Source organism: Mycobacterium sp. 852014-52144_SCH5372336, from assembly GCF_001665615.1.
GTDB lineage: Bacteria > Actinomycetota > Actinomycetes > Mycobacteriales > Mycobacteriaceae > Mycobacterium > Mycobacterium neumannii_A.
Genome location: NZ_LZSW01000031.1, coordinates 57,672 through 143,031 on the forward strand (window position 1 = coordinate 57,672; position 85,360 = coordinate 143,031).

The following is an 85,360-nucleotide window of genomic DNA, read 5'->3' on the forward strand; positions in this document are numbered from 1 at the left end:
AGATGACCAGGGAGGGGATCGGCAGAGCGAAGTCTGCGATCAGATCACTGGGCGGCCCGGCCTGCTCCATCGCGTCCAGATGTTCGGTGACGATCTCAATGATCCGAGGTTGCAGACGCTTCATTCGGTGGACGGTGAACTCAGGGGTCAGCATCCGTCGCAATCGCTGGTGATCGGGAGGATCCATTGCCAACAGGCTCCCGGGGCCCTCCTCGGGCTTGTCACCATCGGTGAGCGATGGCAGCTGCTCGAAGGAGGGCGGTCGGCGGTTGGAGAACCGCTTGTAATCGGCGAACGCGTCCTTGACGTCGTCGTATCGGGTCAGAACATAAGTGGTCTCCCCGTACAAGGATTTCATCAAGTGGATGCCAGTGGACTCGCGGATCTCACCCAACGCCGGGGCCGGATCGAGGACGTTGCGCTGCATGTGCACGGGAACCGCAGGTGTGTGTGTCATGCAACCCACCGTACCTAATCGATGGACTGTCTACCAGTTAAACTCGAGGGCGCGAACATGCGGCAAACACCGTCGCGCCTCACTGGGCTCGTGAACAACCAACCAAGGTGGTGCCAAACATCCCGATGACATCAAAACCGGCCTATGTACCGACCGCGACGAACACGCCGAGGTTGCGACGATGACCGACCCGGCGCTCAGTCGCAACCGAATCGGCGAGATCGTCGCACGCAGCGGCGGAATTCGCGGCGTAATCTACTCTGCGGCACCGGTGGTGGCTTATATGGTGGCCGCGAACTTTATGGCCACGATCACTGCGACAGGCATTGCCGTCGGGGTCTCCCTGCTGATCCTGCTGTGGTGCCTGTGGCACGGAGATCACCTCCGGCCCGTTGTCGTCGGGTTTCTGGGGACGGCTCTCGCGGCGGGAATCCCATTTTTCACGGGTCAGAGCAAGGATTTCTATCTGCCCCAGATCTGGGTTTCGCTCGTTTCGGCTACCGTACTGGTCGGCTCGGTCCTAATCGGTCGGCCACTTGCCGGCTATGTGTGGGCGTGGAACGGCGGCCACGGCCGGATTTGGCGAAACAGCCGCCGGCACAGGTGGTACTTCACCGGTGTCACCGGGTTGTGGGCGCTGGTGTTCAGCGCGCGGTTCCTCGTCCAATACGGCCTATACGTCACCGACAGGAACACTCTACTCGGAGTCGCCCGCCTCCTCATGGGCTTCCCCTTGGCGCTGCTGGCTTCTGTCGCAACCGTTCTGGCCATCCGGGCACTACACGGCCGAGAAACGCTGAATACAGCACCGTCGCGCGACTTTCAAACCACAGAACAGCAAGGTGGAAGTGATGCGGACGCTTGAAGCCGAGGATGGAAAGTTGCTAGCCGATGCGATTGCGGTGGGATTACGTCGGCACGCCATGGCCGTCGATGTCGGCTACGCCGGCGCCACAGCGTGGGAATACGCCGTCGTCAACGACTACGACGTCGTCGTCCGCGACGAACTGCTACCGCCTCATCCGGAAGCGGAACCGGGCGCGGATACCGATGCTCGCGGCCACAGGCTGCGGTGCCGGACCGGGTGGCCGGTCTGCGCATGGGCGCACCGTCATGATCTACGCCAAGCTCGGGACTGCCCCCAGTTTGGTTGACCACTGAACTGAGCCCGGTACGGACGGGTCCACGGCGGTCAGCCTCGCCGACAGGCCGGCCTCCGGCTCGACGAAATGGAGGCTGACTCGAGGCAGAAGGCCTCGGGGCTGCAAGTCACGTTTCCCGCCCTGCCCACTTGCTCCTTCGGTGCAGGACGCGCCTATGGCACCCACCTGGTGCGTGGATAGTAGGCCAGGCCCTAGCTAAGCTAGGCGAGGTCGAGGAAAACAGGCTGTTGGCCGGACATTCCAGCGGCAACGGCAGCGAGCTGGTTCGGCTTGCCGATTAACCCAGCTTGCAGTGCGGATTCGCGTCCAAGTGCAGCTGCGGTGTCGTCACCGGCCCACGACTGGTCATAAAGGCGCTTCGCGGCACGGATCGCATCCGGAGACTTCTGTGCGATTTCCTCCGCGAGGGCCAGTGCTAGAACCAGCGGGTCGTCACTAGTTCGCGTGACCAGTCCAAGCGCCAGAGCCTCACTCCCGGAGACAACTCGGCCGCTGAACGTCAGCTCTTTCGCAACGTCGATGGGGACCAGTCGCGGCAGGGTCTGGGTTATGCCCATATCGGGAATGAGGCCCCACTTGACCTCCATGATGGACAGCTTCGCCTCCGGTGCAGCGATCCGGATGTCTGCCCCGAGCGCAATCTGGAGACCACCGCCGAAGCAATTTCCGTGAACCGCGGCGATGACCGGCGCGGGCACCAAGGACCAGTCATAGCTCACGCGTTGGGCGAAGTTGGCCACCCGGCCGCCCTCGCGGCCTAGCAGAACAGCGGTGCCATCCCGTCCAGACAGGAAACTGGCAATGTCGAGACCAGAACAGAAGCTCGTCCCTTCACCGTGCAGCACGACCGCACGCACCGAGCTGTCTACTGCCAGTTGCCCTGCAGCATTCATCAAGCCCTCGAACATGGCCTGGTCAAGGGCGTTGTGCTTATCGGCACGCACCATCGTCACCGTCGCCACCCCAGTGGAGGCTACGTGCACACGAACCCTCTTACCGCTCATCTACGTGCCGGCACACTGATGGGCGGCACCAGGTACCGGTTGCGCAGGATGGTGTCCAAGCCCAACGATGCGATTGCCCCGGTCGACGTGAACCACTCTGGGTGCATAGTCCGGCGGTCTCGCGCTCATCGAGGCTTCGGAATGACATGATAATGACGGGTCTGCCGGCATGACCAAAAGCGCTGCAGCACCATTGGTTCCGATGATTCCGGAGCTTCGCCTGCCAGCTATCGCATAGGTCGTCAGCCGTGCGCCGTTGGTGACATCGACGACCACGACCTGTTCGCCCTCCAGAATATCTGCTGCCCTCATCAGATCCAGGTCGATGGTGATCGAACCCACGTAGTGCAGGTCGGCCTGGGCCACGGTGGCGCGGTGTACCTTACTGCCGAACATCGTTCGCAACATCGCACCGTCCATTCCTGTCTTGTTTGTGTTCTGTCTTGTTTGCGGACCCAGTGGGATGTGCCAGGTGAGATACCGCAGGCTGTTCGCCTTTCACATCGGCGCTGAACCACGGTGCGCAAAGTCTGTCGACCTCCCCATCGGGCGTGGTCGGTTGGGCGACATACGCTGGCAAGCTTCCTTTCCGAGCTTTGCAGTCTGGCCGCAGCGCATTGACCATCGGTGTCGCGCTGATCTTCAAAGAGCCCGAACAGAGTTCCGAGTCGATGTCCGGCACGCGGTCGAGGGTCGATTCGTCAGTATTGTGGGGGGCGCTGACCGAACACAGCCCCGAAGCGCAGGCAGAGTGCCAGATCTCCGGTAGGTTTGATCTTGTTCTGTTGCACCAGGCCCGCCATGGTTGCCCCCCCGGTCGAGAGCCGGATCAGGTCGGCGAGTCCGATCTGAATGCACACGTCGGGACTCTGGCTTGGCTGCAGCGTGACGTTGCATTGCCCGTTGGCGATCACGATGTCGATGGGATCGGTCCCCTCGCCTGCGGGACGGGTGAGGCGCAGCTCGATGACGGCGTGCATGTCTCCCGCCTGGTCGGAATCGAACCGTCGGGCAAGGCCGTTGGCCAGCGCGGTGATGACAGCGGGCCGCAGCGACCCGGACTCCAGACGGTCGAGCGGGCGTCTGCCTGGTCCGGCGATGAAGCGGGCTATTTCGGCGTCTGCACGGGTCTTCAGGGCAGCGGCAGAGGCGGACAGTCGCGCACCCGCGGCGGCCAGCGGCCGGGTGGGGCGCGGCGCAGCCGTGTCGACGTTGGGGTCGATGCGGGTGTCTTGACGCAGGTGCAGCGCGGGGTCGGGGATGGCGATCCCGGGTTCGGCGTTACACACGGGTATGACCGCGTCGAGGACCGGCACGACCGTGAGCTGGGTGATGATCGGTGCGGTATCGGCGGTCGAGGATTCGAGTTCCATTTGGGCACGCATCGTGCTGGGCGCGCCGTTGATCTCGATGATGTAAGACGCAGGACTACCGAAATTGCCGAAAGGCAGGTCCTCGCCGAAGTACGCGGCTGAGCAGCCCGCGTACCAGACCTCCTCGTTGGTGAAGAACAGGCGATCTCCGTGGAATCCTCGATGGGTCATGTGCAACACCGCGGCGGTGCCGGCTTCGATCGTGAGCTCCGGTGTTTCGATGTCGTGGTTGGCGGCTAGTGCGCGTAGATCGTGTTCGATACGCACATCGCGCATGTCGGTCCCGTACAAGTGGTGGGCGACGTTGCCGATCATGTCGCCGTAGTAGAGATCACCGAATGACGCGGTGAAGAAGTCGGCGTTGATTTCGGCGAGGGGCTTGCCTAGACCCAAGTACTCCAGGTTGCCGTCGGCGGCTTCGGAGACGTCGACGGCCTCGACGAAGCGGATGTGGTCGACGTGAGTCATCATCCCGGTCATCGTCAGGACGAGCCGTTCGACCATGTAGGACGGGTGGACTCCCGATCCGTGCAGGGTCACACCCCCTGTGTGGGCAGCCCGCGCGAGTCGACTCGCCGGGGCCCGGTTGGCCGTGGCGAAGTTCGGCATGGATGGGTTGTGGTATCCCGCGGTGGAGATCACGTTCTTGCCCGACTCCAGCAGCGCGATCACGTCGACGTCGCCGCTGCCGTCCATCACGCCGACCGGGGAGGCGGTGTGGATGACGCAATCGGCGTCCAGGGCCAGGATCTCCTTGGCGGAGGTCGTCGCGCGCACGCCGATGGGGGCGACGCCGACCAACTCGCCGATGTCGCGGCCATTCTTGGCGGGGTTGAAGACCTTGGCGCCCACGACTTCGAATTCGGGCCGCTGCAGCGCCGCGCGCAGGATTGCGCTGCCCACGTGGCCGGGTCCCCAGAACGCGAGTTTCACCCGACGGTTGTGGCTGGTCTGATTCATGACTACTCCTCCGGCGGTGCCCGTCCGCCACGCCGTCGAGGTGGACTCGCACCGTTAACCTACAAGTTGTAGGTTGCAAGTTACAGCTCGTAAGATGCGGTGGCAAGTGTTGCTTTCAGGAGGTAGGTCAGGCCCATGACCGCACGGCGGATGCGTGGCCCGCAGCGACGTCAGCAGATCTTGGACGTGTGCTTGGACGTCGTGACCGACGAAGGATTCCACGCGGCAACCATCGACCGGATTGCGCGCGAGTGCGGGATCACCCGCACCGTGGTCTACGAACACTTCGGCACCTTGGCGGGAATGCTCGTGGCGCTCATCGACCGCGAGGCGCATCGCGCGTCGGAGAGCTTCCTGGCCGCCGTTTCATCGACGGGCAGCACCGAGCTGGTGTCGATGAGCGACACCGTCGCGGCGGTCTTGCAGGCCATCGATGCCGATTCCAAGACGTGGCGGTTGTTCCTCTTTCCCGCCGAGGGCGGGCCCCCAGAGCTCTACCAGCGGCTGCACCAGGCACGCGGGATCGTCGCGAGCTACATTCTGGCCAGGGTGACGGCCAGTGCAGCACACCTGGGCGTGGACGACGTGGAGCTGCACGCCCGCGTGTTGCACGCTGCCGCCGACGAAATGGTGCGCTTGCACTTGACCGACCCCAATGAATACCCGATTGACCGGCTAATCGCGCTCATCAATTCCCTCGACCGACGAGTGCCACTACCCGTCGGGCGTCCCCACACCGGAGATCCTGGCGTTCCCTCCGCGGCAGCCGAAGCAACCCCAGGAAGGCGCCCCGACCGAGACTCGACCTCGGTACACGCCCCAGCGCCGGGCACCGTCGCATAGTCCGCAAGTTGTGGCCGTGGCGGACATTGTGCCGTCTCTCGACGATATATTGGCGCACACTGGATTTCGCAGTCTGTTGAACAGTTGCGGACGTCTCTCATTCCCGGCCCTGAGTCATTGATTGTCCTGCACCTGCGCCGGGTAGACCTCGCACACGATGGTGGTGAGCGTCGCGACCAGCAGGGAATATGCTTGGGCGCGTGTCAGCGTGTCTTTGAGTAACCACTCTCGCCCCGCCGCGCGCGCCAGCTGTCCGAAGGGGCGAATCAGCGCGCGCAGTCTCTCGATCTGATCCTCTTGCGAGAGTCCAACAGCCTCGATCACGCGATCCACCGAATCGTCCTCGGCCTTTGCCAGAATTCGGTCGAGTCCTTCGTCTCGCCCGACGGTGTGGCCGCCAGCGGCGGTCAGCCAGCTGCGCCCCGTCTGTTCCAGCGACGTTAGGAACCACGCCACAGCGGCTTCGATGCGCGCATTGAGGTCGCTGTCAGGTAGCGATTGCACCGCCGCGGGCGGCACCGTCGCTGCCTCTCGGACCACTTCGAGGTACAGCTCGCGCTTGGTGCCGAAGTAGTGGTTGAGCAGGCCCCGCGCCACCCCGACGTGCCTGGCGATGTCGGCGGTGGAGACCTCACTGTAGGGACGCGCTGAAAACAGCTCAGCGGCACCGGCCAAGATCGACTGTCGACGCTGATCTGGCGACAGTCGCTGGTAGCGCGACCCCGAACGGTTGATCAGAATGCCTTCCCCTTGTTGACCGTTTGCCAATAACTGGTGCACTATTGGCCGTATGCCAACAAGCATATCTCTCCCGGGCGCGTTGCAGTCGGAACTGTCTGCGGTGGCAGAACTCGCGCGTAAGTACTTCGCGAACGAGGTGGCGCCTCGCGAAGAAGACCATGCGCTGGCGGGGCATCCGGACCCGGCGTTGTATCGGCGGGCGGGTGAGCTCGGGTTGTTGGGAATGTCGATACCGGAGTGCTTTGGCGGCGGCGGCGGTGACTTCGGACACTTGGCGGTGCTGATCGACGAACAAATTAGGGCCGGCGTCTCAAGTATGGGGTTCGCGATCACTGAGGGGATCGTCGCGCACTACTTACTTGCCTACGCCAGCGAGGAACAAAAGCAGCGGTGGTTGCCGCGGCTGTGCAGCGGTGAGGCGGTGGGTGCGATCGCCATGACCGAGCCTGGAACCGGTTCGGACCTGCAGGCTATTCGCACCCGCGCGGTGCGTCAGGGAGATGAGTTCCTGGTCTCGGGGGCAAAGACCTTCATCACCAACGGGTGGTTGTGCAAGCTGCTGATCATCGCCGCCCGCACCGGCGAGGACGAGAGCGCGTCAGGTATCTCCCTGCTGGTCGCAGAGGTCGACGACGATACGCCGGGCTTCCGCCGGGGGCGGATCCTGAAGAAGATCGGCCAGAAGGGCCAAGACACCGCCGAGTTGTTCTTCGACGAGCTTCGGATCCCGGCAGCTAATGTCCTGGGCGCCACGGTGGGGCGGGGGTTCTACCAACTGATGGAGCAGCTCCCCCAGGAGCGCCTCATCACCGCGATCATCGCCCAAGCGATGAGTGAAACCGCGCTCGCGGCCACAATCGACTACACCAAGACCCGAAACGCTTTCGGCAAGCCACTGTTCGCCATGCAGAACACGCGATTCGAGTTGGCCGAATGCGCCACGATCACCCGGATCAACCGTGGTTTCCTCGACGATTGCATCGCCACACATTGCCAGGGCGGTCTGGACGCGGTGACGGCGTCGATGGCCAAGTACTGGATCACCGACCGTACCGCCGAGGTGGTCGACCGCTGCCAGCAGCTGTTCGGCGGTTATGGCTACTGCCTGGAGTACCCGATTGCCGGGTTGTACGCCGACAACAGGGTGCTGCGCGTTCTCGCTGGCGCCAATGAAGTCATGAAGGAACTCATCGCACGTTCGCTCTAGATCAGCCCACACGACAACGGAGTCACTGATGCACATCACCCAGGGCTTGCACCGAGCCGCGCAAGCCAGACCGCACCAGATCGCCACCGTCTTTGGTGACCGCGCCCGAACCTTCTGCGAGCAACACGACCGCGTGGCACGCTTGGCAGCAGGCCTGCGTGCCTTAGGCATCACCGACGGTGATCGGGTCGCCATCCTGGCGCTCAACAGCGATCGCTACAGCGAATATCTGCTCGCCGTGCCGTGGGCCGGCGCGGCGGTGAACCCGGTCAACATCCGCTGGAATCCGAACGAAATGGCCTATGCCCTCGACGATTCGGGAACTCGATGCCTGTTCGTCGACGACACGTTCGCCGAAACTGCCGATTGGCTGCAGCAGAACTGCCCGGACCTGACGACGCTGGTCTACTGCGGCGACGGCTCAACGCCGGCGGGTTTCGTTTCCCATGAGGACCTCATCACCGAGCATGCCCCGACGCCCGATGCGCGGCGTAGCGCCGATGACCTGGCCGGGCTGTTCTACACCGGCGGCACGACCGGATTTCCCAAGGGCGTGATGCTGTCACAGCGCAACATGATGACCTCGGCATTGGGCACCGTGGCGACCGGACAGTTGCTGGGGGAAGGATCGGTGCTGCTGCACGCCGCGCCGATGTTCCACTTGGCCGACTTGGCCGCATGGGCTGGGCAGGTCGTCATGGGCGGCAGTCACGTCATGGTGGCGGCCTTCGAGCCGGGGGCGGTGTTCGCGGCGATCGCCGACCACGAGGTGACCGATGTTCTCTTGGTGCCCACGATGATTCAGATGCTCGTCGATGATCCGCGGTTGGGCGATTACGACTTGTCGTCGTTGCGCCGGATCCTCTACGGGGGATCTCCCATCTCCGAGGGGCTGCTGCACCGGGTGATGCAGGTGCTCCCGGAAGTGCAGCTGACACAGGCCTACGGGATGACCGAGGTAGCGCCCGTGGCTACGCTGCTCTTCCCCGACGACCACGTCGGGGAACACCTGGGATCGGCTGGCCGGGCCGCGCCGCACGCCGAAATCCAGGTCATCGACGACACCGGCTGCGCTGTGCCACCGGGCGTGGTCGGGCAGATCTGTGTGCGCGGTGATCACGTGATGCTGGGCTACTGGGAGCGCCCCGAGGAAACCTCCGCCGTTCTCGTCGAGGGCTGGTATCGGACCGGCGATGGTGGCTACCTCGACGAGGACGGGTTCCTGTTCGTCGTCGACAGGATCAAGGACATGATCGTCACCGGCGGGGAGAACGTGTACTCCGCCGAAGTCGAGAACGCGTTGAGCACCCACACCTTGGTCGCGGCATCAGCGGTGATCGGGTTACCCAGTGAGCGGTGGGGTGAGACGGTGCACGCCTGCGTGCTGCCCGTCCCTGGCGCCGACGTCGACATCGACGAATTGCAAGATCATGTACGCAGCCGGCTCGCCAACTACAAGGTTCCGCGCAGCATCGAGCTAGTCTCCGAACTGCCCCTCTCCGGTGCGGGCAAGGTGCTCAAGAGGCAACTGCGGGAACAGATCCTGGGTTCACGTCGGTGATCGTCACCGCCCGGGGGTGACCGCGACCGCCGTGGCAATCGGCACCATGTGCTCGCGCGCGAAGGCGACCAACTCGTCATGGGTACTCAGCGGGACTCCCACCAGCGGAGTCAGCAACACCGAGTGAGCGATGCGTACCAATATCTCAGCCCGCGCGAGGCGGACTTCCGGCGCCAGGTCGCTGCGCCCATCGGGATCGAGAATGTCGACGGTGGCCGCGACGGCTGCTGCGAGGATGGCCTGGCCGTCGAGCGTGAGCTGACGAAGAACGGCCTCGGACTCCAGAACGAGCAGTCGCTGCCACACCGGGTTTCCCCGCACCATCTCCACGGTGCACGCGAAGCTCACCGACACCCGATCCTCGACCGTCACGGTGCCCTCAGTTGCTGCGCGGACAGCCGCGAACAGTCGTTGTGCCTCTCTCACCAGTACCGCTCTGGTCAGTTCCGGTTTCCCGCCGATCCGTCGATAGATGGTGACCCTGCCGATACCAGCGCGACGGGCCACATCATCGATCGTCGCTCGACGCACCCCAAGGTCGGCAAACACCGCCAAGGCGCCGTCGAGGATCTGGTCGATGACGGAGGTCACCTCAGCGGCACGCCGTGACTCTGAGCGTTGGGGCTTGCCTGATGCCATCCATTGAGCCTATAACTGTAGACGTAAGGTGATACGCAGATATGCTATTCGTATCACCATATTGCTGCTGGTTAGGAACGGAAAGGCAGATGACCATGACGAAACGGCCTCGCGAAGTACACGAGTACGACGAGGAAGCCTTGGCCATCGCCCCGCGCCCGGTGTCGTTCGACTGGGAGGGGGTGCCGCTGGAATACCTGCCCGGCGAGCCCTACGCGACCCAGTTCTGGAACGTCATGCACCTGGTGCTGCCCGAAGGGGAACGCGCGATGGCCGACGTCTTCGCCGAGGCGCTGCCGCACATCGACGACGAACGCTTGCGGGAGGAAGTCATCGGATTCGTCGGACAGGAGGCCACCCACGCCGCCTCCCACGAAGGGTTTCGGCGCTACCTCGTCGCCAATGGCGTGCCGATCGCCCCGGTCATGCGCCGTATCGAATACGCCGTGTACAAGATCTTCGGCGATCACGGGCTCACCGGCCCCGCCGGGCAACACTGGCTCGCCGAACGTCTGGGCATCTACGCCGCAGCCGAGCACTTCACCGCGGTAATTGGTGAATGGCTGCTCGACAACCGAGAATTCGACCGATTGGGGATGAACCCCACCATGCTGGATCTGTTGCGCTGGCACGGCAGCGAAGAACTCGAACACCGCAACGTGGCCTTCGACGCCTTCAGCCACGTCGACGGAAGCTACCCCCGGCGGGCACGTACCGCGTTCCTCGCCTGCACCGGATTGGCGGTGCTGTGGTTCACCACAGCGGCACACCTCTACCGGCACAGCCCGCGTCCGTCCGGCCTTCGGCGGTGGTGGCCGGTGGCCTACGCCAGTGCCTCACGTCGGCACCTCGTGCCGCCACTGTGGTTCCTGGTGGTTCAGATCTGCATCTATCTACGGCCAGGTTTTCATCCGTCCGGAATGGGCGACGTGGCCAAAGCCACCCGCTACCTCGCCCACTCCCCCGCGGCGCTCGCGGCACGCGGATGAACTACCTCACCGCCCCCACCACCGATCTCGACCATCCCACCCACAGCCTGCGCGTGATGGGCGTCCTCGCCCGTGGCTACTCCCAACTCTTCGCCCAGGGACCCCTCGCCGACACGCTGTCACCTCCCCACCCCCGCCGCCGCACCGGATTCACCATGCAGGTGCAGGTGGACCACGTCTGCGCCGGTGCATCCGACGTGGTCGTCGTGACACTGGTGCGCCCCGGCGGGGCGGCGCTGCCGGCGTGGACGCCCGGAGCGCACATCGACGTCTTCACCCCGCAGGGCCGACAGCGGCACTACTCCCTGACCGGGGACCCCGCCGATGCCCGGTCCTACCGGATCGCCGTGCGCCGGATCCCCGGCGGGCAGGGATCAGCGGAAATGCACCAGCTCCGGGCCGGGGACGCACTCTGGATTCGGGGCCCTCGCAACGCGTTTCCGTTCACCCCGGAGCCGGCCTACCACTTCATCGCTGCCGGCATCGGGATCACTCCCATCCTTCCCATGGTCCAAGCGGCGGCCGATAGCCGCACGCCGTGGACGATGAGTTACGCCGGCCGGACCCACTCGACGTTGCCCTTCCTCGACGAGCTGGCAGCGCTGGATCAGCGCATCGCCCTCCGCGTGCACCTCGACGAGCAGCAGGGGCCACCGTCGGCCAGCGAACTGGTCAGCCACATGTCACCAGGCAGCACGGTGTTCATGTGCGGGCCGCCCGCACTGACCGAGGCCGTCGCTACCCACCTGCGCGGCAACCACCCCAATACGCGGCTGCACAGTGAACGGTTCACCCCGCCTGCGGTGCGCAACGGAACCGCGTTCACCGTCACCCTCGCTCGATCCGGCCGCACGGTGGCGGTGGCGGCGGATCAGTCCGCGCTGACGGCGATACGCGAGGTCCTGCCCGAGGTGGCCTATTCGTGCCAGCAGGGGTTTTGCGGTGCATGCAAGACCCGCATCGTGCAAGGACGCGCAGAGCACCACGACCGGGTACTGCTCGCCGAGGAACAAGACGATTACATGATGATCTGCGTGTCGCGCGCCGTCGGCGACGCGATCGTCGTGGATCTCTAGACGACGAAGGACTGACGATGGCTGACAAGCACTTTCGAGTAGGCATCATCGGGGCTGGATTCGGTGGCCTGGGCACCGCGATCCGGCTCAAGCACGCCGGCGAGCACGACTTCGTGGTGTTCGAACGCGACACCGACGTCGGCGGGACCTGGCACGCCAACACCTACCCGGGAGCGCAATGTGACATCCCGTCGGTGTTGTACTCCTTCTCCTTCGCGCCTAACCCCCATTGGACGCGGCTCTATCCCCACCAACCTGAGATCAAACGCTATCTGCAGGACTGCGTCGAGCGTTTCGGTATCGACGAGCACTTGCGGATGGGCCACGACGTCACCGAGGCGAAATGGATCGAGGGCGCCCAGCTGTGGCGCATCACCACCGCGCACGGGGCGACGTACACGGCAAGCGTGCTCGTCGGTGCCAGCGGTCCGTTCAGCCAACCCCATCGTCCCGACATCGACGGACTCGACAGCTTTACCGGGCCGGTGTTGCATTCGGCCCAGTGGGACCACGGCTGCGAGCTGAGCGGCAAGCGCGTCGCCGTGGTCGGGACCGGTGCCTCTGGGGTGCAACTCATTCCGAAACTGCAGTCGATAGTCGACACCTTGGTGGTCTTCCAGCGCACGCCGACCTGGATCATGCCTCATCCCGACCGCCCACTGCCGGCCAGCGTGCAGCGGACATTCTCGCGCATACCGCTGTTGCAGAAGGCACTGCGCAGCGCCGTCGGGGTAGCCCAAGAGCTCATGGTGCCGGGCTTGGTGTATCGCCCGGCACTGCTGCGGACCGCCGAGGCGATCGCGCGCCGCCACCTGCGGCGCCAAGTCAACGACTCCCGCCTTCGCGAAACACTCACGCCCCATTATCGTTTCGGCTGCAAACGGCCCACCTTCTCCAACAAGTATTACCCGGCGCTGGCGGCCGACAACTGCGTGGTCGAAACCTCGCCCATCACCGGGGTGACGGCCAATGGTGTCCACACCAGCGCAGGCACCCATCACGAAGTCGACGCCATCGTGCTGGCCACCGGTTTCACCTTGACGGGCAATGACAGTTTCACGCGCATCCACGGCCGCGACGGCACCCTGGCCGAGGTATGGGCACGGGAGGACATGACCGCGCATTTGGGGACGGTCATCGCCGGATTCCCCAACTTCTACATGATCCTTGGTCCGAACTCCGTGGTCTACACCTCCCAGGTGGTGACGATCGAAGCCCAAGTCGATTACCTCCTGGGGGCCCTCGACCTGATGCGCCGACGCAACCTGCGCACCCTGGAGGTTCGCCCCGAGGTGCAGAACGCGTTCGTCACCGACGTCAATCACAAACTCAGGCGATCGGTGTGGAACACCGGTGGCTGTAGCAGCTATTACCTCTCACCGAGCGGCCGCAACATCACCTTCTGGCCCGGCTTCGTCTTCTCCTTCCAGCACCGAATGCGCCACCTCCGCCCCGACGACTTTCTCGCCCGTGTCGCAACGTCACCCACACACACTGCACCCCAGGGGAGTCCGGTATGAGTCGGGCAACCCAGCAACCGGTGGCGAGTCGGGTCGCCCTGATCACCGGCGCTGCGAAGGGAATTGGACTTCAGACCGCCCGGGAACTGCACCGCCGAGGCGCACACGTGGTGCTGCTCGACCGTGACGAGGACCTGCTCATCCGTTCCGCAAACGGCATCGGCCATGAGCGCGTCGATCACGTCGTCGCCGACATCACCGATTACCACGCCATGGAGAAGGCCGTCGGATACGTCATCGAGACCTTCGGTCGATTGGACCTCGTCGTCGCCAACGCTGGTGTCGCCCCCCCTCCGGGAACGCTACGCAGTATCGACAAGGGGGCATTCGACCGCGTCATCGACATCAACCAAACCGGCACATGGAACACCGTTCGCGCGAGCGCCGAACCCATCATCGCCGCCCGAGGCCAGTTTCAACTGATCTGCTCCGGGGCGGCCTTCTCCCCCGGCGTCGGAGGCGCCGCTTACATGATCAGCAAGGCGGCTGTCGAACAGCTCGCGCGCGCCTTACGCATCGAGACCGCGGCCTACGGCGTGGCGGTCGGCACCGTCTACTTCGGACTAGTCGAAACCGACATGACTCACGCCACGATCGACCACGACCCCATGGGACACGCAGTAGCCGCACAACTCCCATGGCCGTTCAACCGCCGCATCGCAGTCGAAGAGGCGGCCCGAAGCATCGTCGACAGCGTCGAAGCCCGCGCACCACGGACCGTGAGACCCCGAATCTGGCTGCTCTATTCCGTTTTGCGGGGCATCATCAACCCGGTTGTAGACGCCTATCTAGTGAGGAGCCGGCGGATCCACCGCCTGGTCGGCGAGTTCGACAGTGAAGACGGCTGACGCCACGAACGGGCGGCGAGACACACCAATACTCGCGGCGCGGGAGCCGCAGAAGTCCACGCAACGCCGTGGCGATCACAACCGGACCACCCTCATTTCGGCACTAGAGTCGTTGTTGACTGAGCAGGCGTTCGATGACATCTCCGTGGCCGCGATTAGTCGCCGAGCAGGCCTGTCCAGGTCAGGGTTCTACTTCTACTTTCCGTCCAAGTTCGGTGTCTTGGCAGCCCTGGTCGATGACCTCACCGATGACATTCTGCGCAGCCCACCGATGGTCCCCAATGCTGCCCGGCGCATCGACCGGCAGACGGTGGTCGATGCCCTAATGCAGGAAATATCGGGCCTTTTGAACAGCGAGGACCTCACGCTGCAAGCCTGCCGGACTGCCAAACACCTCGACCCGGCACTGTCGGAACGTATCGATCTGCTCGAGGACGCAGTAGTCACGAAAGTCCGTCTGCACCTCGCCGCGGCGTCGCGGTCAGTGGGGCTTGATCCGCTCTGCAACAACGCCGCTGAGTTCACCGCCCTGATACGTGTGTTGACGGCCATCACTGCGCGGACAGCCTACGGTGACCAACGCTTCATCGCCAAAGGTGGCACCGCCGACGATTCGCTCAGAATCGTACGGAAGCTGTGGCTGCACGCGTTGTGGGGACCAACGATCATCAACCAGTTCGTGCAAACGTCGCCGACGTCATTGCCCCGCCCGATCGCCTCGGCGGCGGCGCCGCCATCTCGGGAACCGTGACACCGATACGCGATCACACGACGTGGTCATCGGTCACTGCGCAGCGGGCACCCACAGCCGGGGCCCAAGTGGCCGGACTCGGCCTCCTGGCGCGCTACGGCCGAGCGCTAAGAACCAAGGCCGCATCGATCACCCGCCGGCGCGAGCACTGAGGGCCCATCAGTTCAGACGGCTGATGAAATCGTCGACCGAAGGCGGCAGCCGTTTCCGAATCACCATCAGAACAATGGAATTGCCGTGACGGAAGCCGTGCTGGTCGTAGTCGGCGAACATCGTTGACATACGTTGTAGCCCCGGGGCATCTTCGCGGAGTCCTCGTCGATCAATGTCCGTCCGCCGGTGCGACTCGTCATTTCGGCGATCTGAATCCGGTTCACCATCCCCCGCAAGTTCGAACGTGCCGTAGGACAGCCGGGTGTCGATGAACGCCAGCGCAGCGACCTCGGCGACGTCGCGGTAGTCGACAAAGGTCATGTTCGAATGTTCTGACCACGGCGCGACGACTCTTCCAGTGTCCAACACCTGGTGGTATGTCGCTTCCAGCGCCTGCACGTACATCGCCGGCTGTAGCACGGTGAAGTTGAGGTGCGACGCGTAGAGCGCCTCCTCCACGGGGCGGGTACTGGCGTGGTTGGACAAGCTTAGGAAGGGCGATAGACGCCGTCGTAGACGACCTTGCCGACATTGGCACTGATCTCAGCGCGCAGTGACTTTGAGTGCCAACGTCGTAACGTCCGGGTAAATCGCCGCGGTGGTGAGGAAGACACCGCCGACGCCATCCACGGCGATGGCGACCGCCCGCGCATCGGTCAGGTCGACCGCGACAGTCTCCGTCGCCCCGCGCTGATGGGCTTCCTCGATTTTCGCAGGGGTATGAACGACACCGCGGACGTCGATCCTCCGCTCGACCAGTGCTTCTGGTGACGTAGTGGGCGTACCTTTCCGGCCACGCCGGTGGCGAAGATCTTCATCGGTGTTCCCACGCGCCCACTCGAATCGTCTGCGGGCGGTCGTCAGATCCGGAATACCCCGCGGTACGGGGAGTCGCCGGCGCCTCTGTGTGGTCCCACACGATGTGCAGCCCCAACGTTTCGTCTCAACCGCCACGGTCGTTTCTTGCCGATAGGACGTCGGTGTGCGTCCGTAACGCTGCTCGACGCTACTCGTTGCTTTCGCACAATCACGGGACAGGCCACCATTGTCAGTGCCAGCCCCAGACGGACATGTCGCTTGCGGGGTACTTCTGGCAGATGTCGGTGGTGTGGGCGGCGACGCCTTTGTTGTTGAAGAAGAGTTTGGCCCAGTTGGGCCAGCGCCAGGCCATGTTTTCGTAGAAGGCGTTGGTGGCGGTGTCTTCGGAGTATTGGCGTCGGCCGGCGTAGTCCATGGAGAAGAACCAGTGGATGCGGTCTTGGGTGCCTTGTTGGTCGCCGGCGGGTTTGTTGTTGTAGTCGATCATGTAGCGCTCGTAGTAGACGGGTTCGACGTCGCGGGCGGCGGCCATGATCTGCTCGGCGGTGCAGGGGGTTTTGAGGATGCGGTTGGGGATGGGGTAGTCGTCGGTGGCATCTGCTGAAGAGACTGCGGAGGTGGCGATACCGGTTGTGATGGCGCCGGCCAGGGCTGCGGTGGCGGCGGCGAGGCGAAGTGTGGTGTGCATGATGGTCTTCCTTCCTAGTGTTGGGCCGCGGCGACCTGGTCGAGGATGACGCGTTTGTCGGGGCAGTAGTAGTTCAGTGCAGAGCCCAGGAATTGCCAGTTTTGGGCGGTGCTGTTGTGCCGGTCGAGGTTGGCGCCGATGAATGTGGCGGAGTCGAAGGCGTTGTGGTCGACGTTGTTGTAAAGGCGTTTGCAGACCAGTTTGCCGATCCAGGCGTTGAAGTCTTTCTGCCCGTAGATGCCGTAGGTGTGCAACGCGTGGGCGAAGTCGGTGTCGGGATCGCGGTCATAGGACGAGTCCGCGGCTGCCGGGGCCGCCAACACCAGTGCTGCACCGACGATCACGGCTGTGACGACAAATTTCACGACGAAATCTCCTGAGACTCCTTTTGGACGGGCGTTGGCCACGGTGCCGGTAACGGACGTTGTCGCACCAACACCGGCCACCAGAACCACTTGCCCAGCAGTGCGGCGATGGACGGTGTCATGAACGACCGCACGATCAACGTGTCGAACATCAGACCTAGACCGATCGTGGTACCGATCTGACCGAGAATCACCAGGTCGCTGAAGATGAACGACGCCATCGTCGCGGAGAACACCAACCCGGCGGCGGTGACGACGCGGCCGGTACCGGCCATGGACCGGATGATGCCGGTGTTCAGGCCCGCGTGGATCTCCTCTTTGAAGCGCGATACCAGCAATAGGTTGTAGTCCGCGCCTACGGCCAGGAGCAGGATGATGGCTAGTGGGACGACGATCCAATAGAGGTGGATGCCAAGGATGTACTGCCACAACAGAACTGCCAATCCGACCGAGGCGCCCAGTGAGATCGCGACGGTGCCGACGATGACCAGGGCGGCGACGATGCTGCGGGTGACGAACATCATGATCAGCAGGATCAGGGCGATTGCCGCCAACGCCGAGATCAGCAGGTCGTACTTCATCCCTTCCTGAATGTCCCTGTTGGTGGAGCCGATTCCGGCGACGTAGATCTTGGCGTCGGACATCGGCGTCGCCTTGAGCGCGTCGAACACCGCGTCCTTTATCGCGTCGATGTGCGGTATCGACTCCGGGTTGGCCGGATTGCCCTGATGGGTGACGATGAACCTGGCGGCCTTGCCGTCCGGCGAGAGGAACAGCTTGAGACCGCGTTTGAAGTCGGCGTTGTCGAAGGCCTCCGGGGCCAGATAGAACGAGTCGTCGTTCTTGGCGTCGTCGAAGGCCTGGCCCATGGCGGTGGCGTTCTTCAGCGCTTCGTCGCTCTGAGCGTTGGTGCCGCCGGTGGTCGCATAATTGGACAGGGTGAGCTCGCGGTTGCGTTCCTGGATCGCGATCTGCGGAGCCAGTAGCGCTACCAATTGCGGTTGCAGCGCATCGAGTTTGTCCAGGCTCGCCGTGATGGTGCCGAACTTGTCGGACAGTTCGGAGATCCCGTCCAGGGAGTCGAACACCGACCGCAGCGCCGAGCACATGGGAATGTCGAAGCAGTGCGGTTCCCAGTAGAAGTAATTGCGGAGCGGGCGGAACTGGTCGTCGAAGTTGGCGAGTTTGTCGCGCAGGTCGTTGACCGTGGTGACGGTGTCGTGGAACGCCTGGGTCTGCTCATGGGTGGCCGCGGCACTCGCCTTCTGCAGGGCGAGTTGCTGGTGCAGGACGTCGATCGTATTGGTGATCTCGTTGGCCTGCTTGAGCAGATCGTCGGCCCGGTCCTTCTGGTAGCCGAGGTTCATGATCTGGCTGGCGCTTGACGCGCTGATCTGGAACGGGATGGAGCTGTGCGTGATCGGCGTGCCCAAGGGCCGTGTGATCGACTGCACCAGAGCGATTCCCGGTGTGTGCAGGACCGCTTTGGCGGCACGTTCGAGGATCAGCATGTCCGCCGGGTTACGCATGTCGTGATCGGTTTCGATCATCAGCAGTTCGGGGTTGATCCGCGCTTCGGTGAAGTGCCGCTCGGCGGCTTCCATTCCGATCACGCCGGGGGCGCTGTCGGGGATGTAGGGGCGGTTGTCGTAGCTGGTCTGGTAGCCGGGCAGCGCGACGATCCCGATGAGCGCGACAGCGCATGTCACCACCAGAATGGGGCCTGGCCAGCGCACGATCGCGGTGCCGATGCGGCGCCAGCCGCGGGCACGCAGCTGTCCCTTCGGTTCGAGAAGTCCGAATCGGCTGGCCATCAACAACACTGCGGGCCCCAACGTCAGTGCCGCCGCCAGCGTCACGAGCACCCCGAGCGCAGCCGGGATACCGAGCGTCTGGAAGTACGGCAGGCGGGTGAAGTGCATGCACGCAACGGCGCCGGCGATGGTCAATCCCGATCCGACGATGACGTGCACGGTGCCGCGGTACATGTCGTAGTAGGCCTGTATCCGCTCCAGGCCGTTACTCCGCGCCTCCTGGTAGCGGCCGACCACGAAGATCGCGTAGTCGGTGCCCGCCGCGATCGCCAGCAGCGTCAACAGGTTCGTCGAGTAGGTGGACAGTCCGATGACCCCGGAATGGGCGAGAACGGCCACCACGCCGCGGGCCGCCGAAAGCTCGATGGCCACCGTCAGCAGCACGATGACCATGGTCACCAGCGAGCGGTAGACGAACAGCAGCATGATCCCGATGACCAGGAAGGTGATCGCGGTGACCTCGTTGGTGCCTGCGCTGCCCACCTCGAAGTTGTCGGTCACCAGCGGTGATGCCCCGGTGACATAGGCCTTGATGCCCGGCGGGGGCGGTGTGTCGGCCACAATCTTGCGGATCGAATCGACGGACTCGTTCGACTGGGCCTCGCCCTGGTTTCCGCGCAGGTACACCTGGGTCAGGGCGGCTTTGCCGTCCTTGCTCTGCGAGCCACCGGCGGTCAGCGGATCCCCCCAGAAGTCCTGGACGTGCTCGACGTGCTCGGTGTCCGCCTGCAGCTTTTTCACCAGGCCGTCATAGAACTTGTGCGCCTCGGGGCCCAAGGGTTGGTCGCCCTCGATGACGACCATTGCCGCACTGTCGGAATCGAATTCGTGGAACACCTGCCCGATGTGGCGCATCGCGAGGATGCCGGGCGCATCGGGGGCGTTGAGTCCCACGGAGCGCTCCGCGCCGACGACCTCCAGCTGTGGAGCGATGATGTTGGACAGTGCCGCGATGGCGATCCACACCAACAGGATCGGTACCGACAGGGTCCGAATGAGCCGTGCTAGCCGCGAATGGGTGACCGCGTCGTCGACGCGATGCTCGCTCATGCGGTTTTGTCCAAGCAGGCGATGTATCCGTTCACGGCGTCTGACGACCTTTCGTCCTTGACTATCCCGTTGACAGTGACCCGGCAGCCAATCGTGTTCCCATCGCCTTGCGCTCGCAGATCGGCATACAGCGTCGGGTCATCGGTGGTCAGCGTCTTCGACCACGGCAGCGGGACGTTGTCGACGTGTTGCGGCTGGGCGTGAATATCGAGGTAGTTGATGGTGGCGACGGATCCCGGTGAACCGAACACCTCGAACAACACGTGCTTGGGGTCGTATCCGGTGTTCTCCAGGGCGTCCGAGCCCGGCCGCGATATCTCGTTGTTGGAGCCGAACACGCCGTGCAACCGAACGACGGTGAATGCGACCAGAGCGATCACCGCGACGGCGACAATCGCGGTCCACCGTCTCCGCGCCAACTTGCTCACCGAAAACTTCTTCACTGGAGTGCCTTTCGCTGACCCGCGGGCCACCGCACGCCCCGGGGGCCGATCCAATTCAGTGCAGCCACGTTCGCCGGCTGGGAGCCGAGGACCGCTGGCGGCGACTTTTCCGCGAGCACGGAAGTCGGTCTGTCGTGTCTCGGATCGCTCGATGGCGTCACGTCGTCGACACCGCTTTTCCGCGACCCAGTTAGACCCATAGTGTCGGCCGTCGTCGATGCCCTCATCGTCGGTCTCGCGGACGTTCGTGCAAGGACAGGCAGGATGGGTGGCGGCTGTCGTGGTGGTAGGTGTCGGTGCCGACTTTGCGGCCGTAGAAGTGTGTCATCGGCGCGTCGGCGATCGCTGAGTCGTTGTTGCTGATTTCCAAACGGATCCGGTCTCCCGTGCGGGCAAGGAACGACATCGGTAGCAGTTCGATACGCAGCGGGTAGACCTCGCCAGGGTGGAGCGGCTCGGCCCGATCGTGAGAATGGAATGGGCGCATGTCGCTGGTGAGTTCGGGGTCTTCGGCGCGGTGAGATCCGCGCAGCCAGCCTCGCGACACCGTGATGGGCCGGCTGCTGGCGTCTGCACCCAGAAGGGTCAGCTTCACGATCACGTCGAGGTCAGTCTGGTCGGTGGATGCATGAAGGAGCAGCATTGCGTGGCCGGTGAACTCGCGGTCCTGTGCCAACGGCGCGGTGATGAACGTCGTCACTCGAGCAACGTGATCGGGTACGCCGTATTCGTCGAAAGTAGTCACACCGGCCTCCCACTCCGGGTCGGGGTAACTCCACGACGTCACATCGGAGTTCGCGGTGGGCGGTCGTTCGGTCAGCGTGCCGTCGTTGAGTGAGGTGACTACACCGCTGGGTGCACCCGATAGATAGAAGGCAGTGGGTGTGGCATCGGTCGGTGGCCAGACCGGTGCGTCGCGGTAGACGCCTTCACCGTTGACGAAGAATCTCACTGAGGGACGGTCCATGACGGCGTTGTCGGTGCCCTTGAGGTGGTGGTCATACCAGGGCAACAGCTCGTCGCGGTGAAAGTCCTCGTCGAAGAAGTATTGGTGAGCACCGGTGAAGGTGTCGGGGTGAACGACCAGCAGCTGCTTGGGCCCGGCGACCCGTTCGTAGCCGTAGAAGTTGCCCCGCAGGTGCAGTGGTCCCTTGCCCCATGCGCCGACGGACAGCACCGGAATCGTCACCTCGGGCAGCTCCCAAAACGGGGAGCGCCGCCGCTGCCACTCGTCGTCGAATGTGTGCGACAGCATCTGGTAGAGGACATCGCTCTTGGCGCCGGTGTCGAAGTCGATTCCGCTGAGCGCGTGCTGACACAGCACGGTCCCCACCGTCCACGTCGAGATGAATTGGGAGGGGATGCCGCCCTGATACATCCAATCGCGGTACATGTCGGTGGCACCGTCGTAGGCGACGATCGTCTTCAGATGCGGCGGCCGGGTCCGTGCGGTATTCCATTGACTCCAGCAGTAATACGACATGCCGATCATGCCGACCGCTCCGGTACACCACTCCTGTGCGGCGACGTGTTCGATCATGTCGTGGATCGCTTCGCCTTCGGCACGCGACACCGGATCCCACGTTCCTTCCGAACGACCAGTCCCCGGCACGTCCATTGCGACGTAGGCGTACCCATGATCGAGGTAGAACTGAATGGGCCCGTACTCCACAAAGGGGAAAATCGGGACGTGCGGCAGGGGACGCAACGACTTCTGATACGGCGACGCCGCCAGCAAGACTGGCACCCGACGCCCAGCCCCGGGCGGTAAGTAGACATCGGCGCGGACGATCTCGCCGGTCCGCGTACGGACCTCCACCTCCACCGGATCGGCTGCTACATCGACCATCTCGTGACTCCTGTCTGTTCGGACACGCCGAAGGTGCCAGCACCCCGTGATCACCAAGCCGAGATCACTCAGGCGTGTTCTCGCCTCCGAGATGCACGCAGCGGTAACGGCTACTTGCCCATACCGATGTCGAGGACTGCTCGACGCCGATTCGGTCGACTCCGCGGTTCAACTCGGCTCAGCCTAACAGCTATGCGGATGATTTACTCCGATTAATGTCGAGTCTGGCGTGCGCCCCGCCGACATGGGGCACACTGGGTCGATGAACGCTCACCCAAAGCCGCGAAAACGTCAGCGTGCGTTGAGGCGTGACGCCATCACCAATCGGGAACGCATCCTGTCAGTGGCCGCGGAACTCATCTCACGCGAGGGCACCGCCGTGCCGCTCGCGACGATTGCGGCGACGGCGGGGGTGGGGATCGGCACCATCTACCGCGGGTTCCCCGACCGCGATGCGTTGTTGGCAGCGCTTCAACACCGCGCCTTCGCCCTGCTGCTGACGATCCTCGATCGCATCCAGGCCAGTGGGCAGACCGGCGCCGCCGCGATCGAAACCTACCTTGTCGAGGCGCTCGCGGTCGCCGACCACCTCATTCTGCCGCTGCGCGGCGCGACCCCCGTGCTGGATCGTGAGACCCATGACAGTCGAGCCCGCATCGGAACGATATTGGAGCAATTCCTGCTAGCCGGACGGAACGACGGCACGGTGCGGGCCGACGTCACCCCCCTCGACGTAATCGTCTGCGGCTCGATGGTCACTCAACCGTTGAGCCCAGGGCTGGACTGGTCGGTCGCCGCCAGACGTCACATCGACACCTTCATCCGAGGAATCCGCACCCCCGCAGGCGAGCCCGTCCCCGCAGCGACCACTGCCAGACCCCACGGATTCGAGAACCTATTCTCCGAGGACCAACCCGACAGGGCATCGGCAGCGTGCGACTCCACCGAGTACGGTCAACCGGAGGTAGGCTAAACGGATCAATTCCTCCGACTAAGGCGGGCTTATGACTGACCATTCGCGACTCAAGGGCAAGCGCGCCCTCATCACCGGCGGTGGCCGCGGAATCGGCGCCGCGATCGCCCGCCGATTGGCCTCCGAAGGTGCCAGCGTTGCGGTGAACTACCGCACCGACGAGACCACCGCCCAAGCCCTGGTCGACGAACTGACCCGAGATGGCTGTCGTGCCATGGCCTGTCGCGCCGACGTCAGCGATCACACCGAAACCCACCAACTCGTCGAACGCGTCGCCGCGGAATTCGGCGGCGTGGACATCGTCGCCAGCAACGCCGGCGTTGAGCACTTTGGCGCGATCGAGACGGTCACCCCTGCCGACTTCGACCGCGTCTTTCACACCAACGTCGCCGCCCAGCTCTATGTGACCCAGGCCGCATCAGCCGCCATGAGCAACGGCGGACGCATCCTGCTGACCTCATCGATCAGCGCGCGCATCGCCGTGTACCAACACACTCTGTATGCCGCGAGCAAGGCCGCCGTGTCGGCTATGGTCCTCAACCTCGCACCCGAACTCGCGGAAAGAAACATCGCCATCAACGCGATCGCACCCGGAGGTACCAACACCGACATGGCCACCGAATATGCGGCCAAGTACACGCCACCCACGCTGCGGGACGTACCAAGTGCCGCAGTGATCGGCTCGATGAACGCGTTGGGCCGACTCGCCGAGCCAACCGAAATCGCTGCGGTAGCCGCATTTCTCCTCTCGGCCGACGCGACCTACATCACCGGCGCCATCCTGGATGCCTCGGGCGGCTGGATCTAACCGGCAATAACCTAGCTCAGGCACATCGATACCAACCAGGATCGGGATAGGATTACTAATGTCCACCCACGCTGACCAGCCCACCCTAGGCGGCGGCCACGAACTGCTCTACGTCATATTGAGCGAACCCACGGGCCAGGAGCCGGACGCGATATCGCCCCGCCTCGGCGATCATCTGAGATTTCTTGCCCAGCTATCCAGCGACGGAGTCCTGGTGATGAGCGGCCCACCGGAAACTTCGGAGGGGTTCAACACGAGTAGCGGGCTCTATGTGTTGCGGGCCGAATAATTCACCGCCGCAGAGCACATCGCTGCCCGAGATCCTCTGCATGAATCGGGCATCTGCACTCCTCGGGTTGAGCGCTGGAATCGAACGCTGCTTTAAAGGTGCGCTGGACAGAGGCCGACGACAAGCGATGCAGATCGGACGTGGTCCGGGTTCTAGAACCAGTCACTCACCAAGATAGCCGAAGCCTGCCTCGCTCCAACGGCTCGACGTGGGCCGCTTCCTGTCTCACCTTGGTGGTGGATATGGGTGGTCCTTTGAGAGCGGCTCGCTGAATCACGGGGTGGGTTTACCCTGCGGTGGGTGCTGTCCGAAGCAGTTGATACGCGCGCGTTTCCCACGTACGGTCGGCGAATCGCAGCGGACAACGCAACTCCGACGCTTACGACATCGGCACACGTCGACACTGCTCCGATCGAAGCACTACGGCTGTGAAGGTCACCGGCTTCACCCAAGACGACTCTGGCTCGATGGCGCGATGTCGGATGAGACGGCGCTGCGCGGCGGGCTCCGTCATCTCTCACCGCAATGCCCCAATGTCACCTGAAGGACCGCCGGCGCCTCATCCAACGATGCCAGCACCGCCCAAATGCACATCTTGTAGCCGAGATGGGCGCGGCAGAGACTCTACGACTTCAGGTCATTAGGGGTCGCGGTTCTATCAGCACGGAGTGGCGGTGCGCAGGCCCGCCCCCAACACCCTGTAGTCGCTGGCGAGTAAGATCGAACGCCACCCTCGCGCGTCGATCGAAGACCATCGTTGCGCGGTCTGTTGGCGTGTAGCGTGGCCTGTCGTCACCAGGGCGCCCCGTGCTGCTGAATGAGGACCACCCTCGTTGAATATCGCGGCTGACAGGGCGCCCACAACTCCCTAATCGCAGGCCGGTGAAACTTCGGTCCGTCGAAACTTGGACCATCGCTGCGGATCTCGCGAATCAACCGGTCTGACAACAGCTTCGGCTACCTGGCTCGAATTGCTGGTCTGTAGCGCGCTACTCTCGAAGAAGTTCGCGTGGGTCGACGTCAAGGACGCTAGCGATCTTCTCGAGAGTCTTTAGAGTGAGGTTGCGCTCGCCACGTTCGACCGCACCGAAGTATGTGCGATGAACTCCCATGTGATCGGCGAATGCCTCTTGGCTGAAGCCGCGATCCAAACGATAGCGACGTAGGTTACGGCCCACTATTCGCTGCAGCTCGCCTTCCATCGTTCCCCGTACGCTTCCGGGGCGCTACTTGTAGGTCTACAGACTTATAAGTAGCGTCGCCATAGCCCACGTAGTCAGGAATCGAGAGAGCGTGGTGTGCGACTGCCGCGATGGCGGTTCGAGCACGCCCGTCCGAGCAACAAGGGGGAATCTGCCAGTGCCCAATCGAGCTGGGAAGGCGCTTCGCCGGAAGGTCCGTCGCAGAACGACGCTCAACAAGCGAACGATCCCCAGGACACCGTTCCCCGTGGGCTATCCGGCTGGTGAAACCCCGGCGACTCCGCTTCAGGGTGACACGGCTCACGGGCGCCTTCCCCCAGCTGACGCAAAACTGGATCGCATCCTGCTCCAACGCGGCTGGGTGTTATTCGACCGCCACTCGGACGGTGACATGTACGACTGGCCCCCTTCGACGTCTAATCCGACCGGGCCCAACACCTACCTCATCGTCGATTCGATCAACCGGGGGGTTTCAGAACATCGCTATCGCGCCAGCAGCGTGGACGGAACCCGACGGACGTTTGCCGACCGCCACGAAATGATCGCCAAGCTCGGCGATATCGAAGCGCCCTATATATAGAGCCTGGCGGAGCCCTGCGATCGGAGTACGGAGCGATGAAGCACTCTGAACGGCGGTCGCCGAGTGGCACCTTGGCCACGGTCCCTCTGGCACCACAGACGCTCCGCCGGGCACTGCCCGGACCCAGGTCCGCAAATCGATTGATCTTGCCAAACACACCATGAGCTTGTTCGGCCGCCGCGCAGCTTGTTTGGACCGGCGCGGCGTCGAGTACATCAGCTGATCCGTGACCGAATCCATGATTGCTTGGTGGTTACCGTGCGGACAAGCGGGTCCCGCAGGTTGGGCACCATCTGGACGGCGTACCGAGGATCGCGTCGATCGATGCCAGATGGTCGTGGTGGTGTGTGCACCTCTGGCGGACTAGATGGGTGCGGATCGTGTCGGTGATGAATTGCGCTCGGTCGAGGGGCGTAGCGCCGTAGCCTTCGACGTTGGTTGTACCGGATGCGATGACGTCGCCTTCGATTGACGCGCGCTCTGTGTAGTGGATGGTGCCGTCGTTGTCGGTGCCGGTGATGGTCCGCACGAATCGGTCGCTAGGCCGCAAGTCGAGCTCGATGCGCCACTCGCCGTGGCGTTCGCGGAAGTAGAAGCTATGGCCGTCGACGACGCCGCGCCACTGTTCGGGTGCCAGTCCGCCGCGGTCATGCACGATGATCCCCGGCTGTTTTGCGAGCCAAGCCTCAAGCTCAGCGTCTGCGGCCTGGTCGGCGGCGGTGATCTGCTCCCCCTCGGGGGACCGCCAGAACTCCGCTATCCTCTCGCGCCACTCCGTAAATGCTCGGCGATGCTCCTCCGGCGTACGCATGCACACGCAATCGAATCCGTAGTCGTGCAGGTCGCTCTCAGGCAGCCGGGGATGGCAGGAACATCGGCAGGGTTCACCGCTGTCGACGTAGTGCCATATGGTTAGCGCATCAAGCGCTGCATCGGCGAACTCGCCAGCCTCGACGAGGCCTCGCTGTTCAAATACTGTCGCTAGGTGCTCGCGGTAGCGGTAGCGCACCTCACTACGAGCACGCTCGACGCGTTCGCGGTATTCCACGGCCCTTGGACCATCCGAGAAGTGGGTCACGAAGAGCTCGGGTTTTTGGTCCACAGTGATCAAGCGTGACATGCGGTCGTGGTCATGTCGCCTGAATTCTGTGCGGAACGCGACGTTGTTGACGGCAGTCGCCGTGATTGATATTCAACGCGATTGAGGTCTGACGATGGTCGCGACATTGCGGCGATCCCAGCGGTCGATCCGGCGCGGTCCATGGCGACCTTGAAGGCCCGGGCTTGATCGCGGGTCTGGCGATCGACACCTGCGGGAATTCGGCACAGCCGATGAGCGCGGCGAAACGAATGGTGCGCCTCTGGCTCGACCGGCTCCGTACCGCGCCGCGATCGGATTGCGGCTCGCGCTCTCGACGCTGGCGACCGAACTCGGCCCGGAGGATCACCGGGTACTTCGTCGACTCGGACTGGCCGGACTGCTGGGTCGTCGCCTCTGGTGAGACCGTCATCGTCGCCCGGGGCACCTCGGTGCCGGCCCGCGGTGTGCTGCGCAAGGCCTACATCATTGGCGAGGCGGCGTTCTTCCTCGACGCTGCCTTGTCGTGTGGCCATTGCCGTACCTGAAGGACCGGCCGACCAACACCGTCGAGGACCTCGCTCCAGCCTTGTCGCGCGGCATCGCCGATGCCGGCGCGGACGTCGAAGACCCGGCCGCCGACGTCGGCACCAACGCGCTGGTGTGGCGCCAGCTCCAGATCGCGGCCCGGCCGATGATCCTCAACGCCGACGAACGTCATCCCGCGCTGACGATGCTTACGGCGTTTGGACGGCGTCCAGCTCACGCGTGATCTTCACGCCGTCCTCCTCGACGCCGATCTTCGGAGATTTCGTTGACGCACTCGCGTTCGGCAGCGAACTGGCGCACGTTATCGGCAACCAGCGGATTGTCGACAAGCTGCGCGATTCGGTCGTTAGCGCTACGGAAATGCGTAAGGCCATCCTGCTTACTCGCCACGGTCCTCACCTCTCGGCGCACCGTATGTGGGCAATGTGGGTGATGCAACTGAGCATCACGGCATGATCACGAAGACCCATGTGGCGCACCACGCCAATCCCGCGCGAGCGCTGCGCCCATTTACAGCTGCCAGCCGCGAAAGTGGTATGGCTTTCCCGTACAACCACGATGCAGACAGCGGATGTGAGGAGCGAAATGTCCATCAGCGCCAGCGAAGCCCGAGAACGCCTATTTCCGCTCCTCGAACAGGTCAATACCGACCATGAACCGGTGCGCATTACCTCCAAAACAGGCGATGCCGTCCTCATGTCCGCCCGCGACTACGACTCCTGGCAAGAGACGGTCTACCTCTTTCGATCACCCGAGAACGCGCGAACGCTCATGGAGGCAGTCGCCCGCGATAAAGTCAGCCACCCCGCGCCTGTGAGCAGGACACACGACGACTTGCAGGAGATGATCGGCGAGCCGTGAGAAGCATCCACTTCGACTCCACCGCCTGGGCTGGCTTCCTGCACTGGCCCGATTCGACACCGACCGTAAAGACCGCTCGACGAGTCGCCCGATTCATCGCCGAATTACAGCGCGACCTCTTCACGGGGATCGGAGAACCAGAAGCGGTCAAGGGCGACTTACCCGCGTCCTGGTGCCGCTGGATCGACGATGAACATTGACTCGTCGACCGAGCCGACGACAGCGAAGTGAAGATCCTCAAAGCTCCGCTAGCAGAACTTACTCACCGAACGCCGCCGGTGCCGCTGACACCATGACACCGAACTGCTCGACGAACGCACCAGAAAGTCGCCGTGACCACTGAACCGATCGACCTGGACGCCTTCACTGGATGGGTGCCGTTCGCCGCGCTACCCGCCGCCGACGTGCCCACCGATCCAGGTGTGGCGTCATCGTGCGACCCACCGACGATCCCCCGTAATTCCTCGACGTCTCCCGGCCGGACACTTCAAGGGCAAGGACCCGACCGTGCCCGTCGCCGACCTGTAGGCGCCGTGGGTTCCCGGCACCCGCATCGTCTACATCGGCAAGGCCAACGCGGGCAGCAACGGACGCCGCGGCCTGCGTAAACGGCTCGACGAGTTCTGCCGGTTCGGTGACGGTGAACCGGTCGGCCACTCCGGGGGCCGGCGGATATGGCAGTTGGTCGACCATGCCGACCTCCTCGTCGGATGGCGCATCACCGACGACGCCGAGGCGGCCGCGACCGAAACCGACATGATCGTCCGATTCCGCGCCCATCACGGAATGCGCCCATTCGCCAACATGCGCAACTGAATTCGACGATCTCAGCAATCAACGCATCAGCGCGTGGGTGGCTGCTGCTTTGCGAGGTAGGCCTTCACCGCGGCTGATTGGCGGTGGCCGGCTGGCACGACCTGGCCCTCCAGCTTGGCCGACGCCTTGGTGGACCGTATCCCGGCCTTCTTGACGGCAGCGTTCGACACCACCACCTTCTTGGGTGTCTTTCGCTCCACCGCCGCACCTCCATGCGCCTATCGGACGAGAGCCGATCCTACCGGCCCGAAACCCGCGGCGACCACGTCGTTTAACGTCAGGCCTGCCGACGATCTCCGCTACCGGCCCTCACCGACGCGAGGCTAGCCCGTTCAGCATGGCGGATATCCCGGACCGCGCACGCCCTCGGGCGTCAACGCGTACTGCGTGTCGCCGTCGTCGGGTACCAAGATGTCCGCGAATCGGATACAGGGGATTTCGACGCTGTGTTGTTCCCGCAACGGCCCAGACAGGATCTCCAGCACGGCATCGATATCGGCGAAGACACCGGTGATCAGCCGATGCAAACGCTGCACCGTTTCAGCACCTAACTGCAGTGTCCACCCGGCTACCTGTCGCGGTCTGCATCTCGGCGCACATGCGCCGGCCAGGCGCACTCTCGAGATCCGTACCCGCAGCGACACAACACCTGCAACAGCACAAGACGCCGCCTCGATTCGGGCAAGCTCGTCGCCGTGCTGGCGGCCGCGGCCGGCCATCCACGCTGCCGTCCGACGCGGCGTCAGCCCGAATACCTTCGCGGCGGCCTCAATGCCACCTAGCTGCCATACCGCCGCTGCCCGACGTACCTGATTGACACGATCCTCCGGTACACCACGCGCCTGCCAACTACGCACAGTGCTGGCCTTACACGCTGTCGCCTGTCCGACAAGCTTCGCCAACGCGGACCGGGACTCAGATGTGGCTGCGGACTCCAGCAACGCGGAGTACAAGGGCCACCGCGGCCCCGGATAGCGCCAACGATGGTCGTCATCCCCATCGGACCGACGTTGCGCAGCAATCCCTCGTGCAGTCGCCGAACGAACCCTCCCAGCGTTGTCTTCACGGCATTCCGAGAGGGCCACGGCTGCCCGCCGGGCAGCGTCGGGGACACACGGTCCGTAGGGATTTTCGAGGAACTCTCGCAGCTGAGAACCGAGAGTCGCAGCGCACACCGGACCGCCGGCCATCTGCGCCAGCAACGCGTCAAGTCGCCACACCTGCAGATGGGCGTAGCGAGGATTGAACACCACCAGTTCGTCGATGGCCCACTGCGTCTGTGCGAGCAGCCCGTAAGTCAGCACTTGGTACAGGGTGCGGGCATCCATGCCCCACCTCGGAGTTCCATCGCGCCGGCGACGACCAATTACTGCTTTGATCTCGATCAGCGACCTGCCGGCAATCAGATCGGCATCTCCGGGAATCGGGCTATTGAAGGTCGGCCCGTACACCACCTTCCCTGCCGCGCGAGACGTGGTAAACGGCAGAAGAATCCGACGAGACCGTGCCAAGAGGACATTGATATCGTGCTCTGCCTCGGCGGGCATCAACTCCAAGAGACCATCCACCGTGGGAGCCGCGGACAGGGCGGTCAGTGCGGAGCGTTCAAACGGCACGCCCCTGGAGATTTCGGTCAGCAGTGCCGCCGCCCAGCATCCGCGGACCAGCCGTGCTTGTGCGGAGGGAACCGTTGCAGAATCGGCAGCCTGCTGATGCAGATATACCACCAACTCACGGGCCGTATCTGCCCACCCCCGGTCCCCGGTAGTGACTCCCACCCACACGGCGCCATTGATCACCAGGTCCATCTCGGCACACGAATCCGCACTTGCCCCCAGGCAGTATTCGAACGCAGCCCCCAATGTGTGCGCGTCAACCCCGACCGGTGGCTGCACACAGTCGGGCGGCACCGTCTCAGCGAAGTCGCGATAGACCGAACGGACGTGGGGAAGTCGCACTGAGAACCATTGCCGCAGAGGCTGTTCAGCGGCGCGCAGCTCCTCAGTGACCGACACCCATCGGAACGTCGCATCCTGCATCATCGCCACAGTGTGGCCTACGCGTCCGACATCCGTCGGTCGTCGCCTCCCTTGGTCACCCCTGCACCAGCATGATGCAACGGTCCGGCTGACAACTGCCTTCGGCAGCGGCGATTTCTTACGGGTCAGGAGGTGGTCAGGCCGGAGTCGATCCTGGCCTTTCGAGCTGCTTCCTCGCTCGTGCACACGATGTGGTGTGCAGCCAGATCCGACTCACTCGGTTCATCAACCACCAGGGTCCGCGCGTCCAAATCCCCCACGAGGGCGGCTGATTCCCGCACGACCAGCTCGCGCCAACATTGGAAGCCGGTCAGAATGGCCCGTTCCCATTCCAGCTGCGTGACCACACGCGCTTCGAGCTGGGCGGTCAGACGGCGACACAGAGTTAACGCTTCACCCGACACTGTCTGCCCGTGTTTGAACCAGTCGTTGAGCCTGCCCTCCTCAAAGAGGAACGCGGCCAGGCCTTCCTCGATCGCGATGGCGCGGCCCCCGTCCTCCACCTCGTCGACAGCAGGATTGTCTCGACGCTTGAGGTGTCCGAGGGATCGAAACACTGGGCTCCAGCCCAGCACCGCTGCGTACGCGAGGTGGAACGCGTCGTGGTAGCGGTACCAGTCGGCCTCGGAGACGTTGTCACTCAAGGGATCCCCGAACTTCTTTTGGTTCCATACCATCCGCACGCGACCTGGAAGGAACGGATCCGGGGCAATGACGATTCGGAACTGGCGGGGAAGACGGTGCTCAGGCAGGTGGTCGGCATCAAAGATGCGCGCCTCGTTCAGCGCCGGCGCGGTCGAGACGATGCCACCGACCGGGGGCTGCGGCATGTCGGGCGAGGGATAGACACTGTCGGTAGGCGCCCACCGACCCGCGATCTTCTCCAGATTTGCCGCCGCTGCTTGGTCCAGGTCGACCCCCAGTCGTGCCGCGGTGATCGCGAGATACCACAGGATGTCGCCGACTGCTTCGGTGTCGGTCTCATGCGCAGATGAGGGGGTGACCCCATCTCGCACGCGCTTCTTCTGACTGGTTTGCAGGTCGCCGACCTCACCTCCCAGGCCAAGCAGACTCACCGTCAGGCCAGTCGGGTGATCGGCTGCCTGCTGGTCATAGCGCCACGCATTGCGCTGATATCCGTCAAGTTCCATAGCTTCCTCCTGAAAATCGCGTCTTGAAAATTAAGCATACGGGTTGTACCGTGACAGAAGATCGCGAATTGCCGAGAGGAGGTACCCGTGGCGGACCGCGAAGAAGTCCGGGCAGCCATGATCGGTGCCTTGTGCGACGTGTTTGGCGCCGATGAAGTCGAGGCGAATCTCGCGTCCGAGCCGGACGACTACCTGCGCGAACTCGACAGCAAAACCGCCGAATACCTCCTGGTAGCGGCGGAGAGGATAGTCGGCCACCGGTTGCCGACTCCGTCGGATCTGGGCCGCGAGCAGTTCGCCAGCTTGGGTGTCCTCATCGATGCAGCACTGAAAGGGCAGCCATGAGCGAGCACGTGAGCGGGCCGAACATCGCCGAAGCCTGGGTCAATGCCTTCGACAGGCTGGCATCGGCCAAGCACCATGAGTTCGTCAACTTCACGGTCACGATCGACAACCCGGGCCTGGAGCTGCTCGGCGTGCGCCGGCGGCTTGATCGCGCCGTCGCCGATCTCAAGGGCTTCAACAAGAGCGTGCACACGGTGGCGAATACGATCTTCCCGGTGTCGCTCTACCGTGCTGGCCGCCCTGACGCGTTCTACGCGGCCGTCACCGACAGTCAAACCCGTCGGGCAACTTCGCCCACGTCATGGGGGCCCAAAGGCGGCACCTATGCCGGGCGGCTCGTCAGGTTCCCCACGTATGGCAAAGGCGAACTCAACCAGATCAAACGCATCATCGAGTTTCTCGACGCGGACAAAACCTATCGAGATCGCTATGAAATTTCGCTCGTCTGCGACCCGCCCGACGATGCGCCTGCGACACCCACTGCATGCGCTTCGGCCTCGACGTTTGTGCCGGGCTACGACAACGCGGTCAGAGGCGGGCAGTGCTTGTCGCATATCAGCATCAATGTGACGGCCGGCAAGCTGTCGATGACGGCGCTGTACCGGCATCAGACGTTTGTTGAGCGTGCCTATGGGAATTTCCTGGGCCTTGCCCGCTTGCAGCACTTCTTGGTGCAGGAGACTCAGAGGGATCTCGAGGTCGGCGAGCTGATGGTGGTCGCCTCGCATGCCGAAATTGAAGGCACGGCTGCCCCGGAGCGCGATGCGCTGCTGCAGTCGTGCAAGGGTCTGCTGTCAGAGCAGCCGGTGCCCATCGAGTGGCAAGCTCGCCCATTCGGATCATCGTGGTCTGACCTCGAACTACCCTCCCTCGCGGAGCAGAGCTAGTGCTGAACGAGCACACGGGGCCGGCGATGCCACTCTCTCCGACAAGCACTTTCGATCAGGCCACGGTCACCGACCTCGTGAGCAACGCCCTGCACGAGTCGTCGACGAACGCCTTCATCGGCATGTCGAACACAACGCCACGATTGGGCGTCGACGTCGTCGACATCGACATTCTCGCCCGACAGTTGTCCAGCCGGATCGGACTCACTTTCACGCACCGGATCTTCACCGACAACGAGATCGACGATTGCCGCAACCAGGTCGCCAAGTTCGCGACCCGCTGGGCGATCAAAGAAGCGGTGAGCAAGGCAATAGGCACCGGTTTTCGAGGAGGATTCAGGCCCAAGGCGATCGAAGTGCTAACCGCCGCCGACGGATCCATCCAGGTTGCGCCGTCACCGGGCCAGACATGGCCACACGACGCCGATCAATGGCGGTGGGTCGTTTCAGCTGCTCACGAAAGCAACGTGGCGGTCGCCGTCGCGGTCGCGCTCGCCTGAACCTCTGCCTGCCCTGATCTCTGCCGACGATAGGAGCGATGACCATGGATCCCACCAACCCAGAACACCACGCGCCCACCGAGCCCCAGCTTGAACAGGCACTGGCCGAGCGGCTCCGGACCGAACGAGAGTATCTGGGCCTCAGCCAAGACCAAGTGGCCCGAGTACTCGAGCTCCCCCGGGCCGCGGTGAGCGCATTCGAGACCGGGCGCCGCAAAGTCAGCAGTGTCGAACTTGCTCGGCTTGCCAAGCTCTACGGAACAACCCCAAACCGGCTGCTAGGCAGCGAGATGCCCGTAGACGACCGCACGACCAAGCTGTTCCGGGCAACCAACAAGCTGTCCGAGCACGACAAAGATCAGGTTCTGCGCTTCGTTGAGTTCCTCAGTAACGCCTCTCCCGCGCAACCCGGTGGTGCCGGCGAAGACCGCTGAATGCGCCCGAATCGAGACTGAGGATGAACGCCGATGGCTAACGCGCAAGAGATCGCACGAGTGCGCTCGCAGGCCTCCATGGAGGCCACCCGTCTGCATCGCGACCTCGGCACCACCTATGACGGTCCGGTCGATGTCCTGGGCATCGCCCGTGGACTCGGTCTGGTGCTGATGATGCAGCCGCTCGACAATCTGCTGGGTTTCTACGTCCGTGGAGACAGCACTTCCGGAATTGTCATTAATAGCCAACGCCCGGAGAGTCTTCAGCGGTTCACCCTGGCGCATGAGATCGGCCATCATGTCCTGGGTCATTCACACTCGGCTGACGATGACCACGCCCTGGATCGTTTCGACCCAGACAGCCTGCCCGAGGTCGCTGCCCAGGCGTTCGCAGGGTCGCTTCTGATGCCGCTGCCGTTGGTCAACCGGGCACTCAGGGATCTTCCTGCCACCCACCAAGCCCACGCGCTCACACCTTCGGATGCCTACCTGTTTGGCCGCCAACTCGGTGTCAGCTATCAAGCCGCGGTGTGGGCCCTGCACCGCCATGACCGCCTGTCCCTCGATGACGCACGAGCCTTCATCCGGAAGAGGCCGTTGGCGGTGAAGAACGCGCTGCGTGGCCAGGACCCGGTCGATGACCCACACGCTGACGTGTGGATGTTGAACGCGGACAACAACAACTTGAGTGTCCTGTGCCGAATCGGCGACGAGATCCGCGTCCAGCTACCCGAAGACACCAGCACCGGATTTGCGTGGCTGATTCGCGTGCCGGCCAGTGGCGGATTGTTCGACTCAGCTTCGACGGACACGCAGCTGGTCTGGTCAGATGATGACCTCCATGTCAACGACCAGCCCGTTCTCGATGCGGACGCCGATCGCCTGGCCGCGGCTGCACCCGAGCCACTGGAGCTCGTGCAAGACGAGCATCTCGGTACTCACAGCGCGCGGCTGGACCCCGAGCCGACCGACCCCCAGTTTGACCTGCTCGCAGGTTTGGCCGATCCGAGAGCTTCATCGTTTCCTGGGGAGGGTGGTATCCGTTCACTGACCTTCGTACCGCGCGAAGAAGGTCCCAGCCAGGTGCTCTTGGAACTGGCACGCCCATGGAATCCCGAGGGCTCAGCACGCGATCAGTACCGGCTGGAGTTGCGCGTCCGTCCCAAACAGCTCGCTGGGCAAGGCCTTTTCGTCCCGTCCGCTGAAATCTGGGTTGACGAACACACGGTGGGCGCATAACTGCGATGCTTGAATGGATCATCGACCGCCGCAACACCGCCGGTCCTGTGATGGATCAGGGCATCCGCCCGACATGCCTGTCCTGTGCCACCAGCGCAGCACATCACTACGCAGTCGGTGTCGCCAAGTGCATCGAGTATCTCCACTACAGCTCGCGTAGATTGCCCACCGGCTGCGGATCTGTCGATTCGGTGCGAACTGTCCTGGCCGTCTCCGGGCAACCCGATGAGTCGGCCTGGCCGTACGACCCCGACTCTGACGAAGCCGAGGTGAGCCGCCTTCCGCCCGATCCGCTCCCCGCACCTTTCCACCGCGCCGACTTCACTGTCGACAACGCACCAGTTCCGGACACGCTGATCGGTCAGCTTCGCGACAACCATCTGCCGGTGATCGGGCTGTACACCACCCACAGCTTTGTGCGGCTGCGGTCAGGCGTCCTGACTGAACCTGAGCCGCTGCTGGATGGGCATGCCGTGTTGCTGGTCGGGGCCGCAAAGTACGCCGGCCCTGACAAGGGCTCGGTTCGGCACGGTGACAACCTGATGTGTGTTCAGAACTCCTGGGGCGACACCTGGGGCAACAACGGATACGGGCTCATCGGCCCGCGAGCTTGGGCCAACATGGTTATCCTGACGGCCCTTCTGGAACCCCACTAAATTGTCGTGCCGACAACGACTTTGATTCAGGCGCCGAAAGTGGCCGGGCCTGGCTCGACACTTCAGGCCAGTACCGGCTCCACATCAGCGGAGATGCCCCATTTCGGGGGAAACCAGGCCGGCATCGGCTCGCCCACTGCCCGGAACTTCTGCTTGATCCGGGTACGGCCGCTGTAGCCGACGATCTCAGGGTGGGCGACCCTCGCGTATTTGTCGACTTCACAGAACAGGTTCTGGCAGTCGATCAGCTGAAGCGGCCGGCCGAATAATCCGGTAAAGGTCAGGCCGAGACGTTCGAAGTGCTCATATTGACTGGCAGTCATGTACTCGATGGTCTGTCGTTCGAGCCCAGCGCTGGCCGGACCGAAACACTTGCGGATGCCGTCGCGAGCGCCAGGGCCGGCCACAACAAATTCCATCTCATCAAAATCGAGCGCAGTCGAATAGTTGATGTCAATAAGGAACTGGAACGCCAGAAAGTCACCCATCCCGGGGTAGCTCTTGATGATCTCGAAGGCTTCCTTCATCGTGTCCGCAGCTCGCAATCTACCCACCACATCATCGTTGAACATGTGCTCAAGGAGGTGAAGGTGATTGCGGTGCTTGCGCGTGGCACCGAAGGCCGGCGATGGCATCACGTAGGCGGCCGAGTACAAACGCTGGCCCCGGGCGAATGCCGAATCAAGGACCGCACCGTATCTGCGCGGTTCGAAACCCGACAACGTAGGTGTACCGAGCTCATCAGTCAACAGCCGCCAAGTCTCAATTTTGTTGAACAATTTGAACAAGAGAATCCGGAAAATCAGTTCAGCCGGCTCTTGCTTTCCGGTGTAGGCGACCTCTCGGATCAAGAACTGGCTCACCCTGTCGGCGGCCCGATAGCAGTTCGTGAAGCGGTGCACCTGAAGAACCGGATCCGTGGTCCAAGGGCCGCGCTCGCCCGCCACCCGTGCCTGATAGATCGCCTGACGCTTGGCTGCGAACCTCCAGTAGGTGTCGAATACCGGCGTCGGCTCTAGAGTGCGGCCACCGATTCTCACCGAGGAAACCTTACAGGTCGCATCGCTGCTATCGAGATCACGCACACCCGTCTCATCGAACGCCATCTGGACAGGCACGGCTACCGGCATCTAACTCCACCTTTATGTAATAGATCGCTCTACATGTCATATTATACGCTTGTGACGACGCAGACTGGCGATCCGGCAAGAATGCTTTCAGCCGCGCTGTTCAACAACAGCCATCTGATTTGCGTCGTCAACGCGATTGCGGCGAAGGGGCGCCAGCCGTTCACCACTCGGCAGCTCGCCAACACAACGTTTTTGGCCGATAGCGTTGTACGTCAGGTGATCCGCCGCTTAGTCGAGTCTGGCTTTCTTGAGGCGACGATCTCCCAGCAACCGAGTCGGGGCCGGGCACCCAATTATCTTCGTGTCACCAATATTCCCGGTTGGTCAGAACTCAAGTCCCTATGCCGAAAATTATCCCGCTAGCAAGGTTTAACCACAACTGAACTCCATTGCGCTCGGTTGGCGCTGGGCACCGCCGCCTTCCCCCCCGTAGCCGCCGCGCTGGACAGCACCCGCAACCCCGTCATCGGCGCCGCCGCTCGCCGAAACGCTCGTCGTGCTCACCGCCCGGCAAGGACCCGTGGGGCGGCCCCCCTTCGAGCGGCTGCGCAGCGAAATCAACCTGGGAGTAGCCGATTCACCGCAGACCACGCCTACGCCGCCAAACGCGCCTACCAGAGGTTCGGGCGAGGCAACCACAGCGCCAGCCTCAATTTCGGTGACTGCATGACCTATGCCACGACGCAACTCGCCGGCGAATCACTGCTGGCCAACGGCAACCATTTCCCCCAGACCGACCTCGAATTCGGTGACAGCATCATCGGCTACCAGCCCGTCATCGAAACGACCGGCTAACAACGTAACTGGGAGCACAGCGGCCCCCGTTGCGCGACGGCGCACGCAGGGGGCTGCAGGCGTGTTACTCGCCTGCGCGACAGCCCGCTGGCCGTTCGTCGACCCACCGCCTCAGTGAGGGCATCCAGCTCCGCCAGCACGCGCTCGCCGCCCAGATCCGGTTACGCGACCCACCCGACGACACTTCAAGAATCCCGGCCTCGACCAACCGGCCCAGCGCCTGGTAAGTGCTGGTATCAATGGTTCCCGTCAACCGCTGCGCAGTCTCCGCGCCGAACATCGGCGTCCCCAACAGCGCAACGATCAAAGCCTCATCGGCCGATCCGGCCCGCGGCCGCGCCAACTCTCGCCACCGCTGCGGCAGCTCCGCCAACCGTCGAGCCGACTCCTGCGCAGCAGCACTGGCATGCACCACCGCCCCCGCCACATAGGCCACCAGAGCGTCAACGTCACCGCGGCGATAGTCCCTTAGCCGGGCGAAATACGTCTGCGTGTCCGCGAGCATCACCGACGCGATCGGCACCGTCACCACCCGCGTCAAACCCCGCCGCCTTAGGGCCGCCGACAACACCGCCCGGCCGATACGGCCATTGCCGTCGATGAACGGGCGGATCGACTCGAACTGCGCGTGCACGATCGCCGCCTGAGCGACGACCGGAAGACCATCGCGGGCGGCGAACACCAGCAGGTCCTCCATCAACGCCACCACCAGATCCGGTGGCGGTGGCACGAAACTCGCCCCCAGCGGCGAGAAATCGCTGCCGCCAATCCAGTTCCGCACACTGCGCAGCGCCCCCGGCTCACCGGCGTACGGATCAGGCGCCATCAACATTGCATGCGCACGCAGAATCTCACCCAAACCGACCGACCCAGAGCTTGCAGTTGCCACCAGCTCGCCAAGGACTTCCACGGCGGCCAGCTGAGACCGAGCGGCTCGGCGGCCTTAACGCCGGCCGCGGCCTTGCCGAAAGCCCGCCAGCCCGCGTCGATCTGCTCGATCCGCGAGGACGCCACCGACTCGCTGCGCAGCAGAAAATCCCCCACCGGGGCCAGGTACTGACCCTAGCCGGCCTCCAAGCGCGCGACCTCGATCAGCGCTGCATCGTGGGTTCTGGCCACCGCGCCAGTCGGGTCGTAGCTCAGCTCGGCGATTGCCGGGGGTATCGCTGCGCTGTACTCGGCCAGCACGTGGTCGTCTCGACTGCCCTGGCGTCCACGCGGAACCCACGGACGAGTCTCGCAGCTATACGCCGGCCAATCCATATCGCATCTTCTGCCACAAACGCCGCCAGCCAACACGTTAGCGCGTGATAGTGACAAAAAGTGCGGAACACAGTTGCGGGCGTAGCTTCGTCGCGCGATTACGCGAGCATCGACATATCAGGACCCGTGGTCCGACCGACCTGTTTCGGATTCACACTGACCGGCCGCGCACCGACAACGCCGGCACAGTCCATCACCCGGTCCATCGGCAACGACGACGCACCGGCGCCCTCGGGGCTGCCTTCTCGCGGGCCTCGGCCTGGCGCACAACCACCGGCGGAATGGCGCCGCCGGCCTCTTCTAGGGCCTTGGTCAGCTCGTGGCCGATGATCGGATCCGTGATCGACAGCCGAACATCGTGAGGGATCCGCACACCCAGCGGTTGTAGGACGCACCCTCGCTGGTGGCCATCCACGCCGTGATCGTGCCGCCGCGGTCCCAAATCAGCGACACCGCATAAGCGACCGTGACCGTCGTAGGAGGAGACACCCGAGGTTCGTCTCGCACCTGAACAATCACGAACGCGGATACGGCCCAGCGCCTGCGATGCCAGCGGCAACAACGCGCCAGCCAGCGGCGACGAGATGTCTGGGCAGATTTTGGACGCTTGTTGATATATCCGTCGTAGCGCTATTCTCGGCCGATTGTTGTGCGTACTTGGCAGCCGCGATCACGCAAGCGTCAGGTGGTGGTCGTAGGCCAACCGGCCAGCCGGTGATCGTGTGACTGACACCGCGGTTGCGGCGATATTCGTAGAACCTCGTTTATCGGTGAGCGTTAGTCGCCCGGTCTCCGCTATGTGGCAGGCTATCGGCTCCTCTGAACAGCGAAATCAACATCAACGAAGGTGGCGGCCCGCTATTGGCACAGTGACAAGATTCGCGGTTTAGATCGCTGATACGTTGTCCAACTCCATAATTGCTTTGCGAACGGCCACACCGTGCTCCGTCAGCTTCATCGGTTGTGCGCGAGTAGCTCGTCGAATCAACGCTCCGCCGGTCTCGCGTTCCAAACGTCCAATCTGACACGACAGAGTGCATGGGGTAGTGCCGATCGCCTTCGCGGCCAGATCGAGCGACGAAAAGTCCGCTACCCGCGTGAATCGCTGCAGCCGCTCCCATCCACCGATCTCCGCCATCGCGGATTTGAGCAGAGGCGGCGCCGATCGCGCCCGTCGCCGCGCATTCAACGTTGCGGCGTGATTATGATTACCTTGGCCTGGCCGCTGGATATCATTTCGGCGGGCCCACCGGGCCAAACCTGATGCACTGACACCAACTTCGGCGGCTATGTCGGGGAAAGTCCGCAGCTCCGACAGGTACTGCGCCTTCACCCAGTCTGGATCGACATTGATCGGATCCCTACGCGATCTGCCCCTCATCCTGACCCGGTACTCGTCGGCGAGATGCCGGACAGTCTGTCGACTCAACTGTGTTCGGTTTGCAATCTCTCGGATGCTGAGCCCTTCGTCGCGGTACATTGCCGTCAACCGTTCTCGGGTCAGCATCTCGCCTGCCGCCCGGAAATGATGACCTTGGGCGTTGATCAGGTATTGGGAATCCGGCGGACGTGGAGGCAACGGGTCACCGGAAAGGTGTTCGTAGAGAACATCGTTGGTGATTCCCAAGATCGCCGCGACAGCAGACATAGATCGCCTCTCCGGCGCTGTTCGCAGGAGTTCGAACAGTTGGGTTCGGTCAATCGAATCGAAGTCCGGTGCCGGCAATGACAAGCCCTCGAACACCCCCGGTGGTGGATCCCACGTCACCGGTTCGTCGGTGACACCCTGGCTTACGAGGAACTCCAAGCCGTGCTGCTCCAGTTCCGCCAACAGGTTGGGAGTCAGGCAGCGCGGAAAACTGAAGACTTTGAACGCAGCACGACTTGATTGCCTGGCAGCGGGCTGGCCTGACATCCGCTCGTACAGAAACATTCGAGCGGCGACCGCAGTTCGAATGCCGATCGCCGGAGCATCAGCGCGTCGATAGATCCGTTGCCACTCGTCGTCTGGTAGGAGGTCCGTGTAGTCGAGGTGGCGGCGGCGAGCGTAGTCGATGGGGGCGTGGCCGTCGGCGATAAGATCAGCCATCCGGGCTAGCGCTATGCCGCAGTCTCGCCAGATACCCTTGCAGTGAATCAGTTTCAGGACACGATGCAACTCGGCCGGCCGCAAGTGGCCTCCCATGTGGGCGCATGCCTCAGTTGGGGTTTGCCCTGTTCCGATGAGCTGGATTGTTGCCGCCAGGGCCAGTCGATGGTGGCGTCTTCGGCTTCCTGGTACAGCCAGAGGCTGCGCCCACCGGGGCCACAACAGGCTTGGTGTGCGCTGGTTGAGTTTAGCGCTGCGCGCACTGCTGGTGCGGCGCGGAAGGGCGGTCACTGTACGGAACCGCAGTTGATCAGACAGCAGCATCTTCGGTGCCAGCGCGGCCAACCGCACCGCGTCGAGGACCTCGGTGGTTCCAACTCCCCAGTGCAGGACGGCTGTCGGCGAAGTCGTTGCCTCAGCACGTCGGCAGCATTCGATCACCCACTGCAGTTGCGCTGATGCGTCCTCAACCGTCGCGTGGTTCAAGATATCCAGCGCCGCAACCACGCCCGCTGCCGTAGCGGCTGCGGTGGTGGGCCGATCAGCGCCCACTGATTTCAGTCGCTGATACCCCTCTCCGACTTGGACTTTGGGTTCCTCGTGCGGCAGCGGGGTATTTGGAGGCAGATGCCGACGGAGATCGACTCGACTGCTATAGGTAAGCACCCTGTGTGCAAGAACGCGGATGTCGGCCAAGACGCGTAGGGCAGGCTGCGGGTCGTTCTGGTATACACCGAATCGGCCGTAGCCGGAAGAGATGACGGAGTCAATCCTTCGCTGCGCTGCCAGCACCGGATGTTCGACTGGCAGCTGCCCAACGGGCACACCGGTGAGGTCGGCTGAGCACCGTTCGCTGCGTCGCCGGCGGTCTGCCCGTTTGTTGGTTGGGGCGTTGCTGCAGCGGCCGGGCTGTGGGGTTACGAAGCTGGGCAGGGTCCTGCTTCGTGGCACTACGCCGCAGGCAGGGCACGTGTCGGCCAATAGGCAATGGTGCTTCGCGCACGCAAATGCCCAGCCGAGCCGCCAGGCTAACTGCCACCGTCCACCGGACTGGAGAAAACACTCCGGACAGAACCGCGAACCCGAGCGGCGTGTCCACGGTGACGACGCAACCTGTCTCAATCCGGTGCCATCGAGTACGAGCGCGCGGTCGTTATAGCCGCGCAGGACCATTCCTTGCAGCTGCGAACCGGACACTCCGCTAGCTTTAGATATATTTCCTAGCTGTTCGCGTGAGGGATTCACCGTCCATCGCGGGAATCCGCCGCCACCCACCGGTAAGTCCAAGGCGTCGAGCATCTCACCCCACGACACGCTCAGTCTGCTGGCCATGGCTTCCAACCATGAGTCGATCGCCTCACCGGGTAGGGGGGCAACACGAATCGGCAATGAACGAACTGGCTTCACGAATACCTCGTCGAAGCATCTTCTTGGGCCCGGGCGGTGCTGTGGCTCTGGCCGCCGGGCCCTCGCACTGGGATCGCATGCCTCTTAGCCCAGCGGGCCATGTTCGCCGTACTCATTCCAGCTTCTTCGGCTAGATCTGGGAGGGTGCGGCGCCGGTTGACATACTGGTCGTAGAGCCAGTCCCTGTCGACGGTCGTACGTGCTCGGCGGCCGGGATCGCGCACTGCGAGACCGTAGTCAAGGGCGAGACGTCCGATAATCTGGCGACTGACTCCGACGGTTTGCGATATGTCCTTCAGCGACAGCCCCCGCTGTTCGTAGAGCTCGATCAGCCGTTCACGAGAGATGGTTGCCTTCGCCGACGCGTAGGCCCGGTTATAGGGAGTTGCCACCGGTCGGCTCGCCGCACGACACGATAGAGGTGCAGGGTGGGTCTGCAGGAGATAGCGCACAGTATCGAGGCTGATGCTTAAACGCTGCGCCGCGCTCCCGAGCTTCATTCCAGTAACTGTGACAGCGCGGTGCAGGTCGCTGACGTTGACTGCATTGGGGTCCGCTCCCGGTAGGTGCAATCCATCGAGCACCGCCGACGACGGTTCCCATACCGATGGTTCGTCGGTAATGCCCTGCTGAGCGAGGAACTCATGGGCATGTTCGTCGAGAGCCTGTGCGAGTGCGGGTGTCAGGTAGCGCGGGAAGTCGGCGACCTGTGTACGAAACACGTTGCTGTCGGGGAACACTGTTGACTTGCGGGCGGGATGTCCGCTGAGGTGCTCGAATAGCAGGCATCGTGCGATGTTCGCCCGGACTGATCGGGCGCCGGGAGTGCCGGTATCGCGACAGATCCGTGCCCACACTTTGTCCGGCAGCAGCATCGTGTAGTCGAGTTCACGTCGGCGGCGGTAGTCAATGGGGACTTCGTGTTCGGCGAGGTAGTCCGCCATGCGAATCAGTGCAGACCGGAGACCCTCCCACAGGTCGTGCCTTTCCAGAACTTGCAACAGTCGGGATACGGCCTGCCCATCGATCGGACTGCCGATCATGCGGGCGGCTTTATCGAGGTTGAGCCTGCTGTTCACTAGCAAAAGGCAGATGGCCAGCGCCGGGCGCAATTGGCGTTGGTGGCTGCCGGGAAGGGCCATCCGAAGCGACCACGCTGGCCACAGCATGGTCGGTAGTTGGCGCGCGATGAGGTCAGCACGCTGCGGGCTCGGTGTCGATCGATTGGGTAAGGACGTACCGATGCGATAACGGAGCTGATCGCTCGGCTTCAGCAGGGGCCCGAGTGCCGCGAGCTGAGCGCCTGCCAGCACCAGGGTGGTGTTTTTCCCCCATGCGATGTTCGTTGCGGAGACTGCCAATCCGCGATCTCGCGATGAGGTCACCAGCCAGCGGAGCGAATCGCCAGCAGAGGAGACGTCGCAACGGCCGAGTGCTTCGATGGCTGCCACTGCGCCCACCGCGGCGACTGCAGCGCGGGTCGGAGCTGTCAGACCGGGCTTCGCGCGGGTTTGCGCAGGGCCGTAGCGCCGAGATGGATGCGCGGCAGCGACCTCGTAGGCGGTCAGGAGGTCGGGCGGAATGACGGCTTCCAGGTCCTGTGGCGAGGCATAGGCCAGTACCCGACCGGCGATGGCCCGGATGTCGGACAGAACGTTGATGCGCGGTTGGCGCTGGAGCTGGTAGATCCCAAATGCCGATGACTCGTTATCGATAACGGCATCGATGACCTGCTGGGTACGAATGGCCGGGTGCGCCGCGCCCAGCGAAGTGACCGTGGCAATCGTCAGGTCCGCACCGCATCGGTCGGGCACGCGGCCGGTGGAGTTTGCGGCAGGGTGCGCGCAGCGGCCAGGTTGAGGAACGGTCTCGCCGATGTGTGTGCGGAGGCGTTGGACCGCGCCGCAGTCCGGACACACGTCTGCCAATAGGCAATTGTGGATGGGGCAGGCGAACACCCAGCCCAAGCGCCATCTCAGTTGCCATCGGCCCGCGGTCTCGTCCAAACATGCCGGGCAGAAACGCGATCCTGTGCCACGACCCCACGGGAACGCTCGGCTCGTTGTCCGGGTATTGGGATCGATCCGGACTGCCCTGCCCGAATAGTGTTGCAGGGTCATCTTTTCGAGCGCGTTGACGGACACGGCAGCGGCGGTGCTGAGCATATGGGCCTCGCCTGTGGTCAGCTGCACCATCCAAGCGCTGGTCCCCATTCCCGTGCTCGCCTTCAAGCCGACCGCGGCGAGCAGGTCTGCGTGCATTGTGTTCGTGCGGTGGGCGATCATTTCGAGCCATGAGTCCAGTGCCTCACCGTCCGCCGGGGCGACACGGACCGGAAGCGTCCGCACGCTGTTCATCCAGCCTTGCCGATCCTAGTTGTCAGTCGCCGCGTTTCGAAGGCCGTCTCCAGTTCTTGGCGGGCCTTCTCCGATGCGGCGTCGATTTTGACCCGATCCATCAGCTCACGCGACAGATGTTCGGTGCCGGTGCGTACAGCACGGTGGCAACCACGACTGATCAGCGTCATGAGTGAACCGATATGTCCGGTGCTGCGGGCAAACAGATAGTCCGAGAGGTCGTCGGCCAACATCCCGGGATGCTTGTCGGCCAGTATGATCTTCCTTTCCAAGGCGAGCAGCAGCTGACGCCATTCGCGGCGGCCCTCATCGGTGTCTATCATGAAAGGGCGCATATCGAGTTTGGTTGTGCGTCTGCCGGTTTGAGCGATCACCGCGTCCTCGTAGGAATGGCCTTCGGAGAACAGTCCCCTTGCCGCCAACCCCACGCCGACGAAGATCAGGGTGACGGGGAATTCGTTGGCGATGTACTTAAAGTGGTTGCTGATCTCCACCCCGACGGTGTTACGCCACCGCAGGAAATGCAGATCATCGACGATCAGCAGCTTCGTCTCACAGGTCAGTACACAGTCAAGCGCTCGGTGGGCAAAGTGGGCGGCGCTGCCACGGGACATTCCCGGATGAGCGAAGAACGACAACATCGCCCGGTTGAATTCGACCATCCCGGTGTTGCCGGTCAATCCGACCCGGCATACCGGCCACCGTTCGTGGCCTGCGCTGGTTTCGGTGCCCTGTTCTTTGATTTCGCGCCGGTGGAACTTTTTGGCGAAATCCAGCACCGACGTGGTCTTCCCTAGTCCGGGAAACGCGTCGATGGCCACCGCGCCTTTGGACTTGTCACCGTCTTGGGCGTTGCTGTCGACGATGTCCCACAAGTCTTCATTCAGTGCGGCCAGCTGTGGCGTCTTGATTGGACCAAGATTGGCGTGCCACTCGCGGCGCTGCCGGTTGTAATCGTCGAACGCTTCTTCGCTCAGCTCCTCAAGTTCTCTCCGGTTCAATGGCTCCGGTAGTTCCCTGGCAGCGGTGTTCACAAATCGCTGCCAACCCTCCTTGCGGGCCAAGGTGAGATTGTCCAATCGGGACTCGGTCTCTTTCCGCGTCGGATTCTTCTTGGCCATCACACGTCATCCAGTGCGTCGGCGTAATAGTCGTCCGCGTAGTCGTCGAGTTCGTCCGCGGCATCGTCGTCGCCGGTCTCGGGTTCGGATCCGGATTCGGGTTCGGATTCGGATTCGGATTCGGATTCGGATTCGGATTCGGATTCGGATTCGGATTCATCGAGCAAATTGTCTGCGCCCTCAGCTGCGGGAGAATTCGCCTTCGCCATCACACGAGCGACTGACGGCAAGGTAACGACCGCGTCCTGCGGCGACTCCGTACTGTCGACAGGGATCGATTGTCGTGAGAGCCGCAACGCCATGCGGCGTTCCGTCAGTGTTGAACCCAGACCAAGGTTCCATCGCTCCAACAGATCCGCAACCGCAAGCCGATCCTCGGGGAAGGTGTACTTCGAGGCTGCGAGCTTGCGCGCGAATTGCAGCGCGTCCTCGCTGAGCGGCATATCCAACGACGGTGTGTGCTCCCATATCAGGGTGTGCCACTTCCGAGTATCCGGATCGCGGAAGTACACGCGCGTGATGTCGTCCGGGTTGTAGTGAATAGGCCAGCGGCCCTTAGCTTTCCCCTTGTATGGGCTTGTCATGTTGCGATACGGGGTCAGTGCTGGCCCGTTATAGCGGCGGCTCCCGAAGTCCACCCCATAGTGCTGAACCTTCCGAAACTCCACCTTGAGAAACTCATAGGCCAAATCGGGATCGCATGGGGTCTCGATGTAGCCAGCCCGGGCAATGCCATGCTCGAACATCTGTATCGGGGACATTCGCCACCCCGGTACATGCGGGTCGATCAGACTGTCGTGCGGCCGGCGGTGATACACCACGGCCACCCATTCGCGGATGATCGCCTCCAACTCATCGAGGTAGAAGAACGCCTCCGATTCCGAGTCCCGCCCCCGGGAGTGCACATCCGGGCCCTTGTACCCCGGCAAGACTTGCAGCAGGTCCTCGCGGATGGTGCGGAAGAACCGCTCCACCGGAGCCTTATCTCGACCTGTCCGCAATCGCGCAGGCTGTATCGAGATCCCCATCCGCTGGCACACACTCGTCAGATGTTCGGATACATAGATCTTGCCATGATCAATAACGATGGTTTCCGGCACGATCGCCGGCCCGTCCGCTCCGGGCCGTTCAATCGCGTCGACGTCGATCAGGACCGATCTTGGTACACCGTGCCCGGGCCATACCGCTTGGGCCGGCCAATCCTCACCAGCTGGTCGGGGCCGATAGGCCTGATACAACACAGCCGCAGCGTCGACCGACTTGGTGGACACCGGCGTCAATCTGATTCCTGTGACGCACCGGGTGTACCAGTCCATTCCGATCGTCAGCTCGGCCTGCACCCACCGCAAGGTGATCGGATCCATCGCAAAAACATCGAGCCGCGTGGTGTCCATCAACATGTACTCACCCGGCCGAGTCGGGCGTAACTTTCCGTATACGCCGTTCGGCCGCTCAGCGATGTCGCGGTTCCGTTTGGTGCTCAACCGAAAGGTCGGGTACCGGCTCTCCAGCTCCGCAAGGACCCGGAATGCCGTTGCACGGGACGGCAATTCCACGGCCCCCTCGCCGAACCGCGCGACGACTCTGGCGTTGGCGCGCGTGATCACCATTGTCTGCGACGGGCGCGACTGGTCTGTGTGCTCCACCATCACTTCAATGGCGGTCTCGGTCCACCGTGAGTCTACGTTCGCCCCCGGGCCCGCGGTCCTCCTCTCCCGCTTCGACGCCAGACCCGCTTCACCGTGCTTCTGGAACTGCTGAACCCAACGTTCGATGGATCGCACACCGGCACCGAGCTCGTGCCCCTTGCTTGCGTATCGTCTCGACAGGGGCACGACTGCTTGATACTCCGGTCGGGGCTCCCCGGGAAGCGCCAACTCCGCACTACCCGAACGGAATCCGGTCAGCACTTCGCGGACGTGCGCCGCTCGCTCGATGATTTCTTTGCGCTCGACGTCGCTGAGCTGTGCGAGCATAAGTCCAACAGGCCCGAAGTCGTCATCGCTGCACGGTCCCTCCGAATCCGGGACTACTCGTGTGGTGTCTGACATGAGAAGTTCGTTGAGGCGGGCTCGGATGACCGTCTTCTTCGACGTACCTTTCAATACGACGTCCATACCTGTCTGGCCAGTGTGAATCTCAACGATCTCCACCAACTCACCATCGTGCACGAGTCTGGTGCCCAAGCCGATTCGTACCCGAGCTGAAGTCATGGCGACATCCTAAGTTCTGTTCGCTCGCTTAGTCGCTCGCTCAGATCGATTTGAAGTTCTTGGCGCCAAAGAAGGTGCAGCACGGCAGACTTGACTTGATCAATCGGCTCCCCTGGCAGAGACTTGAACGCACTCGCGAGTGAAGAGCCATCCAGATTCTTCTCCCTCACCTGTGCCAGCAACTCTGGACGGAACAACCAGCTGCGCCGGTATCCCGCAAGGAAGCGGACATTCTCCAACTCAACCGCGTTGGGTTCGGTCGCCACTTCATAGCGCCAGCCGCGTGCCTCAACGAGTTCGCGTGTCCACTCGAATGTGAAAGCCACTTTGGGATCCGCGAGAAGGCGGGCGGGTTTCACATCCACGACTACGGGGCCGGTGTCCGTATTAAGCAAGTAGTCCGGGATGTGCCTGCGTTGCTTGCGGTCAACCGAAGCGCGGAGCAGAAACGGTTGAGCAACGATGTGTCGCACACTGATGTCGAAATCGGCGAAGAGTAAGTGCGCCAACTCAAGTCGTGATTCGTAGATGACGTGGCTGCCGAGGGTACTCGACCAGTAGGTACCCGAGTAGTGCTTCTGCCCGCGGTGCCACCTGAACGTCCGCCACGGAATCGCGCTGGCAAGTTCCTCGGCCCCCGCCGCAGCCCACCCTCGTGCCACTTCACTCAGGTCGTCCGCACGTCGGTATGAGACAGAGACACCCGACGCCTTCTCTGCACTATGGCCCACGGCAATCACCTCGGCCCTGCAATCGGATCAGACTGCTTTGGTGACCTGATCGTCACACGGCCTTCGACGCACCCTTGGGATTGAACAACCTGCGTGTCTCACGAACTTGGCGGATCCGCCATCATTCCGCCACCACTCGTGAGATTCCGCCACGTTCCGTGAGAACCTACATGCCTTGTCACTGCTTGGCCATGTTGGCGAAGCGGCTCAAATGCAGTTGGTGCGCAACGGTAATCGTCTTCGTCGGGCCGTTCCGGTGCTTACCGAGAATCAGGTCTGCTTCACCGCCCCGGGGATCGTCACGCTCGAAGGCATCGGGTCGATGCAACAGAATTACCATGTCGGCATCCTGTTCTAGTGAGTTGTGCATAATTATGCAGTTAGCTGAGAAATTATGCGTCTCTTCCACTGTCCCGTCGTACACGTCATGCTCACCGATACTCGTAATCTCAACGATCTCGTCCCAGAACACATCATTGGTTGCGAGATCGTGAATCTCACGGTCCTCTAGTAATGCTGCGGCACGGTGCAATCGGGACCTGCTCGGTGCGTGCTTCCACATCGTCGATCCGCAGAACTTCGTACCCATTGCCGCAGCGAACTGCCGGTGCGTCATCTGGTTTGCGCCGAGCGCTGCGCGCACGTTCGTCCACACTTCCTTCGGGACCGTATCGAGATTCGTGTTGCGCACCTTGCTTTCCAACATGCCGATCACTTCTCGCACGGCGACTGCCTTCTCGCCGTTGACCCCGACATGACGCAGGAACCGCAGTTGGTTCTCGGCGCCGTAAACGTACAGGTGCCACCCATCGCGATAGCCGGCTTTGCGCACACGCTTGATTCGACCGAACACTCCCAGCCGCGCCAACAGGATGGACACGTCATCGATCAACTGTCGGCTGGTCGACGCGTAGTAGATACGTCCTTGGCCGAACTTCGCATCCCACGACACGGAGCCATCCGTCGCCCATAGATGCCGCAGGAACAACGCGATCTGATCATTGGGTAGCGCGAAAACCTCTGCCGGCACGAACTTGTCGTAACTCCGCTTGCCGAACAGCCCCAGTTTGTCGAGCCACGCCGCGATCGGGTTTCGCTTCCCGCGCGCCAACCGGTACGGCGCCGGCAGCCGTAGTGTCGTCACACGAGCCGCTGGATAGTCGTCACGAATCGCGGTGACTCCGAAGTGTGTGGCCGCCTCAGCAACGGCGTGAAGGTTCCACTCGTCAATGCTCGCGTATCGGATCGGTTGATTCTTCACGCACGACCCGTCACCAATCATGTGCGCCAGCAGGATGATCTCGGCTTCGTTCATCCGCTGCGTGTTCACCGGTTCTGGTACTCGTCGGGGGACCGCAACCCGCGCGCCGACAGCCAATTCACCCAACGGCATCCACCCGTCGAGCGTCATGAACGGGTGATTGGCTGTCGCCTCGACCTCACGACCCGACGCCAACCGCACCTTGAACACTTCCTTGTGCCCGCTGTAGAACACATTCGTCATCGGCCGCGCCACCATTCGCTTGCGCTCATCCATCGACCACACGAGCGGCCGCTCCCCCGTGCGCATCAGCTCACCGAACGTCACCTCAGCACCGGTATCCGCCCGCAGGATGCGCGTATTCGCCGTCAAGCAACCCGACTCACGAAGGTCCGACACCATCGGCTTCTTGTCGGTGCGCTGCTCCGGGCCGCGGTTCAACTGGCTGATCGCGACCACCGGCACGTCGAGTTCCTTGGCCATCAGCTTGAGGCTTCGCGAGAAGTCCGACACTTCTTGCTGCCGCGACTCGTACTTCTTGCCCGACGTCATCAGCTGCATGTAGTCGACGACGATCAACCGCAGGCCGGCCTTCTGACTCAACCGACGCGCCTTGGCGCGGATCTCCATCATCGTCAGGTTCGGCGAGTCGTCGATAAATAAAGGCGCTTCGCTGATTTCGCTCATTCGCCGCGCCAGCCGCGTCCAGTCGTCGTCGCTCATCCGGCCCGAGCGCATATCGGCCAGCTTGATCTTCGCCTCGGCCGACAACAGCCGCATCACGATCTCGGACTTGCTCATCTCCAGCGAGAAGATGACGCTCGGCATCTGGTGCTTGATCGAGCACGAGCGCATGAAATCCAAACCGAGTGTTGACTTCCCGACGCCCGGCCTGGCCGCGATGATGATCATCTGGCCTGGGTGTAGACCGTTGGTGACTTCGTCCAGTTCGACGAAGCCCGTCGGAACACCGCGTGCAATGCCACCCTGCGACGCGATCGCATCGATCTCGTCCATCGTCGGCTGCAGCAGTTCTTCGAGCGGAACGAAGTCCTCGGCCGTGCGCCGCTCGGTGACGTCGTAGATCTCCGACTGCGCCCGGTCCACGATCTCGTTGACGTCCGCGCCCTCGGCGCCCGCGTAGCCGTACTGCACGACCCGCGTGCCCGCCTCGACGAGCCGCCGCAGCAGCGCCTTCTCCGCGACGATGCCGGCGTAGAAGCCCGCATTCGCGGCCGTCGGCACCGTCGAGATCAACGTGTGCAGATACGGCGCCCCGCCGATGCGGCGCAGCAGGCCGCGCCGATCCAGCTCGGCGGCCACCGTCACCGCGTCGGCGGGCTCGCCGCGGCCGTAGAGGTCGAGGATCGCGTCGTAAACGTTCTGGTGTGCAGGGCGGTAGAAGTCACCGGGACGCAGCTTCTCGAGCACGTCGGCGATGGCGTCCTTGCTCAGCAGCATCCCGCCCAGGACGGCCTGCTCGGCTGCCTGGTCCTGAGGAGGCTGACGCCCGAAGTCCTCGCTCGGCGGCGACGAATCCATGCCCGGATGGCCCAGGTCGTCCACGACGGCCACGAAGCGCGTCACCCCCTTTATTCACTATCGAACGTAGGTTCGATACCCGCTATTCGCGACTGTAAGCCAGACATCCGACAAGCCGCCTAAGCGGCTCCGGATCCGCCCCGCCGACGGCCTACGCTAGACGTTGCTGGCGGGGGCGCAACCCGGCCCTGTTCATAGACCTGTGGATGGGGTGTGGATAGGTCGGGACAACCATGTTGAGTCGTTGGGGAGAACCTGTTAATCAACCGCTTCGCTCATTGCATCTGCGCAGATAGCCGCACCATAAGCCGCGTGCGATCTTGTGGATGGGAAATGCCTCGGCGTGTCGTGCCGGGTTGCCAACTCGGGCGTGTTGTGTTGCCGCCAGGCACCGCCCAGGTTAACAGCGGGTTATCTTCGCTACGGCTATCCGTCACGCGAAGTTCGCCAGCGCGCACAGCAACGGCCGGGTGAAGATCGATCCCGTCTCCACCCGGCCGTATCTGACGCTGTAGTTACTGCCCGGCGACGACTTCCAACGAAACCGTCGCGGCGATCTCCGGATGGAGCCGAACCGCGATCGGATGCGTGCCGGTCGTCTTGATGTGCGCCTTGGGCAACTGGACGGTGCGCTTGTCCAGATTGGGGCCGCCGGCGTTCTTGATCGCGGCGACCACGTCGGCCGTCGTCACCGAGCCGAACAGCTTGCCACTGTCGGGCGCCGCCTTCACCTGCAGCTGCACCGGACCGAGGTTCTCGATCGCGGCCTTCAGCTCAACAGCGTGCTCGCGGCCCTGAATGGCCTTCTGCTCGCGGGCCCGACGAATCTCTTCGGCCTGGCGCTCGGCGCCGCGCGACGCGACGACCGCGAGCCGGCGGGGCACCAGATAGTTGCGGCCGTAGCCGTCCTTGACCTCGACGATGTCGCCCTGGACGCCGAGATGTTCGACGTCAGCGGTGAGAATCAGTTTCATCTTCTTGTCCTGCCTATCGCGTCGACGAGGTGAACGGCAGCAGCGCAACCTCGCGCGCGTTCTTCACGGCGATCGCGATGTCACGCTGGTGCTGAACGCAGTTGCCGGTGACGCGGCGGGCGCGGATCTTGCCGCGCTCGCTGATGTACGTGCGCAGCAGCGCGGTGTCCTTGTAATCGATGTCCTGCCCCTTCTTGGAGCAGAACACGCACTTGCGGGTCTTGACCGGCTTCTCGGGAGCCGGCCGACGCTTGGTGGCCTTGGCCATGTGTCTATCTCTTTCTTGCTTCTTTGTTGATCAGTTGTGGATCAGAAGGGTGGCTCGTCGTCGGCACCGGAGAACGAACCCGACGCCGGGGCGCTGCCCCACGGGTCTTCCTTCGGCTGCTCGGCTGGGCGCGAACCTCCGCCGCCCCCGCCGCCGAAGCCGCCGCCACCGCCGCCGCTGCGGCTGGCCTTGTTCACCTTGGCGGTCGCGTACCGCAGCGACGGGCCGATCTCATCGACCTCGAGTTCGACCACGGTGCGCTTCTCACCCTCGCGGGTCTCGAACGAACGCTGCTTGAGCCGGCCCTGCACGATCACCCGCGAACCGCGAGTGAGGCTTTCGGCCACGTTCTCGGCGGCCTCACGCCAGATGTTGCAGCGCAGGAACAGCGCCTCGCCGTCCTTCCACTCCCCGCTCTGGCGGTCGTAGATGCGCGGTGTCGACGCCACGGTGAAGTTGGCGACGGCCGCACCCGACGGCGTGAAGCGCAGTTCGGGATCGGCGGTCAGGTTTCCGACGACGGTGATGATGGTGTCACCAGCCACGATGTCCTCCTGGGATTGGCGGTGTAAGTCTGGGAGCGGTCGCAGGCGAGCCTACGGAAGCGCTCCGACGCTTACAGCCTGTTCTTCGGGACTAGTGCTTGTCCGTCCGCATGACCTTGGTCCGCAGCACGGACTCGTTCAGATTGAGCTGACGGTCCAGCTCGGTCACCGTGGCGGGCTCTGCCTTCACATCGATGACGGCGTAGATGCCTTCGGCGTGCTTGGCGATCTCGTATGCCAGCCGGCGCCGACCCCAGATGTCGACCTTGTCGACACTGCCGCCGTCCTTGCGGATGACGTTCAGGAACGTTTCCAGCGACGGAGCTACGGTGCGCTCGTCAAGGGTGGGGTCGAGAATGACCATGATTTCGTATGGACGCATGAAGACCTCATCACCTCCTACGGTCTGATCGGCCGCGGACTATCCGCGGCAGGAGGGTCGCCTGCGTCGGCAACCGGCCCAGGCTACAGGAAACCGCGCTGATCTGCGAAATCGTCCTGCGCGGGTGTGACCTGGTGCCGGGATTGCCCTCCTGACCACTTCGCCGAATGTGCAACCAGCTGCGCTTGTGCAGCCTCTAGCGCAGCTAGTTTCACAATCGAGGCGGCACCGAGGCGGCGACTACCTCGAGACCGCATCCAGGTCGCGCTCTTCCACCGAATCCCGTTCTGTACGCAGCCTCGACGCATCGGGCCTCAACCAGTCGGGCAGCCACCGCGGCGGCGCGTCCTGCGCCCGATCGAACACCCCGCCCGCTGGGTCGTCGACCACTCCGCGAGTCCGGACCAGGTCGAGTTCGGGCCGGTAGATCTCGCGAATCACCAACGCGCACAACGCCACCACGGCGATATCGCGCAGCAGTACGGTGATGGTGAACGGCTGTTCCGGCAACCCCATGTTCGCCTCGCCGTAGAGGTACAACATCCGTGGCACCCACACCAGCGCGTCGATCGTCATCCACGCCAACAGGATCCGCCGGTGCGGCAACGCCAACACCGCCAGCGGCACCAGCCATAGGGAGAACTGCGGGCTCCACACCTTGTTGGTCAACAGGAACGCCGCGACGACCAGGAACGCGATCTGCGCCACCCGCGGCCGCCGCCTCGCGGTCAGAGCGATGTACCCAATTGCGATACAACAGGACACAAACAGCAGCGCCGAGACGGTGTTGGTCACCGTCGGTGGTTCCCAGAAACCCAGATCGGGGTCGAACCCGCGCCAGCCGGTGAACGACTTGATGACGTTGTAGATCGAGTCCATGTCGTCGCCGCGACGCGTGTTGAGCCGGAAGAACTCCGACCATCCCCGCGGGAAGAGCACCATGATCGGCAGGTTCACCACCAGCCATGCCGCCACCGCCGCCGCGGCCGTCTTGCCGACCTCCCGCAGCTTGCCGGTTCGCACCGCCAGCACCGCAAGCGGCGCCAACAGCAAGAGCGGATACAACTTCGCCGCCACACCAAGACCGATCAGCGCGCCGGCCAGCACCGGTTTTCGTCGCGCCCACGCGAGAAGCGCACCCGTCGCGAAAGCCGTTGCCAGCGCGTCGAAGTTCGTGAAGATCTGGAAGATCACCAACGGTGACGCCGCCACCAACGCCGCGTCCCAGACCCGCCGCGGGCCGGCCAAGCGCGACGTCGCCCACACCGTGGCCAGCCACGCCAGGGCCAGCCCCAGCGCAGCGATGTTGAAGAACATCACCACCTCGGCGATCACCGGCACCGACACCAGCTTCGTCAGCGCGGTGTAGGTCTTGGCCAACGACATCGCCACGTACTGGTAGATGCCGGTCAGCACCGGATACTCCATGTAGCGCACCGCGATGTTGCCGTCGTACTGGATGTGCGGCTGGCCGGTGGCGTCCTTCTCGATCCAGCTCGACTTGTACGGGAACTTGCCGAGGTTCAGCAGTTCGGCGGTGTACAGCGGGACCGTGTCGGAGTAGCAGAGTTGGAAGTAGGCCCGCTGGTTGCTCCAATCGGCCACCCGCTGATCGGCGGTCCCGGTGCCCGTGGTCTGCAGGCATGCGGCCTTCGTCGAATAGCCGAGCGCCAGGAACACCAGCGCGATGATCAGCATGACGCGCAGCGGGGTCAGGAACCGTTGCCTGCCGATCAGCGCGTGCCTGCCGACCGGCCCGCCCACCACATCGGAGAGCGCGGCGCCGATGACGTCGGTGCGGCTCGGGAGATCGCGCTCGTCGAAGCTTCGGGTATCGCCCGCCGGCGGAGCCGGCGATTCAACATGGGCCGGCGGAGCCGGCGATACCACTTCGGCCAGCGGAGCCGGCGATACCACTTCGGCCAGCCGCGCAGGCGACCCGGTGTGCGGCGAGGTCGTCGACGGCTCGCCGGTTTCCTCGCCCCCCACTTCGGTCACGGAGGCGGTAGCGGCGCGCCTGGCGCCGGGGGTGCTCCAACGGGTGCGGGCGGCGGCGCTCCGACGGGTGCCGGCGCTGGCGCGGGAACGCCGGGCGCGGGACCGCCCGGCACCGGGGCGCCGGGTTCGGTGCCGCCCGGCGGCGGAGCCACCGGGACCGTCGTCGGCGGACCCCACGGAATCGTGATGCCGGGCGCCACTTCGATCGTCGGCTGGATGACGGTCTGCGACGGCGGAGTGACCTCCGTCGAGGGAGCCGTCGTCGACGGCGGCGGCGGCGCCTGCGGAACACCGGCGTAGCCGCCGATCTCCTCGGGCTTGGGGAACGACTCGTTCTCGGTGTCCTCCAACGCGCCGTCCATCGTTGCCTTCCAGATGTCCGACGGCAGACCGGAGCCGTAAACCGGTGAGCCCCACTTGTTTTCCAGCGGCTTGGTGCCGTCGGTGGTGCCGACCCACACCGCGGTGGACAGCGACGGCGTATAGCCGACCATCCACGCGTCGCGGTTGCTGTCGGTGTCGCCCAGCTGGTTGGTGCCCGTCTTGGCCGCCGACGGGCGACCGCCGGCCAGCGCATGACCGTTGGAGTAAGCGGCGATCGGCTGCATCGCCGAGGTCACGTTGTCGGCGACCTTCTTCTCGATCCTCTGCTCACCCGAGTTGTCCTGCTGCGACGCGTCGAACAGCACCTCGCCCTCGGAGTTGACGACCTTCTGCACGAAATGCGGTTTGTGGTACACGCCGGAGGCGGCCAGCGTGGCATACGCCGACGCCATGTCGATCACGCGGGACTGATACTGGCCCAGCACGATTCCGTTGTTCGGCGGACCGCCCTGCCCGTCCTCGGACAGGGTGTGCTCGACGCCGGGGAAGCTCTCGGCGATGCCGGCCTGGTGCGCGGCGTCGGCGACGTCCTGCGGACCGTTCTTCAGCTTCAGCATGAGCCGGTAGTAGCTGGTGTTCAGTGAACGCTTCAGCGCCTCGGCGATGTTGCACGTGCCGCAGCCGCCGCCCTCGACATTGGTGATCTTGATGCCGTTGACTTCCAGCGGCGAGCTGTCGACCTGGGTGCCCAGGCCCATGCCCTGCTGCAGCGCCGCGACCAACGCGAACACCTTGAACGACGACCCCGTCGGCAGACCGGCCTGGGCGAAGTCGAAACCGTTGGCGTCGGTGCCGCCGTAGTAGGCCTTCACCCCACCGGTGCGGGGGTCTATCGACACGATCGCGGTGCGCATGTCGGGGTCCTGGCCCTCGAGGTACTCCGAAGCGGCCTCCTCCGCCGCCCGCTGCGCGTTCGGGTCGATGGTCGTGGTGATCTGCAGGCCTTCGGTGTTCAACGTCTGCTCGTTGATGTCGAAGAGCTCGAGCAGTTCCTTCTGCACCTGCCGTTCGATCAGGCCGTTGGGCCCCGTGGTCTGGTTCTGCGAGCGCGCCAGGTCGGGCGGGACCGTCGCCGGGAACACCTGCGCCGCCCGCTCCTCGGGCGACAGCGCGCCGATCTCGACCATGCCGTCGAGCACCCAGTTCCAGCGCGCCGTGGCGCCCTCGGGGTTAACCGCCGGGTCGAGCGCCGACGGCCGCTGGATCAGCGCGGCCAGCAGCGCGCCCTCGGCGACGTTGAGCTGTTCGACCGGTTTGTTGAAGTACGCCTTGGAGGCAGCGGCTATGCCGTAGGACCCGCGACCGAAGTAGATGATGTTCAGGTACGACTGCAGCACTTGGTCTTTGGACCACTCGCCGGACATCTTCGTCGAGATGACCAGCTCCTTGGCTTTTCGGATCAAGCCCCCGACGCCGGAGCGCTCGGAACCGACCAGCGCGTTCTTGACGTACTGCTGGGTGATCGTCGAGCCGCCCTGCAGGTCGCCGCCGAACAGGTTGTTCTTGATGGCGCGCGCGAAACCGGTGAACGAGAAGCCCGGGTTCGAGTAGAAGTCGCGGTCCTCGGCGGCCATCACCGCGTTGCGCGCCTGCACCGGAATCTGGTCGATGTTGACGTCGACACGGTTGCCTTCGGGCGGAACGATTTTCGCGAGCTCGCTGCCGTCGCTGGCCAAGATCGTCGACACCTGGTTGGTGCGGATGTCCCCGGGTTTGGGGACGTCGACGATCATGTAAGCCATTCCGAACGTGATGAGCGGCAACACGATGAACACCGCCGCCGCGATGAGGCCGCCGCGACGCACCCACGTCCAGTTGATCTGGCTGGGCAGCCCGCGCCGCGGACCCGACGGGCCGCTCGGAGGCCCACCCCCGCCCGGCGGTCGGGGCGGCGGAGGTGGCGGCGTCGGGGGTTTACGCGTCGGAGTGCCGTCCAGCGCCGCCTTGACGACGTCGACGGGATCGCGCAGGTGCGGCGGACGGGCCTCGCGCACCGGCGGCAGCACCGAGGTGTGCCGGTCGTCGGGCGGCATCGGCCGTGTCCGGGAATCCGCCGGCAGTCGGTGTTGCGGTCCGTCGGGGGACGGGCGTTGCGGGGGTGCGTCGGCGGCGGGGCGCTGTTGCGGTGCCTCCCCAGGAGGCCGGCGTCGGCCGCCGTCGCCGGTGTTGGGTTTCGGCGCGCTCACGCCATCAGCCCCGTGTCCTGAACGGACATCGTTGACTGACCGGTCGTGGCGCCCTTCGCTATTCACTGGCCGTGCGCGCCCGTGAGCGCGCGGTTCGAGTGCCGGGCTTTCCCTTGGGTGGTGGGACCGCACCGAGCACGTACGACTTGACCAGGTGATTCCAGCTGCAGGTGCGGCATACCTCCACCACGTGTACGGAGAACTCGTCGTATCGGGACGCCAGCAGGACCAACTCCTCGGCCGTTCGTGCGGAACCCGATACCGGGCCAAGATGGTCGCCGAATACCCACGACACCAGGGTGAGCTGTTCTTTCCGGCAGATCGGACACGTCACCGAACTGGGTTTGCCGTGGAATTTGGCGGCGCGCAGCAGATAGGGATTGGCGTCGCAGACCTCGGAGACGCCGGTGCGTCCCGAATAGACCTCGGCCAGCAGGGACCGTCGCCGAAGTGCGTAGTCCACCACCTGTCGCTGCAATCGCACGAGGACCAGAGTACGTCGGCGATGCGACTACCGGAGCGTGACGGCACGGTCACGCCCCTCTCTAAGGTGTCTGATCTGGACCGACGGCAACAGCAATCGGCCGTGTGCGGCGAACTTGAGGAGACTCGATGTTGGACGGGCGCGACTTCGCCCTCGACGGTGGGCCCTCCGGTGAAGGCTCGAGCCGATTCACCCGCGACCTCGGCGAACAGTGGTGCTTTGACGGTCGGGCCTTCGGCGGCTATACCTCCGCACTGGCGCTGGCCGCGATGTTCGCGCACAGCGGTCGGCCGGCGGCGGCGTCGCTGTCGGTGACCTTCGTCGACGCCGGAACGCCCGGCCCGCTCGAGATCGACGTCCGCAGCATCCGCGGCGGACGTACCGCCGCGGCCGTCGAGGCCACCATCCGCCAGCGGGAGCGCACCATTCTCATCGCGAACAGCTGGTTCGCCGACGGTTGGCTCGGACCACCATCGGTCGATGCACCCGTCCCCTTCGAGCGTTACGCCGTCCCGCTGCCGGAACCGGAGTCGGCGCCCCCGCTGGACTGGATCGGCCAGGAGTACCGGTCGCTGCGGTTCGCCCATCGGCGCGGCCTGGACTATCCGGCCAGCCTGACCCGCTTCGCGGACCGTCGGCCGGAGGTGGCGCTGTGGGTGAGCGCCGAAAGCGATTCGCCCGGGGACCCGCTTACCCATCCGCAGATCGCCGACGTCCTGCACGCGGACGCACACCTCTTCGATGCGCCGGGCAAGGTCAGCGGATTCGTCGACGCCTGGCTGCTGAGTCTGGACCTAAGCCTGGTGTGGCAGCCCGGGGCGCACCTGGTGCCGTCCACCGCATGGCGGCTGCTCGAGGCGCGGGGTTCGGTCGCCAGCGGAGGTGTCTCGGCCTACGGTTCGCTGCGCGGCTCGGACGGATCGCTGCTGGCCGTGATGACTTCACAGGGACTCATCCGCTGACTTTTGCTTCTACGATCATCGGCGTGGCAACCCGGCAGACATCGGCGACGCGGGCCAAAGACAGCGACCGCAACGACACGTGCCAGATTCTCGACAGCGCCTTGGCCGAGGGCCAGCTGTCGATGACCGAGCACGGCGAGCGAGTCAAGGCGGCGACGACCGCGACCACGCTCGGCGAGCTGCAGGCGTTGGTGGCCGACCTTCAGACCAACAACGCACCGGTGCAACTGCCCACGCTGAAGAAGCCGCGGGTACTGCCCATGGCCGGCAGCGGCTGGGGTCTGCGTCTCGCGGTGGCCGGTGTGCTGGTGGTGCTCGGCATCGCGATCGGATGGGGTCTCTACGGCAACACCCCGTCGCCGCTGAACTTCACCTCCGACCCGGGTGCGAAGTCCGACGGCATCACCCCGGTGGTGCTGACCCCGCCCAAGCAGTTGCACTCGCTCGGCGGCCTGACGGGTCTGCTCGAACAGATGAAGCAGCGGTTCGGCGACACCAACGGCTACCGGCTCATCGTCTATCCGGATTACGCGTCGTTGACCCGGCCGGATCCGAACGAGGAGCGCCGCGAACTGATCTACACCTACCGCGGCGGCTGGGACGATCCCTCGTCGTCCTCGAAGACCAGCGATGCCGTCGAGGTCGACCTGGGCAAGTTCGACGCGAAGACGGTCGTCGGCGTTCTGCGCGGGGCCCCGGAGACGCTCGGCATGAAACCCGAGGACGTCACGAGCACCTATCTGTCCATCGATCCGGCCACCGACCCGACCACTCCCGGGGCACTGTCCATCGACGTCTACGTGTCCAGCGACTACGGCAGCGGCTACATCGAACTGGCCGGTGACGGCACGGTCAAGCAGGTCAACTACCCCGGCTGAGGCCCGCAGCGTTCGCGCGACGGTAACCCAACGTTCGCGCCGAATATATCGGCGCGATACTATGGTGCGAGGTGTCGAACCGCCGTAACGGACCAGCAAAGGGGGTGTCTTCAGTGTTGGAACTCGCCATCCTGGGACTCCTGCTGGAATCGCCGATGCACGGCTACGAACTTCGCAAGAGATTGACGGGGTTGCTTGGCGCCTTCCGCGCATTTTCGTACGGATCGCTTTATCCCGCCTTACGGCGCATGCAGAACGACGGGCTGATCGTCGAGGATGCAGCGCCGGACGGCACCCCGAAGATGCGCCGGGCGCGACGCGTCTACCAGCTCACCGAGAAGGGCAAGCAGCGCTTCTCGGAACTGGTGGCCGATACGGGCCCACAGAACTTCTCCGACGACGGATTCGGTGTCCATCTCGCCTTCTTCAACCGCACCCCAGCCGAGGCCCGGATGCGGATCCTGGAGGGGCGTCGTCGTCAGGTGGAGGAACGCCGCGAGGGTCTGCGTGAAGCCGTTGCGCGGGCCAGCAGCTCAATCGACAGGTACACCCGGCAGCTTCATCAGCTGGGGTTGGAGTCGAGCGAGCGCGAGGTGAAGTGGCTCAACGAGCTGATAGCGGCGGAACGTCTGAGCCAAGGGCGCTCAGACAACACTGTGCAGCCCTAGGCAGAACCGAACCAATTACGACAGGGATTACGAAGGGAAGAGACGTCATGTCATCCAACGGAGAGGTGCGGGTCGCGATTGTCGGCGTGGGCAACTGCGCGTCCTCGCTCGTACAGGGCGTGCAGTACTACCACGATGCCGACGAGACGGCGACCGTGCCCGGCCTGATGCATGTGCGCCTCGGCCCCTACCACGTGCGCGACGTCAAGTTCGTCGCCGCCTTCGACGTCGACGCCAAGAAGGTCGGCTTCGACCTGTCCGAGGCGATCTTCGCGTCAGAGAACAACACCATCAAGATCGCCGACGTGCCGCCGCTGAACGTCACCGTGCAGCGCGGCCCGACGCTCGACGGCATCGGCAAGTACTACGCCGACACCATCGAGGTCTCCGACTCCGACCCCGTCGACGTCGTCAAGGCGCTCAAGGATGCTGAGGTCGACGTCCTGGTGTCCTACCTTCCGGTCGGCTCGGACGAAGCCGACAAGTTCTATGCCCAGTGCGCGATCGACGCCGGCGTGGCGTTCGTCAACGCGCTGCCGGTGTTCATCGCCTCCGACCCGGAGTGGGCCAAGAAGTTCGCCGACGCCGGTGTCCCGATCGTCGGCGACGACATCAAGAGCCAGATCGGCGCGACGATCACCCACCGCGTGATGGCCAAGCTGTTCGAGGACCGCGGCGTGCAGCTCGACCGCACCATGCAGCTCAACGTCGGCGGCAACATGGACTTCCTCAACATGCTCGAGCGCGAGCGGCTGGAGTCGAAGAAGATCTCCAAGACTCAGGCCGTCACCTCCAACCTGCAGCGTGAGTTCAAGACCAAGGACGTGCACATCGGCCCGTCCGATCACGTCGGCTGGCTCGACGACCGCAAGTGGGCCTACGTGCGGCTCGAGGGCCGCGCGTTCGGTGACGTGCCGCTGAACCTGGAGTACAAGCTCGAGGTGTGGGATTCGCCGAACTCGGCCGGTGTCATCATCGACGCCGTTCGCGCGGCGAAGATCGCGCTCGATCGCGGAATCGGCGGCCCCGTCGAGGCGGCCTCGGCCTACCTGATGAAGAGCCCGCCCAAGCAGCTGCCCGATGATGTGGCCCGGGCGCAGCTCGAAACCTTCATCGAGGGCTGAGGCTCTTTCGTCGATACCGAAACCGACGTTTTGGCGGATTTGTGCGAGTGCGGACCGCCACTACGTCGGTTTCGGCGTTTTGTAGGGTCACCTGATGACCGACATCTCGCCTGACGACGAACTGGCTGCGCTCGACGAGTTCACCTTCCTGCGGGAAAACGCGCGCCAGGCCGGTGTCGAGGCGGTGCCGCCGGTGAAGCGTATCGACGCCGGGCCGATCAGCTCCCTGAAGTTCGGCGACGCCTCGCCGCGGGTGGTCTTCCTGCACGGCGGCGGACAGAACGCGCACACCTGGGACACCGTGATCGTCGGGCTGGGCGAGCCGGCGCTGGCTATCGACCTGCCCGGGCACGGCCGGTCGGCGTGGCGCGAGGACGGTGACTACGGCCCGAAGAACAACGCCGTCGCGATCGAACCCGTCGTGCGCACACTGGCTTCCGACGCCTCACTGGTGGTGGGCATGTCGCTGGGCGGCCTGACGGCGTTGCGTCTGGCCGTCGCGGCGCCCGACCTGGTGCGCAGGCTGGTGCTGGTCGATGTGACGCCGTCGGCGCCCGAGCGACACACCCAGATGACCGAGGCGCAGAAGGGCACCGTCGCTCTGGTGCAGGGTGACCGCATCTTCCCCTCGTTCGAGGCGATGCTGGACAAGACGGTCGCTGCGGCGCCGCACCGAGACCGGGAATCGTTGCGGCGCGGCGTGTTCCACAACGCCAAGCGGCTCGACGACGGCACCTGGACCTGGCGCTACGACGAGATGCGCAAGGGCGAGGGCTTCGAAGGGCTGTGGGACGACGTCCCGCGGCTGGAGGTGACGACGACGTTGGTGCGCGGCGCCAACTCGTTCTTCGTCAACGACGACGATGCCGCCGAGTTCGCCCGTCGTGCACCGGGATTCAAGGACGTACAGATCGTCGAGGATTCCGGACACTCAGTGCAGAGCGATCAGCCGGGCAAGTTGATCGAAATCCTGCGGGCGGTTCTGGCCGAATAGCTCGCGCGGCGCGAGCGACCGCAATTGTTCGCGGATCGGCGGCGTGTCGCCGGACAGACACGGCCGCTCGCGAGTGGGGCGCAGGATGCTGCGTACGGTTGAAGCGTGAGCTATCCGATCCGTGTCGGCGTGCAACTGCAGCCGCAGCACTCCCCGAAGTACAGCCATATCCGCGACGCGGTCCGACGCTGCGAGGACCTCGGTGTCGACGTCGCGTTCAACTGGGACCACTTCTTCCCGCTCTACGGCGATCCCGACGGTGCCCACTACGAATGCTGGACCATGCTGGGCGCCTGGGCCGAGCAAACATCGCGCATCGAGATCGGTGCGCTGGTGACCTGCAACTCGTACCGCAACCCCGAGCTGCTGGCAGACATGGCGCGCACCGTCGACCACATCAGCGACGGCCGCCTGATCCTGGGCATCGGTTCGGGTTGGAAGCAGAAGGATTACGACGAGTACGGCTACGAGTTCGGCACCGCAGGCAGCCGGCTCGACGACCTCGCCGAGGCGATGCCGCGCATCACGTCGCGTCTTTCCAAGCTCAATCCGCAGCCCACCCGCGACATCCCCGTCCTGATCGGCGGCGGCGGTGAGAAGAAGACGCTGCGTCTGGTCGCCGAGTACGGCGACATCTGGCACAGCTTCTCCGACAGCGGCGAATATCCGCGCAAGGCCGAGGTTTTGGCGGGCCACTGCGCCGATGTGGGCCGCGATCCGAACGCCATCGAGCGGTCGGCCGGCGTATCGGGCAAGACCGCCGAGGCCCTGATCGGCGAGGCCGACGCGCTCGCCGACCTCGGCGTCACGATGCTGACCGTCGGGGTCAACGGACCCGACTACGACCTGTCCGAAGCCGAGGCGCTGGTCCGGTGGCGCGACCGTCGTCGAAACGAAGGCGGCTGAACCGGCGTAACCCCTCCCGGCGAGGCGTGGTGCGTGAGAGACTGTCGCCGCCATGCCCAAAAAGTATGGGGTCAAGGAAAAAGACCTTGTGGTCGCGCACGTCGTGAACCTGGTCCTGACCGGCAAGCTCCGGTCGGGTGATCGGATCGACCGCAACGAGATCGCACAAGACCTCGGTTTGTCGCGCGTGCCGATTCAAGAGGCCGTCGTGCAGATGGAACACGACGGCATCTTGTCCACCCGGTACCACCGCGGTGCCTTCGTAGAACGCTTCGACGAGGCGTTCGTGCGTGAGCACCATGAGCTGCACGGCTTCCTGACCGGCATGGCGTCGGCGCGCGCCGCCGCCGAACCGGATCCCGGCGTCCTCGACCGGTTGGGCGCGCTGACCGACACGCTGCGCGGCACCCGGGAGTCGCGCGCCTTCTACGACGCCGCATGGCAGTACCGCACCGTGATCACCGACGCGTACGCAGGCCCGCGGCTGACGGCGTTGATCCGATCGGTCCAGGCCTTCACGCCTCGAGCGTTCTGGGTGACATATCTGAGCGATCACGACGAGATGCTGCCGTTCTACGAGGACGAGACCGCCGCAATCCGCGGCGGCGACGAGGAGGCCGCCCGCAACGCCTGCGTCGCCCGCAGCGAGGCGATGGGCCGCATCATGGTCACCGAACTGGTCCGACGGGGTGTGCTGCGCGGGGCGGGCACCTCGCCGGTGACGTTCTGATCGAGCCCAACCCGGCGAACGTGCGGCCCTGACCGATACGTTGCAGAGATGACCCCGTTCGCGCGGTTCGGCAACATCTTCGTGGTGGCGCTCGTCGCGATGCTGGTGACCGGCGTCGGCGTGGCCGGGCCCGCGCACGCCAACGTGGACCAGTGCGCACCTCCCGGCATCGAGAGCGCCAGCGCGCTTCCGACCAACCTGGCCGCGGCGGCGACCGGGCCCGACGAGGACCGGTACACCACGCCATCCGTGGTGCCAGTCGCGGCGGTGGACGTGAACGCATTGGGACTGATCCAGCCGGGCACGCTGACCGTCGGCACCTTGTCGGACGCGCCACCGAGCATCTGCATCAATTCGGAGGGCCAGTTCACCGGCTTCGACAACGAGGTACTGCGCGCGATCGCCGACAAGCTGGGCCTGCGGATCAACTTCGTCGGCACCGAGTTCTCCGGGCTGCTGGCCCAGGTGGCGGCGCGCCGCTTCGACGTGGGGTCCTCGTCGATCACGACGACCGAGCCACGTCGCCGCACCGTCGGTTTCACCAACGGCTATGACTTCGGCTACTTTTCGCTCGTCGTACCCACCGGGTCGCCGATCACCGGCTTCGACAAGCTCGCCCCCGGGCAGCGCATCGGCGTGGTGCAAGGCACCGTGCAGGAGTCGTACGTCATCGACACCCTGGGCTTGGAGCCCGTCAAGTACCCGGACTACAACACCGTCTACGCCAGCCTGAAGACCCGGCAGATCGACGCGTGGGTGGCCCCGTCCCAACAAGCGTCGGGGACCGTGCAGCCCGGGGATCCGGCCGAGATCATCGAAAACACCTTCAGTCTGGACAATTTCGTCGCATGGGCGGTGGCCACGGAGAACCGCCCGCTCATCGACGCGCTGAATTCCGGGCTGGACGCGGTGATCGCCGACGGCACCTGGGCGCGGCTGTACACGGAGTGGGTTCCGCGGGCGCTGCCACCCGGCTGGAAGCCGGGGTCCAAGGCGGCTCCACCGCCGCAACTGCCGGACTTCAACGCGATCGCCGCCGAGAACCAGCAACCTGCGACCGGGCCTGCGGCGCCGAAATCGGCGCTGGCTCAACTGAAGGACTCGTTTCTGAACTGGGACCTGTACCGGCAGGCGATTCCCGACCTGTTGAAAACCGGTCTGCCGAATACGTTGATCCTGACCGTCAGCGCAGCCGTCATCGGCCTGGTGCTGGGGATGCTGCTGGCGGTCGCGGGGATCTCGCGGCACCGCTGGCTGCGGTGGCCGGCGCGGGTGTACACCGACATCTTCCGTGGCCTGCCCGAGGTGGTCATCATCTTGTTGATCGGCCTCGGCGTGGGGCCCATCGTGGGCGGCCTGACCGGCAACAACCCCTTTCCGCTGGGCATCGCCGCGCTGGGCCTGATGGCCGCGGCCTACGTCGGCGAGATCTTCCGTTCCGGCATCCAGAGCGTCGAGCCCGGCCAGATGGAAGCCTCACGCGCACTTGGCTTCTCGTACACCGCATCGATGCAGCTGGTCGTGATACCCCAGGGCGTGCGACGGGTGCTGCCCGCGCTGATGAACCAGTTCATCTCGCTGCTGAAGGCCTCGTCGCTGGTCTACTTCCTCGGGCTGGTGGCCGACCAACGTGAGCTGTTCCAGGTCGGGCGCGACCTCAACGCGCAGACCGGCAACCTGTCACCGCTGGTGGCCGCGGGCTTCTTCTATCTGATGCTGACCGTGCCGCTGACGCATCTGGTCAACTACATCGACAACCGGTTGCGACGAGGGCGAAAGCCCTCCGAGGAGGATCCGCTTCCGATGGCGACGTCTCAGGAGATGATCTGATGCGCACGTCCGGTTTCGATCCGGTGTCGTTGAGCGCCAACGACATCCACCTATCGTTCGGCCCCAACCCGGTGCTGCGCGGGGTCGACATCGACGTGCCCGCGGGCAGCACCACCGCGGTGATCGGGCCGTCGGGGTCGGGCAAGTCCACCCTGCTGCGCACGCTGAACCGCCTCCACGAGCCCGACCGCGGCGACATCCTGCTCGACGGCCGCTCGGTGCTCGCCGACAATCCCGACCAGTTGCGCCAACGCATCGGGATGGTCTTCCAGAACTTCAACCTGTTCCCGCACCGCAGCGTCCTGGACAACGTGACCCTCGCGCCGCGCAAGCTCAAGCGGCTCAGCGCCGAGGAGGCCCGCGAGCTCGGGTTGGCGCACCTGGAGCGCGTCGGCTTGCGCAACAAGGCCGACGTGCGACCGACGACGCTGTCCGGCGGGCAGCAGCAGCGGGTGGCGATCGCGCGGGCGTTGGCGATGGCGCCGCAGGTGATGTTCTTCGACGAGGCGACCTCGGCGCTCGACCCGGAGTTGGTCAAGGGCATCCTCGCGCTGATCGCCGACCTCGGCTCCGACGGCATGACCATGGTGGTGGTGACCCACGAGATGGGCTTCGCCCGATCGACCTCGGATGCCGTGGTGTTCATGGATCACGGCAAGGTCGTCGAGGCCGGACCGCCGGAGCAGATCTTCGATGCGGCCGAAACCGAACGTCTGCAGCGGTTCCTCTCGCAGGTGCTGTAACCGGGCCTCTGACGACTTTGAACTAACGCGTCCGTCACGCAACCTGGCATCACCTGACAGGTTAGACTGCCGAAATTATGGCGGAAGTCGTAGAACCGCAGGTCGCGGAGCTGTCAGGAGAGCTGCAGCGGGTTCTGTCCCGCGTGTTCTCCGTGCTGCGTCGCAGCGACACCAGCCGCACCGACGCGGGAGACCTCACGTTGGCCCAGCTCTCGATCCTGCTCACGCTGCTGGAGCAGGGCCCGATGCGGATGACCGACCTGGCCGCCCACGAGCGTGTTCGCACGCCCACGACCACGGTGGCGATCCGCCGACTGGAGAAGCTGGGCCTCGTCAAGCGCTCCCGCGACCCGTCCGACCTGCGGGCGGTGCTCGTCGACATCACCCCGGAGGGTCGCGCCCAGCACCAGGAGGCCCTCGAGGTTCGGCGCGCGCATCTGGCCAGCCTGCTGTCGCGGTTGAGCCCGGAGGACATCGAGACTTTGACCAAGGCCATCGACCCGCTCGAGCGGCTGGCCGAGTAGCGGGCTAACCGAGCCAGTCCAGGACCGCGGCCGCCGTCCACGACTGCTGCATGCTGCCCAGTGGCTCGCCGGTGAAGGGTTCGTAGTATTCGGCGAACGTCCCGTCGCTGGCCTGGCGCAGTCCCTCCTGGCGCAGCAGACGCGCGCGTTCGGCCCAGCCGCGGCGCGCGAAGCACCACGAGAACAGCCACGTCATCACCGGCCACACCGGCCCGCGCCAGTATTCGCGCGGGCGGAACTCGCGCGACACCGGCGAGGTGGACGGAATGCAGGCGTACTTGAGGTCGGGGTGAGCGCAGAAGCGCGGGCCCTCCAGCAGTTTCACCAGCGTGCGTTCCTTGTCGTGGGGCAGACCGCCGCACAGCAGCGGGGCGAACTGCGCGACCGTTTCGGTGGCCACCCACTTGCCGGTTCGCACGTCGAAATCCCGTGCTGCGCCGGTTCTTTGGTCGGTGGCGTCGATGACGCCGTCACGGAACCGCTGGCCCCACGCGTAGAGGTCGCGGACGTCGGCGCGGGGGCGGCCGTAGTCCTCGCCGATCTCGGCGAGCACGTCGCAGGCGACCGCGAGGACAGCTGAGACGAACACATCCTCGACCGCGAAACTCATGACCTTGGGCAGCAATTCGTCGTCGTAGCGGGCCGACTTCATCTCCTCGAGCAACCACAGGTAGCGGTCGTACTCGAGGTCGGACGGACGCTGGGTCGCGTCGGTGACGATCGTGTTGTCCTCGCGCTGGTACTCGGGCACGTTGCCCGGAATCACGTTGGCATAGGCGCTGTCCCAGCGCGGCGAGTTGTCCATTCCCGACTCCCAGCCGTGGTACAGCGTGACGCGGCCGTGTTCGTTCGGGTCGCGGGCCTCGGCGAGCCAGCGGTGCCACTTGACGAGGTCGGACCAGCGGCGGTCCAGGAACGCCTCGGCCACAGCGCGGGTGGAGCGGCCGCGGGTGCGGGCGTGATCGAGGATGCGCTGCACGGCGATCGCGTGCACCGGCGGCTGGGTGATACCGGACGTGTGCCGGTTGCGGGGTGCGTGCGCGGCCAGTGCGGACGTGGCCCAGCGCGCCGGGCCGGGAAAGTAGCCGTCGACACCGTTGGCGAAGACGATGTGCGGGATCATCCCGTTGGTCCACTGCGCCGAGAGCAGGGTGTCGAGTTCGACGACCGCGCGCTCGACGCTCAGCGGGGCCAGCCCGATCGCCACGAACGCCGCGTCCCAGCTCCACATGTGCGGGTACAGCAGCGGTGCCGCGGTGGTCATCGTGCCCAGGTCGTTACCCCGCAGCAGGTACGCGGCGCGGGCCGCGAGCTGGGTGGGCGCAAAGCTGTGGTCGGGTGGCATCCGTTCCATGATGCGACGCTTCGCCGCCGAACGCAGGTCGGTAGGGTTTCGACATGCCGACCGCGATGATCACGGGCGCCTCACGGGGGCTCGGGACGGCGATCGCCACGGCGCTCGCCGACAGCCACACACTGTTTCTGGCCGGGCGACCGTCGGCGGCGCTCGACGAGGTCGCCGCGCAGTTCGGCGCGACCACGTGGCCGATCGACCTGGCTGACGTCTCCGGTATCGAGGCCGCGGTCGAGCCGATCATCGAGCTCGACGTGCTGATCCACAACGCGGGCGTGGCGTTCCCTGGCCGGGTCGCCGAGTCCACCGTCGACGAGTGGCGCACCTCCATGGAGGTCAATGTCATTGGCGCGGTTGCCCTTACGCTCGCGCTGTTGCCGGCGTTGCGGGCCGCGGGCGGACACGTGCTGTTCGTGAACTCGGGGTCGGGGATCAACGCGTCGCCGGGATTGGCGTCGTACTCGGCCAGCAAGTTCGCCTTGCGGTCGTTCGCCGACTCACTGCGTGCCGATGAGCCGTCGCTGCGGGTGACGTCGGTGCACCCGGGCCGGATCGCCACGGAAATGCAGGAGGGTCTGGTCGCCTACGAGGGCGGCGAGTACGACCCGTCGCGGTTCCTGAGCCCGCAGAGTGTGGCGAAGGTGATCGCCGATGCGGTGCACACCCCGCCCGACGCCCACATGCACGAGGTCATCGTCCGCCCCCGCTAGTAGTTCGGTGATTTCGGTGTAGTTTGTCGCGGCAGGCGCAACCAGTTACACCGAAATCGCCGATTTGATGAGCGCTATCACGCGGTCGGGGTACTCCGTGAGGTCGAGCCAGGTGAAGCGCAGCACCTGCCACCCCAGAAGGGTTATGTCGTTCTGTCGCACCCGATCCTGATGGAACTCGTCAGAACCGATATGGAACGCCAAGCCGTCAACTTCGATGGCGACCTTCTGGCCCTTGAATCCCACGTCGACGCGATATTTGCCCACCGGGTAGTTCGCTTGCCACCCGGTGATCCCGGCCTCCCGGAGCAGCCTGAGCAGCAGCCGCTCGGCCGTCGACCGCGCGCCGTCCGACGCCGCCTGCAGAAGTACGCGCGCCGCCGGTGAACCGTAGCGGCCCTTGTTGCGGAGTTGGGCGCGCCACAGATCCCGCAGCGCTACATCCGCCTGGAGTGCGCGATCCATGATCTTTGCGCCATCGCGTGTCCGGACGGCGGCCTCAAGAACGGTCAATGGTCGGGAGGTGACGCGTAGCCCCTTGCATTCGACGATGTCCTCGGATGCGAGGTTCCGGCGGCGCATCCTCACGCCGCTGGGAGCTCGGCCGCTGCCGTTGCGAGGCATGGTGACGTCAACGAGATTCGGTGCGAAGCGGGTGAGGCTGTGCCACCACGCAGCTGTCAAGCCGCTCGCGACGGCAGTCTCCCCGCAACTCCACACCCCGACGCGTATACGCGCGGCGTCACTGAATGGCCGGTCGTCGACGAAGTAGACGCCGCGTGCGCACTGCCGCCACTGTCCGGACCGCACGCGCCTGTGAACGGCGGACCTGCTCATCCCCATGAGGCGAGCCTGGCCGAGCGTCAGCACACCGTCGTGCCGACGGAGATGAGCGTTGAGCACTTAGTGATGGACGCGGCAACCGCTCCTCCGGTTCCCTGTGCCGCTATTTCGGTGTCAATGGTTGCGCCAGTCGCAACCAACTACACCGAAATCGCGCGTTAGACGACGATGTTGACGAGGCGGCCGGCCACCACGATGACCTTCTTCGGCGTTGCGCCGTTGATGAACGCCTGAACCTTCTCGTCGGCCAACGCGGCGGCTTCCAGCGCGTCGGCATCCGCGTCCGCGGCGACCGTCACCCGGCCGCGCACCTTTCCGTTGACCTGCACGGGGTACTCGACGGTCTCCTCGACCAGATACTGCGGGTCGGCCACCGGGAACGGGCCCTGCGCCAGCGACGATTCGTGACCCAGGCGACGCCACAACTCCTCGGCCAGATGCGGGGCCAGCGGCGCGACCATCAACACCAGCGGCTCCAACGCCGCGCGTGCCGTCACCCCCTCCTTGGTCAGGTGGTTGGTGTACTCGATCAGTTTGGCCGCCGCGGTGTTGTTGCGCAGGCTCGTGTAATCGTCGGACACTCCGGCGATGGTGCGGTGCAACAACTTCAGCGTCGGCTCGTCGATCGCCTCGTGTTCGGCGACGCGGTTGGCGCCGGTCTCCTCGTCGACCACCAGGCGCCACACCCGCTGCAGAAACCGGTGTGCGCCCACGACGTCCTTGGTGGCCCACGGCCGCGACGCCTCCAGTGGCCCCATCGACATCTCGTAAACCCGCAGTGTGTCCGCGCCGTAGTTGTCGCAGATCTCGTCGGGTGAGACCGAGTTCTTCAGGCTCTTGCCGATTTTCCCGAACTCCTGGAAGACCTCTATTTCACCGTCAGGGCCGGGCCAGTAGAACTTGCCCTCCCGCTCAACCACTTCCGCGGCGGGCACGTATGCGCCGCGGGAGTCGGTGTAGGCGAACGCCTGGATGTAGCCCTGGTTCACCAGCCGGCGGTAGGGCTCAGAGGAGCTGACGTGGCCGAGGTCGTAGAGCACCTTGTGCCAGAACCGCGCGTACAGCAGGTGCAGCACCGCGTGCTCGACGCCGCCGACGTACAGGTCGACACCACCCGGGTCGTCGGCTCCGTGTTCGAGGGGCCGCGGCCCCATCCAGTAGGCCTCGTTCTCTTTGGCGCACAACTCCTCTGAGTTGTGCGGGTCGGTGTAACGCAGCTCGTACCAGGAGCTGGCGGCCCACTGCGGCATCACGTTGGTGTCGCGGGTGTAGCGCTTGAGCCCGTCGCCGAGATCCAGCTCGACGTTCACCCAGTCGGTGGCCTTGCCCAGCGGCGGCGACGGCTCGCTGTCGGCGTCGTCGGGATCGAACAGCACCGGCGAGTAGTCGGGTACGTCGGGCAGCTCGACCGGCAGCGCGGACTCCGGCAGCGCGTGCGCGCGGCCGTCCTCGTCGTAGACGATCGGGAACGGCTCGCCCCAGTACCGCTGACGCGCGAAAAGCCAATCGCGCAGCTTGTATTCGACGCGCTCCCGGGCGCGACCCTCTGCCGCCAACCGCGCGGTGATGGCCTCCTTCGCCGAGGCCACGCTCAGCCCGTTGAGGTAGTCGGAGTTGACGATCTCGCCTTCTCCGGTGTACGCGTCCTGCGAGACATCGCCGCCGGCAACGACTTCCACGATCGGCAGCCCGAACTGGTTGGCAAATTCCCAGTCGCGCGGGTCGTGTCCCGGCACCGCCATGATAGCTCCGGTGCCGTAGCCCAGCAGAACGTAGTCGGCGATGAAGATCGGCACGCGTTGACCGTTGGCGGGATTCGTCGCATACGCGCCGACGAACACACCGGTCTTGGTCCTGTTCTCCTGCCGCTCCAGGTCCGACTTCGCCGCGATCGCCGCGCGGTAGGCGGCGACGGCTTCGGCGGGCGTCGCGGCGCCGTACGTCCATCGCTCGGCGACACCGGAGGGCCACTGGTCGGCGACCACCTTGTCGACTAGTTCGTGCTCGGGTGCCAGCACCATGTACGTCGCGCCGAACAGGGTGTCGGGGCGGGTGGTGAACACCTCGATGTCCCCGACCTCGGTGCCGAACAAGACCGATGCCCCCGTCGACCGGCCGATCCAGTTGCGCTGCATGGTCTTGACCTTCTCCGGCCAGTCCAGCAGTTCGAGGTCGTCGAGCAGGCGATCGGAGTACGCCGTGATGCGCATCATCCACTGCCGCAACCGTTTACGGAACACCGGGAAGTTCCCGCGCTCGCTGCGGCCGTCGGAGGTGACCTCCTCGTTGGCCAGTACCGTGCCCAACCCCGGGCACCAGTTCACCAGCGAGTCGGACTGATAGACCAGCCGATACGAGTCGATGACGTCGGCGCGCTCACCCTTCGACAGGTCCGTCCACGACCGGCCGTCGCCGAGGCTGCGCGCCCCCGACTCGAACTGCTCGACCAGTTCCACGATCGGCCGGGCCTTCTGTGCGGTTGGGTCGAACCACGCGTTGTAGATCTGCAGGAAGATCCACTGCGTCCACTTGTAGTAGTCGACGTCGGTGGTGGCGAAGCTGCGGCGCGAGTCGTGACCGAACCCCAGCCGGCCCAGCTGGCGCCTGAAGTTGACGATGTTGGCCTCGGTGCGAATCCGGGGATGCGTCCCGGTCTGGATGGCGTACTGCTCGGCGGGCAGACCGAACGCGTCAAACCCCAAGGCGTGCAACACATTATGCCCGGTCATCCGGAAGTACCTGGCGTAGACGTCGGTGGCGATGTAACCGAGCGGGTGCCCGACATGCAAGCCCTCACCCGACGGATACGGGAACATGTCCAGGACGAACATCTTGTCGGGGGGCACCGGCGAACCGTCGGCGGGCGCCAGCGACCCGACGGGGTTCGGCACGTGGAAGGTCCCCGCGTCGGCCCACCGCTGCTGCCAGGTGCGCTCGATCTGCCCGGCCAGCTCCGCGGTGTAGCGGTGCTGCGGGGTGTCTGTGGTCGGCGCGTCTGTCACGTGAACAGGGTATAAGCACCGATATTCGCGGTGCTTCGGCCACGGGTCGGTCTCGGTTGCATTGCGGGGAAGTCAGAACACGGTTGCAGGTCGATTCCGACGCTGGTCGCCGTGCTTCGCGGGTCGATACAGTCAGCGCCTGACCTCTTCCCGTGCAGCTCGGAAGGACCGACGCAGATGATCGAGATCGCCCCTCGCTGGCGGATATTGGCCGCAAGTGTGGCCACCGCCACCGCCGGCGTCCTCGGCTTTGCGGGCACGACCGCATCGGCCGAACCTCTCGTTCCGCAGCCACCCCAGCCCGCGTTGCCCACGGTCACGCAGACCGTCACGGTCACACCGAACGCCCAGCCCCTCACCCAACAGGGGGTGACCGCACCGGGTGTGACGTCTGCCACCGCGGGGACTCCGGCCGGCGCGGCGGCCCAAGCCGGCGCAGCAACTCCGGCAGGCGTTGCGACTCCGGCGGGCGCGGCGACTCCCGGTGCGGCAACGCCAGCGGGCGCGGCCACTCCGGCGGGCGCGGCGACACCGGCCGGTACCGCGGCCCCGGGCCTGGCCGCCCAACCCGTCCCCCCGGCGCCGGTCGCGACGATCATGCCCGCCACCTCCGGCACGCTCACCGAGTTCTTCTCCGACAAGGGGGTCAAACTCGAGCCACAGAACAGCCGCGACTTCAAGGCGCTCACCATCGTGCTGCCGATGCCGCGCGGCTGGGAGCACGTCCCGGACCCGAACGTCCCCGATGCCTTCGCGGTGATCGCGGACCGGGTCGGCGGCAACGGGTTGTACACCTCGAACGCTCAGGTCGTGGTGTACAAGCTCGTCGGCGACTTCGACCCCAAAGAGGCGATCAGCCACGGCTTCATCGACAGCCAGCAGCTGCCCGCATGGCGCAGCACCGACGCGTCGCTGGCCGAGTTCGGGGGCATGCCGTCGGCGTTGATCGAGGGAACCTACCGCGAGAACAACATGACGCTGAACACCTCGCGGCGTCACGTCATCGCCGTGGCCGGACCGGACAAGTATCTGGTGTCGCTGTCCGTCACCACGAGCGTCGACCAGGTTGTCCCGGCCGCTGAGGCCACGGACGCAATCGTCAACGGTTTCCGGGTGACGGTCCCCGGGGCGCCCGCCGCAGCACCCCCCGCTGCGCCTGCCGCCCCCGGTGCACCCGCCCCGGCCGCTCCCGGCGCGGCATCGCCGGTGTCGAATCCGCCGTCAGCAGCGACGGCGCCGGCCGCCCCGCGGTCCCCGAGCGCGACTGCGCTGGGAACCCAGCCGGGCCTGCCGGGTTAGGCCCGTCCCCCGGGCGAAGCCTGGCGCCCGGGGGACGTCCCAACTCGTCGATCGCGACGGGCCTCGATATCCTGTGGCCCATGCTCATCGCCGCGGTGCTCTGCCTGTGCGCTGCCGGCGCCATCGCCGCGGTCGGTGGATGGCTACTCAGCCGACCGCAACCCGAAGACCCCGTGCGCACGGTGTTGCGCTCGGTGGCGCCGACCCAACTGGCGGCCGCCGCGATGCTGGCAGCCGGCGGTGCGGTCGCACTGGCGGCCGATCCCGGCACGGCCCTCGTCGTGTTGATCGTCTGCGTGGTCGGAGCGCTGGGAACCGTCGGAGCCGGATGCTGGCAGAGCGCGAAAATGGCCGTCCGGCTATCGCGCGCTGAGCGCAGCGAGGCGGGCGGTTGCGGCGGCGCGTGCGCCACCTGCACGCTGTCCTGCAGTTGAGGTCTAGTTGCGGCTGACGTCGATCGGATGCGTGGCGAGCAACGACAGCGGAAGGGGCTGTCTGCGCAGCACCCGCGACCACAGGTCAATCTTCGGTTCGACCAGAACGTCGGACGGTAGGGCGGACAACACGATCCAGTCGTCGCGCTCGATCTCGCCTTCGAGTTGGCCGATCGTCCACCCCGAGTAGCCGGCGAAGATCCTTATCCCTTCCACCACCGGGGCGATCGAGTCGGGATCGGCGTCCAGGTCGACCATCACCATCCGCCCCTGCACATGGCGCAGACCGGGGGCGTCGGCGGGCTCCATCCCGGCGCGCAGCGTCGCCAGGCACAGCGCCGCATCGCGTTTGACCGGTCCGCCGATGAACATCGTCTTCGGTTTGGCGGCCAGCTTGGCCCACTGGGGCAACACGTTGTAGACCGCGGTCTCGCTCGCCCGGTTCAGGACGACGCCGAGCGTGCCGCCGTCGTTGTGCTCGACGACGTAGATGACGCTGCGGCGGAACGTCGGCTCCAGCAGGTCGGTGTTGGCGAGAAGCAACGTCCCCGCCCGCACTCGAGGCGCGGCAGGGGCGATGAAATCCTCCGGGTCCTCTGACTGCGCCACCCGTCCATCATGGCACCGGCAACGCCTGTCGTGGCGGACAAGCGCGACGCCGCCGCGATATTTGTACTGTGGATGCGGTCCGATCCGCCGCTTCTGAGAACGTGATCTCCCGTGCCCGATTTCCGCGCGCCCGTCGCCGTCTGGCGGTCGGTGCGCAGCCTGCCCGAGTTTCGGCGTCTGCTGGAACTGCGGCTGGTGAGTCAGTTCGGCGACGGCCTGTTCGCGGCAGGGTTGGCGGGCGCGATTTTGTTCAATCCGCAGCGCGCCGCAGAACCGTGGGCGATCGCCGGGGCGTTCGCGGTGCTGTTCCTGCCCTACTCGCTGCTCGGCCCGTTCGCCGGCGCGCTGCTCGACCGCTGGGATCGTCGGCTGGTGCTGGTCGCGGCGAACGCCGGCCGCCTGGTGTTGGTGCTGGCCGTCGCGCAGCTGCTCGAATCCGGCGCGGGCGACCTAGCGATCCTGTGCTGCGCGCTGATCGTCAACGGGTTCACCCGCTTCGTGTCGTCGGGGTTGTCGGCGGCGCTGCCGCACGTGGTGCCCAGAGAACAAGTGGTGGCGATGAACTCGGTTGCGATCGCGACCGGTGCCGCGGCCGCGTTCCTCGGCGCCAACTTCATGCTGCTGCCCCGTTGGCTGTTCGGCGCCGACGACGCAGGCGCCGCGGTCATCATCTTGATCGTGGCCGCCCCGGTGGCGCTGGCGCTGTGGCTGGCGTGGCGTTTCCCGCCGCGGATGCTGGGGCCCGACGACAGTGCGCGTGCCGTACACGGCTCGGTGCTCTACGCAGTCGCCACCGGTTGGGTGCACGGCGTGAAAACCGTGATCGCGGTGCCCGCCGTGGCCGCCACGCTGACCGGGCTGGCCGCGCATCGGATGGTGTTCGGGATCAACAGCCTGCTGGTGCTGGTGATGGTGCGCCACACCGACACTCAACAGGTCGCCGGGCTGGGCACCGCGGTGCTGTTCGTCGCGGCGACCGGCGCGGGGGCCTTCATCGCCGCCGCGATCATGCCGGTGGCGGTGCGCCGCTGGGGCCGGTACGCCACGGCCAACGGCGCCTTGGCGATCGCTGCGCTGGTCCAGCTGGCCGGGTCCGGGCTGCAGCTGGCGATGATGGTGGTGTGCGGGTTCCTGCTCGGCATGGCCGGTCAGGTGGTCAAGCTGTGCGCGGACAACGCCATGCAACTCGACGTCGACGACGGCCTGCGCGGCCACGTTTTCACCGTGCAGGACTCGCTGTTCTGGATGGCATTCATCGGCGCGATCGCGTTGACGGCGAGCGTGATTCCTGCGGACGGACACCAACCCGCGCTGGCGTTGGCCGGCGTCGGCGTATACCTCGCCGGTCTGGCCGCGCACGCGGCGATCGCGAGACGAGCGGCTCCGACCCCGGGTTAAGGTGACCGGCATGGCTGGTGCCGCGCCGATGGTGGCCGACCTGCGCGCCGAGAGCGACGAACTCGACGGCCTCGTGGCCGATCTTCCCGCCGCGCGGTGGGCCGAACCCACTCCGGCAGAAGGCTGGACGATCGCTCACCAGATCGCGCATCTGCTGTGGACCGACCGTGTCGCGTTGACCGCCGTCACCGACGAGGCCGCGTTCGCCGGCCTGCTCGACGAGGCGGGCAAGAACCCGACCGGCTTCGTCGACGCAGGCGCCGAGGAGTTGGCGGCCATGCCGCCAGCGGACCTGCTCGACGAGTGGCGCACGACCCGGTCCCGGTTGCACGACGAGCTGCTGACCGTCGCCGAGGGCCGCAAGCTGCCCTGGTTCGGCCCGCCGATGAGCGCCGCGTCGATGGCGACCGCGCGGCTGATGGAGACGTGGGCACACGGACTCGACGTCGCCGACGCCCTCGGTGTGCGCAGACCGCCCACGGCGCGGTTGCGCTCGATCGCCCACATCGGCGTGCGCACCCGCGACTTCGCGTTCGTGGTCAACGGCCGTCAGCCGCCTGCCGAACCGTTCCGCGTCGAGTTGCGCGCCCCGGACGGGTCGACGTGGTCGTGGGGACCGGAGGACGCCGACCAGCGGGTCACCGGTTCGGCGGAGGACTTCTGCATGCTCGTGACCCAGCGGCGCCCGCCCGCGGAACTCGAAGTGCGCGCCGTCGGCGACGACGCCGAACAGTGGCTGGGCATCGCGCAGGCGTTCGCCGGCCCGCCGGGGTCTGGCCGCGACTAGCCCGCATCACAGTTCGACGGCCGAATCGGCGCGGCCGTCGCCGTCACTGTCGGTCAGCTTGATGTCCCATTTGCCGTCGGCATCGGCGTCGACGTAGGCGTTCTCGCCGGCGAGCACCCGATCGGCGAGCCCGTCTGCGTCGGCGTCCACCAGTCGGTCGTCGACGTGGCCGTCGGCGTCCAGGTCGACCGTCGGCCCACCGAATTGCTCGACCTCGTCGAGGCCGAACCAGCGCAGCCCGCGCTCGACGCTGAGCGTCCAGGTTCCGGTGCCGTCGTCAGCGAAATGGGTTGCGGCGTCGGCATGGTCGCGCACGAGGCGCTCGGCGATACCGTCGTCGTCCAGGTCGGCCATCGCGTCGTCGAGCATGCCGTCGCCGTCGAAGTCGAGCCCGACCGCTTCGAATACGCCGTCACCGTCGACATCCACGTCGGGCGTCGCGGACCAGATCGTCGCTGAGCCGTCGCCGTCACCGAGGCAGTAGTCCATGACTGATGAGACGCACCGCTCCAGCCGCAGGTTCCACACGCCTCCGCCTCGCTCGAGACCGACGCAATGGTCGAATTCGCGCGCGCTGACCAACCGAAACGTCGGGCTCGGCGAGTGAGTCCGCTGTGCGGACCCGGCGCGTGGTTACTGCCCGCCGCGGGCGTTCCACCACGCCAGCAGTTCCTCGACGGCCTCGTCGCGCGACAGCGGTCCGCGGTCCAAACGCAGCTCCTTGAGGTACTGCCACGCCTGGCCGACCTGAGGACCGGCGGGAATGCCGAGGATCTCCATGATCTCGTTGCCGTCGAGATCGGGGCGCACCCGCGCGAGATCCTCCTTCTCGGCGAGTTCGGCGATCCGCTGCTCGAGGTCGTCGTAGTTGGCCTGGAGCCGGGCCGCGCGACGCTTGTTGCGCGTCGTGCAGTCGGCCCGCACCAACTTGTGCAGCCGCGGCAGCAGCGGACCGGCGTCGGTCACGTACCGACGCACCGCCGAATCCGTCCACTTGCCGCCGCCGTAGCCGTGGAACCGCAAGTGCAGGTACACCAGCTGCGATACGTCGTCGACCATCTGCTTGGAATACTTCAGCGCGCGCAGCCGTTTTCGCGCCATCTTCGCGCCGACCACCTCGTGATGGTGAAAGCTCACCCCGCCGTCGGGTTCGTGCTTGCGGGTGGCGGGCTTGCCGATGTCGTGCAGCAGCGCCGCCCAGCGCAGCACCAGATCGGGTCCGTCGTCCTCGAGCGCGATCGCCTGCCGCAGGACGGTCAGCGAATGCCAGTAGACGTCCTTGTGCTGGTGGTGTTCGTCGATCGCCATGCGCATCGCGCCGACCTCGGGCAACACCACCTCGCCCAGCCCGGTCTGCACCATCAGGTCGACGCCCGCGACCGGGTCGGCGCCGAGCAGCAGCTTGTCCAGTTCGGCGGCCACCCGCTCGGCGGTGATGCGTCCCAGCTGCGGCGCCATCTCCACCAGCGCGCTGATCACGCGCGGTGCGACGGTGAACTCCAACTGCGAGACGAATCGCGCGGCGCGCAGCATGCGCAGCGGGTCGTCGCCGAACGACACCTCGGGCGCGGCGGGGGTGTCGAGCACCTTCGCGCGCAGCGCCGCCAGCCCGTTCAGCGGGTCGTGGAAGCCGGCGGGTCCGTCGGCGGTGATGCGCACGGCCATCGCGTTGGCGGTGAAGTCGCGCCGCACCAGGTCGTCGTCGAGGTTGTCGCCGAAGCGCACCTCCGGATTGCGGGACACCTGGTCGTAGGTGTCGGCGCGGTAGGTGGTGATCTCGAGACGCTCGTCACCCTTGGCGACGCCGAGGGTGCCGAATTCGATGCCGGTGTCCCACAGCGAGTCGGCCCACGGCCGCAGCAACTTCTGCATCCGGTCGGGGCGGGCGTCGGTGGTGAAGTCGAGGTCGGTCAGCGCACGGCCCAGCAGCGCGTCACGGACACTGCCGCCGACGAGATACAACTCATGACCGGCGTCGGCGAACAGCCGGCCGAGTTCGCGCAGCACCTCGCCGTGGCGGTTCAGCTCCACTTGCGCGGTGGCAAGGAGTTCGGCGTCGGTGGAGGAGGCGGGCACGTTCGGACAGCCTAGTCAGGCGACGATCAAGCGGCCCCCGGGCCGCGTTGAGGAGCCGGACAATCCAACCTAGTCAGGCGACGATCAAGCGGCCCCCGGGCCGCGTTGAGGAGCCGGACGATCCAACCCAGTCAGGCGACGACCAAACGGCCCCCGGGCCGCGGAGCCACACAAATGTGCAACGGCTCTATCACGACCGGTGAGTGCGGCGGGGGCGAATATGCGTGGCAGCTACTATCGCTTGGGTGTCGGACGGCGAACAGGCCAAACCACGACGGCGCCGCGGGCGACGTCGTGGCCGACGCGCGGCAGGTCCGCCCGAGGCCGCACCCGACCCATCGGCGCAGCGCCGCCCCATACCGCAGCCACCGGCCGGCCACACAAACGCCGCACCGAAGAACGGTGCCGCCGTCGACGGGAACAAGGACGGCAAGCGCGGGCAGTCCAAGAAGTCGCGGCCGCGGCGGCCACCCGACCGGCTGCGCACCGTCCACGAAACCTCGGCGGGTGGGCTGGTCATCGACGGTATCGACGGCCCCAAGGAGAGCCAGGTCGCCGCGCTGATCGGTCGCATCGACCGGCGCGGGCGCATGCTGTGGTCGCTGCCCAAGGGCCATATCGAAATGGGTGAGACCGCCGAGCAGACGGCCGTCCGCGAGGTCGCCGAGGAGACCGGCGTGCAGGGCAGCGTGCTCGCCGCGCTGGGCAGCATCGACTACTGGTTCGTCACCGAGGGCCGCCGGGTCCACAAGACCGTGCACCACTACCTGATGCGTTTCCTCGGCGGTGAGCTGTCCGACGAGGACGTCGAAGTCACCGAGGTGGCGTGGGTGCCGCTCAAGGAACTGCCCAAGCGGCTGGCCTACGCCGACGAACGCCGCCTCGCCGAGGTCGCAGGCGAGTTGATCGACAAGCTGCACGCCCACGGCCCCTCCGCGCTGCCGCCCCTGCCCCGCTCGTCGCCGCGGCGCCGCCCCCAGACGCACTCGCACACCCGCAACCGTCGTCCCGACGAACGCCCCCAACCGTCCCCGGGGGCCGAGCGGTGGGGACGACGCCCGCCCGAAGGGCAGGGGGACGAGTGGGGGAATATGCAGCCAGGCCGCCGGACGAACGGTTGCGGACAGGGCTCGTGACCGCCGCAGCGCTGCCGCGCGCGCTGGCCGCGCTGATCGTGCTGGCGCTGAGTGCCCTACCGCTCGTCCTGCCGCCTGCGGGCACCGCCCAACCCGATTCGACGCCGTTCCTGCAGGTCCGCGTCGACCGCGTCACCCCCGACGTGGTGACCACCACCAGCGAGCCGGTGGTCACGGTGGCCGGCGCCGTCCTCAACGTCGGCGACCGGCCGGTGCGCGATGTGGTCGTTCGGTTGGAGGATGCCGCGGCGGTGCGGACGTCGACCGGCCTGCGCACCAACCTCACCGGCGACGTCGACCAGTACGAGCCGATCGGCGAGTTCGTCCCCCTCTCGCCGGAACTCGCTCGGGGACAAGAGGTTCCGTTCACCCTGTCCTATCCCCTGCGGTCGGCGGACCGGCCGTCGCTCAGCATCGACGAGCCCGGCGTGTACCCGGTGATGGTCAACGTCAACGGCACCCCCGACTACGGCGCGCCCGCCCGCCTCGACGACGCCCGCTTCCTACTGCCGGTGCTCGGCGTCCCACCCGACCCGGGCGCCGAATCAGGTGACGCGGTCACGGCGATCACAGCGCCCGACACGTCCAAGCCGGTCCGGCTGACGCTGCTGTGGCCGATCGCCGACCGGCCGCGGCTGGCCGCGGGCGCACCGGGCGGCGCCACCCCGGTACGGCTCGTCGATGACGAGCTGGCGTCCTCGCTGGGACCGGGCGGGCGCCTCGACACGCTCCTGTCGGCCGTCGAGTTCGCCACCAGCCCCCAGGTCGATCCCGACGGACGGGTGCGCGCTGCGACATGTCTGGCCGTCGACCCTGATCTGCTCGTCACCGTCAACGCGATGAGGGGCGGCTACGTCGTCAACAACGGACCCGACGCGGGGTCCGGCACCCCCACCCGCCCCGGTACCGGGCAGGACGCGGCGGTGGCGTGGCTGAACCGGCTCACGAACCTGGCGACTGGCATGTGCGTCGCCTCCACCATTTATGCGCAAGCCGACCTCGACGCGCTCCGCCGCGTCCGCGACCCCGGACTCAGCCGGATAGCGACCCGCTCCGCGGGCGACATCGTCGACCAGATTCTGGGGGTCACCTCGGTGCGCGGCGCCAGCCTGGTCGGCGACGGTCCGCTGACCGGCCCCGCGGTGCGTCTGCTGTCGGACCAGGGTGGCCAGACGGTGGCCGTCGCGGCCGCCGAATCGGGCTCGGACGACGGCACCGACGTCGCGGACTCCGGGGTCGCCGACACCGAGCCGGTCCGCTACACACCGCAGGTCGTCGCGGCGCCGTTCGACCCGGCCGTCGGCGCGGCGCTCGCCGGTGCGGGCACCGACCCCGTGGCGCCGGGGTATCTGGACCCGTCGCTGGACATCCCGCTGCAACACGATTCGGCGGTGGCCCGGCGCCAGGACGCCCTGGGGGCCGTGCTGTGGCGCGCCCTCAATCCCGACGTCTCCCCGCGCACCCAGATCCTGATGCCGCCGATGGCGTGGAGCATCGGCCCCGACGACGCGCGGGCGATGTTCCGGGCGGTCGCCACGGCGATCAACGCCGGGCTCGCCGAACCGCGACCGCTCACCGCGGTGATCGGCGAAGGCAGCGCCGTCCCGCCCGACGACATGTCCCCGCTGCCCAGCGACGAGCTGGGCGACCCCGACGCCCGCTTCGACGACGCCGTCGTGTCGGGTATCGCCGCCGTCACCGGACGGTTGTGGGGGCTGACCGCGGCGCTGACCACCGACGAACGCACGGGGCTGACCGGATACGGCTACACCGCCCCGCTGCGCGAGGACATGCTCCGCGCACTGAGCCAGTCGGTGCCGCCCGACACCCGCAACGGCCTTGCGCAACAACGACTCACGACGGTCGGACACACCGTCGACGACATCTTCGGAGCGGTCACGATCGTCAACCCGGGCGGGGCCTACACGCTGGCGACCGAACGCAGCCCGCTGCCGCTGGCGCTGCGCAACGACCTGCCGGTACCGATACGGGTCCGCCTCGACGTCGACGCACCACCGGGGATGACGGTCACCGACATGGGCGAGATCGTGCTGCCACCGGGCTACCTTCCGCTGCGGGTCCCCATCGAGGTGCACTTCACCCAGCGCGTCGCCGTCGACGTCGCGCTGCGCACGGTCAACGGTCTGCCGCTCGGGGAACCGGTACGGCTGTCGGTGCACTCGAACGCCTACGGCAAGGTGCTGTTCTTCATCACGCTCTCGGCGGGCGCCGTCCTGGTACTTCTGGCCGGGCGTCGGCTCTGGCACCGGTTCCGCGGCCAGCCCGATCCCGCCGACCTCGACCGTCCCGACCCGCTCGAGGTCGCGCTGCACTACGACGACGACACCGACACAACCTTGAGCCGGGCCGGACGCCGAGGCTCGGGCACCCGCGGCGGTGCCGAGTGAGCACCCCCGCGCCGCCACCTCGACCCCACCCGCAGGCACCGCCTGTCTCTTATACACATCTCCGAGCCCACGAGACCGATCAGTATCGGGGATGG

Annotated in this window: 84 protein-coding genes and 3 pseudogenes (1 of these 87 running past the window's edge); 46 read left to right on the plus strand and 41 right to left on the minus strand. The window is 65.2% G+C overall.

Annotation, left to right across the window (positions count from 1 at the left end):
• Positions 1–457, minus strand: the start of a protein-coding gene (locus A5759_RS05830; protein WP_068195022.1) for a cytochrome P450. 740 nt of this gene lie to the left of the window's left edge; the window shows 457 of its 1,197 coding nt (coding positions 1–457); it begins with the start codon at positions 455–457; its stop codon lies beyond the left edge, outside the window.
• A gap of 181 nt (positions 458–638) precedes the next feature.
• On the opposite strand from A5759_RS05830, the gene A5759_RS05835 reads away from it, so the two are divergent.
• Positions 639–1,322 (plus strand): DUF3159 domain-containing protein, encoded by a 684-nt coding sequence (locus A5759_RS05835; RefSeq protein ID WP_068195025.1) that lies wholly within the window; start codon positions 639–641, stop codon positions 1,320–1,322.
• A pseudogene (locus tag A5759_RS26550) lies at positions 1,309–1,473 on the plus strand (response regulator transcription factor); the annotation flags it as partial. The gene A5759_RS05835 and the pseudogene A5759_RS26550, both read left to right, overlap by 14 nt.
• A 347-nt stretch (positions 1,474–1,820) precedes the next feature.
• On the opposite strand, the gene A5759_RS05845 reads toward A5759_RS26550, so the two are convergent.
• The 3 genes from A5759_RS05845 to A5759_RS05855 form a co-directional block, all read right to left on the minus strand.
• Positions 1,821–2,624, minus strand: a complete 804-nt coding sequence (locus A5759_RS05845) for a crotonase/enoyl-CoA hydratase family protein (protein ID WP_068195031.1) — start codon at positions 2,622–2,624, stop codon at positions 1,821–1,823.
• Positions 2,625–3,032 (minus strand): aspartate 1-decarboxylase, encoded by a 408-nt coding sequence (panD, locus tag A5759_RS05850; protein ID WP_068195223.1) that lies wholly within the window; start codon positions 3,030–3,032, stop codon positions 2,625–2,627. It lies immediately after the preceding gene.
• A gap of 293 nt (positions 3,033–3,325) precedes the next feature.
• Positions 3,326–4,957: an SCP2 sterol-binding domain-containing protein gene (locus A5759_RS05855; protein ID WP_068195035.1), complete on the minus strand. Its 1,632-nt coding sequence runs from the start codon at positions 4,955–4,957 to the stop codon at positions 3,326–3,328.
• Between the two features lie 135 nt (positions 4,958–5,092).
• Between A5759_RS05855 and A5759_RS05860 the strand changes: the two genes are divergently transcribed.
• Positions 5,093–5,800, plus strand: coding sequence for a TetR/AcrR family transcriptional regulator (locus tag A5759_RS05860; RefSeq protein WP_068195037.1), 708 nt, complete (start codon positions 5,093–5,095; stop codon positions 5,798–5,800).
• Positions 5,801–5,914: 114 nt separating this feature from the next.
• Here A5759_RS05860 and A5759_RS05865 read toward each other — a convergent pair whose 3' ends face one another.
• Positions 5,915–6,580, minus strand: a complete 666-nt coding sequence (locus A5759_RS05865) for a TetR/AcrR family transcriptional regulator (protein WP_197505966.1) — start codon at positions 6,578–6,580, stop codon at positions 5,915–5,917.
• A 10-nt stretch (positions 6,581–6,590) separates the two neighbouring features.
• Here A5759_RS05865 and A5759_RS05870 point away from each other — a divergent pair, with 10 nt between their 5' ends.
• Both A5759_RS05870 and A5759_RS05875 read left to right on the plus strand, forming a co-directional pair.
• A complete protein-coding gene (locus tag A5759_RS05870) occupies positions 6,591–7,748 on the plus strand; it encodes an acyl-CoA dehydrogenase family protein (RefSeq protein WP_068195040.1) in 1,158 nt (385 codons plus the stop codon).
• 28 nt (positions 7,749–7,776) lie between these two features.
• Complete coding sequence (locus A5759_RS05875; protein WP_068195042.1) at positions 7,777–9,309, plus strand: long-chain fatty acid--CoA ligase; 1,533 nt, start codon at positions 7,777–7,779, stop codon at positions 9,307–9,309.
• A gap of 3 nt (positions 9,310–9,312) precedes the next feature.
• Here the strand turns inward: A5759_RS05875 and A5759_RS05880 are convergent, their stop codons facing one another.
• Positions 9,313–9,948, minus strand: a complete 636-nt coding sequence (locus tag A5759_RS05880; RefSeq protein ID WP_068195047.1) for a TetR/AcrR family transcriptional regulator — start codon at positions 9,946–9,948, stop codon at positions 9,313–9,315.
• An 89-nt stretch (positions 9,949–10,037) separates the two neighbouring features.
• Here A5759_RS05880 and A5759_RS05885 point away from each other — a divergent pair, with 89 nt between their 5' ends.
• Genes A5759_RS05885 through A5759_RS05905 form a run of 5 tightly spaced genes read left to right on the plus strand, consistent with a single transcriptional unit; the run spans position 10,038 to position 15,132 of the window.
• Positions 10,038–10,937, plus strand: a complete 900-nt coding sequence (locus A5759_RS05885) for a metal-dependent hydrolase (RefSeq protein WP_068195050.1) — start codon at positions 10,038–10,040, stop codon at positions 10,935–10,937.
• A complete protein-coding gene (locus tag A5759_RS05890) occupies positions 10,934–12,013 on the plus strand; it encodes a PDR/VanB family oxidoreductase (RefSeq protein WP_068195053.1) in 1,080 nt (359 codons plus the stop codon). The genes A5759_RS05885 and A5759_RS05890 overlap by 4 nt, the downstream gene beginning before the upstream one ends.
• A 17-nt stretch (positions 12,014–12,030) precedes the next feature.
• Positions 12,031–13,533, plus strand: coding sequence for an NAD(P)/FAD-dependent oxidoreductase (locus tag A5759_RS05895; protein WP_068195057.1), 1,503 nt, complete (start codon positions 12,031–12,033; stop codon positions 13,531–13,533).
• Entirely contained in the window at positions 13,530–14,381 is an 852-nt protein-coding gene (locus A5759_RS05900; protein WP_068195060.1) for a short-chain dehydrogenase/reductase, read from the plus strand. Before A5759_RS05895 ends, A5759_RS05900 begins: the two co-directional genes overlap by 4 nt.
• Entirely contained in the window at positions 14,368–15,132 is a 765-nt protein-coding gene (locus A5759_RS05905) for a TetR/AcrR family transcriptional regulator (protein WP_068195062.1), read from the plus strand. The genes A5759_RS05900 and A5759_RS05905 overlap by 14 nt, the downstream gene beginning before the upstream one ends.
• Positions 15,133–15,291: 159 nt before the next feature.
• Here the strand turns inward: A5759_RS05905 and A5759_RS05910 are convergent, their stop codons facing one another.
• Positions 15,292–15,744 (minus strand): hypothetical protein, encoded by a 453-nt coding sequence (locus A5759_RS05910; protein WP_068195065.1) that lies wholly within the window; start codon positions 15,742–15,744, stop codon positions 15,292–15,294.
• A 72-nt stretch (positions 15,745–15,816) separates the two neighbouring features.
• Here A5759_RS05910 and A5759_RS05915 point away from each other — a divergent pair, with 72 nt between their 5' ends.
• Positions 15,817–16,056, plus strand: coding sequence for a hypothetical protein (locus tag A5759_RS05915; RefSeq protein ID WP_068195069.1), 240 nt, complete (start codon positions 15,817–15,819; stop codon positions 16,054–16,056).
• A 277-nt stretch (positions 16,057–16,333) separates the two neighbouring features.
• Here the strand turns inward: A5759_RS05915 and A5759_RS05920 are convergent, their stop codons facing one another.
• The 5 genes from A5759_RS05920 to A5759_RS05940 all read right to left on the minus strand — a co-directional run bounded on the left by A5759_RS05920 (position 16,334) and on the right by A5759_RS05940 (position 22,313).
• Positions 16,334–16,792 (minus strand): DUF5078 domain-containing protein, encoded by a 459-nt coding sequence (locus A5759_RS05920; protein WP_068195073.1) that lies wholly within the window; start codon positions 16,790–16,792, stop codon positions 16,334–16,336.
• A 14-nt stretch (positions 16,793–16,806) separates the two neighbouring features.
• Positions 16,807–17,157 (minus strand): DUF732 domain-containing protein, encoded by a 351-nt coding sequence (locus tag A5759_RS05925; protein ID WP_068195076.1) that lies wholly within the window; start codon positions 17,155–17,157, stop codon positions 16,807–16,809.
• A complete protein-coding gene (locus A5759_RS05930; protein ID WP_068195078.1) occupies positions 17,154–20,021 on the minus strand; it encodes an RND family transporter in 2,868 nt (955 codons plus the stop codon). The genes A5759_RS05925 and A5759_RS05930 overlap by 4 nt, the downstream gene beginning before the upstream one ends.
• Positions 20,018–20,449: an MmpS family transport accessory protein gene (locus tag A5759_RS05935; RefSeq protein WP_369816169.1), complete on the minus strand. Its 432-nt coding sequence runs from the start codon at positions 20,447–20,449 to the stop codon at positions 20,018–20,020. Before A5759_RS05935 ends, A5759_RS05930 begins: the two co-directional genes overlap by 4 nt.
• A 238-nt stretch (positions 20,450–20,687) precedes the next feature.
• Entirely contained in the window at positions 20,688–22,313 is a 1,626-nt protein-coding gene (locus tag A5759_RS05940) for a CocE/NonD family hydrolase (RefSeq protein WP_068195084.1), read from the minus strand.
• A gap of 262 nt (positions 22,314–22,575) precedes the next feature.
• On the opposite strand from A5759_RS05940, the gene A5759_RS05945 reads away from it, so the two are divergent.
• From A5759_RS05945 to A5759_RS05955, 3 genes are read left to right on the plus strand one after another with little or no spacing between them, the layout of a single operon-like run.
• On the plus strand, positions 22,576–23,286 hold the full coding sequence (locus A5759_RS05945; RefSeq protein WP_197505968.1) for a TetR/AcrR family transcriptional regulator: 711 nt from the start codon (positions 22,576–22,578) through the stop codon (positions 23,284–23,286).
• Positions 23,287–23,317: 31 nt separating this feature from the next.
• Positions 23,318–24,094, plus strand: coding sequence for an SDR family NAD(P)-dependent oxidoreductase (locus tag A5759_RS05950; protein WP_068195090.1), 777 nt, complete (start codon positions 23,318–23,320; stop codon positions 24,092–24,094).
• Between the two features lie 58 nt (positions 24,095–24,152).
• Complete coding sequence (locus A5759_RS05955; RefSeq protein ID WP_068195093.1) at positions 24,153–24,383, plus strand: hypothetical protein; 231 nt, start codon at positions 24,153–24,155, stop codon at positions 24,381–24,383.
• A 989-nt stretch (positions 24,384–25,372) separates the two neighbouring features.
• On the opposite strand, the gene A5759_RS25560 is transcribed toward A5759_RS05955, so the two are convergent.
• Positions 25,373–25,585, minus strand: a complete 213-nt coding sequence (locus A5759_RS25560; protein ID WP_082962005.1) for a helix-turn-helix domain-containing protein — start codon at positions 25,583–25,585, stop codon at positions 25,373–25,375.
• Between the two features lie 247 nt (positions 25,586–25,832).
• Between A5759_RS25560 and A5759_RS25855 the strand changes: the two genes are divergently transcribed.
• Positions 25,833–26,165, plus strand: coding sequence for a hypothetical protein (locus tag A5759_RS25855; RefSeq protein WP_156616826.1), 333 nt, complete (start codon positions 25,833–25,835; stop codon positions 26,163–26,165).
• A 253-nt stretch (positions 26,166–26,418) separates the two neighbouring features.
• Here the strand turns inward: A5759_RS25855 and A5759_RS05965 are convergent, their stop codons facing one another.
• Entirely contained in the window at positions 26,419–27,285 is an 867-nt protein-coding gene (locus A5759_RS05965) for a hypothetical protein (protein ID WP_231984562.1), read from the minus strand.
• A 212-nt stretch (positions 27,286–27,497) separates the two neighbouring features.
• Between A5759_RS05965 and A5759_RS05970 the strand changes: the two genes are divergently transcribed.
• From A5759_RS05970 to A5759_RS05990, 5 genes are all read left to right on the plus strand, one after another.
• Positions 27,498–27,791 carry a hypothetical protein gene (locus A5759_RS05970; RefSeq protein ID WP_068195101.1) on the plus strand — a complete coding sequence of 98 codons (294 nt, stop codon included), beginning with the start codon at positions 27,498–27,500 and terminating at the stop codon, positions 27,789–27,791.
• Positions 27,770–28,015, plus strand: a complete 246-nt coding sequence (locus A5759_RS05975) for a hypothetical protein (protein ID WP_156616827.1) — start codon at positions 27,770–27,772, stop codon at positions 28,013–28,015. Before A5759_RS05970 ends, A5759_RS05975 begins: the two co-directional genes overlap by 22 nt.
• Complete coding sequence (locus A5759_RS05980) at positions 28,012–28,248, plus strand: hypothetical protein (protein ID WP_068195106.1); 237 nt, start codon at positions 28,012–28,014, stop codon at positions 28,246–28,248. Before A5759_RS05975 ends, A5759_RS05980 begins: the two co-directional genes overlap by 4 nt.
• 129 nt (positions 28,249–28,377) lie before the next feature.
• Complete coding sequence (locus tag A5759_RS05985; protein ID WP_068195110.1) at positions 28,378–28,653, plus strand: type II toxin-antitoxin system Phd/YefM family antitoxin; 276 nt, start codon at positions 28,378–28,380, stop codon at positions 28,651–28,653.
• A complete protein-coding gene (locus A5759_RS05990; protein WP_068195113.1) occupies positions 28,650–28,853 on the plus strand; it encodes a type II toxin-antitoxin system YoeB family toxin in 204 nt (67 codons plus the stop codon). The genes A5759_RS05985 and A5759_RS05990 overlap by 4 nt, the downstream gene beginning before the upstream one ends.
• Positions 28,854–29,016: 163 nt before the next feature.
• Here the strand turns inward: A5759_RS05990 and A5759_RS26305 are convergent, their stop codons facing one another.
• On the minus strand, positions 29,017–29,346 hold the full coding sequence (locus A5759_RS26305; RefSeq protein WP_231984563.1) for a hypothetical protein: 330 nt from the start codon (positions 29,344–29,346) through the stop codon (positions 29,017–29,019).
• Between A5759_RS26305 and A5759_RS26450 the strand changes: the two genes are divergently transcribed.
• A complete protein-coding gene (locus tag A5759_RS26450; RefSeq protein ID WP_255391739.1) occupies positions 29,335–29,469 on the plus strand; it encodes a hypothetical protein in 135 nt (44 codons plus the stop codon). The genes A5759_RS26305 and A5759_RS26450 overlap by 12 nt on opposite strands.
• Before the next feature lie 26 nt (positions 29,470–29,495).
• Here the strand turns inward: A5759_RS26450 and A5759_RS26075 are convergent, their stop codons facing one another.
• The 3 genes from A5759_RS26075 to A5759_RS06005 form a co-directional block, all read right to left on the minus strand.
• On the minus strand, positions 29,496–29,669 hold the full coding sequence (locus A5759_RS26075) for a hypothetical protein (protein ID WP_197505969.1): 174 nt from the start codon (positions 29,667–29,669) through the stop codon (positions 29,496–29,498).
• Positions 29,670–29,801: 132 nt separating this feature from the next.
• Entirely contained in the window at positions 29,802–31,511 is a 1,710-nt protein-coding gene (locus A5759_RS25860; RefSeq protein WP_156616828.1) for a hypothetical protein, read from the minus strand.
• A gap of 122 nt (positions 31,512–31,633) precedes the next feature.
• Complete coding sequence (locus tag A5759_RS06005; protein WP_068195118.1) at positions 31,634–32,659, minus strand: nucleoside triphosphate pyrophosphohydrolase family protein; 1,026 nt, start codon at positions 32,657–32,659, stop codon at positions 31,634–31,636.
• Positions 32,660–32,746: 87 nt separating this feature from the next.
• Here A5759_RS06005 and A5759_RS06010 point away from each other — a divergent pair, with 87 nt between their 5' ends.
• Genes A5759_RS06010 through A5759_RS06035 form a run of 6 tightly spaced genes read left to right on the plus strand, consistent with a single transcriptional unit; the run spans position 32,747 to position 36,720 of the window.
• Positions 32,747–33,004: a hypothetical protein gene (locus A5759_RS06010; protein WP_068195122.1), complete on the plus strand. Its 258-nt coding sequence runs from the start codon at positions 32,747–32,749 to the stop codon at positions 33,002–33,004.
• On the plus strand, positions 33,001–33,891 hold the full coding sequence (locus A5759_RS06015) for a hypothetical protein (protein ID WP_068195125.1): 891 nt from the start codon (positions 33,001–33,003) through the stop codon (positions 33,889–33,891). The genes A5759_RS06010 and A5759_RS06015 overlap by 4 nt, the downstream gene beginning before the upstream one ends.
• A gap of 26 nt (positions 33,892–33,917) precedes the next feature.
• A complete protein-coding gene (locus A5759_RS06020) occupies positions 33,918–34,391 on the plus strand; it encodes a holo-ACP synthase (RefSeq protein WP_156616829.1) in 474 nt (157 codons plus the stop codon).
• 38 nt (positions 34,392–34,429) lie between these two features.
• On the plus strand, positions 34,430–34,825 hold the full coding sequence (locus tag A5759_RS06025) for a helix-turn-helix domain-containing protein (RefSeq protein WP_197505970.1): 396 nt from the start codon (positions 34,430–34,432) through the stop codon (positions 34,823–34,825).
• A gap of 33 nt (positions 34,826–34,858) precedes the next feature.
• Positions 34,859–36,064, plus strand: a complete 1,206-nt coding sequence (locus A5759_RS06030) for an ImmA/IrrE family metallo-endopeptidase (RefSeq protein ID WP_068195131.1) — start codon at positions 34,859–34,861, stop codon at positions 36,062–36,064.
• A 5-nt stretch (positions 36,065–36,069) separates the two neighbouring features.
• Positions 36,070–36,720: a C1 family peptidase gene (locus A5759_RS06035; RefSeq protein ID WP_068195133.1), complete on the plus strand. Its 651-nt coding sequence runs from the start codon at positions 36,070–36,072 to the stop codon at positions 36,718–36,720.
• A gap of 62 nt (positions 36,721–36,782) precedes the next feature.
• On the opposite strand, the gene A5759_RS06040 is transcribed toward A5759_RS06035, so the two are convergent.
• Positions 36,783–37,850 (minus strand): nucleotide kinase domain-containing protein, encoded by a 1,068-nt coding sequence (locus A5759_RS06040; protein ID WP_197505971.1) that lies wholly within the window; start codon positions 37,848–37,850, stop codon positions 36,783–36,785.
• 51 nt (positions 37,851–37,901) lie between these two features.
• Between A5759_RS06040 and A5759_RS25865 the strand changes: the two genes are divergently transcribed.
• Together A5759_RS25865 and A5759_RS26455 are read left to right on the plus strand one after the other, a co-directional pair.
• The gene (locus A5759_RS25865) at positions 37,902–38,213 is read left to right on the plus strand and encodes a hypothetical protein (RefSeq protein ID WP_156616830.1); all 312 of its coding nucleotides are present in this window, start codon (positions 37,902–37,904) and stop codon (positions 38,211–38,213) included.
• A gap of 303 nt (positions 38,214–38,516) precedes the next feature.
• Positions 38,517–38,645, plus strand: a complete 129-nt coding sequence (locus A5759_RS26455; protein ID WP_255391767.1) for a hypothetical protein — start codon at positions 38,517–38,519, stop codon at positions 38,643–38,645.
• A gap of 80 nt (positions 38,646–38,725) precedes the next feature.
• Here the strand turns inward: A5759_RS26455 and A5759_RS25575 are convergent.
• The 16 genes and pseudogenes from A5759_RS25575 to A5759_RS06115 form a co-directional block, all read right to left on the minus strand.
• A pseudogene (locus A5759_RS25575) lies at positions 38,726–39,908 on the minus strand (Fic family protein); the annotation flags it as partial.
• A 193-nt stretch (positions 39,909–40,101) separates the two neighbouring features.
• Positions 40,102–40,323: a hypothetical protein gene (locus tag A5759_RS26080; RefSeq protein ID WP_197505972.1), complete on the minus strand. Its 222-nt coding sequence runs from the start codon at positions 40,321–40,323 to the stop codon at positions 40,102–40,104.
• 471 nt (positions 40,324–40,794) lie between these two features.
• Positions 40,795–42,504, minus strand: coding sequence for a LysR family transcriptional regulator (locus A5759_RS25585; RefSeq protein WP_231984564.1), 1,710 nt, complete (start codon positions 42,502–42,504; stop codon positions 40,795–40,797).
• Between the two features lie 483 nt (positions 42,505–42,987).
• Positions 42,988–43,404 (minus strand): annotated as a pseudogene (locus A5759_RS26555) (TniQ family protein); the annotation flags it as partial.
• Positions 43,401–45,761, minus strand: a complete 2,361-nt coding sequence (locus A5759_RS06060) for a TniQ family protein (protein ID WP_068195142.1) — start codon at positions 45,759–45,761, stop codon at positions 43,401–43,403. The pseudogene A5759_RS26555 and the gene A5759_RS06060, both read right to left, overlap by 4 nt.
• Positions 45,758–46,882 (minus strand): ATP-binding protein, encoded by a 1,125-nt coding sequence (locus tag A5759_RS06065; RefSeq protein ID WP_068195145.1) that lies wholly within the window; start codon positions 46,880–46,882, stop codon positions 45,758–45,760. The genes A5759_RS06060 and A5759_RS06065 overlap by 4 nt, the downstream gene beginning before the upstream one ends.
• Positions 46,882–49,095 (minus strand): Mu transposase C-terminal domain-containing protein, encoded by a 2,214-nt coding sequence (locus A5759_RS06070; RefSeq protein WP_068195148.1) that lies wholly within the window; start codon positions 49,093–49,095, stop codon positions 46,882–46,884. The genes A5759_RS06065 and A5759_RS06070 overlap by 1 nt, the downstream gene beginning before the upstream one ends.
• Positions 49,092–49,826 carry a TnsA-like heteromeric transposase endonuclease subunit gene (locus tag A5759_RS06075; RefSeq protein ID WP_231984565.1) on the minus strand — a complete coding sequence of 245 codons (735 nt, stop codon included), beginning with the start codon at positions 49,824–49,826 and terminating at the stop codon, positions 49,092–49,094. Before A5759_RS06075 ends, A5759_RS06070 begins: the two co-directional genes overlap by 4 nt.
• Positions 49,827–50,004: 178 nt before the next feature.
• Entirely contained in the window at positions 50,005–52,662 is a 2,658-nt protein-coding gene (locus A5759_RS06080; RefSeq protein WP_068195238.1) for a replicative DNA helicase, read from the minus strand.
• 482 nt (positions 52,663–53,144) lie between these two features.
• The gene (rplI, locus tag A5759_RS06085; protein WP_066843307.1) at positions 53,145–53,603 is read right to left on the minus strand and encodes a 50S ribosomal protein L9; all 459 of its coding nucleotides are present in this window, start codon (positions 53,601–53,603) and stop codon (positions 53,145–53,147) included.
• 13 nt (positions 53,604–53,616) lie between these two features.
• A complete protein-coding gene (gene rpsR, locus A5759_RS06090; RefSeq protein ID WP_064395138.1) occupies positions 53,617–53,871 on the minus strand; it encodes a 30S ribosomal protein S18 in 255 nt (84 codons plus the stop codon).
• A gap of 41 nt (positions 53,872–53,912) precedes the next feature.
• Positions 53,913–54,416: a single-stranded DNA-binding protein gene (locus tag A5759_RS06095; protein ID WP_068195153.1), complete on the minus strand. Its 504-nt coding sequence runs from the start codon at positions 54,414–54,416 to the stop codon at positions 53,913–53,915.
• A gap of 91 nt (positions 54,417–54,507) precedes the next feature.
• On the minus strand, positions 54,508–54,798 hold the full coding sequence (gene rpsF, locus A5759_RS06100; protein WP_064395157.1) for a 30S ribosomal protein S6: 291 nt from the start codon (positions 54,796–54,798) through the stop codon (positions 54,508–54,510).
• 240 nt (positions 54,799–55,038) lie between these two features.
• Positions 55,039–56,688, minus strand: a complete 1,650-nt coding sequence (locus A5759_RS06105; protein WP_068195241.1) for a glycosyltransferase family 87 protein — start codon at positions 56,686–56,688, stop codon at positions 55,039–55,041.
• A 104-nt stretch (positions 56,689–56,792) separates the two neighbouring features.
• Positions 56,793–59,213: a transglycosylase domain-containing protein gene (locus A5759_RS06110; RefSeq protein WP_068195155.1), complete on the minus strand. Its 2,421-nt coding sequence runs from the start codon at positions 59,211–59,213 to the stop codon at positions 56,793–56,795.
• Positions 59,214–59,424: 211 nt separating this feature from the next.
• On the minus strand, positions 59,425–59,850 hold the full coding sequence (locus A5759_RS06115) for a DUF5318 domain-containing protein (RefSeq protein WP_064346105.1): 426 nt from the start codon (positions 59,848–59,850) through the stop codon (positions 59,425–59,427).
• Between the two features lie 128 nt (positions 59,851–59,978).
• Here A5759_RS06115 and A5759_RS06120 point away from each other — a divergent pair, with 128 nt between their 5' ends.
• The 10 genes from A5759_RS06120 to A5759_RS06165 all read left to right on the plus strand — a co-directional run bounded on the left by A5759_RS06120 (position 59,979) and on the right by A5759_RS06165 (position 69,209).
• Entirely contained in the window at positions 59,979–60,812 is an 834-nt protein-coding gene (locus tag A5759_RS06120) for a thioesterase family protein (protein ID WP_068195159.1), read from the plus strand.
• A gap of 23 nt (positions 60,813–60,835) precedes the next feature.
• Complete coding sequence (locus A5759_RS06125) at positions 60,836–61,690, plus strand: DUF1707 domain-containing protein (RefSeq protein ID WP_068195162.1); 855 nt, start codon at positions 60,836–60,838, stop codon at positions 61,688–61,690.
• A gap of 113 nt (positions 61,691–61,803) precedes the next feature.
• Positions 61,804–62,358, plus strand: a complete 555-nt coding sequence (locus A5759_RS06130) for a PadR family transcriptional regulator (protein ID WP_064346166.1) — start codon at positions 61,804–61,806, stop codon at positions 62,356–62,358.
• A gap of 47 nt (positions 62,359–62,405) precedes the next feature.
• Positions 62,406–63,482 carry an inositol-3-phosphate synthase gene (locus tag A5759_RS06135; protein WP_064395143.1) on the plus strand — a complete coding sequence of 359 codons (1,077 nt, stop codon included), beginning with the start codon at positions 62,406–62,408 and terminating at the stop codon, positions 63,480–63,482.
• Between the two features lie 94 nt (positions 63,483–63,576).
• On the plus strand, positions 63,577–64,476 hold the full coding sequence (locus A5759_RS06140; protein WP_068195165.1) for an alpha/beta fold hydrolase: 900 nt from the start codon (positions 63,577–63,579) through the stop codon (positions 64,474–64,476).
• Positions 64,477–64,581: 105 nt separating this feature from the next.
• Positions 64,582–65,382 (plus strand): LLM class F420-dependent oxidoreductase, encoded by an 801-nt coding sequence (locus tag A5759_RS06145; protein ID WP_068195168.1) that lies wholly within the window; start codon positions 64,582–64,584, stop codon positions 65,380–65,382.
• Between the two features lie 52 nt (positions 65,383–65,434).
• Positions 65,435–66,112, plus strand: a complete 678-nt coding sequence (locus A5759_RS06150) for a GntR family transcriptional regulator (protein WP_068195171.1) — start codon at positions 65,435–65,437, stop codon at positions 66,110–66,112.
• A gap of 99 nt (positions 66,113–66,211) precedes the next feature.
• The gene (locus A5759_RS06155; protein WP_156616833.1) at positions 66,212–67,942 is read left to right on the plus strand and encodes an ABC transporter substrate-binding protein/permease; all 1,731 of its coding nucleotides are present in this window, start codon (positions 66,212–66,214) and stop codon (positions 67,940–67,942) included.
• Positions 67,942–68,685 carry an amino acid ABC transporter ATP-binding protein gene (locus A5759_RS06160; RefSeq protein WP_068195175.1) on the plus strand — a complete coding sequence of 248 codons (744 nt, stop codon included), beginning with the start codon at positions 67,942–67,944 and terminating at the stop codon, positions 68,683–68,685. Before A5759_RS06155 ends, A5759_RS06160 begins: the two co-directional genes overlap by 1 nt.
• A 77-nt stretch (positions 68,686–68,762) precedes the next feature.
• Positions 68,763–69,209: a MarR family winged helix-turn-helix transcriptional regulator gene (locus A5759_RS06165; protein WP_066843289.1), complete on the plus strand. Its 447-nt coding sequence runs from the start codon at positions 68,763–68,765 to the stop codon at positions 69,207–69,209.
• A 4-nt stretch (positions 69,210–69,213) separates the two neighbouring features.
• Here A5759_RS06165 and A5759_RS06170 read toward each other — a convergent pair whose 3' ends face one another.
• Complete coding sequence (locus A5759_RS06170) at positions 69,214–70,554, minus strand: amylo-alpha-1,6-glucosidase (protein WP_068195246.1); 1,341 nt, start codon at positions 70,552–70,554, stop codon at positions 69,214–69,216.
• A 53-nt stretch (positions 70,555–70,607) separates the two neighbouring features.
• Between A5759_RS06170 and A5759_RS06175 the strand changes: the two genes are divergently transcribed.
• Positions 70,608–71,273, plus strand: coding sequence for an SDR family oxidoreductase (locus A5759_RS06175; RefSeq protein WP_066843287.1), 666 nt, complete (start codon positions 70,608–70,610; stop codon positions 71,271–71,273).
• Positions 71,274–71,318: 45 nt separating this feature from the next.
• On the opposite strand, the gene A5759_RS06180 is transcribed toward A5759_RS06175, so the two are convergent.
• Both A5759_RS06180 and leuS read right to left on the minus strand, forming a co-directional pair.
• Positions 71,319–72,176, minus strand: a complete 858-nt coding sequence (locus A5759_RS06180) for a type IV toxin-antitoxin system AbiEi family antitoxin domain-containing protein (protein WP_068195178.1) — start codon at positions 72,174–72,176, stop codon at positions 71,319–71,321.
• A gap of 98 nt (positions 72,177–72,274) precedes the next feature.
• A complete protein-coding gene (gene leuS / locus A5759_RS06185; RefSeq protein WP_068195180.1) occupies positions 72,275–75,118 on the minus strand; it encodes a leucine--tRNA ligase in 2,844 nt (947 codons plus the stop codon).
• A 177-nt stretch (positions 75,119–75,295) separates the two neighbouring features.
• Here leuS and A5759_RS06190 point away from each other — a divergent pair, with 177 nt between their 5' ends.
• Together A5759_RS06190 and A5759_RS06195 are read left to right on the plus strand one after the other, a co-directional pair.
• Positions 75,296–76,417: an LpqN/LpqT family lipoprotein gene (locus tag A5759_RS06190; RefSeq protein ID WP_068195185.1), complete on the plus strand. Its 1,122-nt coding sequence runs from the start codon at positions 75,296–75,298 to the stop codon at positions 76,415–76,417.
• Between the two features lie 80 nt (positions 76,418–76,497).
• Complete coding sequence (locus A5759_RS06195) at positions 76,498–76,851, plus strand: hypothetical protein (protein ID WP_068195188.1); 354 nt, start codon at positions 76,498–76,500, stop codon at positions 76,849–76,851.
• 3 nt (positions 76,852–76,854) lie between these two features.
• Here A5759_RS06195 and A5759_RS06200 read toward each other — a convergent pair whose 3' ends face one another.
• Positions 76,855–77,460: a YqgE/AlgH family protein gene (locus A5759_RS06200; RefSeq protein WP_064399019.1), complete on the minus strand. Its 606-nt coding sequence runs from the start codon at positions 77,458–77,460 to the stop codon at positions 76,855–76,857.
• 111 nt (positions 77,461–77,571) lie between these two features.
• Here A5759_RS06200 and A5759_RS06205 point away from each other — a divergent pair, with 111 nt between their 5' ends.
• A complete protein-coding gene (locus A5759_RS06205) occupies positions 77,572–78,858 on the plus strand; it encodes an MFS transporter (protein WP_068195190.1) in 1,287 nt (428 codons plus the stop codon).
• 10 nt (positions 78,859–78,868) lie between these two features.
• Complete coding sequence (locus A5759_RS06210; protein ID WP_068195248.1) at positions 78,869–79,645, plus strand: TIGR03084 family metal-binding protein; 777 nt, start codon at positions 78,869–78,871, stop codon at positions 79,643–79,645.
• A gap of 6 nt (positions 79,646–79,651) precedes the next feature.
• Here A5759_RS06210 and A5759_RS06215 read toward each other — a convergent pair whose 3' ends face one another.
• Together A5759_RS06215 and A5759_RS06220 are read right to left on the minus strand one after the other, a co-directional pair.
• Positions 79,652–80,134 (minus strand): pullulanase, encoded by a 483-nt coding sequence (locus tag A5759_RS06215; RefSeq protein ID WP_068195251.1) that lies wholly within the window; start codon positions 80,132–80,134, stop codon positions 79,652–79,654.
• A 144-nt stretch (positions 80,135–80,278) separates the two neighbouring features.
• On the minus strand, positions 80,279–81,721 hold the full coding sequence (locus A5759_RS06220) for a CCA tRNA nucleotidyltransferase (protein ID WP_068195193.1): 1,443 nt from the start codon (positions 81,719–81,721) through the stop codon (positions 80,279–80,281).
• A 245-nt stretch (positions 81,722–81,966) separates the two neighbouring features.
• Between A5759_RS06220 and A5759_RS06225 the strand changes: the two genes are divergently transcribed.
• Together A5759_RS06225 and A5759_RS06230 are read left to right on the plus strand one after the other, a co-directional pair.
• The gene (locus A5759_RS06225; RefSeq protein WP_082962007.1) at positions 81,967–82,857 is read left to right on the plus strand and encodes an NUDIX hydrolase; all 891 of its coding nucleotides are present in this window, start codon (positions 81,967–81,969) and stop codon (positions 82,855–82,857) included.
• A complete protein-coding gene (locus tag A5759_RS06230) occupies positions 82,854–85,265 on the plus strand; it encodes a hypothetical protein (RefSeq protein WP_082962008.1) in 2,412 nt (803 codons plus the stop codon). The genes A5759_RS06225 and A5759_RS06230 overlap by 4 nt, the downstream gene beginning before the upstream one ends.
• Positions 85,266–85,360: the final 95 nt, after the last annotated feature.

Coding starts and splice junctions, on each gene's coding strand:
- A5759_RS05965 (WP_231984562.1), bottom strand. CDS start 27,285: ATGTCACGCTTGATCACTGTGGACCAAAAACCCGAGCTCTTCGTGACC.
- A5759_RS06025 (WP_197505970.1), top strand. CDS start 34,430: ATGACCATGGATCCCACCAACCCAGAACACCACGCGCCCACCGAGCCC.
- A5759_RS06060 (WP_068195142.1), bottom strand. CDS start 45,761: ATGAACAGCGTGCGGACGCTTCCGGTCCGTGTCGCCCCGGCGGACGGT.
- A5759_RS06210 (WP_068195248.1), top strand. CDS start 78,869: ATGGCTGGTGCCGCGCCGATGGTGGCCGACCTGCGCGCCGAGAGCGAC.
- A5759_RS06140 (WP_068195165.1), top strand. CDS start 63,577: ATGACCGACATCTCGCCTGACGACGAACTGGCTGCGCTCGACGAGTTC.
- A5759_RS06155 (WP_156616833.1), top strand. CDS start 66,212: ATGCTGGTGACCGGCGTCGGCGTGGCCGGGCCCGCGCACGCCAACGTG.
- A5759_RS05945 (WP_197505968.1), top strand. CDS start 22,576: ATGAACGCTCACCCAAAGCCGCGAAAACGTCAGCGTGCGTTGAGGCGT.
- A5759_RS06215 (WP_068195251.1), bottom strand. CDS start 80,134: ATGGACTACTGCCTCGGTGACGGCGACGGCTCAGCGACGATCTGGTCC.
- A5759_RS05835 (WP_068195025.1), top strand. CDS start 639: ATGACCGACCCGGCGCTCAGTCGCAACCGAATCGGCGAGATCGTCGCA.
- A5759_RS06175 (WP_066843287.1), top strand. CDS start 70,608: ATGCCGACCGCGATGATCACGGGCGCCTCACGGGGGCTCGGGACGGCG.
- A5759_RS05870 (WP_068195040.1), top strand. CDS start 6,591: ATGCCAACAAGCATATCTCTCCCGGGCGCGTTGCAGTCGGAACTGTCT.
- A5759_RS06070 (WP_068195148.1), bottom strand. CDS start 49,095: ATGACTTCAGCTCGGGTACGAATCGGCTTGGGCACCAGACTCGTGCAC.
- A5759_RS05985 (WP_068195110.1), top strand. CDS start 28,378: ATGTCCATCAGCGCCAGCGAAGCCCGAGAACGCCTATTTCCGCTCCTC.
- A5759_RS05895 (WP_068195057.1), top strand. CDS start 12,031: ATGGCTGACAAGCACTTTCGAGTAGGCATCATCGGGGCTGGATTCGGT.
- A5759_RS06150 (WP_068195171.1), top strand. CDS start 65,435: ATGCCCAAAAAGTATGGGGTCAAGGAAAAAGACCTTGTGGTCGCGCAC.
- A5759_RS25560 (WP_082962005.1), bottom strand. CDS start 25,585: ATGGAAGGCGAGCTGCAGCGAATAGTGGGCCGTAACCTACGTCGCTAT.
- A5759_RS05940 (WP_068195084.1), bottom strand. CDS start 22,313: ATGGTCGATGTAGCAGCCGATCCGGTGGAGGTGGAGGTCCGTACGCGG.
- A5759_RS05920 (WP_068195073.1), bottom strand. CDS start 16,792: ATGCACACCACACTTCGCCTCGCCGCCGCCACCGCAGCCCTGGCCGGC.
- A5759_RS05955 (WP_068195093.1), top strand. CDS start 24,153: ATGTCCACCCACGCTGACCAGCCCACCCTAGGCGGCGGCCACGAACTG.
- A5759_RS05880 (WP_068195047.1), bottom strand. CDS start 9,948: ATGGCATCAGGCAAGCCCCAACGCTCAGAGTCACGGCGTGCCGCTGAG.
- A5759_RS05890 (WP_068195053.1), top strand. CDS start 10,934: ATGAACTACCTCACCGCCCCCACCACCGATCTCGACCATCCCACCCAC.
- A5759_RS05855 (WP_068195035.1), bottom strand. CDS start 4,957: ATGAATCAGACCAGCCACAACCGTCGGGTGAAACTCGCGTTCTGGGGA.
- A5759_RS06005 (WP_068195118.1), bottom strand. CDS start 32,659: ATGGAACTTGACGGATATCAGCGCAATGCGTGGCGCTATGACCAGCAG.
- A5759_RS05950 (WP_068195090.1), top strand. CDS start 23,318: ATGACTGACCATTCGCGACTCAAGGGCAAGCGCGCCCTCATCACCGGC.
- A5759_RS25860 (WP_156616828.1), bottom strand. CDS start 31,511: ATGATGCAGGATGCGACGTTCCGATGGGTGTCGGTCACTGAGGAGCTG.
- rpsF (WP_064395157.1), bottom strand. CDS start 54,798: ATGCGTCCATACGAAATCATGGTCATTCTCGACCCCACCCTTGACGAG.
- A5759_RS06195 (WP_068195188.1), top strand. CDS start 76,498: ATGCTCATCGCCGCGGTGCTCTGCCTGTGCGCTGCCGGCGCCATCGCC.
- A5759_RS06160 (WP_068195175.1), top strand. CDS start 67,942: ATGCGCACGTCCGGTTTCGATCCGGTGTCGTTGAGCGCCAACGACATC.
- panD (WP_068195223.1), bottom strand. CDS start 3,032: ATGTTGCGAACGATGTTCGGCAGTAAGGTACACCGCGCCACCGTGGCC.
- A5759_RS06190 (WP_068195185.1), top strand. CDS start 75,296: ATGATCGAGATCGCCCCTCGCTGGCGGATATTGGCCGCAAGTGTGGCC.
- A5759_RS06015 (WP_068195125.1), top strand. CDS start 33,001: ATGAGCGAGCACGTGAGCGGGCCGAACATCGCCGAAGCCTGGGTCAAT.
- A5759_RS06030 (WP_068195131.1), top strand. CDS start 34,859: ATGGCTAACGCGCAAGAGATCGCACGAGTGCGCTCGCAGGCCTCCATG.
- A5759_RS05900 (WP_068195060.1), top strand. CDS start 13,530: ATGAGTCGGGCAACCCAGCAACCGGTGGCGAGTCGGGTCGCCCTGATC.
- A5759_RS26305 (WP_231984563.1), bottom strand. CDS start 29,346: ATGGTCGACCAACTGCCATATCCGCCGGCCCCCGGAGTGGCCGACCGG.
- A5759_RS06020 (WP_156616829.1), top strand. CDS start 33,918: ATGCCACTCTCTCCGACAAGCACTTTCGATCAGGCCACGGTCACCGAC.
- A5759_RS06170 (WP_068195246.1), bottom strand. CDS start 70,554: ATGCCACCCGACCACAGCTTTGCGCCCACCCAGCTCGCGGCCCGCGCC.
- A5759_RS06135 (WP_064395143.1), top strand. CDS start 62,406: ATGTCATCCAACGGAGAGGTGCGGGTCGCGATTGTCGGCGTGGGCAAC.
- A5759_RS26455 (WP_255391767.1), top strand. CDS start 38,517: ATGACCTATGCCACGACGCAACTCGCCGGCGAATCACTGCTGGCCAAC.
- A5759_RS06040 (WP_197505971.1), bottom strand. CDS start 37,850: ATGCCGGTAGCCGTGCCTGTCCAGATGGCGTTCGATGAGACGGGTGTG.
- A5759_RS06120 (WP_068195159.1), top strand. CDS start 59,979: ATGTTGGACGGGCGCGACTTCGCCCTCGACGGTGGGCCCTCCGGTGAA.
- rplI (WP_066843307.1), bottom strand. CDS start 53,603: ATGAAACTGATTCTCACCGCTGACGTCGAACATCTCGGCGTCCAGGGC.
- A5759_RS05845 (WP_068195031.1), bottom strand. CDS start 2,624: ATGAGCGGTAAGAGGGTTCGTGTGCACGTAGCCTCCACTGGGGTGGCG.
- A5759_RS05885 (WP_068195050.1), top strand. CDS start 10,038: ATGACCATGACGAAACGGCCTCGCGAAGTACACGAGTACGACGAGGAA.
- A5759_RS05860 (WP_068195037.1), top strand. CDS start 5,093: ATGACCGCACGGCGGATGCGTGGCCCGCAGCGACGTCAGCAGATCTTG.
- A5759_RS06110 (WP_068195155.1), bottom strand. CDS start 59,213: ATGCCGCCCGACGACCGGCACACCTCGGTGCTGCCGCCGGTGCGCGAG.
- A5759_RS06165 (WP_066843289.1), top strand. CDS start 68,763: ATGGCGGAAGTCGTAGAACCGCAGGTCGCGGAGCTGTCAGGAGAGCTG.
- A5759_RS06065 (WP_068195145.1), bottom strand. CDS start 46,882: ATGGCCAAGAAGAATCCGACGCGGAAAGAGACCGAGTCCCGATTGGAC.
- A5759_RS05930 (WP_068195078.1), bottom strand. CDS start 20,021: ATGAGCGAGCATCGCGTCGACGACGCGGTCACCCATTCGCGGCTAGCA.
- A5759_RS05875 (WP_068195042.1), top strand. CDS start 7,777: ATGCACATCACCCAGGGCTTGCACCGAGCCGCGCAAGCCAGACCGCAC.
- A5759_RS06035 (WP_068195133.1), top strand. CDS start 36,070: ATGCTTGAATGGATCATCGACCGCCGCAACACCGCCGGTCCTGTGATG.
- rpsR (WP_064395138.1), bottom strand. CDS start 53,871: ATGGCCAAGGCCACCAAGCGTCGGCCGGCTCCCGAGAAGCCGGTCAAG.
- A5759_RS05970 (WP_068195101.1), top strand. CDS start 27,498: ATGAGCGCGGCGAAACGAATGGTGCGCCTCTGGCTCGACCGGCTCCGT.